Raw genomic sequence first — 115,343 nt, forward strand, 5'->3', positions numbered from 1 at the left:
ATTTATAAAAGTAGATTTAGCAGAATTATATCCTGGTGAAAGGGTGCCTGCTACTGTAAAGAAATTAGCCAAAGAATTCTATCCTGATAAATTCTAGGATGGTGATTTAATGACAGCCTTTACTAAAAGAATATCTACAAAAAATACAAGTACTAAAAACAATTATGGTTTAAAATTATTTATACTATTTATAATATTAATTTTATTAACTACTATTTGCATAACTTTAGGTTCTGTAAGCATCGACGTAGATGTAACTCTTAAGTCCCTTACAAATAGTTTATTACAAAAAGAAGTTTTTATTAAAACTTGGGAAGATAACATAGACACTATAATTTTTAAGCTTCGACTTCCTAGATTACTTTTAGCTATAGTCTCCGGTGGGGCTTTAGCCTTAGTAGGAGTTTTAATGCAGACTTTAACACGAAATTCCCTAGCAGATCCTTATATACTAGGTATATCTTCTGGTGCATCTGCTGGTGCTACATTATCTATAGTGTTAGGTACTTTTAGTTTTATGGGTACCTTTGGGACAGCTTTCGGTGCATTTTTGGGATCTTTACTTGCATCTATATTAGTATTTACTATATCTAAAGTGGGTAAAAACTATTCCAAAACTAGATTAATTTTAACAGGAGTTGCAATTTCCTCAATATTTACTGCCATAACTAATTTTGTTATAACTTTTGCTAAAAATGATAGCTTAGTAAAAAGTGCAGTATTTTGGACTGTTGGAAGTCTAGCTGGAGCAAATTATAGGCAGGTACAGTATGCCTTTGTAATACTTACTATAGTTTTAATTATTACTATGATATTTTACAGAGATTTAGATGGACTTCTTTTAGGTGAAGCTGTAGCAAGAAATATTGGTATAAATACAAAATTTATAATTAGATATATTATGCTAGCTTCTACTTTACTTACTGGTACTATAGTAGCCTTTACTGGAGTAATAGGATTTGTAGGTCTTATAGTTCCTCATATTGCTAGACAGATGGTAGGATCTTCTCATAAAAAACTAATACCATTTTCTATTGTTATAGGGTCAATATTAATGGTAGTTACAGATACCCTAGCAAGAACTATACTTTCCCCTGAAGAAGTTCCAATAGGAGTTATAACTGCTTTATTAGGAGGTCCATTCTTCCTATATTTAATGCATAAAAACACCTATAGATTTGGGGGTAAATAAATGAAATTACAACTAGATAATATAAAATATAAAATAGGCACAAAAGAACTTCTTCGTGGAATAAACATAAAGGTTAATGAAGGACAGTTTGTTGGATTAATAGGACCTAATGGTTGCGGAAAAACCACACTGTTAAAAAACATTTATAGATACTTAACTCCTAATGAAGGGGTTGTGTATATAGATGATAAAAATATATTCAATATGAATAATAAAGATTTATCTAAACTTTTAGCAGTAGTTATGCAAGAACATAACTTAGAATTTGACTTTTCAGTAAAAGAAATTGTAAGCATGGGCAGATTTTCTTCTATGGAACGTTTTGCAAGTATAGATGGTAATGATGAAAATCTTATAACTAACTCATTAAGAAAGGTAGGACTTCAGGGTTACGAAGATAGAAGTTTCTTAAGTTTATCTGGTGGTGAAAAACAGAGAGTGATGATAGCATTAGCTCTTTGCCAAAACACTAAACTTATAGTATTAGATGAACCTACTAATCATCTAGATATAAAATATCAACTTGAAATTATTCACATGCTAAGGCATTTAGATATTACTACCTTTACAACTATACATGATATGAATATAGCGGCTACTTTTTGTGACTATATTTATGTAATGAAAGACGGCGAAATAGTAACTCATGGAACTGTAGAAGAAATTTTTACTAAAGAAATGTTTAAAGAAATTTTTGAAGTAGATGCTCATATATACAGAAACCCTTATAACAATAAATTAAATGTAAGTTATTTATATTGTTGTAAAGATAACTAACAGGAAGTTCCACCATAAAAATTTATTTTATGATGGAACTTCCTTTTTAATATATAGATATAAAACATTAACACTTTATTCCTATAAAACATAAATATATATGGATATCAATTTTAATAGATGATTTTATGGGTAAGTATTTAAGAGAACAAGCAGTAGACTATGCAACAATATTTGCTTTATCTCCAAATCCCAATTATAAGTATTTTGATGTTATAGGAACTATTGGTGGAGATTGCACAAACTTCACTTCTCAATGTCTAAAAGCCGGTGGTGCTCCTTTCGTTTTTGATAGTAGCCATCCTTGGTGGTATAAAAACGATCCTCTTAATCCAAGTTGGTCAATTTCTTGGGCTGTAGCACATTCTCTTTATTGGTGCTTAAAAGTAAATCATAATAATGATTTACCAGGACCTAAAGGTTCTGAAACAAAAAATATAAATGAACTTAAGTTAGGTGATCTAATATTTTATGAAGATATTAATGGTTTAATATTTCATTCAGCTATAATTACTTCTTTTGCTCATGGTAAACCTTTAATATCTCAACATACCTTTAATGCTTTAAATATACCCTATGAAAAATCTTATAGAGCCACAAAAACTCACTTTTTAAAGATATCTTTATAAATTTTTAAAATATATAAAATTAAAGCTTATAGCCCTACTACAAAGCTATAAGCTTCTTTATTTTTTAATTTAGTTTTCTATACCTATTCTCGCTCCTATGCCTTTTTCATAATAATGCTTTATCTCCTTCATTTCTGTTACTAAATCTGCCTTTTCTATAAGTTCTTTAGGAGCATACCTTCCAGTTAATATTACCTCTATCTTAGGATTTCTTTTTTCTATAATACTTATAAGTTCATCTACTGTAAATAATTTATAATATAAAGCTATATTTACCTCATCCATAACAACTATATCATATTCATTAGACATTAATATTTTTTCTATTTTTTTAAGACCTTTCCTTGCAAGAGATATATCTTCCTCTTCTGGATTACCAAATATAAATTTATTTCTTCCAAATTGCTGCATATGAAAATTTGGTAAATTTTCTGGAGCTTTTAATTCACTATATTTCATACCTTTTGTAAACTGTCCAAAAAAAACTTTTTTACCTGAACATACTGCCCTTAAAGATAATCCCAATGCTGCTGTAGTTTTTCCCTTTCCATTACCAGTATAAATCTGTATATATCCTTTTTCTTGTTCCATTTTAAACTACCCCTTCTTAGTATATTAAATTAAATACTAATTGAAATTTATATGTTTATTAACGTTTCTAATGTATATGTATTTAAACCCTTATATTTTTTACAAAGATTAGATGATTTAATTAAGTCCTGTTTATTATCATATATAATTCCTAATGCATCACCACTATGACACCCTACTATTCCCAATCCATTAGTTTCATTCTTGTATTTTGATACTAAATCAAAATAATCATAATTTAATCTAGTAAAATTTCTTTTTATACTTTCCGTAGAAATTTCTCCTATACCTCTTAAATCAGATTTTAAAATAGATTGCCTAAGTTTAGGTATTAAATCTTCTATAGATTCCATAGGTGGTAAATCTCTCTTATTAAATTCTATAGTATTTATTATTTTATTTCCTTGGAAAACTAATATATAAAATTTAATATAATTCCCTAATTCTTCTTTGAACTTCCCTGTTTTATAATCAAATAGAGTAAACTTATCAAATATAATACTATCTGTAGGTTCTACTTTAACTGAATTTAATATAAGTTCTTTTTCTGAATAGGGCTTTTTAAACATATTAGTTAAGGCTTTATATACCGCACATATATCTGCTGTACTACTGGCTAAACCCTTTCCCCTAGGTATTTCGCTTTTAATTTCTATATGAATATTTTTTATAAATTCTTTATATCCCCAATTTAAAAGTAAGATTTCCATAAATTTATTAACCTTAATATTTGTTTTAGTTTTTTTTCCCTTATAACTTTCAAAAATTCTTATGTTAGTGTATAAATTTATAGGGGTAGAAACTAATAAAGATTTCTCCCCTAAAGTACCTTGTAGTATTTCTCCAAAACTTCCTGGGTGTTTTGCCCTAAATTCCATTGATATTCTCCTTAGAATTAATTCATCTCATCCTTTATATGATTAACATATATTTGTTGAATTTCTTTATTTTCTCCCAATCCTTTTAATGATACATTCACTTTAAAACCGTGATGTTCTAATATACTCTTAAAAGAGTCTTCTTCATCTGATGCCATATCAATATTAGCGTGTTCCCCTGCTACTAGCATAAATGGCATTAATAAAACTTCCCTTATATTCTTTTCCTTTAATTTTGGCACTACATTATAAATTGAAGGTTCACTTTCTACATTACAAATATATAAATTAGAATTTATATGTTCTTTTAAATAATAATCAAATTGAAAATACGAAGCATTAGCTCTATGTTCTGTACCATGCCCCATAAGTACTACAGCTAAATCTTTTTTAATGTCTGGTAATTGATTTTTTACTGCCTTTGATGCTATAGAATAATCTTTATTATTATAAAGAAGTGGTCTTCCTAATTTTAGTTCTTTAAAATCATCCTTGAAAATCTCAACAGCTTTTTCAACTTTTTCATATTCTTCTCCGAACATAATATGTAAAGGTTGAACTATAACTTCTTCAAAACTATCCATTTTTAACTTTAAAAGTGCTTCATAAGGTGTATTTATTTTTATATTATCTCTTTTTAAAATCTTATTTATTATCATATATGAAGTAAACGCTCTTCTTACTTCATATTCTTTAAAATTTTCTTTAATAAAATTTTCTGTACTTTCTATACAAGACTTTAAGGCATCGTCATAACTTGTGCCAAAACTTACAACTAATATAGCTTTCTTCATTTTTTTCATATAAACATTTAGTAAAAGTTATTAAATCTAATTAACCCTTAACTAACTTCTCACCTCTCTAATTTTATTTTAATATTCTAAAATATTTTTTTAAATTCTTTAGGAATAAACTTATACACAATCAATGCTAAAACTATATTCACTATAGCTGCTAGAGTAAGTATTGGAAGTACAGAAAGTACTCCTTTTCCCACAATAGGCATTACGCATAAGACAGATATAGGCCCATTTATAATAGTTCCCACAATAATTGATAAAATTACAGCTAATTTAGCGTTCTTATTTTTAAACTTATTGTAAACCAATGAGAATAAACTCATAGTTATTGCCATATCCACCATAATTATAATATGTACCGGTAAACTTAACGGAAATCCGCTAGTTAAAGCCGTTAAAAAATGTGCTATTGCTCCTATTACTGCTCCAACTACTGGTCCAAATATTAATGCACCTAAAAAAGCTGGCATAGAATCAAAAGCTATAGTTCCCATTATTTTTATATTAGCTCCTATAAAACTTAACGCTATAAATAAAGCTATAATTACTATTTTTTTAGTTTTCATAAATAATCCTCCGCATTTTTTATATTTATTTTAATAATTAATCAATATAATTTCCTACATATTTTACTAAATCTTTTATTGCATTAAATTTATTTTTATAACTTATATTCTTTCTTCCTATGACAAAGGCATATATATTGCACTCTATGCAAGCTAATATTTTTTCTTTTGTACCCCCTCTAATACCACTATCTTTTAATATCAATGCTTCCCCGTCATAATCCTTTATAAAAGCCTTATTTAGTTCTTTACTTATTGGCCCTTTTATAGCTATAATATCTTCTACTGCTATTTTCAAATTTAAACACTTCTCAATTACCTGAACAGAAGGTAGTACTCTATAAATAATTCTATTTGTTAAATTCAAATCTAGTATTTTTTCTATACTCCTACTGCCAGTAGTATTTAATATATTTCCTTCTATATTATTTAAAGCTTTTTTTAAGTCTTTATAATCTTCTAAAACAACTACTTTATCATTTTCCTTAAATTCTTCTACAATAGAAGGTCTTTCATATCTTACATATTTTATATTTAATTTTCTGCAAACTTCTATAGCATTATTACTTATCTCTAAAGCATATGGATGAGAAGCATCTACTAGAATTTTAACTTTATTTTTATTTAATATATTAAAAAGTTCTTCTTCATTTAAAGGTTTATCATTTAATATTTTATATTTGTAATTTTTTAAAAGTTCTCCCCCATAAGCTGTAGCTGTAGTTACTAAAATATTATCTGTAAATTTATTCAAATAAGAAAGTATATCTCGTCCTTCTGAAGTTCCTAATATCAAACCTATCATTTTATATCTACTCCTAATTTTAAAAAATTTTATTCTACCTTATACCCTCTTTTAGTTATAAATTTATTTTCTTTTATAAAACTACTGCTATTTCCAATGATAACCATAGACATCATATCTGCAAAATCATCTTTAAAATTCTCTAAAGTATATAGATGAATTTCCTGACCTTCTCTCAAAGCATTCTTTACTATAGCTACGGGAGTTTTATCATCTCTATATTTTTTTATTATTTCTATACATTCCTTTAAATAATAAGGCCTTCCTTTACTTTTAGGATTGTATAAAGATATAACAAAGTCTCCCTTTGCTGCTAACTCCACTCTATTTTTTATAACACTATAAGGCGTCATTAAATCACTTAAACTTATATTACAATTATCATGCATAAGCGGTGCACCTATCAAAGATGCAGCTGAAGAAGATGCTGTTACACCTGGAATTATCTCAATATCTAAATTTTTATCTTTATTCATTTCTAATATAAGTCCTGCCATCCCATAAATTCCTGCATCACCAGTACTTATTATAGAAACTATATTATTTCTGCTAAGTTCTAAAGCTTTAATACATCTATCTTCTTCTTTTTTCATTCCTGTAGAGTACACTTCTTTTCCTTCTATTAAAGATTGTACGTAGTTTATGTATTTTGAATATCCAACTATTATGTTACTTTCTTTTAAAGCTTGTTGCGCTTTTATAGTCATATTTTCTAAACTACCTGGGCCTATTCCTACTACATATAGCTTTCCCATTTTTATATTTAGTGAGAACTAAACACTTTCTCAACTAAAATTTTCACCTCTCTTCTTTATAAATTATTTTAAAATTATAATTTCCCTATAGCTAAAGTCATTCCATTTAATTTCTGCTTTTCTTTAATAATTTTTGCTCCCCTCAAATATATACAAGGTTCACATACGGCACCTACTCCAATAGTCTTTTTTACAAATTCACTTCTGTTGAATTTTTTCTCTACTTTTTTTATTTCTTCTACAGAATAAGTTTGAAACTTACAATTTAAAAAACTAGAAAGTTCTATTAATGCCTTCTCTTCTTTTTTTATATCTACAGATACTATAGTCTTTATACTATTTAAATCTATATTTTCTTCTTTTAAAACTTTAACTACATTATTTTTCATAATCTCAGCATCATAATTTTTTCTACAGCCTATGCCTAATACTATATTCTTTCGGATTAATTTTAAAAAAGCATTTTTGTTTATTACTTCATTTTTTTCTAGTTTATATTTATTAGTTATACAAACTATACCTTGAGCTTTATCAAACTTACTTTTATATCCCCTTGGAATTTTTATCAAGTTTTCTTCATCTATAAAAGCAACTTTTTCTCCATTTACAAGTAAAGCTGAAATTTTCTTAGCATCTTTTAAATTACCTATTACAAGATTGTTTTTTTTAGCTATTACATCTGGTGCCTCTACATTTAAATTATCCGTAGCTGTAGTTATTATAGGTTCAGCCTCTATAATCTTAGCTATTTTATTTGTTAAATCATTAGCTCCACCTAAGTGTCCACTTAAAAGGCTTATAACATACCTTCCTATACTATCAATTACAATTACTGCAGGGTCTTTATCTTTACTTTTTATAAAAGATGCAATAGAACGTACAGCTATACCTGTAGAACTTATAAATACTATAGCATTATAATTTTTAAAAGTTTTATCCACTACATCTTTAAAATCAAAACTATTATTTTGTAATCCACAGCTATCATATTTACTATATAAATCTATATTTATATTTTCCTTAATTTTATCTACCACATCATTACCTATTTTAGTTACATTAATTATAGCAATTTTCATTTTCAATTTGTATTTTCCACCTTTTAATTAAACAGTTTTTTTATTATGCTTTCTAAGTATTCTTTCCTTTTCTAAATTCATGCGTGAATTTTTCATCATAAAGTAAACTTTTATCATAACTACAATTTATAAAATCTCCTACTAATATTTGAGCAGTTTTTCTTATATTAGCTTCTTTAACCTTCTCAGATATATTGTCCAATGTTCCTATAACAACTTTTTCATCTTCCCACGTAGCTCTTTGAATTACGGCTATAGGTACATTTTTACCATAACCTTTTTTTAATTTATCTACCACCTTATCAATCATACCTACAGATAAAAATAGCGCCATAGAAGCTCCTGTTTTAGCTAAAACCTCTAAATCTTCCTTCTCTGGTACTGGCGTTCTTCCTTCTACCCTTGTAAGTATTACTGTTTGACTTATACTAGGCAGTGTAAATTCTTTTTTAATGGATGCCGCCGCTGCTGTAAATGAACTTACTCCTGGAATCACTTGATAGGAAATATTTAGCTCATCTAATTCATCCATTTGTTCTTTTATAGCTCCATAAATAGATGGGTCTCCTGTATGAAGTCTTACAATCAACTTTCCTTCATAACTAGCCTTTTTTACAACCTCAATAACTTCTTTTAATGTCATAGAAGCAGAATTATGAATTTCCACCTTTTCCTTGCAATATTTTAAATGCTCAGAACTTACTAAAGATCCTGCATATATTACTACATCTGATTTAGCTAAAATATCTCTTCCCTTTACTGTTATTAAATCTGGATCTCCTGGACCTGCTCCTATAAAGTAAACTTTACCTTCCATTTTAAACCTCCACTATTACTAAATTTATTCCTTATTAGCTATTATAAGAGACATGTAATCTTTAGAATTTAATATTTCTTCTCTTGTTTTTAATATCTCTTGTCCTTCTCTATAGGCTCTTTTTACACAAATATACTTAAACCCTTTTTCATCTAACTTATTTAGAACCTGTTCTGTATTTTTATAAAATTTCATCACTACCACATATTTTTCATCTTTAATAGAATCTAATCTATTACCCGGAAGTATTAGTAAGGGTTCATCCCCTATAACCAAGGTTTTACCTGCTAAACTAGCTGCTGCACAAAAAGAAGTTATTCCAGGTACTGTTTCTATATTTAAATTATGATTTTTCATATATTCTAGTAAATATATATATGTACTGTATACAAAAGGATCTCCTATAGTTAAAAAGGCTACATCTTTACCCTGTCCTAATAAATTTTCTATAAACCTATAATTTTCATATATTTCTACTTCTTTCTCTTTTTTCATAGGAAAATATTTAAGATAAACCGAAGCCTTAGAATTTATAAATTTTTTAGCTGTATTTAAAGCTATACTATCTCCACTTTTTTTAGCTATAGGTGCTATGACTACATCACAATTTTGTAATATTTTTACTGCTCTTAATGTTAACAAATCTTCATAACCCGGACCTACACCAATGCCATATAATGTTCCATATCCATTGTCTACCATTAAACTTCACCTCTTACCTATACCTTGATTATTTTTTTATTTTAGTAATATTTTTTTATCATTGTATATCTTTAAATTTAAACTTCAATATTCAATGTTACTATTAATCTTTATAACATAATTAATTTATTAGAATTAACTATAAATCCTCTCCATCTTTAAATGCTGTTATTATAAATATGGGGTTATTGGCTATAAGCATATTTACATTTCCTTTTGTCTTGCTTATAGAAACTTGTATACATTCTGTATTATATTTTAACTCTTTTAAAGTTTGTAAAGCCACATATACATTAGTTATTGTTATAAAGTTTAAAACCATTGTTCCTTCTTTTGAAAGTTTTTGTCCATAAATTTTTATAATTTGCTCTAAATTTCCTCCACTTCCCCCTATAAATATGCTATCAAAAATATCATCTATATTTTTTTCTACTTTTAGTGCTTCTCCTTCTATTACCTTTAAATTCTCACAATTAAACTTTTTTTTGTTTTTTTTAATGGCCCTTAAAGCTTCTTCATCTTTTTCTATAGCTATAACTGTACCTTTGCAACATATTTTAGCGGCTTGAATACTTATACTACCTGTACCCGCCCCTATATCTAAAACTCTACAATTCTTATCTAAATTCATTTTAGCTAAAGATAATATTCTTATATCTTCCTTTGTCATGGGACAGTTTCCTCTTATAAACTCTTGGTCTTTTATATACTTCATGAGGTTTCACTCCTAATTTTTAAATATTAAAAATTTAAGTTTTTTATGTAAATTATACTTAGTTTTGAAAAAGTTCTACTTTTTAAAACTTCACACTTCCCCTTAATTATTTTCTCGTCATCATAAGATAGGTTTTCTCCTATTATAACTTCTGCATTTATATTATTTTTTAAAAGTAAACTACATAATTTATCTGGACTGTTATTTCTATCTGTAAGCCATATAGACTTTTCATATGACCTAACCTTTTCTATAAATTCTTCTTCCCTTCCATGAAGACTTCCTAAAAAACTGTTTTGCCAACTTTCATTAATTTTTGCCATCATATATTGATAAGAACTTATTCCTGGAATTACTTCAATTTCACCTTCATAATTTTTTTTAATAAAATTAGTTATTCCATAAAAACAAGGATCTCCCGATGCTACTATAGCTATATTTTTATCATTATTTTGTTTTATATAATCTGTAACACTACTTAATTTTGTTATTATTTTTTTATTATTATTTATAAAATCTAAGCTTTCTATAGCTCTTTTAAAACCCATTATAAAATTTACCTCTTCTAAAACCTTTATAGCTTTATTTAAAATATAATCTCTATGACCTGGACCTAAACCCACTATATAAATCATCTTTTCACCTTTAACCTCACTTTAATATATAAATTCAAAATACTAGCTTTGAAAATGTAAAATCCCCAATAAGGTATATTATTTTATAGAAGAATATAAAACTCCCTTTTCCATTGCATACATTATGATATCTGCCTTTATCGAATCATAAGTGTATTGCTCTACTTTTTTTATAATTTTTTCTCCTATATTCCTATAAAGTTTTTCATATCCATCTCCTAATAAATTAATTGCCCCTTCTGTTGTTTTTTGCTCATAAATTTTTTGTACAAGTTCTCTATTCTCCCCCATTAAAGCAAGTTCTAAAGCTAAAGTTTCAAGTCTTGTATCACATACCCTGCTATGAGTATTAAAACAACCAGCAGCTATTTTGGAGATTTTTCCCACATGACCTACTATAGTTACCCTCTCTACCTTTCTTTCCATACAACAATTAAGGGCAAATCCTACATAGTTGGACATTATAATCATATTATTCTCTTTCAAATTAAGCTCTTTTGCCTTCTTCTCACCCATATTTCCAAACAATAGCACTAATTCCTTTTCACCCTTGCAAGTTTTTTGATTTATTTCTAACTCTATAGAAGATTTAAGAGCATCTTCTGACATAGGCATTACTATTCCAGTAGTACCAAGAATAGATATTCCCCCTAATATGTTCAATCTAGGATTAAAGGTCTTTTTAGCAATTTCTTCACCAGAAGGTACAAAAATTGTTATTTCTATTCCTGTATCCTTAGGCATTACGGACTTTACTTCCTTTTCTATCATAGAGCGAGGAACTGGATTTATAGCAGGTTCTCCTTTTTTTATATATAAGCCCTCCCCACAAACTATTCCTACACCTTTTCCACCCTTTAAACTATAACCTTTATCTTTTCTTTCAACCCTTGCCCATATTTCTATACCATGAGTAATATCTATATCATCCCCACCATCTTTCACTACTGCACATTCTACAAAATCCTTATGTAAATTTATCTTTTCAATTGGAATTATAAGCTCTATACCTTTTGGAGTGTCAATACTTACTTCTTTTAATTTTTTACCATAAAAAAGGAATATAGCTGCAGCTTTTGCAGCCGCTGTTGCACAAGATCCTGTAGTATATCCACATCTAAACCTTTTTCCATCACAATTTATATATAAATCTAACATATATCCTCCAAATTATATTTTAAAATATTAACTAAAACCTTTATAACCTCTTATAAATTATCAATTATTCTTAAAAATCTATTTACATATCTAGAATCAAAGTAACAAAGTTCATAATTCTTTTTTGATGATATTTTTTTAACCTTACCACTCTTCATAATACTTTTATCAAATATTTCAAGCTCTAAATAAGTGTCTTCAAATGGACTATTAGATTGATAAAAATTTATGCTTTTTCCGTCCTTAAAATTAACAATATAATAAAATTCGCCTGCATGACCTTTAAACACTTTTAATCTTTTTCCTTTAAATCCTGCATGTACCTTGTAAATATCATTATATGAGTATACAGTACCTTTAGGATTTAAAAAACTATAATCAATAATTTGATCTTTTGTTACTACTGTAATTCCCATAACAGCCATATATAATAAAATTAAATTTAAAATCGCAGTAATAATAATATTTTTTCTTATAAAATTAAATATTTGAAATCCCCATTTCCACTCTACATTTTTTATTTTTTTATATAATGTAGAAATAAATGCAGCTGCAATTTCTATTTCAAAAAATAAGAATATATAACAATAGGGTGGTTTAAAATTACACATTAAGTAATCCTTAGGAACAAGCAACATTTCCTGTAACTTTGTAATTATTACAAAAACACTTAAAGATAAAATTATAGTTAAAAAATACTTAATAACATATAACCAGTACCTCTAATTTTTTTATCTTGTTGTTTAAAAAAACCCCTCCACATTAAAGTTAATATAACTGTACTTATTATGACTAAAATACTATTTATAATCATAAATTCATATTTATGATTGAAAATATTATAAAACCACCATAATAATGGTCCACTAAGCATTAAAGTTTTTAATATTTGATGAGATAGTGAAACATTTTTAAGTTCATTTATATCATTCATAAACTCTTTAATTTCTTCACTTTCAATATACTCAAAATCATGAAAATATAAACTTAAATTAACATTAGGATCTTTCTTTAAATCTTTTAACAAAATCTCAATAATATTCTTTTTAATATCCATACTTAACTCATTTTGTTCTAAATCTTTAAGCCTATTTTTTAAAAGGTCACATAATAAAACCTTATTTTCACAAAGACTCTTTATTTGAGAAATAGAAAAATCAAGTTTTCTAAGGATTTTTATTTTCTTTAATTCATTAATAGTGTCTTCACTATACTGTCTATAACCATTTAAATTCCTCTTAACAAAAATTAATCCTTCACTCTCATAAAATCGAATAGTCTTAGCTGACAATCCAGTTAATAGTTCTGCTTCTTTTATCTTCATTTTTACTCCCCTTTGTACATTTTATATATATTAAACACCTTCCCCCTACTGGAATGTCAATAAATTTTAAGAATTTTATTAGAATTATTATCAGTTAAAAGATAATTGATACTACCCTTCCCCTATGTCATCAATTAACCAAGGTGAATTTTTATCTTCTCTAATAAGGGTGAACCATTTAACATATTCTCCACTATCTTCCGGACCAAATTTATCATTTTTATATTTAACTTTATATTTAACTTTATAAATTATGACGTTTTCTTTTTTCGTACCATCTACATTTCCTCGGCCATACTTTATATAAGCTTCCTTTTGTTTAAGATCATTGTCCTCTTTTATATTTTCTAATTTAATATATTTTAGATTTCCAAAGTTAAACATAACATTAAAGGTACAAGTATTTTTTGTTAATGTTGAAAGTACTCCTTTTTTATTTTTGTTATTATAATATTTGAAATAATTTTGTATCACCTTATCAGATTCCAACAATTTTCCATTATCATTAAATTTACAACATCCTATTAATACAATCAAAGAAAGTAAAATTATTAATAAAAGTTGTTTTTTCATATTTATTCTCCTTAAGGTTTACTTAATAAAGATGGTTTAATTATCTTTCAACTATCATATACATTAATGCATTTACTATAGAAGCCGCTACATTACTTCCACCTTTTCTTCCTCTTATAGTTATAAAAGGTATGTCTAATTTTTCCAATTCTTTCTTTGACTCTTTGGCTCCTACAAATCCTACAGGAACACCTATGATAAATTTAGGTTTTGCCTTTCCTTCTTTTATAAGCTCTATAAGTTTAAAAAGTGCTGTTGGTGCATTTCCAAAAACAAAAAATTCTATTCCCTCCTCTACCGCTTTTTCTACAGCAGCCATAGACCTAGTTATACCTCTTTCTTTTGCAATACATGCAATATCTTCTCTTGATACAAAACATTGAACAGTACAATTTAATTGTTTTAATGCTGTTTTATTTATACCAGATAAAGCCATATTGGTGTCTGTATAAATATTTGTGCCTTCTTTTAATATTTTTTTTCCTTCTTCTATAGCACCTTTTTTTATATAAACCAAATCCTTATACTCAAAATCTGCCGTAGTATGTATTACTCTTTTTATTATTTTCAGCTCTTCTTCTGAAAAATTATGTTCTCCCATTTCTAATTCTATTATTTCAAAACTTCTTTTTTCTATATCCATAGGTTTTTTTATATAATCTTTCATTACTACCCCTCTTATATTTCCTGCATATTTATTTAAATTATAGCCAAATAACTAAGTAATAATATTTAAAACCATATTCTTATACCTGAAGTAACATTTTACTTAATTAATTGTTTTAAAAAATTTATATTACCGAAAAAATGAATATGAGGATATGCAGCTAGTGTATTATTTTTTATATATCCGCAATTCCACTTTTTAGTTTTACCATTATACATATCTTTAGTAACAGAATATATGTTATTATCATTTAATTCTACATAAGATTTATGAAACTCATGACAATTAATTTTAATTTTCTTTGACAACATACTGTTTGTATTTTCTACTTCTAACTTTGCATATCCAAAATTTTGAAGCTTTTGTGTCATATAAGATTTTCCTTTGAAAAATCCTACTGTTTTATAAAAGTTTCCTTGAAAATCCTCTATACCTTCTGTTAAATACATAAGTCCACCACATTCTGCATAACATTTAAGGCCATTATTTAAATTTTCTTTTATGCTATTTAACATAGATTTATTATGACTTAACTCTTTTATAAAAACCTCTGGATATCCTCCACCTATATATAAAAAATCTAAATTTTCTGGTAACTTTTTATCTTCTACAGGACTAAAATATTTTATACTTCCTAAATTACTTAAAAGCTCTAAGTTCTCCTTATAATAAAAACTAAAAGCTTTATCATAAGCTACTCCTATATTTAAATTTTTGTTTTCTAAATAAAATTCATCTTTATATTCTTCTGTTTTTCTAAAATACTTTATTAAATTCTTCACATCTACATACTTTAAAATTAATTCACTACATATATCTATTTTTTCTTCTAAATCTTCTATCTCACTACTTTGTATAAGACCTAAATGTCTACTTTTAATTTCTAGTTTTTTCTCCTTAGGAATGTATCCAAAAACTTGCAAATCACAATTTTTCTCTATTAAAGTTTTTAATAACTTGTAATAACCTTCACTTACTTTATTAAATATTACTCCTACTATGTCTACATCTTCATAATTTAATATTCCCATAAGTTCTGCACATAAAGTAGCACTTTGAGCTTTAGGGGTTAAAACTAAAATTATAGGTAATTTTAAAGCTTTTGATATATGAGCTGTAGAATATTTTGTATCTATACCCTTACCATCATAAAGTCCCATTACCCCTTCTATTATTCCTAAATCTCCTAATCCTCTATTATAGGATGCTTTAACACCATTTTCCCCCATTAAAAACAAATCCAAATTTCTAGATGGATTACCAGTTACATAAGAATGAAAAACTGGATCTATATAATCTGGACCTACTTTATATCCCTGTACTTTATAGCCTCTTTTTATAAGTGCTTTCATAAGACCTAAAGTTACAGTAGTTTTTCCACCACCACTGCTATTTGAGGATATTATTATACTTTTCACTAAAACACCCCTTTAAAATTATTTGTGATAATTAAAGAATTTCTCATTAAATGAAAAATTCTTTAATTACACCTAAATAATTACTACTTTCTATCTTCTTTAATCCACTTACTAGCTTGTAGGGCATAATAAGTTATTATCATATCAGCACCTGCTCTTTTTATAGATGTTAACATCTCCATAGCTACTCTTCTTTCATCTATTAAACCAGCATTTGCTGCTGCCTTTACCATTGCATATTCTCCACTTACATTATAAGCTGCAATTGGGAACTCAAATCTATCCCTTGCCATTCTTATAACATCTAGATAAGGTAGCGCTGGTTTTATCATCACTATATCAGCACCTTCATCTATATCATCTTGTATTTCAAGCATAGCTTCTCTTGCATTAGCAGGATCCATTTGGTAAGTCTTTCTATCCCCAAATTGTGGTGCTGAATGTGCAGCTTCTCTAAATGGACCATAAAAAGCTGAACAATATTTTGCACTATATGCCATAATTGAAACATGTTTAAATCCATTTTCATCTAATATATTTCTAATAGCCTCAACTCTTCCATCCATCATATCTGATGGTGCTATCATATCTGCTCCCGCCTTTGCATAAGATAAAGATATTTTAGCTAAATATTTTAAAGTTTCATCATTATCTATTTTTTCTCCATGAATAATTCCACAATGACCATGACTCGTATATTGACACATGCATACATCAGCTATTATAAATAATTCTGGCATTAATTCTTTTAATCTTCTAATTCCTCTTTGAACTACTCCATTATCATCAAAAGCTGCTGATGCGCACTCATCCTTATGGTCTGGAACTCCAAATATCATTATACCTTTTATTCCTGACTCTTTAATTTCCTCTACTAACTCATTTAATCTATCTATAGAATAATGATAGTTTCCTTCTAAAGAAGTTATTTCTTCTTTTATATTTTCTCCTTCTACTACAAACATAGGATATATAAAATCTTCTTCCCTAACCACAGTTTCTCTTACCATAGCTCTTATTGCATTATTTTCTCTAAGTCTTCTATGTCTTCTAAACACTTTATTCACCCTCGCATTTCTTTATTTTATATTTAAATTAAAATATAAAATTTCTTCAAATTATATATTTTAAATTTTCTCTTATTTATCTAGAAGTTTATCTATTATTCCTTCTATATAGTATCTATCACAAATCTCACAACTTATATTATTTTTACTAAGTTCTCTTTTTGTAATTGGGCCTATTGCAATGACTTCCTTGCTTCGTATTTTGCTTAAACCTACTATAGAAATCATATTTCTAACGGTAGATGGACTTGTAAAGATAACTTTGTCTACACCCTCAAATCTAGTTTTATCTTGTAGATCCCCACACAATGTTTCATAAATATATACTTCATCTACCATACATTGTTCTTCAATTAAGGCTTTTACTAAAAATTCTCTTGCATTTTTAGAACGTGGAACAAGTATTTTATCTCCTGCCTTTATATATTTTTTCATATCCTCAAAAAGACTTTCTGCTACAAACTCCTTTGATAAAATAGTAGGGACAACTCCTTTACTTCTAAGTTCTATAGCAGTTGCTGGTCCTATCACCGCAAACTGTGCTTTTATATTTCTAATATCATATTCTTTTTTATTTAAATAATTAAAAAAGATTTTTACTGCATTTACACTAGTAAAAACTATATAATCATATTGTTTTAATTTATCTATATAATTATCTAAATTGTAGTCTGTATTTTTTATTTTTATTGAGTTTATTTCTGTAACATCAGCACCTAAGTTCAATAATTTTTCTTTTAACTCTTTAGATTGATTTTTAGTACGAGTTATACATATATTTTGTCCAAATAAAGGTTTATTTTCATACCAATTTAATTGGTTCGAAAATCTAACTACTTCTCCAATAACTATAACAGATGGAGATACTATATTATTTTCTTTAACTTTAATTTCTATATCCTTTAATGATCCTATAACTCTTTTTTGCTTAGAGGTAGTTCCTCTCATTATAACTGCAACACTAGTATTTTCATCCATGCCATTTTCTAAAAGATTTTCAACTATTAAACTTAAATTTCCTATTCCCATCAAAAACACTAAAGTACCACCGATAGTAGCTGCTGACTTCCAATTTATATCCAACTTATCCTTAGTTTTTCCTGTAAAAACATGAAAACTTCTAGCTAAAGCTCTATGAGTAATTGGTATACCTGCATAATTTAACACAGCTATAGGAGATGTAATTCCTGGAATAACTTCAAAATCCATATTTTCATCTATTAATCTTAACGCTTCTTCCCCTCCTCTGCCAAAAACATAAGGATCTCCACCTTTTATTCTTCCTACTATATGCCCTTTTTTAGCTAATTTAACTATAATATCATTTATCTCTTCCTGAGTTTTATAATGACACCCAGGTTCTTTTCCACAATAATATACTATACAATCTTCATTTAAGTAACTTAATATTTCATGATTTGCTAATCTATCATACATAACAGCAGTACACTTTTTTAATGCTCTAATAGCTTTTAATGTAATAAGTTCTTCATCACCTGGACCTACTCCCATTAAATATACTTTTCCCATTTTACCCTCCTAAAGTTAACCTTTTAAGACTTTTTCAGCTAAGGTTTCACCTAATTTTTCATAATCACCTTTAGGTCCTATAATTTCATCCTTTATCAATCTATTTTCTACTTCAAATATACCTATTATGTGCATTTTATCATCTTTAATAGATGCATACGCCCCTATAGTTGAGTGGCAATCACCTTTTAGTGCTTTCATAAATGACCTTTCTGCTAAAACACATATTCTAGAATTGTAACAATCTAAGTCTTTAAATAATCTTTTATTCTCATTATGTATAATAACTTCTATTCCCAAAGCACCTTGTCCAACAGCTGGTATCATTTCATTGGTAGTAAAATAATCCGTAACTAAATGTTCTAAATTAATTCTTTTCAGTCCAGCTGCTGCTAAAATTATTCCATCTAAATTTTCCTTTTTTATTTTTTCTATTCTACTTTGTACATTTCCCCTTATTGGAATTATTTCCAAATCTGGTCTTAATAATTTAAGTTGGGCCCCTCTTCTTTTACTACTAGTTCCTATCCTAGCCCCATATCTTAAATCTTTAAAATGAACATTATTTAAAGAAATAAATACATCTCTCACATCTTCTCTTTCTGGTATTGCAATTATTTCAAATCCCTTTGGTAATTCATAAGGAACATCTTTCATACTATGAACTGCTGCATCTGCCCTTTTTTCTAAAAGTGCTAATTCTATATCTTTAACGAATAATCCTTTTCCACCTATTTTATCTAAAGAAACATTTAAAATTTTATCTCCTAAAGTTTGGATTAATAACTTTTCACATTCTACATTATATCTATCTTTCAATAAATTTATAACTATATCTGTTTGCACCCTAGCAAGTTTACTCCTTCTAGTTCCTAATGTTAGCTTCAAAATCTATACCTCCATAAAACATATTCAAAATCATATTACCATAACCTTTTTTAAAAAAGAAATAAAAATCATCACTACATACAAAATTCATTATTTCATTTTTTGAATTATGCTTTTTTAAATTTTCTCTTAAGCTTGAAACATATTCTATATAATCATCATAACTTTCTAATTGTTTTTTTATTTTTTTTCCTAAAAAAGTTGTAACATTAGGACATGCTTTCTTACTATTTAAAGAGAAAACCATATTACTAGTTTCCCTTTGAAAACTATTAAAACATGTACTTTTTCTATTATTAGAACAATCTATATATAACTTATATAAATCATCGCACTTTTCTCTTATAAAACAATTTAGATCTTCGTCATCTGTAGCTATAACTACTAAATGTTTATCAATTATATATTTTTCATGAAATTTGTCTTCTATATAATGAACATTGTACTTTTCTATTAGTTTTCTAATGTTATCTGAGATATTAGCAGATACTAAAAATACATTACATCCTCTATTTAAAAATGATGTTAACTTTATATAAGCTGCCCTACCTCCACCAATTATTAATATTCTGGTCTTATTAGATTTTAGAGCTATAAGATTATATTGTTCCATTTTATTCCCTCATTTTTTGATTATATTGAATATACAGTAATTTTTAATATAATTATAATTTTACCACATAAATTAAAAATACTAATATAGATATATAGATTAATATAAACAAAAATCTTATAAATGAAAATTTAAATTCTTCCTCTAAATAAGGAGTGTATCCTCTATACCCTCTACTATGCAAACCTTCTTTTATTATTTTCCATCTATTTAAGGTATTTATAAACAGTAATCCTGCCATTTTACCTGTATTCTTTATTTTTAACTTATATCCATCAAAACCCCCTCTAGATTTTATAGAGTTATATAATATAACATGTTCATCATTTATAACTATTAAAAATCTCTCCATTGCCTTGGCAATATCGCACATATCTCTCAAGTAAGAACTCTTAGATAAACAATACAAAACATCATCTATTGGAGTTGTAAGTGAAAAATAAGATAGGCACAATCCAGCGCTTACACTTTTAAGTATTAGAGTTAAAGTATATAAAATACCATAATCAAAAATAAAAGTTATAGATGAAATTGCTGCAAAAGTCGTTACCTCTAAAGTTATTTTTGTAAAAATTTTAATACTATTTTTACAAATTAAGTTTAAGAAAATAAAAAATAATATATTTATAATTACTATTTTATAGTTTTGAGTAAATCCCAATATTACAATTGGGATTATACTCAAAACAGCTTTCTCTAAAGGATGAACTTTTGAGAATCTACTGGTTTTTGAGAGAAGCATTATTAGCTTTAGCATTTTTCTTCTTACCTATATAATAACCTATAACTCCAGCTCCTAATGCAGCTTGAGATGCAAATAATAAACTTTCTATTTCTCCAGAAGGTGGTTCCCAGATATGATTAAACCATGGTTTATAATCTTTATCTATTTCTGTTATAACTTCTTCAGCTTGATCATCTGCTCCTGCAAATTCTCCACCTTTTGCTCCTCCTATAACTAAAGAACCTAGCATAATTACTAGAGATAATATAATTATGATAATATTTTGCTTTTTCATATTCTATACCTCACTTAAAGTTTTTATTTCTTCATTTGAGTATTTTGAAATAAACTCAAATATCATTATAGTTATTAGTCCTTCAACTATAGCAAGAGGTATTTGAGTTACTGAAAAAATAGTGCAAAACTTAGTAAAAGATGCTAAAACTCCTCCTGTCTTAGCTGGAAAAGACAATGCTAATTGCAATGAAGTAATTGTATATGTAGCTAAATCACCTAAACAGGCTGATAAAAATACAGCTACTTTTTTATTTTTATTTTTTAATCCTTTAAATATTAAATAAGAAACTATAGGTCCTACTATACCCATAGAAAAAGTATTAGCTCCTAAAGTTGTAATACCACCATGAGCCAAAAGTAATGCTTGAAATATTAATACTATTAGTCCTACTACAGACGCTATAAAAGGCCCAAATATCATAGCTGCAAGTCCTGTACCTGTTGGATGTGAACAGCTACCTGTAACAGATGGTATTTTCATAGCAGATAATATAAAAGAATAGGCTGCTACTACTGCTAAAAGCATTTTTAAATCCTTATTTTTCGCTGTGTTTTTTCTTATTTGTTTTAATCCTACTATTATAAATGGTACACTTAAAACAAAATATATAATTGCCCACTTTGGTGGTAAAAATCCCTCTGCTATATGCATAGCATGTACCTGTGATGATAGAGCTATTATAAGTGCTCCAACAAATAATGTTAAATATTTTTTATTCATTTTCCCCTCCTATTTACTCATAATATTTTTAATAAATTTATTTAAATATTTTTTAAAACATTTATAAGCTTTTTATTATTTTCATGATCTTTTATAGCAAGTCTTACGAATGTATTATTTAAACCTTTGAAATCACAGCAACTTCTTATAATAATCCCTCTATTTAATGCAATATCATTCAACTCATCTGCTGTTATTTTGTTTAGTTCGCATAATATAAAGTTACTATAGGTATCATAAACTTTACTAAATGTACTTATTCTTTTAAGTTCCTTTATAAAAATGATTCTTTCCTTTTCTATATAATCTATAGAGTTTTTTATATAATCATAATCTTTAAGTACGTATTTAACTGCTACTTCCACAAAAGAATTTACGTTCCATGGATTTTGTTTCTCTTTTATTCTTTTTATCAAATCACTATTTTTGCTTATACCATATCCAAATCTTATCCCAGGTAATGCAAAAAACTTTGTTAAAGCCTTTATTATAAATAGGCATTTATATTTACTACACAACTTCAATAAACTTAAAGACTTAATTCCTGTAAACTCTATAAAAGCTTCATCTATTAAAACCATTTTTTTATTCTTTTCACAATAATCTAATATGGATATAAAATCTTCTTTTAAAATCACATCTCCATTAGGATTGTTAGGATTTCCTAATATGATTCCCTCTGTTTTCTTTAAAGAGTTATGTATATTTTCATAATTAAAGGTCATATCTTTATTTAAATAACAATAATCTATTTTCAAATTCCATTTTTTAGCACACAACTCGTATTCCACAAAAGACGGAATTACAATAGTTATACTTTTTAATGTACTTATAGCTAAGTCTATTAATTCTATCGCTCCATTTCCTAATACTAAATCATTCCTAGTAAAATCAATACATTCTTTATAATCTTCATAATAAAAGTAATTACAATAAAAGTTTAAATAATCTAATATATTATTTTTTAGACTTCTATAATGTATATCTGGATAAACTTGTACCTTTTCCAATGCTTCATTAATATGATTTTTAAAACTATTAGAAACCCCCAAAGGATTTATATTGGAACTAAAATCTATAAGACTTTTTCCTTTTAAAATCCCTTCTGTATAAATATCTCCTCCGTGCATATATAATCCCACCTTAAAACTCTTACTTTAAATTAATTTAATTTATATTCCTATTAAATATATTACTATTGCAATTATAGCTAACATAATTACTTCACTAGAGTACATAAGCATTATAGATTTTTTTATATGAATTTCTCTCAATTCATTTATCTTATCTCCTATGGTAGGTTTTTTTAAAATTTCACCAAAATAAACATTGTTTCCTCCTAATTGTATATTTAAGGCTGCTGCTGTAGCCCCTTCTGGATAGGCACAATTAGGACTTTTATGATTTTTTCTATCTCTAATCATTATTTTCAAACTTTTAAATATACCTCCACCTACTATAGGTGCTACTATACACATAAAAAAACCAGTTAACCTTGCAGGTATAAAATTAAATACATCATCTACCTTAGCTGGGAAAAAGCCTATATCCTTATATTTTTCATTTAAATATCCCAACATAGAATCCATAGTATTAATAGATTTATACATCATAGATAAAGGAGCTCCTCCAATAATTCCATAAAGCATAGGCGCAATAATTCCATCTGAAGTATTTTCAGCTACAGTTTCTACATCTGCTCTTATAATCTCTTTTTCACTTAAATTTGTAGTTTCTCTCCCAACTATATAAGAAAGTTTTATCCTGGCTTCTTTTATATCTTTTTTATCTAAAGCATAATAAACTTTTATGGCTTCCTTATGTAAACATCTAGCAGACAATGTAGTCCACATTATAAAAATATTAATTGCATGGTAAAAGTAAAAATTAAATCTACAAATTTTAAGTGTAATAAAAGGAATTATAAAGCCTGCAAAAGCCACTATTAATACAATTAATCCACCATATAACTTTAAATTTTCTTCACTCTTTGCTTTTTTTCTAAACTTTTTTTCCAAAAATCCAATAAGTTTTCCTATATATATTACTGGATGAGGAAATCCATAAGGATCTCCTAAAATCCAATCTATTAATACCGCAATTAAAACATCTATAAAATTTAATATAATATTAAAATACACTCTTTACCTTCCTTATCTTTAACTTAAACTAATAAAACTTATCTTTCTATTCCCATAATAGAGTAAATCTTATTCATATCTAAGCTACTTCTAACTAAACTTGCTAATTTATCAATTTCCTTTTCACGAATATTTTCATAAATCTTAGACTTCTTTTTACTTATTCCTTTTTTAACTCTTAGTTCATTTATTATTTTTTCTCTAAAATATATTGAATCAAAAATTCCATGAATATAAGTTCCAATTACATTACCTTCTTCATTTATAGCACCATCAAAATATTCATTTTTATGTCCACTTTTATTGAAAATCTTAAATAAAGGCTTTGTATCCTTTCCATATTTACTTATACCCATATGGATTTCATAACCATAAATCCTATTTCCATCATTTATATCATCATATAAATACTGCCCACTTACTCTAGTTGTGACCTTTTCCTTTTCAAAAGTAGTTTCCATATCTAAAATTCCAAGTCCATTAATATATTCTAAATCTGTTTCTACTTTAAAAGGGTCCTTAATAATTTTTCCAAGCATTTGATAACCACCACATATACCTATTATTTTTCCAGTTTTACTATATTGTTTTATTAAATTCTCCAGTCCACTCTGTCTTAAATATAAAAGATCCTCTAATGTATTTTTAGTCCCAGGTATAATAAGTAAATCTGGGTGACCAAACTCTTCTTTTGAAGTTATAAATCTTAAAGATATATCTTCTTCAATTTTTAATGCATCTAAATCCGTAAAATTTGATATATGAGGTAGTTTTATTACAGCTATATCAATATCGGCATAAACTTTTTTATTAAACTCCACTGCTCCATCTTCATCCTCTAAATTTAAATTCATATAAGGCACTACCCCTAAACAAGGAATGTTTACTATATCATAGAGCATATCTAAACCAGGATCTAATATTTTTACATCTCCTCTAAATTTATTTATTATGGTACCTTTTACTCTCTTTTTTTCATCATCTTTTAATAAAAGCATAGTACCTGCAATAGATGCAAAAACTCCACCCTTATCTATATCTCCAACTAACAATACTGGAGAATCTACAAGTTCTGCAAGTCCCATGTTAACTATGTCCTTATCTCTTAAGTTAATTTCCGCTGGACTTCCTGCTCCCTCTATAACTACTACATCAAATTTTTCTTCTAATTTTGTAAAATGTTCTTTAATCATAGCTTTAAATTTAGGCTTTAAATTGTGATATTCCATGGCAGTCTGATTTCCATAAACCTTACCATTTACAATAATTTGAGATTTTTTATCTCCAGTAGGCTTTAATAAAATAGGATTCATATAAACTTCAGGCTCTAATCCTGAAGCATAGGCTTGTAGCGCTTGAGCTCTTCCCATTTCCTTACCATCTAAAGTTATATATGAATTTAAGGACATATTTTGAGATTTAAAAGGACAGACTCTATAACCGTCCTGTTTAAATATTCTACAAAGTGCTGCTACTAATAGACTTTTTCCAACAGAAGATGCTGTACCTTGAACCATTATTTTAGCCATTTTATCTCTCCATTTACAAATTATATATTTTTATAAAAAATAAAATCGGTGGTAAACTATGAAGTTTCCACCGATGCATAACAAAAAAACTGGTGTAATATAACCAGGTATATTCTCTAACACAAGTTTTTCTTTCCCTCCGAAAGTTTACCTTTTAAAACTTAGGCAGGTCTCCTGGCTTATGAATCATCCGTACCTTTTCCTTCCTCTTATAAAAGAGTGGTTTTTAAAAGGTTTGTTATCACTTACAGTAGCGGGGGCTGCTGCGGATTTAAACCGCATTCCCTTTTCACTTTATAAAAGCACCTAAATTTTTTCCTATTAAATTATCATATCTAAAAGATTATAACAAATATAGTCCTCTGTCAATATTTATAATTATTTAAAACAGATGTGAAATCACAAAAACTATAGAATTCCTTAAACTATGAATTATAACAACAACCCAAAATGGATGAAGTTTTTTATCCTCATAAACAATATAAGAATATGCAAGTAGTACACCTATTAAAGTTGTATGTATTACATAAAGAATATTATAAAAATGTGATACTCCGAATATTAAAGCTGATATAAAAATCACTGCTAAATCATTATTTTTTGCTCTTTTTCTTAAAAGCTTTATAATTCCATATTGAAACACTAAGGTTTCCAGCAATGGTGCTATTATACCAACAGCTACTAGCTCCACTATATATGGGGCCTTGGATATACTTAATTGAGTTTGTGAATTCTCAATATTTAAAATTTGTACTATACTACCAAAAATAGCTGAAATAATGAAAGTCGCAATTGTAATAATTATAATAAATTTTATAGTAGATAATTTTCTTAAAAAATTATCTAGTGGTTTTAAAAATTTCATAACTCCCCCTATAATTATACTATAATTTTTTATTTTATTTTTAATGGTATGCCACAAGTAACTAAATAAACCTCATCACTTATGGATGCTATAAATTTATTTATACTTCCTGCAAAATCCCTGAATATTCTTCCAAGTTTATAAGCTGGCACTATACTATACCCTACCTCATTAGTAACCATAATTAGTTGCTTTTTATTTTCTATTGCAGCATATATTAATTTTTCAAATTCTTTTTTTATTCTATTTAATAACTCTTCTAACTCATCTGAACTTATTTTATGGTAATCTATATTCTCTTGGAACATTAAATTTGTTATCATTACTGTTACACAATCAAGTAATATATATTTCTCACTTCTTTTATATAATACTTTATCTAAATTATAGGACCCCTCATAAGTATTCCAAGCCTTCGGTCTTCTTTCCCTATGTTTTTCTATTCTATTTTTCATTTCATCATCTGTAATATTTGCTGTAGCTATATACAAAACTTCTTTTTCATCTTTAAGTAAACTTTCAGCAAATTCACTTTTACCGCTTCTAGCACCACCTGTTATAAGTATTATTTTACTTTCATGCCCCATAAATTATCTCCACCTTAAATAATTATTTTCCCTTTATAATTCCTACAGCTATTCCCATAATATTTGCTCCTTCTTCTACTATAGGTATAGCATCATACTTATCATTTTCTGGCATAAGTAAAATTTTAGATTTATTTATTGAGAGTCTTTTAAGAGTTGCATCTCCAAATAAATTTACTGCTACTATATCTCCATTTTGTGCCATTTGTTCTCTTTTTATAACCACATAATCCCCATTTTCTATATTAGCACCTATCATACTATCTCCCTTTACTTTTAATATAAAACAATCCTTCATACCTTTAATCCAATACTTAGGTATATAAAAATTATCTTCTACATAAGGGTTCATTAAAATAGGTTGTCCTGCAGCTATATCATTAAATACTGGAAGTGATACTAAATCACGCTCTTTATATTCATCAACGTACCCCTCTTGTTTTACTGAAATTTCCTTATTATTATCCATATCCTTATAAAATTTATAATCCCTTTTATGTTTTATATCTATATAATGGAACTTATTCTCAGCAGTATAGGATAACCTCTTTAAGTTCAATTCATTATCTATATTCACTTTAGAAGAAACATTAAACTTTTTACTAAAATTAAATCTTTTGAAATCAAAACCTAAATTTAAATCACTTAATTTGCGTTTTGATATTATCCAACCATTATACTGTGGATTTTCTTCCTTATCTGCTACAAAAAATATACTGGAATGTTCAGTATATTTTCTTAATGCTTGTACAAACTTCAGTTCTGATTTAGTAAAAATTTCTGTTTCATCTACTATTATATGAGAAAATTTATACCTTTCTTTTAGAACTTCACATAAGGCCATATTTATTTTATTATTATAATCTATTAATTTTTTTTCTTTTAATTTATTATTATAAAAAGTCATTACATGAAATATGGCTTCTCTCATCCTTGAACTTTTTATAACTCTTTGAGGTCCTTGTCCTTTTTCCACCTTACGTCCTATTCTATCTGCATTTTTATAGTCTTCATAATTAAAATACATACAATCTTTAATCCAATTTATTTCTTCTAAAAAAAACTTTTTATATTTTGTATTTACATATTTTAATGTTTTATATTTAGGTTCTATAAAATTTATTCCTTCTTCTATTATTTCTACCTTTTCTGTTTCACTTATTAGATTATAATTTATTTTATTTGCATCTACATATTTTAAAAAATATTTATTTATAATTTTATCTATAGTATTAAAACATACTTTATCTTCTATGTAATAAAATAAAGTTCTATATTGAATTTCTTCATTTTGTGCTTTATCATATATTTTTTTAATTTTTTCTAAATTTCTCTTACCCTTTGATGTAATTAATATTTTATCCTTTTCATACATACAATATTGATTTTTAAGATATAGTCCTCTATATATAGCTGTGGTAGTTTTTCCGGTATCTATAGCACCTCTTAATAATGAATACCCTAAGTATTTATTTTTAACTATTTTATTTTGCCTTTTTTCTAAATTCACGTTTCCACCACCTATAATATAAAATTATTAACATTATTTTATATTATAACTCATATTTACATAATTGTGATGTTCTCTTTACATACTTCCCTATAAAATAAAAAACTAATCTTGAAAATCCCTTCAAAATTAGTCTGAAATATTCTAAAAATCTTTATTTATATAAATTTTTACAGATATAAAATAAGATATTATATAAATTAATATAGTTATAATTGCAATAAAAAATAAAATTCCATTAACGTTATCTATTTTTATTATAAAACTTATTATATTTTTTCCTATAATAGTTTTGGGTATTTTGTCCATTATTTGAGGTAGTAAAATCATTAGTATATACATAATAACATTTACTTTATTTGTTTTTTCTAGATTTTTAGTTGAAAATGGTATGTATATAGAAAAATATATAAAACTAATTAATAAGCTCATTAGTAAAATTCTAAAATCGGCTATAGTTCCACCATCAATTGATAATAATTTTAGTAAGATCGTTTCTAGAACAGCAAGAACAGAAAAAAATAAATTATATATAATAAGAGTAATATATTTCAACAAAATAATATGCTTTCTTGATATAGGAAAACTATTTATTATCATTGTTTCCCACTTATTTTTATATGTTTCCATAGATACAAAACAAAAATAACTCATAAATATTACTGAATATAAGTAAACATATACATTATTATAATCTCCTAAGGTTACTTTATATATAATAAAATTTATTACTAAAAAAATTGGAACTACATATAACATAGATCTTTTTATAATTCTTAAATCCTTCATTATTAAATTAAACATTTTATCCCACCTTTATAAATCCCTAATTGGGTATAGAATTAAAGATACTGATATAGAAATTATAAGTATTATAACTACTAACAAAATAAATAAATAATTATTAAACAAATTCATTATATATGAAATAGATAGGTGTGAGGATTTAGATAAAAATCCAAAACAACTTCCACATATTCCTGGATAAAGTATCATACTGGTTATTTGTGATACTTTTGAATTTGCTGAAAAATACACTAAATAATTTATAGAATTAATGAAGGTAATAAAAACTATTATGCTTATGGCTCCCTTAAAACTTAAAGGATTATATCCAAATCCTTTTAATATATAAGATAATGGTTGGCATAATATGGTGAAAATAAAAATCATTAAAACTCTATTTAAATACTTAGAAATAACAACTTCATGTCTATTTACAGGTAATGAATTTATAATATAACTTCCTTTATAATTATTATCCATAGCATCTGATGTATAACTAAACATATATACTAAACTAAAAATAATATAAAAATATAAACCCTCTGTTGTAAGTTTATTTCCTAAAAATATTAATACTAAAACTATAGCCCATATGCTTTTTAAGCCACTTTTGCCCTGTAAAAACTCTTTTTTTAATAAATTTAAATTAAACATATAACCTCTCCTCTTATAAATCCTTTTTTTCGTAAACATTTAAGGACACAATAACAGAAATTAAACATATTAATACTACAATTAAAATTCTTAAATTACTATTAAGTATTTCAATAATAAAGTTTAGTTTTCCAGAAAGTCTCGTTGTAAATATCATAAAACTCCCAATACACATTAATGTATAAACTAATAATCTAATTATTTGAGATATTTTATTATTAAAGCAAAAATATAGTACGTAACTAAAAGTATTATATAGTGTAATACCTAATATTATATTTAATGCTACTTTAAAATCTAAAGGCTTTATGCCAAAAGGATTTATTGCATGAGTTATTACCTTTAAAATTATTGTAGCAATAATAGTATAAATTAATGATGATAGATATTTTGAAATAACAACTTCACGCCTAGTAACAGGAAGAGAATTTATAATATATGATCCTTTTTTTTGCCCATCCATAATATCTATAGAAGCAGTTATAGTATATATAGCTGGTAAAATAATAAAGAAATATAATCCATCTAAATTAAAGTTTCTTCCTAAAAAAACATATAATAAAGTAAGTAAAAATGCATGTTTAACATAAACTTTGGCTTGTAGTAATTCTTTTTTTAATAAATTTATGTTAAACATCCCTATCACCTTTTACAGTAAATAACATTATATCTTCCAATGTAGGCTTTTCTATAACAACATTATTCTTATACTTTTTTTCTATAAAACCCCTTTTCTCTGTTAATGCCTCAAATCCAAATTTGTTTTTTCTTATAGCTACAAAATCCTTTTTGTTCTCTAAATTTAAAATATCATTTCCTCCTTTTATTAAGGCATACGACTCCATTATTTCATCCTTTTCTTTAGAAAAAACAATTTCTCCGTTATTAATAAAAGTTATATAGTCCGCAACTTTTTCTAAATCTGTAGTTATATGTGTAGAAAAAAATATACTTTTATCTTCATTTTGTATTATTTCATAAAGTATATCCAATATTTCCCTCCTGAATATAGGATCTAAACCTGCAGTAGGCTCGTCCATTATTATAAATTCTGCATTATGACTTAAAGCCACCGCTAATGCAAACTTTGTTTTCATTCCTTTAGATAATGTTTTTATTTTAGATTTAGTATCTAATCCAAATTGATTTAAATATTTATTAAATGTTTCATCACTCCATTGAGAGTAAAAAGGCTTTATTATTTTTATTACCTCTCGTATTTTTAAATCCTCATAATAATAATTTTCATCATATACAAAACCAATTCTATCTTTTATTTCTTTTTCACATTTAATATTATCCATTCCAAAAACTTTAATTTCACCACTATTTTTCTTTATAAGATTCATTATAAGTTTTATAGTAGTACTTTTTCCTGAACCATTTGGTCCTATAAATCCCATTATATAGCCCTTGGGAACATTGAACCTTATATCCTTCAAAGTAAAATTTTTATACTCTTTTCTTAAATCTTTAATTTCTAAAATGTTTTCCATAAAAAATCCCCCTAAAATTAACATTCTTCATATAAAATGGTAAGCATTTGTATAAGTTCTTCTAAGGATACCTCCATCATTTTGCTGTCCTTTATTATTTCACACAACTTATCTTCCATAATTTTCATTTTCTTTTCTCTCATAAGTTCTCTATTTTGAGGAGCTATAAAACTACCTTTTCCAGGAACTGTTTGTATAAATCCTTCCCTCTCTAATTCCTCGTAAGCTCTTTTAGTAGTTATGACACTAATACTAAGTTCTTTTGCCAAATTTCTTATAGAAGGTAATGCTTCTCCTTCTTCCACATTTCCTTTTATTATATTTTCTTTTATTTGATCTACTATCTGCTGATAAATGGCTTTACCTGCAGAATTGGATACAATTATATTCATAGACATTCTCCTTTTAACAGTGTCTTCTTGTACATACCATATATACTGTATATATATATTATATACAGTACATATATAGAAATCAATACCCTATTATGAAAAAGTACATATTACTCACTTAATAATATGTACAACAACTTTATATAAATTTCTTATAATCTAAAATCGGAATTATATTTATAACAGGTTCCTCATAGGGATGGATATTTTTTATGGTTTTTAATACTTCTTTAAGTAAAATTTTCTTACAACAAAACTCAGCTTTAACCTCTTCCTCTATAGAAAGCCTTCCAATACTTCCTTCAAAGGGATTTGCTCCATTTAAAGGTCTCCATGAACCTTTCACTTTTGTAATAGTCATACAACTGTCATAATTTCCACCTATAGTTAATGCACCTATAGAATTTAAATTTTCCCTAAGAACCTTTAAATATTCTTCAGGTATAAATGTTTCTATTTTAAATATATCAAATTCCATGAAAATCTCTCCTTATTACATAAAAAAATTATATATTTATTATAGCAAAGTATTAAGAATTCAAAAAAATATCTAGAAGGTACTATAAATTCCATTCTAGATATTTTAGATTATTTTTATTTATTTTTCATAAAACTTCTTAATTGTTTCACAAACAAAATCTACTTCTTCTTCTTTTAGTTCAGGATATATTGGCAATGCTAATATTTCTTTTGAAATTTTTTCAGCTACTGGGAAATCCCCTTTTTTATATCCTAAGTAACTAAAACATTTTTGAAGATGTAGCGGTATAGGATAATAAATGCTATTTCCTATTTCATGTTCTTTTAAATAAGCTACTAGCTCATCTCTTCTTTCTGCTAATATATTAAATACATAATATACTGGTTTTTGATCTCCTTTTATTTTAGGAAATCTTATATTCTTACAATCTTTAAGTCTTTCCATATACATATTGGCTAACTTTTCTCTATTTTTAATAGCTTCATCTATATATTTTAACTTTACAGAAAGTACTGATGCTTGCATTGCATCTAATCTTGAATTATATCCTATGTAATCATAATGATATTTCTTAGATGCTCCATGTACTCTAAACATTTTAGCTTTTTCTGCTAGTTCATCATTATTAGTAACGATCATGCCACCATCACCATATCCACCTAAAGTTTTAGTTGGGAAAAATGAGAATATACCAAAGTCACCAATAGTACCTGCATGTCTATATGTTTCTCCATTACCTTTCCATCTCATTCCAAAGGCTTCTGCAGCATCTTCTAAAACTCTTAAATCATGCTTGTTAGCTATTTCCATTATTTTATCCATGTTATTCATTTGAGAGAATAAATGAATAGGTAATATACCTACTGTATTAGAATTTATTTTTGACTCTACTTGATTTAAATTCATTTCAAATGTTTCTTCATCAATATCTACAAATACAGGTTTTGCTCTGTGCTTTGCAATACAAGAAGTTGAAGCTAGAAATGTAAATGGAGAAGTAATAACTTCCTTTCCATCTTCAAAACCTAAAATATGAGATGCTATTACCAAGGCATCTGTACCTGATGCTACTCCTATAGCATGCTTTGCTCCTGTATATTTTTTTATTTCTTCTTCAAAATTCTTTACTGTTGGTCCTAATATAAAACTTCCACTATCTATTACATCAAATATAGCTTTATCAAATTCAGCTTTTTTTTCTGAATACTCTCTTTGAGACGTATAAAAATTAACTTTCATGTTTAAATCTCTCCTTTTAAAATCTATTTAATTACTTTTTCTACTGCTTTTACAAGTTCTTTAGCTACATATTCTGTATCTTCTAATGTTAATGTAGAATACACTGGTAGAGATATTTCATTACAGAATTGAGCATAAGCGTTTGGATAATCTTCTATTTTATATCCTAAATTTTTGTATAATGTAAACATTGGAAGTGGCTTAAAATGTACATTTGTTGCTATGTCTTTTTCAGCCAATATTTTTATAACTTCACTTCTTTGTTTTTCATTAAATCCTTTTATTCTTAAAGGATATAAATGATAAGAAGTTTCTCTGATTTCATCTTTTTTAAATGGTATTATAGCCCAATCTTTTTCAGCTAATACTTTTGTATAAGTATCAAATATAGCTTCACGTTTTCTTAACATATCTTCATACCTTGTAAGTTGAACAAGCCCTATAGCCGCTCCCATATCTGTCATATTACATTTATGGCCATCTGTTACTATATCATACTCCCACGCCCCTGCTTTCATTTTAGATAAAGCATCTTTTGATTGACCGTGTAAAGATTCTAATTTGAAATCCTTTAATAGATCTTCTCTTCCTTTAAAATTGTTATTATCAAAAGTTATTCCCCCACCTTCTGCTGTTGTAAGATTTTTTACTGCATGAAAAGAAAATACATGGAAATCCATTTGACCTCCTACTTTTTTTCCTTTATATATGGCACCTAATGAATGTGCAGAATCTGAAACTAAAACTATATCTTCACGACCTTTTTCCTTTAATATTTCTCTTATTGCGTCATAATCTACGGGAACACCTGCAAAGTCTACAGTATATATAGCCTTAGTTTTTGGAGTTATAGCATCTTTTAATTTATCTATATCTATTAAAAAAGTATCCTTTTTAACATCTACATAAGTTGGTTTTATACCTCTATGTATTAGCACGCTAGAAGTAGCAGTATAAGTATAAGGAGTAGTTATAACTTCATCTCCTTCTTTTATATCTAAAGTCTTTAGTATAAGTTCTAATCCGGCTGTAGCACTAGATAGAGCAATAGCCTTATTTGAATCACAGTATTTAGCTAAATTTTCTTCGAATTCTTTAGTTTTAGGGCCTGAAGTTATCCAACCAGATTTTAAAACCTCCACTACTGCATTTATTTCATCTTGTGTTATATCTGGTGGTGAAAATGGTATTTTTTTCATAATAATCCTTCCCTTCATAAATTCATTATTTTATACTTTTAAAATATCCTGTATCTTTTGTTATATATATATTTCCCTTTTTTCTTATTTCATTTTCCAAATAATCATAAATATTTTTTAAATCTTTTGAAGATAAACTTATCTTGTTATTTCCCGGCATAGAAAATATATAATCTAGTATATATACAGGATCTGTTACCATTAAATTATCTTCATATCGTTTTGTGTAAACTTTTTTAAAGTAGTTAGATATTACATCTAAACCGTTTTCCAATTGAAAACTATCTGTACTTTCCCAACTTTTACTAGTTAAATTATATATATTAAATTTAGATATAATTTCTCTTATTTCCTTCATATGATTTTTTCCTACAGTAGATGAAAAAAAAGTACCTTTAGGCTTTAATACTCTTTTTATTTCATCTAAAGCTTTATCTATATTGTCTACATGATAAAGCATATGATTTGCAATAACCACATGAAAACTCTCATCTTCAAAAGGAATACTTTGAGCATCTACAATTTTAAATTTAAATCTATCCTTTTTATAACCTAAACTTTTTTTTGCATCTTTTAACATACCTTTAGAAAAATCCGTTAAAGTTATGTCCCAAGTTTCTGGAATCTTTTTAAAATTTTTATTCCATAAAGCAGCATCACCACAACCTAATTCTAATATTTTAACATTATCTTGTAGTTTAAGTTGCTTAAAAAACCACTGCATCCATCCTTCTTTATTAGTACTAAATAATTCATGTATTTTAATTCTTGCTCTTAAATTAGATGCATTTTCATATTGCTGTGCCCAGTTTTTATCAGAATTTATAGCACTAATTATATTAACAAACTTATACCAATCTAATTCCTTATCTAAATCTAACATATTAGCTGCCTCATCCAAAGCTTTTATAACAGATTGTATATGTTTTATTTTTTCTTTCATTATTTCCTTTTGAATTTCTAAAGATTTTTTTAAGTCCCTATGATTTAAATCATACTTCATTATATTAGCTATATCATCTAAAGAAAGTCCTATAAACTTTAAAGTTAATATTTTTTGCAACTTTCCAAAATCCTCTTTGCTATATAATCTATGGCCTGCATCATTATAAGAGGTAGGACTTAGTAAATCTATTTTATCATAATATCTTAAAGTTCTTAAGGTAACACCTGCCTTTTTAGCAAATTCACCTATAGTAAATAATTGTTCAGTGCTTTTTTCCATATAAACACCTCTATATAAATTATAAGAAATAAATATAATCCAATTAAAGTATTACCATTCATATCTTTAATTTATTATATACTATAATAACCCATAACGTAAGGTAAGGTGCAATACTTTTGTAAAAATTTTATTTTTAACTTTATTTTCTATAATTATCATACTATTTTATGTTAAGCTTTTAATATACATTCATTAATTAAATAAAACTCATATATTTTTATATAAAAATACCACTTATCTTCTATAAACAACCACCTATTTAAAATTAATATTCAAAATAAATAATTTTTCTTATAATATAGTTGCAATGAAAAACGGAGGTGACATAATGCAGGTTGAAATAAAAATAGAAGAAAATTGTCAAGATCCAAAAATAATAATACTCACTAATAAAATTACAGAAGAAGTAAATGAAATCATAAAAAAGCTTTCATATACTAAGCCAGAGACAATAGCTGGTTTTAAAGGAGATACTCTGCAGATAATTAACCCAGATGATATTATTAGAATTTTCACTTCAAATCAAAAGGTATATGCTATAACAGACGAAGGGGAATTTATAGTTAAACTAAGACTTTACGAATTTGAGGAAAGATTAGACAAAAGTACTTTTGTAAGAATCTCTAATTCAGAGATAATTAATTTAAAAAAGGTTAAAAATATGGATCTTAGTTTTAGTGGGACTATTTGTGTAAAATTATCTGGTAACATTACAACCTATGTTTCTCGGCGTTATGTCTCCAAAATCAAAAAAACATTAGGAATTTGAGGTGGTTTATATGAAGAAGAAAATAATTTATAGAGGATTTTTAGGATTCCCTTTGGGGACTTTTATAAGCTATACTATCACAATTATTATTTCATTAATTTTTGCTAATGGTTATTATTCTCCAGCAGTTCCTATTTTAATTAAACAATGTGGAAATGAAATTAATGCGGTTATTATCCAATTTGTTTTATCAGGTATTTTCGGTAGCATTTGTTGTTCTAGCTCAGTGGTATGGGAACGCGACGACTGGAGCATTTTAAAGCAATCCTTTATTCACTTTATTATTATATCTTTTACATTATTCCCTATAGCTTACTTAACTCATTGGATGGAACGTTCTATTATAGGGACTATAACTTATTTTGCTATATTTATTTTCATATATATTGTAATTTGGATAATTGAATATAGTATATGGAAACATAGAGTTAATCAAATAAATAAAAAAATACAAAATAAAAATAAATAAAATATACCTTTTATTATATTATTATAAAACTAAAAGGACTTCTCCCAATACACAAAATGTAATGTGAGAGTCCCTTATATATTTTTCAACAGAACTTTATAAAAAAATTTAATCATTTATAGTGTATTTTAATATAATATCTACTTTAAACTAACAATTCATATAATTCCTTCATAGATTTTTTAAAAACTGGATGACATAACTCTGAATCTATATCACATAAGGGTTTTAAAACAAATTTTCTATTTTGCATATCTGGATGAGGAACTTTTAAATTTTCTTCATTTATTATTAAATCATCATAGAAAATTATATCTAAATCTATGGTTCTTGGACCCCATTTTCTTTTTCTTACCCTCTTTAATTCTTTTTCTATAGCTAAAAGTTCTTGTAATAACTCGTTAGGATCTAAGGTAGTTTCTACCTTTAATACTCCATTTAAGAATCTATCTTGATCTAATACTCCATAAGGTTCAGTCTCATATATAGATGAAATCTTAATAATGTTTATTTTTTTCTCTCTTATTTTATCTAAAGCTTTTTTTATATTATCTCTTTTATCTCCCATATTACTACCAAAGGCTATATAAGCTATATGCATCTTACTGCCTCTAACATTCTTATAGCCTTTATATTCTCTTGCACATCATGAACTCTAATCATTTGTAATCCTTCCTCTACTGCTAAACAAGATAAGGCTATAGTACCTTCCAATCTTTCCTCTGTAGGTATATCCCCTAAAACTTTACCTATAGTAGATTTTCTTGATGCAGCCAACAGTACTGGGAGATTAAAACTTTTCAGTTCTGAAATTCTATTCATAAGCTTTAAATTATGTTCTAATGTTTTTCCAAAACCTATACCTGGATCTAATATAATCTTATCTTCTGATATTCCATTAGATTTTGCATACTCTAATCTTTCATTAAAATATTCCAAAACCTCTTTCATTAAATCATTATAAGTAGGATTTACTTGCATATCCTTAGGTTTTCCTTTTGTATGCATAAGTATTATTGGTACATTATATTCTTTAACTATATTAGCCATATTAGAATCAAACTTCATTGCACTTATATCATTTACAATATCTGCTCCTGCTTTTATAGCCTCTCTTGCTGTATTAGCTCTGTAAGTATCTATTGATATTATGCAATCTTTAAATTTTTCTTTTATTGCCTTTATAACCGGTACTACTCTTCTTATTTCCTCATCTTCACTTACAGGATTTGAACCTGGTTTTGTAGATTCTCCTCCTATATCTAAAATATCCGCTCCCTGATTTAACATTTTTTCCGCTGTTTTTAAAGTTTCTTCCATTGTTTGTTTTCGAGAACCATCATAAAAAGAATCTGGAGTGCAGTTTATAATACCCATTACCTTCATTTTTTCATAATTTATTATTCTTCCATCACATAGCACTGTTCTTAACTCTTTATTTTTATTAATAAAATAATCTTCTAACTCTTCTATTATTTTAGGAATCTTAAAAAAGGTCATATTTCTAATTTTCTCTATTAGTTTTCTATATTGTCTACAAGTTCCTAAAAGAATTATATCTGAAGTTTCTACCTTACAATCTATACAATGTTTATTTACGGCGCAATCTCCTCCAAGGGCTATTAGTTCCTGTTTTATTATGTTAGCTGCTGGTGATTGTACATCAAATATTTTTAAAGGTATAATATTATTTTTGTTTAAAAATATATTTACACTAGCACTATGTACTCCTATTTTATGAAATTCTTCAGGAAAACTTTTTTCATTTAACTTAATAATCAAATTTACCATCCTTTCTCAACTGTAGCAAAAGCATTATGATTATGAATACTCTCCATACTTTCTACTAAAACTCTATAGGATTTTATCATTGCATTAGCTTCAAGCCTCAAAGCCACTTCCCTAGCTACATCTTCTACAAACCTAGGATTATCATAAGCTTTTTCCGTAACCCACTTTTCATCTACTCTTTTTAATACAGAATATACTGGAACACTGGCACTTTTTTCTGCTATTTCCACTAAATCATCTATCCATATTACTTTTGAAGCAATTACTTCTATAGTAACTATAGCTCTTTGATTATGAGCTCCTCTATCACTTATCTCCTTTGAACAGGGACATAGGGTTTGAACTGGTGTGGCAACTTTTAAAATAAGTTCAAATTCTTTATCTTTTATAGCTTTTAAAAAACATTCCACATTACTTAAAGAGCTAATATTACTTACGGGAGATTTTTTATTCATAAAATAAGTAAATTTCATGTTTAAAGTTGAAACCTTAGCTTCTAATTTTTCTTTAAGTTCATCTAATGTATTTTCTAAATTTTTATAGTTTACAGTTTCCAAGTTTTCTAGACATTGAATAAATCTACTCATATGAGTTCCTCTTATATCATGAGGTAAATCTACAGATACTGATAACTCTGCTACAGTATGTTGATGTCCATTATCCTTATTCTTAACTATAATCGGCCATTTTAAATTCTTTATTCCTACATTTTTTAATGGAATATTTCTTAAATCCTTTTGTTTTTGTATATCCTTCACCTACAAATCACCCCTATAAACAACAGAACTCGTAGCAGTCTCCCAAACTTCTATTTCATATAAACTACAATTATCCCTTTTTAGTTTTAAAAAAAGTTGTTTCCAAATCCATATGGCTATATTTTCTGCTGTAGGTTGCTTTATTATATCATTTATGTATGCATGATCTAACACATTTAATACATTTTCTTTCACGATCTTTTTAAGTTCGGTAAAATCCATTATCATATCTTCTTTATCTAATGTTCCTGAAAGCTTTACAACTAATTTATATGTATGACCATGAAGTTTCTCGCATTTTCCATGATAATGAATTAAATTATGAGCTGCATCAAATTTAAATTCTTTACTAAGTATCACTATAATCACTCCCCAAATTACTCCTAAAATTTATAAAAAATATTTAAAACCATGAAATTTTATTCTTCATTATATTTATAGTATATAATACATTCTTATAAATTTTAATACAATAAAATAATATATTTATACATAAAAAACACTAAGATTTTAAATTATCAAATCTTAGTGTTTTTATTAATAAAACTTTTTGTTCTTAACAGCTTAATTGACTTTTAACTTCTTGTATTTCCTGTGGTGTAGCTTGTGCTGCTGGTTTATAAAATCCTTTTTGTTCTGCTACTTTATAGAAATTATATTGGCTCATTTCATCTTTATTTCTTATTTGTTGTAATTCTTGTCTTAATTGTTGATTACTAGTTTCAGAAATAAAACCTGAATATTTAGTTAAACTGCTCTTTAACATTGAAAGTACATCATTCATCATATCTTTTTCTTGCATTACTATTCCTCCTTAAATTATCCTAAATAAGTCATTAATTTTTGTTTTGTATTATTAGCTTCATCAGCAGATTGTTGGAACATTTGCTTAATTTCAGGATCCTGACATTGTTGTGCATAACAACTTAATTTATTATGAGCAGTTTCGTGAGCACCTATTAAGTGTCTTAAATTTTGAAGTTCTAATTGAGTTAAATTCATTATAACTAACACCCCTTTTTCTTTAATACATTAATATTGTTACTTTTTTTCAACAAAAATATTCTTAAATAACTAAATGCCATTAAATAACAATGTAATTTAAACCAGAGTGTTATTTTAAAATCTACTTATTATTTTTATCCAATTCATTAAAAAATATGGTAAAAGTTGTTCCTTTCCCTTCTTCACTTTCTACCTGTATTGTAGCTAAATGAAGCTGTATAATCTTTTTTATAATAGTAAGTCCAAGTCCCATGCCTTCAATTCTATTTCTGCTTTTATCCGCCCTATAAAATCTTTCAAATATAAAAGGTAAATCCTCTTTTTTTATTCCCATACCATTATCCTCTACTGATACTATTATTTTTTTATTTTTTTCATATAAACTTAATATTATTTTTCCACCTTTAGGCATAAATTTAAGAGAATTTGATAAAATATTTATAATTACCTGTTTTAACTTATCCTTATCTCCCAATATAAAATATTTTTTTTCCAGTCCTAAATTATAAATTAATTTTATATTTTTTTCTTCTGCATACCAGGCAAAATCATAATAAATATTTTTTAATAATTGATTTAAATCTATTTTAGTAAAGTTTAAAGAGAGTGATTCTTCCTCAAATTCTCTCAGCACATTTAAATTATTTAACAGTTTTCCAAATCTAATTACCTCTTCATTAAGAGATACTAATCTCTCATTGGTAACCTCAAAGTATCCATCAATCATAGCTTCTAAATTATTCTCTAATATATTTAATGGGGTTCTTATTTCATGGGATATATCAGATACAAGTCTTTTTCTTAACATATCCTGTTGCTTTAATTTTTCTGCTAATGAATTTACACCTATTTTTAATTTTTCTAATTCAATTATATTAGTTTTTATATTAGAACGCACATCAAAGTCTCCATTTGATAATGAAAAATACATATTAGATATATCTTTAATAGGTTTAGAAAATTCTTTTGATATGTAAAAACTTACTATTACTATTATCAGAATTGATATAATACCACTTATTATAATACTTCTATTTATATCTAACCTAAAATTTTCATTTTCCTTATATATACTACCAGAAGAATTATACCCTATCCTTACATATCCTATTATCTTGCCATTATTCTTTAAACTAAAATTTTTAAAGGAATATGTATCTTTTCTAGAATTTAAAATTTTCTTATTAAACTTAATATTATCTTTAGGAACTGTTGACCATATAATATTTTTATTTTTGTCCAATAAAGTAATATAGTAATCTTCTATTTTACTATCATATTTTATTTCTTTTACGGAATTTTTATCCCAATGCTTTTCTTTTTTATATATTTCTTCAAAATATTTTACTATTCTTTCATTTCTTCCATCTTCAATACCCATAAGATACTTATTAAATTTATTATTTACAGTTATATTTACAAAAATTAAAATTAAAAGCATTAATACAAAAAATGATGAAGTTAAAATAATTCCTAATTTTTTCTTTATACTAACCATTTAAAAATCTCCACAAAACTTATAACCAGCTCTTATAACTGTTACTATATACTTAGGATTTTTATTATCTTCTTCTATTTTTTTTCTAATATTCTTTATATGTACATCTATAGTTCTATCTATTCCTTGAAAATCAATACCAAAAGCTTTTATTATAATTTGTTCTCTAGTTAAAACCATATCTTTATTTTTAGCTAATATATATAAAATATCAAATTCATTTGGAGTTAAACAAATCTGTTTTCCTTTTACTTTAACTATTCTCTTCTCTGTATCAATTAATAAGTTGCCTTTATTAAAAGATAATATAGATATTTTATTTTGTTTATTAATTCTCCTGAAAAGAGCATTAACCCTAACAGTTAACTCTCTTGGACTAAAAGGCTTTACAAAATAATCATCAGCTCCTATAGATAAACCCTGAATCTTATCATTTAATGTTCCTTTAGCTGTCAAAATAAATATATATACTTCAGACATTTTTCTTATAGCTTTACATACTTCTTCACCATCTATGTCCGGTAACATTAAATCTAATAAAATCAATTGAAAATCTACTTTTTTAAAAATATCTATTCCACCCAAACCTGTATCGGCACAGTATACATTATATCCTTCTCTTTCTAAATAAACTTTTATGACTTCAGAAACTTTATTTTCATCTTCTATTATAAGAATATTATTCATTGAATCACCTCTAAAATACTTTTATTTCCTTATGAAAATTATAACCATATTTAACTTAAATAAGCTAGAGGTAATTTAAATATATTAGTATGAAAATTTATTAAACAAAAAAATAAAACAGATAAAAATATTCCTTAAAGTAAATAAATTGTTTTAGGAAATATTTTTATCCATTTTATTTTTATATTTTAAACTATTTAATTCTTTTAGCTCCACAGAAAGACCTATCCGATAATGATGATACTTTAACTACGTCTCCTGTATGTGGTGCATGTACATACTGTCCATTACCTATATATATACCTACATGTCCTCCACCTCTAAAGAAAACTAAATCTCCAGGTTGTAATTGTCCCTGTGATACTGGGTTACCTACTCCCATTTGAGATTCAGAAGTTCTTGGAAGTCCTACTCCATTTTGAGCATAAACATATTGAACAAATCCTGAACAATCAAAACCTGATGGACTTGTTCCACCCCAAACATAAGGTGTACCTAAATATCCTAATGCAGTAGACACAACTGATCCAGATCCACCACCTGATTTTCCAAATGAAACATTTCCTCCTCTAGAATAACTTGTAGATGTTTGTGCACTTCCTGAATTTGAAGCATATTCAGTTGTAGATTGTTGTTTTTGAAACTCTGCTACTAGAGTGTTTTGTTTCTCTTTATCTGCTTTTAATTTTGCAAGATTTTTTTCATTTTCTGATTTAGTAGCTACTAACTTCTCTTTTCTACTAACTAGCTCTGCTTTACTTTTAGCCATAAATTCTTCTTTTTCTTTTAAACCATTTATAACTTTTTTATCATTACTTACAATAATTTTTAAAAATTCTAATCTGTCTATAAAATCACTTATTCCCTTAGAATCTAAGATTACACTTAAATATTCTTCTGCACCTGATATGTACATAGATCTAATTCTTTTATTAAATATCTCTTTGTTTTTGCTTATATCTTTTTGTACTGTATCTATGTCTTTTTCTAATTTTTTCATTTTATTCTCTGTATCAGATATTTCTTTTTTATTATTATTTAACTTTGTTAATGTAGATTCTATTTGACTATCTAAAACCTCTATTTTATTTTCAACTTCTGAAATATTGCTTGCTGTTGAAGATTGTGCATTATTGGGCGCTGCAAATACTATATTGCTAGATAACATGAAAACGCTTAACAGTCCCGCCGTGGCATAACTTAAAATTTTCTTCAAAAGTACCCCTCCTTACAGCCTATACTTAATTTATTTCGTTAATAAACAATTTACATTATACTATGCGCATATGTAGATGATATGAAGATAATACTTTTTAATTAAGAGTAATTATTAGATCTCATATGCCCTATAACTGTTATGTTTTTTACATTTTTTCTTAAATTCTTTAATTCCTTCTCATCTAACGCTGCTATAATAACTGTAGATGGACCCGCAGATTTTTTAATAAACTTCTCATCCTTATTATCTAGTTGAAATAATAAATTATTGTTGTTAGCTAATAGTTGGGCTTCATATAAAATACCTTTAGACCCTACAGGAACTATTTCGTATATTAATTTATTCTCATAAAATTTCTTTATAGATTTATAATCTATAATTTCATTATCATTTTTTAAATCTATCTCAGACCCTACTTTAGGCAATCCTATAGAAACTACAACACAGGGTTTCTTTATATTATTTATTTTTATTTTAGAATTATCAGCTATTCCTATAACAGACATCCCCACCCCTGTAGAATAAGTAGGAAAATTTTCTTCCGTACTACCTGTAAGAACTATATCAGAAATATCCGCTTGCTTTAGTTCCTCTTTTATTCCATTTATAATTTCTAAACCTGTTGGATTCATTTCACAACATACTGCATTAGTTATTGTAACTACCTCAGCCCCTGTTGATATAACCTCCATAATCCCTACTCTTGCAGTAAATTTTCCTGTATAGAAAGCTGGTATTTTTAAAACATCATATTGTTTCATGCCTATACTACCACAACTATCACAAGCTATAACCATAGTTTTACTTTCATCTAATTTAATTAAAGTTAAATCTCTAATTTTTTTTATATTCACCATTTTCCTCACTTTCTTTTAACTATTATCTATATATTATAAGCATAGTTAATAAAAATATAAGTTCTATAATCTCATTACTAGCTCCTAAGGTATCCCCCGTTAATCCATTTATTTTTCTTAAACACAATAAATAAAATAAATATGTTCCTATTAAGATGGTAAGAATAATCCTCAAAGCATTTTTAATTCCCAAGAAATATGTACTTACCCCTAATGTAAATAAACTACTTATTAAAACTATAGTCTTACTCATATTACCTATAAATATATTTCCAGAGCCACTTTTTTTAGCTGTCTTGCTAGATAGACATAAAAACAAAATACTGTTTTTTCCTACAATAGGTAATAAAATCAAAGATATAGTTATACCCTTTTGTATTAATAAAGTTAATATTTCTATTTTAAGTATTATATCAAATATTAAAGCTATACTTCCATAAGAACCTATCCTACTATCCTTCATAATCTCCATAATTTTATTTTTTTCTCTTAAAGAAAAAAATCCATCAAAGGTATCTGCAAGTCCATCTAAATGCAATCCTCCTGTAATCATAGCCGTTATTAATAATATTATTATAGCAATTATTTTATATGGTAATAAATCTTTAAATAATATATATATAGCAAAATTTATCATACCTATAATTAACCCTACAATTGGTAAAAACATTGCTGCTGTTTTAAAGTTTTCTTTTGAACAATCCAGATTTTTATTTATGGGTATTCTAGTAAAAAACTGAATCATAAGCAAAAAATCATTTAATGTCCTTCTCATCTTCACCCTCCCTTTGTTTAATTTATAATAAACCTATAGGTACTATATAATCTATAAATAAGTTTTCATATTCATATTTAATTAAAGTTATATCTCCATTTCTTGATGAAAAATTCCAATAAAAATCCATGTCCTCTTTTAATAAATAAGCATATATCATTCTAATTACACCGCCATGAGTAACTATTAAATAATTACCTTCTGGTTGCTTTTTTATACTTTCTATAAAATCTTTGGCTTTTGAAAAAAAACTTATGGCACTTTCACCTGATGGCGGTGTGAAGTTCTTCCAATCCATTTCCCATAATCTTTGTTGCTCTGGATATAATTTTCCTATTTCATCATAAGTTTTACCCTCAAATTCACCAAAATTCAACTCATTTATTCTGCTATCTTCAATTAATAAATTATTAATTGAAAACCCTTGTGTTAAAGATGCTTTATTTTTTTTAAGTATTATGTTTGCAGTATCTTTAGCCCTTTTTCTATTACTTACATATACTTTATTAAATTTTATGTTTTCTAAAAATTTTCCAACCTTTTTTGATTGATCTACACCTCTTTTATTTAAAGATACATCCATTTTTCCATAGTAATTTTTATTTTTATTTTCTTCCGTTTCTCCATGTCTTACTAAGTAAATATTCATTATGTCCTCCAAGCTTTTAATTTATATATAATTATAATACATCATTTTTTATACTATTTGTAATACTTTTATATTTAGGGAATATTGTTTACATAATTAATTTTAATAGATTATATATTTGAGTGGTACAAAAACACACAAATATGGCAATAGCTGTTGGCATCAATACAGCAAATAATGTCCACTTTCTACTACCCGTTTCTTTTTTAATTGTCCAAATTGTAGTGCCACAGGGGAAATGTAACAATGAAAACAACATAGTATTTATAAGTGTTAGGTATGTCCACCCATTATTAATTAATATGTTCCTAAATTGTTCTAGTGTCTCAAAATCAAGCATAGTTCCTTTCGATAAATAAGACATCATTAATATAGGTAATACTATTTCATTAGCTGGAAATCCTAGTATAAAAGCCAACAAAATAAATCCATCTAATCCTATAGCCTTTGCAAAAGGATTTAAACCATTAGCTAAATGATTTAATATTGTAGTTTCCCCTAAAGTTACATTTGCAAGAATATAAGTTACAACACCAGCAGGTATAGCAACAATTATAGCCCTCATTAAAACAAAAATAGTTCTATCTATAATGGAAGTATAAAGTATTCGGCCTATTTGTGGTTTTCTGTAAGGAGGAAGTTCTAAAGTAAAGGATGAAGGTACTCCTTTTAAAATAGTCTTTGATAATACAAAAGACACTATTAAAGTTATTAAGATTCCTATTATAACCAACATTACTACCATTAAGGTAGCCATTATACTACTGCCTCCGCTTGGAAATTTAAGTCCAACAAAAATCATAGATAAAGCTATCAGTGTAGGGAACCTTCCATTACAAGGCACAAAATTATTAGTTAAAATTGCAATTAACCTCTCCCTTGGTGATTCTATTATTCTGCAAGCTATAACGCCTGCAGCATTACATCCAAATCCCATGCACATAGTAAGGGCCTGTTTTCCATGTGCACAAGCTTTTTTAAGAGCATGATCCATATTAAAAGCTACTCTAGGTAGATATCCTAAATCCTCCAACAGCGTAAATATAGGAAAGAATATAGCCATAGGTGGTAACATTACAGATATAACCCATGCTAAAGTTCTATACATACCTAATACTAATATACCATGTAGCCATTTTGGTGCATTTATATAATTAAAAAATTTAGTAAATTTTCTTTCTATTCCAAATAAAAAATTTGCAATAAGTTCTGATGGGACATTAGCTCCCTCTATAGTGATCCACAATGTTAATGCTAGTATCATAAGCATTATAGGTATTCCTGTAACTTTTGAAGTTATTATATCATCAATTTTTTGTTGAGAAAGTAATTTTTTTTCATCTTTTTTTAAACATAAATCTACTATTCTTTCTGCCTTTTCATATATATTTTTCACAACTTTATCCCTTACACCATCTTCTTGAACTTTTCTAAAGGATCTTATCTCATAAAATAATTTTTTTATATCTGCTTTTGAGTATTCATTTTTTTCCACAACCTCACCCCTCTATTCTATAATTTTAGTCAAATCAAACTTTAAATACTTACTTATAGAATTTAATATAGATTTATCGCCGTCTAAAAGTCTTAACGCCAACCATCTTGACGGAATTTTACTTTTAAAAATTTTTTCTAATAAGGGGGTTATTTTTTCTAACTCTTTGTTTATTTCATAATCATAATCTACCTGTACAGGATTAGTTTTTAATTCTCCAATACACATACTATACATGTTATCCTTTAACTCTTCTATTCCATCATTATTCCTAGCTATTGTAGGTACAATAGGTACTCCCAATTCTTTAAAAAGGGTATTTAGATTTATACGTATATTCTTTTTTTTAGCTTCATCCATTAAATTTAAACAAACTATAACCTTATCTGTTATTTCCGTGATCTGTAATAATAAATTTAAATTTCTTTCTAAAGAAGTTGCATCTACTACTACTACTACAATATCCGGCTTACCAAAACATATAAAATTTCTAGCTATCTCTTCTTCTATAGAACTTGATAATAAAGAGTATGTTCCTGGTAAATCTACTACTATAAAATTTTTATTTTTATGTTTAAAGTTTCCTTGAGCATTTGTTACAGTTTTTCCTGGCCAATTTCCTGTATGCTGGTGTAAACCTGTTAGAGAATTAAATACTGTACTCTTTCCTGTATTAGGATTTCCTGCCAAAGCTATTATAAAATCTTCTGAACTTTCCCTTTTTACATCAAATAAATCTTCTAAGGATTTCTTAGTTGAAGAACTATAAGTTAATCCCAACACATCACCTCCAATTTTTATAAAACTTCCACTAATATATCTCCTGCTTCTTCTTTTCTAAGCGCAATACATGTATCCCTTATAATGTAAGCTGTAGGATCTCCCCAAGGACTTTTCCTTAAAACATAGATTTTTGTATCATAAATTACCCCAAGATCCAACAACCTTTGTTTTAATAGTCCTTTAGCTTTTATATTTTTTACTATACATTGATCACCAACATGAGTTTGAGATAATTTCATCAACTCACTCATTTATTCATCTCCAAATAAATATTTTCTCATATTTTATGCTATGAATTTAAATTTAGTTTTGTTACCGCAAAATAGTTTTATTTGACCAAAATTACATTTTTAAACCATAAAATGTTTTATTATAAAAAATATTACAAATAAGTACTTTAATTAACTTTTTAAATAAGCTAAAATGATAATTATAATTGTTTATTTATTAAGTAAAATGGGGGGTTTTTTAATGTTTTTTAATAAAAATAAGTCTTATAAAAAAATAAATACTAGTTTAGATAACAAAAAGAAAGATACTCATATAGTTAATAAAAATAACATTTTATATTTATTAACAAATAATCAAGAAAAAATAGTAACAAAAATAAATAATAAAATATTAGAAACAAATTCTGTTACTGAAGAATTAATAGAAATGACACAAAATATTGGTAATTATATTGAAGCACAAATAAATTCTATAGCAAAAGTAACAAAAGAAATAAACAATTACTATTCTATGTCTGAGGAAGTTTTTTCTGGTACCGAAAACTCTAAAGAAATTTCTAAAAATACTGTAATCGTTGCTAAAGAAGGTAGCATAGCTGTAAAAAATACTATAGATGCAATGAGCGATATAAGAAAATCTATGAATTCCTCAAAAAATGTAGTTAATGAACTTAATCTTAAAGCTGAAAATATAAATAATATGCTAACTATCATTAAAGATATAGCAAATAATACAAACCTTTTATCTTTAAATGCATCTATAGAAGCTGCAAGAGCTGGTGAGTATGGTAAAGGATTTGCAGTAGTAGCTGGAGAAGTAAAAAAACTGGCTCAAAGAAGTGTAGAATCCATAGCCTATATTTCCGATAGTATAAAAGATATAAATGTTAGTATTGATAGAACTATAGATTCTATAGATGAAACTATGGAAAAGGTAAATGAAGGTACTGAGATAGCCAATAAAACTATGTCTGCCTTTAATACTATAATAAATTCTATAGAATCTAGTACTAAAGTATCTAAGGAAATCAATGATGCTATTACGGAGCAAGTTAAACATTTAGAAAATGTAATAAGCGCTACAGAAGATATGAGTTCTGATTCCGAAAAACTAATGTTTATAACAGAACTGGCTTCTTTAAATGCCCATTATAGTAAAACTTCACTAGAATCTTTATCAGAAGTATCCCAAAATCTAAAACTTATTAATAATAATTTATTAAATCATTTAGATATTACAAAAGGTGATAGTAGTATAACCTTAAACACTTACTTAAGTAAAAAACTCCAATATATTGATCCTGCCATGAGCTATGATTTTTATAGTAGTCTTATTTTAAGTAATATACATAGTAGCTTACTAACAATAGATTCCTATGGAGAAATTTCTCCTGGTATAGCTAAAAATTGGCATTTAGAGAAAGATAATTTAACATGGATTTTTAATTTAAAAAAGGGTATAACTTTTCACAACGGAAAAGAAATTATCGCACAGGATGTAAAATGTTCTTTAGAAAGGGTGTTAGACCCTAAATTAAATTCTCCGAATTCTTGGGTATTGGAATATATAAATGGATGTTCTGATTTTAAAAATGGATATTCAAATGAAGTAATTGGCATACAAGTATTGGATAAATATAGAATTTCAATAAAACTCTCCCACCCTTATAGTGGATTTTTATTAAATTTAGCATTATCATTTTGTTCTATATTAGATAAAGATGAAATAAAAAAAGGTAACGTGATAGGATGTGGACCTTATATATTAGACGATCATACTGATTCTTTTTGTATACTACGTGCTTTCAAAAATTTTTATAATGGAATACCTTATACAGATAAAATAAAAATAAATTTTAATTCTGAAAATTCAACTAAGGATTTTTTAGATAAAAATTTAGATTTTATTGCTTTAGAAAATGAAGAACAAATTAAAAATATAAAATCATCAGATTCCATATCTATAACTACACAAAGTATAATGTCCACCTGCTACGCAAGTTTTAATTTAAATTCTACTTCTTTCTTTTGCAAAAATAAAGAAGCAAGATATGCACTTAATTTAGCTATCAATAAAAAAAGAATTATAAATGAAGTTTTATATGGAATGGGCGAAGAAGCTAAGGGTCCTATTCCTCCTGGTATTATTGATAATTCTTATTTAACTGGTTTTTCTTACAACAAATCTTTAGCAAAAGATATACTTCTTAAAAATGGATTTAATAAAAATAGAGATAAATTAAAAATATTGGTAAGGGATGATGATAAAACTACATTTAAGAAAATAACTAGATGTATAGTTGAAGATTTAGAGGATTTAGGTATAGAATGTATATTAAAAAAAGTTCATTCCTCAGAATATTTACAACTAAATAATATCACACAATGTGATTTGGCTATAAGTAGATGGGTAGCTGATTCCGGTGATGCTGATAATTTCCTTCAACCATTATTTAATATAAGCAATATGTCAAACATAGCAAGATATAATAATCCTGTAGTAATAGAAAAATTAGACAAAGCTAAAAAGTTAGTTAACCCTGAAAAAAGAAAAAATGTTTATAAAGAAATTCAAGATATCATTATAGAGGATGTACCTTGGATATTCCTATATCATCCTAAATCTGCTATAGCAAGTCACAAAAATATATTAGGAATTCAAATAAATCCTGTAGGAATGTATAGATACGATAATATAATGAAAAATAGTTTATAATTTTTAAGGCTGTGTAAAAATCACTTTTTTCACAGCCTATTTCTATAGTAATATTATATAAAAATTTTACGTTATAATAATTTAATTATTTTACATTGTACATACCTTTACTATGCATATAATCAAATACTGCCTTGCCGTGGTTCTGTTCCTCTTTTTGTATATGATTTAAATCATCTCTTAATGTAGTATTAGTAAATTCAAAAATTGAAGTATCATATGTAGAGGATACATATTTCTCTGTCATTAATATATCTTCACAAAGTTCCTTATCTGATTTACTATTTAAACCTGCTGATGTATTATTACTAGGCATTTGAGCATTCATATTTTTATTTGAGTTTTGTTGTTTAGATTTTTCCATAGCTAAATTAGGCACTTGACCATTTAGCATTTGGTTTATAGTGTTTAGATGTTGTTTTTCATCCTCTAAACTTTGTAAAAATATTTGTTTTAATTGTGGATCTTGGGCTTGATTTGCATAATTAGTATACTTTTCTATACACAATTGTTCATGACTTTTTTGATCTTCTAAAAGCATTCTTTCTTTTTGACTCAAATTATTATTCATTAAAAACACCTCCACACTTATTTTGCTTTCTTCATAGATTTTTTATGCAATAAAAAAGCATTTTGCAAAAATGCAAAATGCTTGTAATGTTAATATTAAGAGTCTGCTTGTAATGCTTCTTTTTCTTTATTATTATAAACTATAGTAGATATTACTAAAGCTATAGCAGATGGCACTAACCATGAAAAACCCGCACTAGCTAGTGGCATAAATCCAACTATTGATTTTAATAAACCAATACTACCATTTGTTAAAAGATTTAATGTATCTAATATGCTAACTATTAAAGTCACATATACAGTTGCTCTAACAACTTTATTATTTTTAACTAAACTACCAGCTAATGTTAAAATAATTAATACTATAACTATTGGATATAAAACTTGTAATACTGGTACTGCAAATCCAACTATTTTTTCAACTCCGCCAACTCCAAGCATAGCACTTATGGCACTTATTATAATAGCAAACGCATTATAAGGTATTTTTCCTTTACTTAATCTACTAAAATAATCTGCTCCTGTAGATACAAGTCCTATAGCAGTAGTAAGACAGGCCAACCCAACAGCTGCTCCTAAAATTATAGTTCCCGCATTTCCTAATTCTCTTTTAACTATTTCAACAACTAAAGCTGATCTACCTATTTCTCCTGTAAATAATGTAGATGTTTGACTTCCTAAAATCATAAGTCCACCATATACAAACCCTAATCCAAGTACTGCTACTAACCCCGATTTAACAGTAACTTTGATTACTTCCGAATCCTTTTTGTACCCCTTAGATCTTACTGAAGAAATAATTATAGATGCAAATATTACAGATGCCATAGCATCCATTGTTTGATAACCTTCAAGCAAGGATTTTGAAAACGCACCTTCAAAATTAGTATTAACTACAGGTCCTATTGGAGATATTATACCTTTTATTATTATTATTGCTAACATAACCAATAAAGCTGGAGTTAAAACTTTACCTATACTATCAACTATTCCAGATGGCCTTAAAACAAAAGCCAATACTATAGCAAAATAAATTAAAACTGCTATAAAAGGACTAATTGATGGGAATATAGGATGAACTGCAAGCTCATAAGTTGTTGCTGCGGTTCTAGGTATTGCAAGCATTGGTCCTATGGCAAGTAACAATGCTGTAGTTGCTATAACTGAAAAACCTTTACCAACCCTTCCTGAAATATCCGAGAAAGTTCCATTAATTTTAGCACAAGCTATAATTCCACTCAATGGTAATCCTACACCAGTAATTAAAAATCCTATCATTGCAATTGGTGCTTTGGTTCCAACTGCTTTCCCCATATATGGAGGGAAGATTAGATTTCCAGCTCCAAAAAACATAGCAAAGAGTGCAAAACCAATAACTACAAAATCTTTGGTTGATGATTTTTTCATTTTTGTCCCCCTTATTTAAATTCACATTTAAAATTCATGCATAATTTTTATGGTTATTATATCATAAAAATTCAAATTTCAAAATTAAATAAATTCAGAAATTTTTATTTTGTCCCTTAATTACATACTCCTAACACTCATTTATTCATTTTACTATTGATTTTCTCTTATTTTCTTTGATTATATCTAGATATTGTTATATTTATATCAACTTTTCATCCACTTTAAGCATATTTATTTAAAATTCTGAATATTTAAAAATATGTATTATGAAAATGTTTTCTGTTAACATTATAACAATATAATATTCTCATATATTTTTAATTAAAATTAAACTGACAAAAATGCATTTTTTCTGTCAGTTTGTATAAAGGTTTATATAATTTTAGTAATTAATTATTAAAATCTAGCAATTATATTGATAAACTATTTCCCCATTAATAATAGTATATAAGTTTTTAGATGTTATTTTTAATGGACTATCATCATATATAACTATATCTGCAATTTTCCCCTTTTCTATAGTTCCTAAAAATTTTGAAATTCCTAAAATCTTAGCAGGATTTATAGTAATAGCTTTTAAAGCCTCCTCCTCATCCAGACCTTCTTTAACAAGAAGTCCTGCAGATAACGGTAAATATTCTATTGGAACTACTGGGTGGTCTGTTATTAATGCAAATTCAATCTCTTTTTCTTTTAATAATATTGAAGATTTTAAACTTCTATTTTTAGTTTCAACTTTTCCATTAAAACTAATATTAGGCCCTAAAATTACTGGAAAAGATGATTTCTTAATATAATCTGAAACTAAATGTGCTTCTGTGCAATGATCTAATGTAATATCTACATCAAATTCTTTTGCTATTCTAATAGCTGTTAATATATCATCTGATCTATGCACATGGGCTTTTAATGGTATTTCTTTTTTTAATACGGGCATTAAGGCCTCCATTTTTATATTTTTTTCAAAAAATAAATTTTCCCTCAAGGCTCTCTCTTTTTTTGCTTTGTAGTTTTTAGCCTTAAACAAAGTTTCTCTTATTAGAGCCGCTATACCCATTCTAGTTATAGGTATATTTGACTTTTTTCCAAAAGTAATTTTAGGATTCTCCCCAAAAGCTATTTTTATTGCTGCAGGTTGTTTTACAATCATATCATCTACACAAATACCATTTGTCTTCATTATAGCAAATTGCCCACCTATAGGATTGGAACTACCTGGCCCTGTCATAACCGTAGTTATACCAGCTTTTATCGCTTTATAAAAAGAAGTATCTTTAGGATTTATACCATCTATAGCTCTCATATGTGGTGTTACTGGGCTTGAATTTTCATTTAAATCCATTCCCTCAAATTTAATTCCTTCTTCTACCATTCCTAAATGGCAATGAGCATCAATCATTCCAGGCATAACAAAAGCTCCCTTAGCATCTATAACTTCTAAATTTTCTATATATATTTTAGATAAATCAATATTTTCGCCAACTTCTTCTATTGTATTATTGTTAATTAGTATACAACTTTTCTTGCAAACTTTACCATTCATTCCATGAATATTAGCGTTTTTTATAAGAATCAAGCAAATCACCTCTAATATTAATTCTAATAAATGTATATTTATTCAGATATTCATTAATAATCGTTATAATTATACAAATATATTTAACAAAGTTTTAACCGTTTTCATTGTTGAATTCAAAGGTTTTTTAAGAATTCTACCATTGTATAAAATATTTTTTTTATTAATATGAATTTTTCCATTCATAAATCAAAGATGAACTTCATTTTATGTACTTGTACTTTACTTTTTCTAATTAATGAAGTTCACCTTTTTATTTTATTTCAGATATTTAATATTATCTTTATAAGTTATCCAATCACTCAAGCTTCCTACATATAATTTAGGTTTTATATTTAACTTATCTAATAATGCAAAATTAAAGGTCCGTCGATTTCTAAAACACAATAAACTATTATATGTTTACTTATAGTAATATGAAGAAGATAATTTATTTTTTTAGATTAATAAATTATCTTTTACAAATTTAACACTTCCTTCATAGTATATAAACCAGCTTTTTTATCTTCTAAATATAAAGAAGCCTTACAAGCACCATTAGCGAAACATCTCCAATTATGGGCATGATGAGTTATTTCTAATCTCTCACCCATAAGACCAAACATAACTGTATGACTACTTGATATATCTCCAGCTCTTAAAGAGTGATAGGTTATCTTTCCGTCCTCTCTCTCCCCTGAACCATATCTTCCAAATTCAGCTAATTTATTCAATTCCTTATTAAAAGCCTTAGCTAAAACCTGGCCAATTTCTAAAGATGTGCCACTTGGCGCATCCTTTTTGTATCTATCATGCATCTCTATAATTTCAATATCAGATATATTTCCTATAGTTTCAGCTGCCATCTCAACTAACTTATACATAAGATTTACTACCATAGAAGTATTTCCTGCCAAAACTACAGGTATTTCTTTGGAAATTTCTTTGATTCTACTTATCTCCTGTGGTGAAAAACCTGTAGTACCACAAACAACAGCTTTTTTAGCTTTTAATGCTTTTTCAAACACTTCCATAGATGTCTTGGTATCGGTAAAATCAATGATACAATCATAATCCCTAATTGATTGTAAATTGTCCAAAACCTTGCAACCTACATTTTTACCTAAATTTGAAACTACTCCTACATCTTCACCTATATAATCTCTGCCTTTAGGTCCTATTGCACCTACCAATTTTAACTTTTCATTATCAACGCAAGCCTTAACTACAAGCTTTCCCATTTTTCCTCTTGGTCCTATAACAACTACTTTCATAGAATCATCCTCTTTATTTTATAAAATTTTATTCATATATTTATCTATTCTATCAATTCATAAAATATCCTCCACAATAAACTGATTATTCTATTTAGTTATTACAAAATTCATAGACTTGTAAGCAGATAACAATAAAGAAATTAAATAAGACTCAAATACTATCATAAATATACTCTCTACTACTCTAGGTACCCATAAAAACATAAAATTTTTTCCTTGAAGTGCTGGTATAAACATCAAAAGAATAAATGTATTTATTGTTGTGGTTATTATTCTTGGTATACCTATAGTTATTATGATTTTCATATAGTTTTCATATATGTTTTTTAAAATATTATTGTTTTTTAACTTTATATTTAACACAAATACTATAAAGGCCAAAACAACTATTACTTCTATAGATATTAATGAAAATAAATATTTCTTCTCAAATGCACTTTTAATTTTAATTAAAGAACTCTTACTTGAAAATATTATAATCATATGAATAATTACTGTTACTACCCCTAAAATTGCAAAAAATATAGGATATGATTTTTCTATTTTCCTTACATCCATATCTTTAACCTTATTCCATATTAGACCTGTTAATATTCCACTTATTATACTAGTTATAGTTAAAAAAGGTATATATGCTCCCTTAGGATAAATTAAATGAGCTAATATATCAACTGTACCAGATACCATTCCACCTATAGTGGCCCCAAAAAGTATAGCTGGTAGTTTTATAAACACACCTGCAAAGCCTATTCTCATAGCTCCAGCACCACCTATAGGAACCATTATAGAAAATGATCTTAATAATACAGCAATAGCTATTAAAATTCCGCATGTAACTAAAGCCCTGACTTCCATCTTTCTCTTCATTTATTCTCCTCCTAACACAAATTTATAAAATGAATAATAAATTTTAGTTAATTAAACAAAAAAATAAAACACCTCCTTTTTCTCCACCAGGTTACACTAAAGAGAAAGAAGTGTTTTATTCTTCTTTTACCTAATTATTTTAAATTGGCTCTCTAATGTAACAGCGGAATGCGGCAATATATCGCAAACTTAATTTAAGCTTTTCTTTTAGAGACAACTTCCCGTCCTCTAAACCTTAACGCATATTTGCCTACTCTGTTACTAAATAATTATATAATTAAATATTACTATTATTTTAATAAAAATTCTATGAATATTTTATTTTTCTTTTTATTAAATAATACCAACTATTATTTACACATAATTTAAAAATTTACGCTAAAAATAAATATATACTTTATTAAATTACAATTTAAATCTATAAACTATAAAGGGAGTGTTTCTAATGGATCTTAATAGAGCCATTGATTTAATTAACTCTAGAAATGTTGATGTGTATTGCAAAAAAGAACCTGTTGTTATAAAAGCTGTAGATAAAAATTCTAAAATGGCTAAAGTGAAAAACTTATCTACTAATAAAACAGTTTTAGCACCAATTGATGACTTAAAAGATAATGGAGTCTTAAACAGTTAAAGAGGGATATTTTATCCCTCCCTACTTTTATATTATTAATATCCCAAATCTTCATTTAAAAATATTACATGTATTCTATCTTTATTAACTTGTCTTTTTATCAATGTGTATTCATTACATATTCTATCTTTACTTTTACAATCCATACAATAACCAACCTTACTACAAGGAGTTTCCCTATTTAATCTCTTGGCATTTGCAGGAGCTGATTCTGTTCTATTTCTCCTTATAGCTTCCTTTATATCTTTAACTATTTTATTTATTCCAACTATTATAATAACTTTATCTGGACCATATAGCATAGCAGCTACCCTATTACCATTACCATCCACATTATATATTTCTCCATCTTCAGTTATTGCATTAGAACTTACAAAATAAGCATCCGAAAAAAAACTTTCTCTATATATGTTCTTTATATCTTCTTTAGTTAATCCATCTTTATATCTATCTAAAAAATTATATCTTCCCGATTTTAAATGATCTATAACTCCTGTTTCAAACAAAGTCATAGAACCCCCACAAGAAACCTTAGCTCCCTTTTCTACTATAGATTCTATTTGAGCTATAAGTTCATCTTTATCATTAACTAAATAAGCATTCATATTATTTTCTTTAAGACTTTGCATTGTTTTTATAACTTTCTGTTCTCTTACCCACTTAACATTTTTATCCATAAACTATCACCCTCCTTTTTATATTTTATCATTAAATTATTTCTATTAAAAACATATAAAAAGGTATTCAACAATTATTATTGAATACCCTTTAAATGATATATATTAATGAAATCTTTTTAGGCTTTTTATTAAATACTGAAATACTTATGATAAATTTAAACTTTCCAATTATAAAATAAATACCCCATATATATTATATAGCAATATACGTGCCACATTAAAAAACTTTTGGATTTTAGAATTTTCACTTAAAAAATATCATAATGATATAGTTGTAGTATCATTATGATATTACTCTCATTTTTGCACATACTATATAATATAAAAACATAGCATTTTATATTATAGTTTTAAGAAATATTATAGCAAATTCTGTTCCTCTTCCCTCTTCACTTTCAACTGATATACTTCCATTTTGTGATTCTATAATGGACTTACTTAAAGATAATCCTATACCTATACTGCAAGGATTAATAGAATTTTCTCCTTTATAAAATCTTTTAAATATTTTTTTTTGTATTTTTTTAGGAATCCCATCACCATTATCTTTTATAAATATAGATATTGATATAGGAGTTTCCTCACAACTTATAACTATCTTTCCATTATCCTTTGTATGTTCTATAGAATTTTTTATAATATTGGAAAGTGCCTCTCCCGTCCAATCCATATCATGCTTAAAATATACACTTTTATCTATATCAACTATTATATCTTGACTCTTTTCTTTAGCTTTTTGTATAAGTCCTGCTAATGATTTATTTACAGTTATGTAAAGGGGATTTTTAATCATATTAAACTCTATAACTCCAGCTTCTAATCTTCCTATTTTTAAAAGATTTATAATAAGCCATTCCATTCTTTTAAGTTGCTGATCACTTAAATCTAAGAAATTATCTCTATCTTCTTTAGGCATATTCTCATTTTTCATAAGTTCATTGAACATTATAAGTGATGATAGAGGTGTTTTTAGTTGATGTGATATATCTGATATAATATTTTTAAGAAACAATTTTTCTCTTTTTAAATTTTGTAGAGACTCATAAAACCTATTTGCCATTAATTTAAACTGCAGAGATAATATGTAAAAATCCCCCTCTTTATTTTCATCCTTAAATTTTTCAAAATTTCCTTCTACAATTTCTTCTGATGCTTTAGTAAAAAACTTTGCCTTTTTATAAAATCCTATAAATTTGTTAATGACTAATATATATATAGTTAATGAAAAAAATATTAATATTAATAATACTTTCAGCAAAAAATATTTATAACAATTAACCATCAATGGATTCTTATATATTTTTAATTGTTTATCATAAGAATATTGATTAAGTATCTTTTTACCTAAATCATAATTTGATTTATCTTTCAGCACTATAGAATCTAATACTTCTTTCTCCATTTCAGGATGAGTAGATAATATATTTCCTACTATTAAAGTATTTTGTTCTATATAATTTTCATTAACTTGATCTATTTGAACTTTAAGTACAACACAACTTAGAATCATAAAAATTATAAATACAAAACTAAATTCTAAAGTCATTCTTTTAATTTCTGGATTTTTAAAATATCCCCTCATCATTATTACCTCTTTTATTCACCCCATTTATAACCAATTCCTCTAACAGTTTTTATATATGTGGGGTTTTTAGAATTTTCCTCTATCTTTTCTCTTAATCTTTTTATATACACATTTAAAGTATTAGAATCTACAAAATTTCCATCTACATCCCAAAGCTTTTCTAATATAATATCTCTAGATAGAACATTGCCCTTATTTTGTATCAATATTAAAAGTAATCTATATTCTGCTGCCGTTAGCATAATTTCTTCATTATTTTTTGATACTTTAGCTTTTAAGGGTTCTATTACTAAATCATCGCATATAATTTTATTATTTTTTTCTTTGGATAAATTTTCTTCTGATTTAATTTCTATTTCAGATTTTCTCCTTAAGACTGCATTTATTCTTGATATAAGTTCTCTTATTCTAATAGGTTTAGTTATATAATCATCTCCGCCCATATCTAAACCTAAAACTACATTAGCTTCTTCATCGCAAGCCGTTATAAATATTATAGAAATATCTCTTTTTTCTTTAACTTCTTTACAAAAATCATATCCACTTCCATCTGGTAACATTAAATCTAAAAGAATTAAATGAAATCTTTCCTTTTCAATTAGTTCTCTAGCTTCTTTTAAACTTTTAGCTTTCATTACTTTGTAATTTTCTTGATTTAAGGTATATTCCATGCCAATGGCTAAAGCCATATCATCCTCAACTAATAAAATATTACTCAATTTATCCTCCTTAACATACAACACTTCATATTTTAATTATTAAAAGTTAAATACTTCTTTTGCTATTTCAACAGCTTGTTTTGCATCCTTTGAATAAAAATCTGCTCCTATTTCTTTTGCATATTTAGAAGTAACCACAGCTCCACCTATCATAACTTTTCCTGAAAAGTTAACTTTCTTTAAAGCCTTAATAGTCTCTTCAATAGATTTTACAGTGGTGGTCATTAAAGCGCTTAATCCTACTAATTTAACCTTATTATCTATTGCTTCTTTTACTATCTTTTCTACTGGAACATCTTTTCCTAAATCCAAAATATCATATCCATAATTCTCTAATATAACCTTGACTATATTTTTTCCTATATCATGAATATCCCCTTTAACAGTAGCTAAGATTATCTTTCCTTTTGTTATCTGACACTTATTTTCCTTTGCTATTCTTTCCTTAATTATATCAAAAGATATCTTTACTGTTTCTGCTGCCTGAATAAGTTGCGGAAGAAATATTTCCCCACTTTCGTATTTGAATCCCACTTTATCTAATGCAGGTATTAAATATTCATTTATTATTTCCATTTCATCTTTATATTTTAAAAGTTCTTCTGTTAAATTCTTAGTAGTATTTTTTAATCCTTTTAATATGGCACCATCTAATGTATTTTCATTTTCTTTCTTGGATTTATATATTTCTCTATCTCCCACTATAACTCTACTAATTACTTTGCTTGAATAATTTTCTATATATTCTTTTGCTCCTTTATCATTATTATTTAACACCTTAAAAGTACTTATAACATTTATTATTCCTTCTTTATTAGGGTTTATTATAGGTAAATCTAATCCAGCTCCTAAAGCTAAAGCTAAAAAAGTTTCATTAATTAAATCCCTATTAGGTAATCCAAAGGATATATTTGATACACCTAATACAGTTTTTACGTTTAACTTCTCCTTAACCATTTTCATAGCTTTTAAAGTTTCCATCACTTCCTTTTGTTGAGCAGATACTGTTAAAGTTAAACAATCTATATATATATCCTCCTTTTTAATGCCATATTCCTTAGCTCTATTTATTATTTTTTTAGCAATATTAAATCTGCCCTTTGCTTTACTTGGAATACCTTTTTCATCTAGGGTTAATCCAATAACAGCTGCCCCATACTTTTTAGCCAAAGGTAATATACCATCTAAAGATTTATCCTCACCATTTACAGAATTAACAATAGGCTTTCCATTGTATACCCTTAAGGCCTTTTCAATAGTTTTCACGTTACTAGAATCTATTTGAAGTGGAACATCCGTTATACTTTGAATTTCCTTTATAATATCTTTCATTATTTCACTTTCATTTATTTTAGGAAGTCCTAGGTTAATATCTAGTATTTCTGCTCCTGCTTTTATCTGATCTATAGCTTGTTTTAATATATAATCTATATCCTTTTGTAAAATTGCTTGTTGCAACCTCTTTTTTCCAGTTGGATTAATTCTTTCTCCAATTATTCTTACTTCATCTATTTCTACTACTTTTGATGGAGTAGTTATAGCATACTTTCTTTGTTTTTCTCTTTTAATAATCTTTTTACCTTCTACCATGGTTTTAAGACATCTTATAAAATTCGGATTAGTACCACAACATCCTCCAATAATGGAGACTCCTAAAGATACCAAGGTATCTACATATTTGCAGAATTCTTTTTCCCCTATATCATATACTGCATCACCATTAATTATTTTAGGAAGTCCTGCATTAGGTTGAACCATAACAGGTAAATTAGTATTTTTTATTATTTTTCCAACTATAGGTTTAAGTTCTTTAGGTCCTAATGAACAATTAACGCCCAATACATCTACTCCTAAAGCTTCTAAAGTTATAGCCATACTTTCCGGTAGACAACCTGTGAAGGTTCTCCCATCCTCTTCAAAAGACATAGTAGCAAATATAGGTAAATTACAAATTTCCTTTGCTGCAATTATAGCTGCCTTCATTTCGTATAAATCTGTCATGGTCTCAATAAGAATAATATCCACGCCTATTTCTGTAGCTGCTTTAATTTGCCTTTTAAAAATCTCTACTGCTCTTTCAAAACTTAATGTACCCATAGGCTCTAATAACTCTCCAATAGGGCCTATGTCTAAGGCTACTAAACATTCTCCATTACCTATAGCTTTTCTTGCTAATTTTATTGCTTGTTGTATTATATCTTCTACTGTATAAGGTAAATTTTTAAGCTTTAGTTCGTTAGCTCCAAAGGTATTGGTAGTTATAACTTTAGCCCCTGATTTTATGTATTTTTTATGAATGTCTATTATTTTTTCTCTTTCCGTAAAATTAAACTTTTCAGGATTTTCTCCTAATTTTAATCCTTCTCTTTGAAGCATAGTTCCCATAGCCCCATCAAAAATTAAAATATTGTTTTTAATATACTCCCTTACATCCATGATTTTTCCCCTCTTTCCTATAGTAACACGTATTATAATTACTGCAATTTGTACAAGTATATTTGCCATTATTTCCATATACGTTTTTTATACCTATTATAGCTGTCACGGATTTTCTAGGAAATAATAACATATGTTCTGAAACTGTTACTCCTATCCTTCTTTCTGCATTTAATACATTTATAAAATCTTTTTGTATATCCAAAGATAAATCCCCATATCCTGGACTATATCTAAAAGTTAAAGATTCTCCTTCTTTAATACACTCTTCTTTTATTTTATTTTGTATTAAATCGCAAATTTCCTCTACAGCTGTAGTAGCACAAGCATCTAGTATTACTGCCTTTGTTAAATCAACTCTTTCATAAAATCTTATTCTTCTTTCAATATCATTCCCTAATGTTACTGCCATAAGTATACATTTATCACAATCTTTTAATAGCTTATTTATGTCTTTTCCTAACAACTTCAAACTTGTGCCAGTTATTTCCACATTATCATCGCTTTTATTTATAGAATAAATGTCATATATAAATTTAGGTTGAAATAAACTCTTGCTTTCTATTCTTACAGAATGTATTTTATTAATTAAATTTTCACTTAAATTTTGCCCTCTGTATCCCAAATATCTTAACACTTCATTTTTATCAATAATTAAATCATCTTTATTCATATTTCATCACCTAAAATCTATTTTATTTAATATTAACTAACCTTTTCCCTATTAATACTTTCCAATATAATTTTTATATTATCTGAAATTCTACTAGCTACATATGGATTATTCATTGTATACAAATGAACTCCTTCTACACCTGTAGAAATTAAATCCACTATTTGTTCAACGGCATACGCAATTCCTGCTTCCATTAAAGCCTCGCTACTATGTTCATATCTATTTATAATTTTAATAAATTTACTTGGTACCTTAACCCCACATAAAGAACTTATTCTCTCTATTTGCCTTTTATTTATAACTGGCATGATTCCTGCCTGAATAGGAACATTTATTCCCTTACTCCTAACTTTATTTAAAAAATCATAGTAGTGATTATTATCAAAAAACAATTGGGATATAAAACTTGTAGTCCCACTATCTATCTTTCTTTTCATATTTTTCATTTCTAAGTCTATATTCTTATTTTCTATATGACCTTCAGGATAGCAAGCAGAAATAATATTAAATTTATCCTTATGTTTTATATACTTTATGAGATCACTAGCATAATTAAAATCCTTTTTTTCAAGACCATTATTGTCTCCTCTTAAAGCTAATATATTACTTACCTCCTCTAACTTAAGTCTATTTGTTATATCATCTATATCCTTCTTTGTAGATGATATACATGTTAAATGGGCTAATGGCTCTATGTTATATACATTTTTTATTAAAGATGATATTTCAGAAGTTTTATTATTTATTGTGCTTCCTCCTGCTCCATATGTAACACTTATAAAATCTGGATTTAAGTGATTTAATTCATTTAAAGTTTTATAAATAATTCTTACCGGTAATTTATTTTGGGGTGGAAACACCTCAAGAGAAAACACTAATTTTTTTTGTTCAAATATTTTTCTAATATCCATAATACCCTCCTATATTTAACTTTTGTTTATAAAAAAAAGATCTTAGGATATTTTCCTAAGACCTTTCAAGCCGTTTCAATTAATATCCTCATCTATCTGGAATTAGCACCACATATAAACATAGGTTGCTGGGCTTCATAGGGCCAGTCCCTCCGCCTCTCTAGATAAGTTTTTATTTTGAATCATTATACATTATATTTATATATTTGTAAATATAAACTTTTATTTTATAATAATTACTGACAGAACTACTCTTTAGCTCTTATATTATCCACTATACTCATCTTTTCTAATCTTCTAAGTGGCACTATAGATGCTACAAATGTTACTATCATTACTCCTAATACCCCTAATAAAAATATTCCTATTGGAAATTTAATTTCAAAATCCGCAACTGCTTTTACTTGTTGTAATAAAAGATTATATAATCCTAAAGATATAATAATACCAAAAATACTTGTAATAATACCGTGCAATCCTCCTTCTAAAATTACCATTTTCTTTAACTGTTTTTTGGTCATTCCTATAGCCATTAACGTTGCAAATTCTGATTTTCGAAGGAGTAATCCCATACTTATAGTATTTATTATATTTACTATACCAATTATAGTTATTATAGTTATGAAACCATATATAAATACTGCAATTTGTTTTTCAACACTTTCCATTTCCTTTACTTTTTTATAAAGATCTATATAGCTACCATTTAATTCTTCAGCCCCATCTTCAAAGAAAGCGAAGTTTTTTTCTCTAGCATTTTTGTCTTTATAACTAACAAAGACACTATTTAAAGGGATTTTACCAAAATTATTTTCAAAACATTTTTCACTAAATACTAACCCCACACTATCTGGTACTAGTTTATTAAATTCATCTTTTTCCAAAATACCTACTACAGTAAACTCCATAAACTCGCCATTTTCTATAGATTGTTTGTATGGTTTATTTAAATCTACTTTCTTATTTTCAAAAGGACTAGGATAAAACATTTCTTTAGACTTTGGAATTTTTATTTTATCTCCAACTTTATATTTAGTAATATTACTTACTATTTTCCCACCATTTTTTTTAGAAATTTTATTTGTATCTATAATTAGTACACCATTTTTATTCAAAGCATCTATATCTACATTTCCTGCTTTTAAATTATTCTTAGCCAATTTGAGAGAATTATAATCATAAGAAGTGTAAAAAGCATATAAAGAAACATAATTTTCATTTTTAATCTTTTCACTAGTAGGTTGTTTTGCATTTGCATCCTTATAAGGTTTTTTATTTATCATATTCTCCTTTATATATATTAAGCCTGATTTAATCTTAGGAGTATATACCTCCTTTATGCCTTCCCTGTTCTTAATTTTAGAAATAAATTCTTTATTTATTTCACTTTTAGTTTCCATTAAAGCATCAAAAGCAAAAGATTCTGTGAACTTTTTTTGTGCATCTAAGGTTAATTTACTAAGTGAACTAAATAATATAAACATTATTAAAGATATCATAAGAGAAAATACAGTTATTATAAATCTTTTATTATTTCTTCTTATATTTTTATAAGCCACTGATCCCTCAATTCCAAATAATAACTTTGATATCCTTCCTTTTCTTCTTTTTATTTTTTCTTTCTTTAAGTTAGATGAATTTCTTATAGCATCTATTGGTGAAACTTTTGATGCTTTCCTTGCAGGGCCTATAACTGATAATAATATGGTTATTAAAGTTAATATTATGCATATTACTATAACTTCCTTATAAAATTTTATATTTAAGCCTTCAAAGATAAATAAATTAGATATAGGCATAATTTTTAGTGTAATATATATACCTATATAACCTGCTAAAATTCCTAGAGGAATAGCTATAATGCTCATTATAAAGGCCTCTTTAAAAACCAAATTTCTTATTTGTCTAGGTGTTGCCCCTATACTCCTTAATGTTCCAAATTGGTTTATTCGTTCTGCTACTGATATATTAAAAGCATTATAAATAACTGCCACTGTGCATATTACTATTAAACCTACTACAAATATAAATATATTTTTTGTACTTTTATTAAGTATTGTACTGTTTCCTTGTGCCATAATTCTTAATAAACCTTCATTAAAAGTTATTTGTTCACCTTTAGAATTTATAGTTTCACTTACACCTATAGTTTTACCTACCTTAATTCCAATTTTTCTCTTATCTTTTTTTTCTTTAAGATTTGCATAAAAAGAATATTTATCATCTTTATTTAAGGAACTTTTATTTAAATAGCCTATGGCTTTGTAATAATTACTTGAAAAACTTTTATCTGGTTCATAATATCCTACTATTTTATACTTTTTTACTTGATTTAAACTAAACTTTTTAATATCTATATTTAAATTTCCATTTTTAATTTCTTTAATAACTTCGGGATTATTCTTAATTTCATTATCTACTAAGTCAGAATCTAATTTAAACCACTGTACATAATCCCCTACTTCTTTTTTAAATTTTCTTTTTGACCTTTTCTCTAAAATTATTTCATTAGAATTTTTCGGTAATCTTCCTTCCTTAATATCTATAGTCATTACATTACTTAACATACCATCATCATAAAGATCTAAACTTACTATTTTTTTATCTTTACCATCATTTATGCCTAAGATAGTATTCTCTTTACTTATGCCATAACTTGAAATTTCAAAATTGTTTTTGAGTTTATCTGTTTTGTCCTTATTTATTTCACAATACTTTACCTCATAATTTCCTACAGACTTTCTCTTTCTATCTACTAATCCGTCCCTCATGTTAAAGAATAAATTTCCAATGCCTGAAAATAAGGATATGGCTAAAATTATGCCTATTATAGTTAATACTGTTCTCTTTTTATTTTCATTCAAATATCGTGTAGTTATTTCACTATAGCTTTTCACTATTAATCACCTCATCCCCTTTAACCTCACCATCTGATATAGTTATAACTCTATCTGCCATCTTTGCAATATTTAAATCATGGGTTATAAGAATTAAAGTTTGATTATACTTTTTAACGGAATATCTTAGAAGTTCTATTATTTCCTTTGAATTTTTAGAATCTAAATTTCCTGTAGGCTCATCTGCAAGTATTATAGATGGTTTATTAGCTAAAGCTCTTCCTATAGATACTCTTTGTTGCTGTCCCCCAGATAACTGTGATGGAAGATGATTTCTCCTTTCTCCAATCCCTAAAATTTGTAAAAGCTCTTCCATATATCTTTTATCTAGCTTCTTTCCATCTAAAAGAACTGGCATTTCTATATTTTCTTCTACTGTAAGAACTGGTATTAAATTATAAAATTGAAATATAAATCCTATTTTTCTTCTTCTTAATATAGCAAGTTCATTCTCTTTTAATGTATAAATGTTTGTACCATCTAAAATAACTTCTCCAGATGTAGGTCTGTCTACTCCACCTAAAAGATGAAGTAATGTACTTTTACCTGATCCTGAAGCTCCTACTATAGCTACAAAATCTCCTTGATTTATGCTTAAATTAATATTTTTTAATGCGTCTACCTTTATTTCACCTTTTCCATAACTTTTACAAAGATTTTTAACTTTTAATAATTCCACTTTATATTCACTCCTCTTATTGAATATATTTTCTTCTACAAACTACATATTAAACTTCTTTTATTACAATAGCATAAATTTCACTATTACAATTTTGTAATAATCATTTATAACCTTAATATGGCTATATGAAATTTTTAGTAATATAACTAAATTAACATAATATATTTTAATAAGACCAATATATGTTAATACAAAAGGAGGAAAATAATGAACTTAAAATTTAAAAACATATTTTTTATACTTACCTTATTATTGATACTTTTATTTACTGGGAAAACTTATGCTGAAGATAAAAATAATATTGCTTCTTATGATCCTATTAGAGGAAAAATTTTAAAAGTTACCAAAGAATATAATGAAACTCAAGGTGAGGGAAAAGAATCAAATAAAATAAAAGTTCAAAATTTACAAGTAGAAATATTAGAAGGAAGTCATAAAGGTGAAAAGGTATCCATTGATAATCATGTAAACCTATCTAAGCAAAATGGAACATTTTATGAAGAAAAAGATGAAGTGATGTTAATTACTGAAGAAGATAACGGAAAGTTAGTTTCTGTTAGTATATATCAATTGGCTAGAGATAAGTATCTAAAATATTTTGTAATTGGGTTTTGTATTATAATGATTCTAATTGGAAGATGGAAAGGTATAAAATCTTTATTAACTTTAGGTATTACTGTATTTTTTGTTTTTAATGTGTTCTTAAAATACATTTTGAAAGGATACAATCCTTTTATAATATCTATTTTAGTATGCATTTGTATTACTACTACTACCTTTATAATAGTAAGTGGTATAAACAAAAAAACTATATCTGCTATATTAGGAACTACTGGCGGAGTTATTATTTCGGAGTTGATAGCCATACTAGTTGGAAACCTATGTAAAGTAAATGCTATAAGTTCCGAAGAGGCTCAGGTTCTTTTATATTCTAATTTAAATAGTTCCTTAAATTTTAAAAACATATTTTTTGCTACAGTTCTCATAGGTGCTTTAGGAGCTGTAATGGATGTAAGTATGTCTATATCTTCTTCTATGTACGAAATAAGACAAGCTAATAGAAACATAAGTACCCCTAAACTTATGAAGGCTGGTATGAATATAGGACGAGATATAATGGGGACTATGTCCAACACTTTAGTACTTGCTTATGCTAGTGGAGCAACTTTTCTTATTTTAAGTTATATGGCTAATGGTATAACTTTAGGAGATATAATAAATCAAGATATGATAGTATGTGAAATAATAAAAACCTTATCAGGAAGTATAGGATTAATTTTTACTATACCTATTACAGTAATTATATCTGGTTTTTTAGATAGATAAAAAAATCTACCTTAAGATTTTAAGGTAGATTTCTTATTTTAGACATTAATGGTTTCAACTCTATTTAATGATTTATCTTTAGGTTCTACCTCTACAATACCAATCATGATATTAATTTGAAACTCCAATGTTAAATTGCACTAATAATGACCATCACTAAATAATTATTATTAGTGATGAATTGCTTTTTTATGCTAAATTTACATTAATACATATATTATCCATTGACTTTTCTTCTATAAAAATTTATAATAATTTCGCAGAAAAATAATTTTTTATTAACATATTGTAGTATTAAAGAAATTGTAAATGTATACACTGTATTTTTTTATTAAATTATGTATAAGTTCAATTCTTATCCAAATACACAATTTTATATTTATCAACTTTTTACAAGAGATGATTTACAAGGAGGATTTTATGGAAAGATTTATAAGCTTGTTAGGTATTTTTGTTTTTTTAGGTATCTGCTATTTAATATCTGAGAACAAAAAAAAGGTTAACATTAAACTTGTTTCTGTAGGAATTATTATTCAATTCATTTTTGCATTCTTAATTTTAAAAACATCTATCGGTAGAATAGCTTTTGAAAAGCTTGCCAATTTTGTTACAACAATCTTAGGCTTTACTAAAAATGGTTCAGAATTTTTATTTGGTAGCTTAATTACTAATACTGATAGCTTTGGATTTATATTTGCTTTTCAAGTATTACCAACTATTATATTTTTCTCTGCTCTAATGTCAGTTCTATATTATTTAGGGGTTATGCAATTTTTAATAAAGCATATAGCTAACTTCATGGCTAAAACTTTAGGAACTTCTGGAGCTGAATCTATATCTGCTGCTGCAAACATATTTGTTGGACAAACTGAAGCTCCTTTAATTGTAAAACCTTATATAGATAAGATGACAAGATCCGAGCTTCACTCTGTAATGGTAGGAGGAATGGCTACTGTAGCTGGTAGTGTAATGGCCGGATATATAGGAATGGGTATAAGCTCAGCACATTTATTATCAGCTTCTATAATGTCTGCTCCTGCGGCTTTCGTTGCAGCAAAAATAATAGTACCTGAAACCGAAGAGCCAATAACTAAAGGTAATGTTAGTTGTGCTGTAGAAAAATTAGACAAAAACGTAATAGACGCAGCTGCTAGAGGTGCTTCTGAAGGTCTTCAAATGGCTTTAAATGTAGGTGCTATGTTATTAGCTTTTGTAGCCTTAATAGCTATGCTAAATGCAGGATTAGAAGGAATTGGTCATTTAGTTGGAATAAACGGTTTAAATTTTGAAAATGTATTGGGTTATATATGTTCACCTTTTGCATATGCAATGGGAATACCTTCTAAAGATATGTTAACAGCTGGATCTCTTATAGGTCAAAAAACTGTTATCAATGAATTTGTAGCATATTCAAACTTATCTACTCTTATAAAACAAGGAGCATTAACTCCAAGAACCGTAACTATATTAACCTATGCTTTATGTGGATTTGCTAACTTTAGTTCTATAGCAGTACAATTGGGCGGTATTGGACAACTTGCTCCAAAAAGAAGAAGTGAAATAGCACAACTTGGAATAAAAGCTTTAATCGGAGGTACTGTAGCTAGTTTCTTAACTGCTTGTATTGCAGGAATTTTAGTATAAAAGCTACAAATTTATATACTAATGTAACTAAACTACTTAATTTTATTAGTTAATATAATTAAAAAGGCATGTATTTTTCAATAAGTACACGCCTTTTTTAATTTAATTAATATAATACATTATAATTTAATTATATTGTTTTAACTATTTATGCATTGATTAATTTAATATATATCCATTATTTAAAAATATTTATAAGTATCAATATTAGAATTCAGCTGAACCTGGAGTTCTTGGGAATGGTATTACGTCTCTTATATTTCCCATTCCTGTCATATACATTATAATTCTTTCAAATCCTAATCCATATCCTGAATGTTTAGTTTCTCCATATTTTCTTAATTCCAAATACCACCAATAATCTTCTTTATTAAGACCTAGTTCTGCCATTCTCTTTTCTAATATTTCTAATCTTTCTTCTCTTTGACTTCCACCTATTATTTCTCCAACTCCTGGAACTAAAAGATCTGCAGCTGCAACAGTCTTTCCATCATCATTTAATCTCATATAGAAAGCTTTTATATCCTTTGGATAATCTGTTACAAATACTGGTTTCTTATATATTTTCTCTGTTAAATATCTTTCATGTTCTGTTTGAAGATCTATTCCCCATTCTACTGGATAATCAAACTTCGCACCAGATTTTTGAAGAAGATCTACAGCTTCTGTATAAGTAATTCTAGCAAAATCTGAACCTACTACATTATCTAATCTTTCAAATAATCCTTTGTCAACAAATTTATTGAAAAATTCCATTTCTTCTGGTGCATTTTCTCTAACATAATTAATTATGTATTTTACCATATCTTCTGCTGTATCTAAATAATCCTTAAGTTCTGCAAATGCCATTTCAGGTTCTATCATCCAGAATTCTGATGCATGTCTTGCAGTATTTGAATTTTCTGCTCTAAATGTTGGTCCAAAAGTATAAACATTTCTAAAAGCTAAAGCAAAAGTTTCTGCTGAAAGCTGGCCACTTACTGTAAGATTAGCTGCTCTTCCAAAGAAATCATCTGAAAAATCAACTTTTCCTTCTTCAGTTTTAGGAATATTCTTTAAATCCATAGTAGTTAACTGGAACATTTCACCTGCACCTTCACAGTCACTACCTGTTATTATAGGTGTATTTACATAAACAAATCCTCTTTCTTGGAAAAACTTATGTACCGCATAAGCTGCTAATGAACGCACTCTAAATACGGCTGAAAAAGTGTTACTCCTTGGTCTTAAGTGAGCTATACTTCTTAAATATTCAAAGCTATGTCTCTTTTTTTGTAATGGATAATCACTGTGTGACTTTCCTTCTATAACAACTTTTTTAGCTTTAATTTCAAAAGGCTGTTTTGCATTTGGAGTTATTTCTAAAACACCCTCTATTGATATAGATGTACTTATAGCCATTTTACAAAGTTCTCTAAAATTATCTAATGAATCCTCTATAACTATTTGAACATTTTTAAAGAAACTACCATCGTTAATCTCTATAAAACCAAAAGTTTTAGAATCTCTTACTGTTCTTACCCATCCACTTAATGATACTTCTTTTCCAGAATACTTTTCTGTTTCTCTGTATAAAGATTTAATTAAAACTGATTCCATTTTAAATCCTCCTTTTTATTTTTATACATTATAAAAAACCTTTCATCCCTAAAGGGACGAAAGGTTAACTTCCGCGGTACCACCCAAATTGCAATAAGCCTGCTTAAAATGCATAAACAATAATTTATACAATCCAAAGATAAGGTTTTGGAAACCTCTAAGCCTACTTTAATACAATTTCGGTTAGAAACTCTGAGATGTTCTTCACTATAGAATATTTATGGAACTCACACCCTCATCCACTCGCTTTAAAATACATCTATACTTACTCTTCTCTTCATAGCTTTTATAGTCTACACTTTATCTAAAAATTATAATATTTTTAATATTATATGTCAACCTATTTTAAATATTCAAGATAAATTTAAACAATTAATATTATTTCTTCTCAGAATATCGTCAATTTTTGTATATTTTATTTAAATTTTAAACTCAATTAAAATAAAGTTATATATCTTAATATCTAACTAAAATTATGTTATACTTAATTCATAATAGTATTTTAACTGAATGTTTATACTGAGGTGATATTTTTGATAATCAATACTAACCACATAGAATCTTTGGATTTGAAAAGTTTGGTTAATAATGACGAAAATAAAAGTTTAGAACACTGTTTATTTGAATCTACCCTTAATGTAGCCTATGAAGGCCTTATAATTATAGATACAAACTTTAATATTATTAAAACAAATGTTATGGCACTAAATATATTAAATTCCACAGAAGATAAAATTAAAAAATTTTCTATAAAAGATATTGTGAAAACACATGGTTTTATAGATGATTGTATAGAAAATGGAAATCATAAATTTAGTGTAGATTGTAATTTTTATATAAATAATAATTGCATAAAATGTATTACAAACATAATGGCAGTAAAATTTGAAGATAAAATATTAGGAGCAGTTTTAGCTTTACGAGATACACGTCATATTCACAAATTAGTTAATAATGTAGTTGGATATAAGGCTTCCTATACATTTGATGATATCATAACAAAAAATCAAAAGATGAAAAGTATAATAGAATTTGCAAAAAAGGCTTCTGAATCTGACTGTAGCATTCTAATAGAAGGAAATAGCGGTACTGGAAAAGAACTTTTTGCTCAAGCTATACATAACCATAGCAATAGACGTCATGGCCCTTTTGTGGCAGTAAATTGTGCTGCTATTCCAAGAGAACTCGTAGAAAGCGAGCTATTCGGTTATGAAAAAGGAGCTTTTACTGGAGCTTCAAAAGGTGGCTACCCTGGAAAATTTGAATTAGCTGATGGTGGTACTATATTTTTAGATGAAATTGGAGAACTACCTTTAGATATACAATCTAAGTTATTAAGAGTTTTAGATAACTTAAAAATTATGAGGGTTGGAGGAACTTATGAAAAAAAGGTTAATGTTAGAGTAATAGCTGCTACCAATCGTAAGTTAAACGATGAGGTAACAAATAAAAACTTCAGAGGAGATTTATATTATAGATTAAATGTAATTAATGTGCATATAATTCCCCTTAAAAATAGAATTGAAGATGTAGAAACTTTAACTTCTTATTTTATAGATAAATTAAATATAAAGAATCCTGGTAATTTTAAAAAAGTATCTCCCGAATTTATAGATAAACTTAAATGCTACAATTGGCCAGGTAACGTTAGAGAATTAAGAAACATTGTAGAACGTAGCTACTATATATGTGAAGGAGACCTTATCACAGATAAATATTTAAGTGATAAATTAAATAAACCTATAACCTCTGATGAAACCACTAGCACTTTAAATTTAAACCATGTTAACATCAATGATGAAGTAATACCTTTATCTGAACTAGAGCATAAAGCTATTAAAAATGCCTTAATTCATTGTAAAGGAAATATTATACAGGTATCCAAACTTTTAGGAATAAGTAGGGCTACCATTTATAGAAAGATAAATAAATATAATATAAATATAGAAGATATTATTAAAGAATAAAAAGTAAGTCTGATTACTCAGACTTACTTTTTTCCATTTCTAATTTTTTTATCAAATTATGATTTAATAATTCATCTGAACACTGCAATTGGTTTAATGAATCAGCTTTTTGTTTTTTCATTTCTTCTGTTTCAGATATCTTTTCTCCTGTTTCTATATCATAATAGTCACCTGTCCAAGAAACATAAAATATTTTTCCATCAGTAAAAGATCCATTCCTAAATGTTACTTTTGTATCCTTTGCATTTAAAATATCATTTCCTAGCATATATTCTTTAGGTAAATCAAATAAGTTAGCTAATGTAGGATATAAATCTATTTGTCCTGAATAAATATTATTTACTCCCTTATACTGATCTTGAGGAAAATGTATCATCATAGGAACCTTTTGAAGTTGATACCATTTTAAATCATTAGGTTCTTTTTCCCCTACAAAATCATATAACTCTTGGATATAATTTTTAGATATAGCATTATGGTCACCATAAAGCACTATTATAGAATTATCTAAATACCCTTCCTTTTCTAACTCATCTAAAAATATACCTATTTGAGTATCTGTATAATGTATTCCTTTCAAATAGTTTCCTATGAAAGAACCCTCATACTTTCCTACATTAAAATCCCCATATCCCTTTACATCATCGTAAGGGAAATGACTACTTAAAGTAATTAAAAAACTGTAGAACGGTTCTTTAAATGTTTTTATCTTCTCCATAGATTGATTAAAGAATGATTTATCACTGAGTCCTAAACCTACCTCTTCGTCTACATTATAGCTTGTTTCACCATAGAAATCTTGAAACTCTTGAGCTTTATACATTACATTCCTATTCCAAAACCCATTTTTATAACCATGCATTGCTGCAGTATAATATCCTTTATCTCCTAACTCTTTAGGTAAAGATTTAAATTGGTTAGAACTATACATATAATATGCTGCTCCTGATGAAGCTGGATATAATGAGTTATTAGATAAGAATTCTGCATCAGAAGTATTTCCAGCTGCTACTTGATAAAAATAGTTATCAAAATACATACTTCTTTTTAACCACTTATTCAAATTAGGTGTTATCTCTTGTCCTTCCACTTGTGCACCTATAACAAACTGTTGAAGAGCCTCTACCTGTATTACAATTAAATTCTTACCTTTAGCTATACCTTTATATTTGTCTCCTTGAGATGTAGATTTTTCTTTGAGAGAATTAACTACTTGTTGTTCTTTTTCTGGGGACAATTTTTTACTTTTATTTATTTTATTCTTAGTAAATTGATATGCATCTATAGCATGAAAATTAACATTTCCTAAAACTCTTGTTATATATATTCTATTACTCATAGTATGAAGAAGTCCTGGTTGATCTACAGATAATCTATATATATTTATACCGTCTAATGAGATACCTATAACAAGTATTAATAGAGCAGTTCTAATTCTTACAAACTTTTCATTTTCTTTAAAAGATTTGTTTTTATAAATTTTCCCTAATGGTAAAAACAATATTATGTCTAAGAAATAAAGAAAATCTGTAATCCTAAATAAACTAGTTATACTAGAAGCTACTCCCCCTAGTAAAAAAGCATTCCTTATAGCACCAAAAGATATAATATCTTTAGAATACCTAAAATATAGTAAGTCAGCTATAATAATTGAGGTAATTATTATATTTAAAACGTATAAGAACTTTATTCTTTTCTCTCTTTTTAAAAAATATCCTACAGATATTAGAATTAATATAGATGCTACAACTGGTAAGAGTATATATTTGTAACTGAAAAATTCTGGAGATATTTCTTTTCCATAAATCATTACCTTTAAAGTTACAATAACCAAAAATAATACTATATCTAAATTTCTTAATAATACATTTTTAAATTTATTTATATAATCGCATGATTTTGCTTTGTTCATCTTTACCCCCTATAAATTTATAGTCTCTATTATTCTATTACCATAAGTAGTATAAGACTTTGTTATGTAGATACTTTAAATAACCTATTAAAAATTTTTAAATATTTTAAAGTCACATATAATTATGTATTTATTAATTATTTATGCAAGTTTAAAATAAATAGACCTTACACTAATATATAAGGTCTATTTAAAATAAGTTAATAAGTACTGATATGCAAAATCAATATAATCTACTATTTTCTTATACCATACCCTCCATAAACTGTCTTTATATCATTTATAGATATCATTGCATTTATATTACTTTCTTCTATAGTTCTTATTATTTGTTCTCTATTTTTTCTCTTAGCATGTATTATTAACATTTTCTTTTGATCTACTTTTCCTTCTGCATCTATAATAGTTACTCCAACATTTTTGTCTCTTAAAATTTCTGCTAATTTTTTTCCATCTTTCTCAGAAGCTATTACATTTATAGTAAGCAATCCTATTGCCAATTTTTCTTCTATAACACAACCTAAATAATTTCCACAGGTAAATCCTAATGCATAAACCACCATTCTGATAGGGTCATCTTTTATACCTGATAAAACTGAACTAGTTACATAAAGCCATATCGTTACCTCAATAAAACCTATAATAGATCCATATAATTTTTCCCCACGAGTTATAAGTACTGTCCTTATAGTCATTAACGATACTTCCAATATTTTAGCTACAAATATAAAAATATAATACATAATTCTTACCCCCTATTTTATTTCTTCTATATCATGCCATATCATATTATATATTGAAAACGTATTTATGTTAATATATATTTTAAAAAATTTAATTGATAGTAATTAGAGAATAAGTAAAATTTATACAGCATAAAAAACCCCGTGATAAAGTCCCTCTCATTAACTTTATCAAGGAGCTTTTTTCAATATCTGCACCAAATTAATTAATGTTATTCGTCCTTGAAACATGCTACACCAACTAATCCTGGTCCACTATGTACTCCTGAAACTGGACTTATGCATCCTCCAAAGAATGCAGAAGTAACATTAGGCAAGACTTTTAACATATCAAATATTTTTTTTGCCTCGTTCTCTGCATTACCATGCATTACATATATACTACATTTATCTTTATTTAATATATCTTTTACTATGTCTATAAGTCTACTTAAAGATTGTTTTCTACCTCTAACTTTATCATAGGTATAATATTTTCCATCAATACTATCTATAGAAACTATGGGCTTAATATTTAAAAGTTCTCCTATAGTTCCTGCTACTTTTCCTATACGTCCACCCTTTTTCAAATACTCAAGTGTTCCTACCACAAAGAACTCTTGAATTCTACTGATTATATTAGGTATATGCTTTACTATTTCCATAAAACTTTTACCTGATTTTATCATTTTAGCACATTCTACTACAACTATACCTTCTCCTAAAGAAATAGATTTTGAATCACACACATATGTAGTAAGTTTTGGATGATTATCGCTAACTATTTTTACAGCATTATATATACCTGATAATCCACTAGATAATACAACAGCTATAACATGAGTATATCCCTTTTCTTCTAATTCATTAAATAAATTTTCCATATCCTCCATAGAAGGAAGTGAAGACGTAGGAACCTCATTTTCTAAATTATTATAAACTTCTTCTGAACTTATTTCGATTTTATCTTTATAATCCTTATCTTTATATATTATTCTAAACGCTAATTGTTCTACATTATATTTTTTTAGCAGGGTTTTAGATAAATCACAAGTTGTATCTGTTATTAAAGCAATTTTTTCCAATTAATATTCCTCCTAAATTTACATATAGGTTAATTATAACATTTTAAAATTTCATGACAATAGCAGATATATTACATATTAATTCTACTACATAATTATCTTAATTTAAAGTTTTAGGAACCGCAAATATACTATAATTGAAATTATTTGTTTTATTGCTTATTTTTTTGATTTCTTCTAAATCTTTTACTTGAAAAACAAAAGTTCCTCCTGATTTATTAATAATCCCCCCACCTATTATGTACTTTTCACCCTTTGTATCGTTTTTAATATGTGTATTTATTTTATTAATTATATTTTTCCCTCCAGTTTTATAATTAATTCTAATAAATAAATTATAATTTTCATTAACTTCATGTATACTCATTTAACTCATCCCCTATTTTAAAGTTATGATATATTTTTATTATATCGAACGTTTGTTCAATGGTCAATATATCTTGTATTTTAAAATTAACTTATAAATAATAAAATCTTATTATTTTAATTAAAACTTAAAAATATCATCCATATAATTCTGATAATAAGATTTAAAAATATCTACTTTATGAAATAAGTTCCATAATAATGAACTTATCATAATAAAAAGAAAAAATTTTTAAAACATTTAAATTTCTCAAAATAAAACTAGTATAAAAACTAAAATAATTGTAGGCTTTAATACTTTTATTACTATGGCATATTCCTCTTAATTATTCCTAATATTTTAAAATTTTAGCAAATTAATTAAATTTAAATTAATAAAAAATAGGAAATTAGTAATCATAAGTTATTATTCTTAAAAACTTTAAAGTATAATAACTATAACTCTAATTTCCTATTTTTAAATATTTCATTATTGTTTTAAAATTTTCATCTATAATATTATTTTAATTAGCTATAATATTAATTTTTACTATTAATTATGGTAGGAGTATTATTAAATTTATTTACTATAGAACCATTTTCAGCATTAACAAAAACATTCCAATTTCCTGTGTCTGTAACTAAATCTACTAAATAAACTATATAAGGCTTTCCTTTAGAATTATATAAATATAAATCTACCTTTAAATCATGTAGTTTTTCATACGTTATATTATTTTTAGCTTTTTCTATGGCTTCATTCTTTGATAGTTTAATTTTATTTTTCCAACTTTCATTTTCAAAAGCAGCGTCTACTCTACCGCTTATATAACTCATTGTAGAATCTTTTTCAGTTGTAAAAACTATTCTTCCATAATACACAGGTATACCTTCTATTTGGTAAATTGTATGATAATAAGTTTTGCCATCTTCATCTTTCAAGGTTTTTGTACTTTTAAGAGAGCCTTTCTTTAATCCAAATTTAAAGATATTTTCTTTAAAGAATTCGTTTATGTCATTAAAATTATTAAATTTTTTTTCTTTTATATTAGTAGTTGATTTTTTGTTATGCTCCTTACTTTGTTCCCAAAATATTGTGGTTATTTGAGGTTCATTCTTGCTTTTTTTACCTATAGGTCCTGCAGCATAAATTGCTGAAGCTGGTAAAAGCGTCATTATTGTGCTTAAAATTACAGTTAATAATTTTTTACTTTTCATAACATCTTAGCCCCCAATATACTATTACTTATAATTTATTAATTTTATAGAATAAAAATTAAACATATAATATAATTAGTATATATAAATAAGATGATCTCTATGTAATTAAGAGATCATCTTATTTATTTACATTTTATTTATATATATTTTTTATTCATTTAATGTATTTTTTATTATAATGGTAATTGAGGTGTAGCACTTATTCCAACTTTATCAAAAGCATTCTCAACGATTTTTACTTGTTTGCTATTTTCACCATAAACATCTTTAGTAACTTTAATTAAATCATTTCTGCATTTAGCAAAATTTGTTGTTTCATCCCACTCATAGCAATTAGCTCTATAAAATAATTTTGCCATAATATCTTTACTATTCTTTTCTCCAGCCCTTTCCATACCATCTGCAATTAAATAAGCAGCATGGTTTATTATACCTGAATTTATATGAACTCCACCATTATCATGCTCACTATCATTAGGAAGATATACAAAGTCTTTCATATGAGCTGGTTGATTACCTCTAGATGGATCCTTCATATCTCTCATTGTGTCTCCTTCAATATTTGGTGTATAGCATTCTTCACCTATCTCAAAGTTTTTACCATCAATTGCTACTCCCATAATATCAGAAAATGCTTCATTTAAAGCACCAGATTCGTTTTCATATCTAAGATTAGATTCTTTACTGGTTATACCGTGACTTACTTCATGACCCACAACATCTAAAGCTTTTGATAATGGTGAGAATAGTTTTCCATCCCCATCACCAAAGAACATAGCCCCAAGGTCATCTCTCCAAAAGGCATTATTGAAGTTTTTACCAGCATGAATAAATCCTTCAACATTCATGCCCTTATTATCTATACTATTTCTATTTAATTTATTTTTATAATAATCATAAGTCTTAGATAAATTAACATAACCATCTACTGCAACAACATGCTTATCCTCTGTAAACTTGTTGTTGTTATTTTCTACAAGGTTTGATTTTCTTAATATATATGATTTAGGGTAGTTATATAAACAAGCCCAACTATTGTTTATGTCATATAAATAAACATTCTTATTACTATCTTTTAAATAATATTTTCCGTCCTTATAGGTTAAATCAATATCTACTATTCCATCTAGACTAGTTTTACCTTTACCTTTGGAATTTTTCCCATTAACATTTACTACACTATTTATATTAGAATTTTTATCCTTTTCAGCCTCTCTTTTAATTTCCTCAGCATTAGGCTTATTTTGATCTTTCTCATTAATTAAAGTAGGAGTGTTATTAAATTTATTTACTATAGAACCATTTTCAGCATTAACAAAAACATTCCATTCTCCATCATTTGTGATTAAATTCACTAAATAAACTACATAAGGTTTTCCTTCAAAATTGTACAAATATAACTCTGCTTTTGATTTAGATAGGTTATCATATTTTATGCCACTTTTAGCCTTTTCTATAGCATTCTCCTTTGATAACTTTACTTTATTCTTCCAATTACCATTTTCAAAGGCAGTATCAATTCTACCGTTTATAGAATCCATTGAGGAATCCTTTTCAGTTGTAAAAACAATCCTTCCATAGTATGCAGGGATACCCTCTACTTGATAAATCATATGATAATGAGTTTTGCCTTTATCATCCTTTACAGTTTTCATATTTTTAAGGGAACCCTTCTCTACACCAAATTTAGAAGTATTTTCTTCAAAGAATTTGGTTATTTCCTTAGAGTTATTAAATTTCTTTTGAGTTATACCAGTAGTAGCTCTTTTGGTGTTTTGTTCGCTCTTTTCCCAAAATATTGTTGTAGTTTTTGGTTCACTTTTACTCTCTTTCCCTACAGGAGCAGCACAAACTGCAGAAGCTGTAGAAAGAGTAATTACAGCACTTAAGACTGTAGCTAATAATTTTTTACTTTTCATAAATTTTAAACCTCCTTACATATTTGTTATTAAATGGAGTTTGTGCATTAATTATATCAACCAATAAGATAGATATCAATTTAACAAATTAACCATTTATTAACATTACGTTTAAATTTATTAACTAAACTTTAATTTTTAGAATATTCCTTAATTTTTCAAAATTCAGTATACAGTGTATAAATAAAATAGGAAATTAGTACTCAAAATTCTAATTTCCTATTTCTCAATTTATTTTAAAATACTGCTTTATACTTCAACCTTTTTTTCTAGTAAATACGAAATTACTAAAAACATTACCACTATTGATATAAGATTAAATATTAAACCAGCAACATTAATACTAGTATTGGGCATATAGAAGCGTAAATTTACGCTATTTGAAACAAGATTAAAATTTATAAATTTATCAAAAGAAGTAGAAATGAGGCCCTCTATCTTTGCTAAAACCCAACCTATAAATAAAAATATAGCAAATGATCCAAGTTTATTGAACCTTCTTCTTTTAATAGTTATTCTGGATAAACTTATAGAAAAATATGCTGATAGCAAAAGTTCTAAATAAGTTATAACATAAAATATGCACACTAATGTAACAGACTTATAATTAATAAACCTGCTTATAGCATCATATCCCTGTGGAATTTTTATCATATTAATATAAAAGAATAATCCTGCTACTATATTTACCACAACTAGTTGAATAAATGAAGTAATTATTTTAGCCCCTAAAATGCTACTTCCTCTTTCAGGCAATGAACAAATTAAATAACATGTATCAGAATAAAGATCTTTACTAAATACTTGTATATTCCATATAAAAACTATAAAATTTGAAAAGATACATACCATAAGTGATAACATAAATATAGCTTCTCTTGGCCAAATATTTTCTCTACTTAAGAAAAAAATATTTCCAATTAAAATTAAAGAAATTAATATTATGAGTTCTTTATAATATGACTTTAAATTATATTTAATAAGCTTACCCATTATCTAAATACCTCCTTGTAGATTTGATCTATTGATTTTTCTTTTTCTATTCTAAGCTCCTCAGCTTCACCCTTTATAATTATTTTTCCTTCTGATATAAAATAAACATCATCAAAAACTCTTTCTATATCATTTACTAAATGAGTAGTTATGATCATAGAACTATCCTCTCTATAGTTGTCTATTATAGCATCTAATATTTTATCTCTACTTACAGGATCTACTCCTCCTAAAGGTTCATCCAAAAGATATAAATCCGCCCTTCTTGATAATGTTAGAGTTAACAATAATTTTTCTACCATACCTTTAGATAATGATGATACTTTACTTTCTTTATCTAATTCCATAAATTCAATAAGTTCATCACACTTTTTTTTATCAAAATCTTTATAAAAATCCTTATAGAAATTTATACTATCTTTAATCTTCATCCATTTATACAAAAAATTTCTATCTGGTAAATAGGCTACTTTAGCCTTTGTTTTAATTCCTATTTCATCTTTATTTATCAAAATTTCACCTGAGGTTTTTCTTAAAAGACCTGCAGCTATTTTTAAAAAAGTAGTTTTTCCACTACCATTAGGTCCCAACAATCCAATTATTCTTCCCCTTTTTACTTCCATATCTAAACCATTTAATGCATTTTTTTTATAATAACACTTTTTTAAATCAGAACAAGTTAATATAGTATCCATTTTATATATCCTCCTTTTCTAATTGGCCTTTAATTATATCTATAATTTCCTTTTCATTAAATCCAATTTTCTTCATACCATCTAAAAAATTATTAACTATTTCTAAAGACATATCTCTTTTTAATTTTTTTACCATATTCATGTCCTCCTTAATAAAACTTCCCATACCTCTCTGAGTATAAATTACTCCTTCTCTCTCTAATTCTTGATATGCCCTTTGCATTGTATTTGGATTCACCATAAGAACTTTAGAAAATTCCCTTACAGAAGGTAATTTATCCCCAAGTTTTAAACTTTCATTAACTATATTTTCTTTTATATAATTCATTATTTGAATATATATTGGAATTTTATCGCTAAAATTTATTTTCATTAAACTCCTCCTAATGTTTTAGTGTACTATCATTATAGTACACTAGTCTTATTTTCTTGTCAACATACAATTCAATATTTACATAATAATTTAATATTTACGCAAATAGATACCCCATGAACTACTATGTTTACTTAGTAGTTCATGGGGTTATTATTTATATATCTGATTTTTTATTTTTCATACAACATTTTTTGTATTTCTTACCACTTCCACAAGGACAAGGATCATTTCTACCTATCTTTTGTTTATTATATGATTTATTATATAATTCCTTTTGTTTTTTCTTTATTTCATTTATACTATATCCTCTTAAACACCATTTGCCGATTCTATCATTAGCTTCTATTAAACAATAATTTATCTTTTCTTCTAAACCTTTATCACTAATATATACTTTACCCTTTATAGTATCTAGTATATAATCTATGGAAAAAGCATTCTTTAGCATATAAGAAGCTAATAATACTACTTTATCCAATTTTTCTGAGGACATATTTAAATTATCATTCAAACATTTTTTTAATTCTTTTAGTTCTTTTATGTAAAATTCTTTTTGATTGAAATTTCTTATTTCATCTATATGTAAATCATAATAATCTAAGTAGGCAACCCTTTTATGCCCATCTAATACATAATATAAGTCAATAACATTCTTACTATAGAATGCATTACCTTTATTTTTTATTCCGTAATAATTTCTATTATGTTCACTTAATATATTCTCTAAGTATCTTTTATCGAATTCAATTTCTATATCTTTTCCACCACTTAGATTTTTAGATAAGTTATTTAAAATAGGATACAACTCGTCTATCTCTAAAGCACCGTAGTAATGAAGTAAAACCTCTATTGCTTTAAGCACTTCATTAGAAATAAAAAATCCTAAATTAAATTCTTTGTTGTCTACTACCTTATTCTTTATTGTCTCCTCTACTTCCTGTGGTATAACAACCAAATTTTCATTATTAGAGGATATTGGAAAAGCTAACCCCATATTTCTTAAAGAAATAAGTTCATCTTGGCATTTTTCTAAATTATCACTTATATATTCACTTTCCTTAATATATTTATTTAAAAATACATATTGATAAAAATCTATTTTGTCTATTATTTGATCTAAATTAGATTGTATATTATTACTTAAAACTTCTACCAAATCCTTCTTGGCTAATTTACTTACGCCCTTTACATCTAATGTTTTCCTTATATCTGTTAATTCATTTTTTGTAAGATTATTTAATAACTCTTCTAATGAATATTTAGTATTACTTAAATTTTCTAAATTGTCAAAACTCACATTCATTCTCCTATTCTTATATATATTTTCAAACACATCTAAGATTAATTGTATATAAATAGCTAATTTTTTTCAATACTTATCTATTTAAAAAACAATTTGCATAAGTTTTCATATAATAATTATGTAACACTATTCACTCCCCCTCATATAATACTAATATAAATTATATATAATAATTTTAGACAAGCTAATCCCTAAAAGAATGGGGGGATATATATGGGTCATAAACATCATAAACGCGATTGTTGCTGTGGATATGAAAAATATGAATGTTGTTCTCCTAGTTGCTGTCGTGGATATAATTATGGTTGCAATAGAGGTTGTGGATGTTCTAATTTTTTAGGAAGTTGTGGTTGCAATAGAGGTTGTTGCAATAATAGTTGTTGTAATAATGGTTTTGGCGGCAATAACTGGATTTGTTATCTGGCACTTTTAGCCCTATTTTGCCGTTAATCTAACTTATAATTTATAAGAAATATAGAGAATTATTTTTAAATATAAAAAGATATAAAAATATAGCAAGTAATTACTATATATAATATATTATAGGCAGGTGTACTTACACCTGCCTAATTCTATAAGTTACACAAGAAATATTAATAATTAATTATAAGTATTAATACAAAACTTCATCTAACTAACCCTACAAAGTTATCAGCCTCAAAGATTTTAAATAATATCCGTTAGTACAATATAAATATTTTTAATATAATATACTAGATTAGAAATTTTTAAAACCTTTAATGGTATCACACTTATTATTAATTATAAATTCTCTTGCAATAATATTTTATCCTAATAAAATTATTTTATTTATATAAATAATTGTAAAATTTTACACGAAAGGGATCACATCAAAATAAAATTCTTTGATATAGCTCTTTATCTACTTATAATATTTAAGCCTTTATACCTTTATTATTATCTTTGTTTCCTTTTAGTACATTATAAGCCTCCACTAAAAGAACTATGGAAAGTATAAACAATACTACTGCCATAATTCCTAATATATAATTTGGATTAGCACCAAATAAATAAGATTTCATAACTAAAAATAATGCTGTTAAAGTAACTGCAAACATAAATACCATAGGTATTTTTATCATCATTGTTTTCTTCCCTAGTTTTGTAAGCCAAGCTGTTAATGATAATAAAGCTAAAGCTGCTAGTAACTGATTAGCTGATCCAAAAATCGGCCATATTTTATCATATCCATATAATATAAGTCCTAATGCACATAAAACAGTTATTATAGTAGATGTATACATATTAGCAAGTGGAGATCTTGTACCATCTTTCCTAACTTCAAAAAATTCTTGGAATATATATCTAGCTATTCTTGTAGCTGTATCCAAACTTGTTAGAGCAAAAGCTGAAAAAGATAATGTTACAAATACCTTACCTACAGATATAGGTATTCCAAATGCAGACATAAATTCAGCACAACCATTAGCAAATATTTGAGCTGGAGTTCCTTCTGCTTTAGCTACATATCCTACAGAAATTAAAGCTATAATAGCAACTATACCCTCTATAAGCATAGATCCATATCCTATAAGTTGAGCATCTCCTTCTTTATTTAATTGTTTAGAAGTTGTACCTGAACTTACGAGTGAATGGAAACCAGATACTGCACCGCAAGCTACTGTAACAAATAAAAATGGAAACAAAGTTTTTCCTTTTACTGTAAGTGATGTTACAGGTTTTAATTGCATTGTTGGGTGTAGTAAAATTATACCTATAAAAGCTCCTAAAAGCATAGCATATAATAAGAATGAACATAGATAATCTCTAGGTTGTAACAATAGCCACACTGGCATTGTAGATGCCGCAGTAATGTATATAAGCAAAATTATTTGCCATTGAAATTTACTTAATTTCAATACTGGAAATTTATAACCTATATAAACACAAAAAAATAATAATGCAACACCTACTACAGTAGATACTCCTATAGGTGCATTTTTTCTATATACAAAAAAACCAAATCCCATAGCCAAAAATATAAATAAGATTGAAGATGTTCCTGCTTGAGCTCCAGTTAATGCATTGGGTTTAGCTGGATCAAAAGCAAAGGTAGATGCACAAATATCACTAAAAGCTGCCACAACTAATACAAGAGTAACCCAAGCAAATACATTAAATAATTTTTTTCCCTTTTCTCCTATATTAGCATGAATAATTTCCCCAATGGAATTTCCTCCATGTCTTATGGATGCAAATAATGATCCAAAATCATGAACTCCACCTATGAAGATACTTCCTATAACTATCCAAAGCATTACTGGAACCCAGCCAAATATAGCTGCTTGTATAGGACCTGCTATAGGACCTGCTCCTGCTATAGATGAAAAATGATGTCCTAATAAAATTTTTGCATCTGCAGGACAATAGTCTACATTATCAAATTTAACATGAGCTGGAGTTTCTCGACTAATATCTACTCCCCAGTGCTTAGCGAGCCACCTTCCGTAAGTTAAATAAGCAATAAAAAACAAAATTATACCTGTTAAAAGCAATGCTAGTGAATTCATAAGAATCCCTCCTATTCTTTATTAAAGTGTACTTGATACACTTTTTTAACAACCTTAGCAGCTTTATTAGTTATAATTTCTTCATTAGTCAAATCTACTAAAATAAGACGTATATCACACCAACCATACCAATAAAACTTATATGCCTTACAATATTTAAATTTTTTTATAAACTTTTTTATTTTAAAATTTACTGGAGTATTACTTAGAATTATTCCCGTTATATAAGAACTTTTATGATCCTTATGAGGACTTACATATTTTGACTCTGCCTTTATAAGCATTTTTGTAAAACCATCTAAAAAATCTTCTGAAATTTCATTTACCTCTTTTACAAAACAGTATTCGTTAGTTTCAAAACTATCTATAATATCATTTTCAGTCAACATAGTCCTTACATTAACTAAATTGCATGTAGCAAATACATCTAATTTATTTGCTAATATACTTATATTTCTTTGAACTTTAAAATATGTTTTATAGGAATTTATTAATCTCTCCATATATTTCCGTGATTCCATTTGTTACCTCCTATGCATTTTAATGTTAACACCCTCACATTTTTCAGTCAACAAAGAAAACCTTTAATTTTAAGTGAAAACCCCTTATTTTTTTTTATTATCTTTCTTATAAAAACGTTTACATAATTATGCATAGAAATATTCCATATCTTATATTAATTTAATATTAAAAATTTTATCTAAAATAGAAAAGGGAGTTCTCATATTGTATTTTTATACATTGTGAGACATCCCCCATCTAATTTATTTCATAAAGTTTTCTATATCTTCTATGCTTTTAATAATATCATTACTTAAAATTTCACATCCATATTTGGTTATTAAAAGATCATCTTCTATTCTTATACCTATTCCTTCTTCTTTTATATACAAACCAGGTTCATCAGTTATTATCATGCCTTCTTTTAAATTTTCTTTATAGCTTCCAACATCATGAGTATCACTACCTAAATAGTGACCGAAACTATGAAAATAATACTCTTGAAGTTCACTTTCATCCTTTATTAGTCCTAAAGTTTTACATCCACCAGCTAATACCTTTTTTGTTACGTTTTCCAATTCACTAAAACTAACTCCTGGTTTTGCATTTTCACTTATAACATTATTTGCCTCTAGCACTACCTTATAAATATCCTTTTGCCTCTCTGTAAATCTACCACTTACAGGAAAGGTTCTACTTATATCCCCATTATAGTATTTATACTGAGCACCTAAATCACAAAATAATAAATCTCCATCTTTAGTTTTGCAATTATTATTATAATAATGAAGTACTGTAGCATTTTCTCCTGATGCTAATATACTTGGAAATGCGAAGTCTTTTACTCCATTTTTCTTTAATATAAAATCAAAATATGCTTCTACCTCATATTCCATCATTCCTGGTTTAATATTTTTCATCATATTATATATTCCATCTTTAGTTATATCTATAGCTGTTTTTATTAACTTTATTTCTTCATTAGTTTTGATAGTTCTTAATTTGCAAATTTTATTATATACATTTTTTATATTTAAATAAGGATATTTATTTCTTATGTTTTTTGCAAATATGCGTGCTTCTGTAGAACTTTCATTCCACTGTCTTCTTTCTAAATCTAAATATATATTAGAAAACTCAACTCTATTTAACAAAGTAGCAAAGTCTTCATAGAATTCATCCAAATATTTTATATTTTTTATTCCTGTTAATTTTGTATTTTCTTCTTCGCTAATAGTAGGTCCCATCCATCTTGCCATAATCTCATCTGGTCTTTTTATATATAAACATTCATTAAATATATTATCTTTTTTAGCCATTAATAATATTATTTCTTCTTCATCTATTCCCGTTAAATAATAGAAGTTTCTATTGGGAGTAAAAGCATAAGTTTCATCTGCTGATTTGTATGGTGCTTTACCAGCAAAAATTAAAATTACAGAGTCATCTTCTATGTCCCTCATTAGTTTTTTTCTATTATTTGACACAAATTCTTTATCCATATATATTCACCTTTTTATAAACTAATTATCACCTTTTTTATCTTTAGTTAATAAATCTCCTATTGCTGCAATACTACCTAGTGAAGATAATGTTTCATTAGGTAATATAAGCTTATTAGCTGGGTTTTTAGACATTTCTTTTAATGCATCTACTTGTTTTAATGCAATAACAACTTCATTAGTGCCTGATTCTATAATTGATGTATTAACCGTTCTTATAGCTTGTGCCTCTGCTACAGATATTTGTTCTATGGCTCTAGCCTTACCCTCTGCTTCTAATAATTGAGATTCTCTAAGTCCTTCTGCTCTTCTTATATTAGCTTCTTTTTCAGCCTCTGCTTGAAGTATTTTAGCTTGCTTTTGTCCTTCTGCCCTAGCTATTTGTGATTGTTTTTCCCCTTCTGCCTGTAAAATTGCAGCTCTTTTATCTCTCTCTGCTTTCATTTGTTTTTCCATAGCCTGTTGTATTTCTATTGGTGGATTTATATTTTTTATTTCCACAGATAAAATTTTAATACCATAAGCATCTGTTATTTCATCTATTTGTTGAAGTAATTTTGAATTTATTCTATCTCTTCCTGACAATACTTCATCTAAACTCATATTTCCTACAATGTTTCTCATATTAGTTATAGTAGAGTAGACTATTCCTGATTTAAAATCTTCTATATTATAAACAGCATCTTTAGGACTCATTATTTTATAAAATATAACATTATCTATAGATATTTTTACATTATCCTGGGTAATAACACTTTGAGGTTCTATATCTAATATTTGTTGCTTTGTTGACACCTTTTTTCTTACAAAATCGGCAAATGGAACAATTAAATGCCAACCTGGTTCTAAAATTCTATTATATTTACCAAATCTTTCAACTATAAAGATTTGTCCAGTATTTACCACTTTAATAGAAATTAAAAATGTTATTAAAATTAATGCAAGTATTATTAATATTATCATAACTTAATCACTCCTTAATATATTTTATATCTAAACCTATTATTTATTTATTTTCTCGATAATAAGTTTATTACCTTTTACTGCAACTATTCTTACCTTATTTCCTTTACTTATAAATTCCCCCTTATTCTCAGCTCTCCAAAAAGCTCCTTGGAATTTAACAATAGACTCTATATCAATATCTTTATCAACTGTAAATTCTTCTCCTACATAATTTTTATCTACTGATAATTTTTCACATCCACTTTTTTTAATACTTTTTTTAACTAATGGATATCCTATAAGCATAGTTAGAATACTTATAACTATAAATAGAATGATCTGCATCATAAATGAAATTTTAAACATTTCACTTACTGCAGCCACTATAGCCCCAATAGTAAACCATACAAATAAAAAAGAACTAGTAAATACATCTATAAGCAATGCAGCTGTACCTATTATTATCCAAAAGAACATATTAAATGAATTAAACATATTTATTTATAAATGTCCTCCTTTCTGTGAAAATATTGTTAATTATTAATATCATTATACATTAATTTTTTAAAAAGGCTATAGCTAAATCATAACAATATTTTCAAAAAATAAATTTATAACCTAATCTTCTATTAATTAAATATGATTAATTTGGTATAATCAATAACATAAGGAATTTTTTAAATTGGAGGAATTAAAATGAAGAATTCACAATATTACATAAAAGTATCAACCGGATGTCCAGTAACTAATGTAGCTGATATAGATTTTAACATAAAAAACATATTAAAGTGCATAGATAAAGCTTTAAATGATAATTCTAAATTTATAGTATTACCAGAATTGTGTATAACTTCTTATACTTGTGGAGAACTTTTCACCCAAAGCTTACTTTTAAAAGGAGCCCTTAACGGACTATATTCTATATGCAAATATTCAACTGATAAAGATATTTTAATAGCAGTAGGTGCTCCTCTTTTATATAAAAATACTTTATATAATTGTGCCTTTATAATATTTAAAGGAAAAATATTAGGTGTAGTTCCCAAAAGTTATCTCCCTAACTATACAGAATTTTATGAGAAAAGATGGTTTACTGAAGGCCTAAACTTAATAAACAAAAAAATAGATCTATTTTTCCAACAAGATATTCCCTTTGGAACAAATTTAATTTTTAAAAGTGGTATATTTAAATTTGCTTTTGAAATATGTGAAGATTTATGGGTAACAATACCACCTAGTAGTTATCTTTCTTTAATGGGGGCAAATATAATAGGTAATTTATCTGCCTCTAATGAAATTGTAAGCAAGGCCGACTATAGGAGAAATTTAATTTCATCTCAAAGTGGTAGATGCATGGCTTCTTATGTTTATTCTTCTTCAGGAATTTATGAATCATCTACAGATTTAGTTTTTAGTGGTCATTTGTTAATCGGAGAAAATGGCTCTATTTTAAAAGAAAATAATAGGTTTCAAAGAGATAATGAAGTCATAACTTCGATTATTGATGTGGATAAACTTAACAATGAGAGATTAAAAAATATAAGCTTTAAAGATAATTATAAATCTATTAATTATGAACCTTATGAAATAGATTTTCAATTTGACAATACTGATATATTAAATTTCGACAGATCTGTTAGCAAATACCCTTTTGTACCTTCTAAAGAATCTGAAAGAGAAATAAGATGTAAAGAAATATTCAATATTCAAACTTCTGCCTTAGCTAAAAGGATAGAACACACTAAACTAAAAAAAGCTGTTATAGGAATATCTGGAGGATTAGATTCAACCTTAGCATTACTTATTACATCTAAAACCTTTGATATGTTAAACATACCTAGAAAAAACATAGTAACTATTACAATGCCTGGTTTTGGAACTACAGATAGAACTTATAATAATGCAGTAAATTTATGTAAAAATTTAAATACTGATTTAAGGGAAATTAATATAGTTAAATCATGCTTACAACATTTTGAAGACATAGGGCATGATGTTAATATACATGATGTAACTTACGAAAACGTTCAAGCTAGAGAAAGAACTCAAATTCTTATGGATATTGCAAATAAAGAATGTGGACTTGTCATAGGAACAGGAGATTTATCAGAGTTAGCTTTAGGTTGGTGCACTTATAATGGCGACCATATGTCTATGTATAGCGTAAACTGTTCTATTCCCAAAACATTAGTAAGATATTTGGTAAAATATGTAGCTTTAAAAGAAGTTTCTAAAAAGGTTTCTAAAATACTTATAGATATATTAGATACACCTGTAAGTCCTGAATTACTTCCTAAAGATAAAGAAGGTAAAATATCACAAAAAACAGAGGAGATAGTAGGACCTTATGAGTTACATGACTTCTTCTTATATTACTTTATACGTCAAGGAGCTACTCCAGACAAAATAATAAATTTAGCAAAAGTAGCATTTAAAGATAATTATTCTGAAGAAGTTATAGAAAAATGGTTTAACTACTTTATTAAAAGATTTTTCACTCAACAATTTAAGCGTTCTGCAATACCTGATGGTCCTAAGGTAGGAACTATAAGTCTATCTCCTCGTGGAGATTTTAAAATGCCATCAGATGCAAGCTTTAATCTTTGGAAAAACTAATAAAAATATAATAACCTATATATAATCTCTATACGTCTAGATATAAAAATACTTAATTCACTAAGAACTTCTTATTTGAATTTTAGATATATTTTCTACGCCTATATCTAAAACTCAAAATAAGAAGTTCTAATTTTTTTAGAGTAACCCCTGTACACCATATATTATATTTTTTTATATAACCTAATTTAATAAGTTAGGATTTTAAAATACATTAAATAATTCTATAATTAATTTCTCATTTACAATTTAATTCTACTTAATTATTTTAAATAATAATATTTTCTATTTGTATATGTCTACTACTAATCCTGTTATATCATCTATAGTTTTAGCTATATCTAAATTATCCTTTTCTGAATCTAGCAGCATTTCTGTAAGATCTTTTAGCTTTTCATCTATAGTCTCTACAGTTATGTAGTATTGAGTTTGCCAAAAACTTATATCTTTTTTTACACTATACATATACTGCAATACTGATTTTAAATATTCTTTTATTAAATTTTTATAAGCTCTTACATCAGCATAACATTTAGTTATAACTAATCTATTACCTTTTTTCTTTATATCATCTAAGATTTTTTTAAGTTCCTGCTCTGATTTTTGTTGCCTTGCAAAATTAAAATTCTGCGAAAAACCTCTTTTATTTCCTACAAGTTTTCTATTCTCTGAAGGTATAGGTGTATTTGTCCCAACTCTTTTTATTTCCAAAAAACCACCCCTTAAATTTCTTGTTATATTAATATTATATTATATTTTTTATTAAAAATATATAAAAATGGCAGGAATCTATAAAAAATCCTACCAAAACAATAAAAGACTGATAATGGTATCAGCCTTTAGATATGTTATATAATCTCCCGACCTTTGTCGAGTATGTTATTCATTTTTAGAAAGGATATATGGGATATAGTCTCCTAACCACTGCTAGGTATGTTTAAGAATCATATATTTTATATTTACATTATTGCCTCAAACAATAGTTATTATATCATTAAATTAAAATTTATACAACATAAATTCAAAAAAAATTAATATTTTTTATAAATTTCTATCTTTAAATTCCATAAACTACAAATCTAGCGAAATTTTTATCTTAGAATCTAAAAGTTTCATGAATTTATCCGACAAAGTTGCCACATGTCTACCTAACCTAGCTTTAGATACTACTCTTATTTGCTCTGCTAAAACTGTTCCTGTTATCTCCATTTTTTCACCTTCTACAAGTTGGAAATCTCCATTTCTTATAGAAATATGTACTGCTATTTTTTTAGGTCTGTTTGAAATTGGCACTACTATAGTTGTAGGTGCATTTTGATTTCCTGTATCATTTTGTATTATTATTACAGGCCTAATTTTATTTTCTTCTGAACCTATATTTTGACCTAATTCACATGTCCATACTTCCCCTCGCTTTGGAACAACTCTAATTCTATTCTTAACATTATCATTCATTTCTATACCATCATTTACCCATTCAACATATTTATACAATCTTCCTATATCATAAGATCTTTCCTTTGAACGTCTTATATGTTTATTTTGATGCAATTTATTATTTATCTTATGTATATAATCTTCTATTAATTTATGTATTTGTTGTTCTGTATCACATATGTATTTATCTAATTCTTCCTTATTCATTTCCTTTAAATTTTTCATTACTCTTTCCCCCTATAATAATTATAATATCAAAACTTGAAAGAGAAATAAAACATATTATCATATATTTATTTAACTTTAATTATATTTAGTATATTTTTATGATTATAAGCTATAATTATATTGTTATTTATATCTAAACGAGGTGATTTTTATGTTCAATTATTTAGAAATGTTTTTAAGCTTCTTTAAAATAGGTGCTTTTACTTTTGGTGGTGGCTACGCTATGATTCCTCTTATAGAGGAAGAAGTAGTTAATAAGAAAAACTGGCTATCTAAAGAAGACTTTTTAGACATATTAGCAATATCTCAATCCTTTCCAGGAGCCTTAGCTGTTAATTCTTCTATATTTATAGGTTATAAAATAGCTAATTTAAAAGGAGCAATTATAGCTTTGCTTGGGACTGTATTACCATCCTTCTTTATAATATTATGTATCGCAAAATTTTTTATGCAATTTAGAAATAATTATTATATCGATTTAATATTTAAAGGAATTAATGGTGCTGTACCTGTTCTAGTTTTAATTGCAGTTTTAAATCTAGGTAAATCTCTACATAAAAGTTATATAAATTATATAATAATAGTTATAACTATTATTTTATTAAAATTCTTTAAAGTTCATCCTGTTATAATTATAATTACATCTGCTACTTATGGCTACTTATATTTTAGAAAGAAGGTGAAATAATTGAATATTTTACTTAAATTGTTTTTTTCCTTCTTAAAAATAGGTATGTTTAGTTTTGGTGGGGGTTATGCTATGCTGCCTCTTATAGAAAAAGAAATAGTATCTGGTAGGCATTGGATAAATTACAAAGAATTTATAGATATTATAGGTATATCTCAAATGACACCTGGGCCTATAGCAATAAATTCAGCTACTTTTGTAGGATTTACAGTAAGTGGTGTATTAGGAAGCATATTTGCTACTTTAGGGGTAATAGCTTTCTCTTTTATACTAGTGAGTATAGCGAGTCATTTTATCATGAAATTTAAACAATCTAATGTGATGAAATCTGCCCTTATGGGAATGCGCCCTACTTTAATAGGTTTTATAATATACACTTTCCTATCACTTTCTATGGAATCTTATAAAGATTTAAAAAGTATTTTAATAGGCATAATAACATTATTATTGTTATTATCTAAAAAAATAAATCCTATATTAGTTATAGTTATATCTGGTATTCTAGGAATATTTTTTTATGGAATTTTGCCTTTCTAGAATATTCAAAAAAATAATTAATAAATATTGTAGCTATTGTTATAATATGTTACAATTTATAAAGACAGAGGGGAGTAGCAAAAGTTTTTACTTTTAACTATTCGTCATTACGGTTTTAATACCCGGGTAGTTTTCTCCTGCGAGATTGCAAGACCTTTGTCCTATTTTATATAGGACAAAGGTCTTTTTTATTAACTAAAAACAAAATACAAATATCCTAATATTATAGGAAATTTTACAAATAATAATTTAGAGGTGAATGGTATGTGGTTTAATAAAACTTCTGAAGAAACTTTAAAAGAATTAGATGTAGATCCTCAAATTGGATTAACTTTAGAAGAAGTAAAGAAAAGAACAGAAAAATATGGATCTAATAAACTAAATGCAAAAAAACAAAAGTCTATGTTAAAACTATTTTTTGAACAGTTAAATGATATATTAATTTATATCCTTCTTGCTGCAGCAATAGTTTCTGGAATATTAGGAGAAGTTAGTGATGCTATAATAATTGCTATAGTTATAATCATAAATGCAGTAGTTGGAGTTATTCAAGAAGCTAAAGCTGAAAAAGCTCTAGAAGCTTTAAAACAACTCTCTAATCCTAAAGCTTTAGTAAAAAGGAATGGCAATTTAGATGAGGTTCCCTCAGATGAAGTAGTCCCAGGAGATATAATTATAATTGATGCTGGTAGGCATATTCCCTGTGACTTAAGACTTATAGAAACTGCTAACCTTAAAATTGAGGAATCTGCATTAACTGGAGAATCTGTACCTGTAGAAAAAAGTTCAGATGAGGTATTTACAGATGAAAAAATAGCCTTAGGAGATCAAAAAAATATGGCATTCATGTCCACTCTTTCAACCTATGGAAGGGGAATTGGAGTAGCTGTAGCTACTGGTATGAATACTGAAATAGGTAAAATAGCTAAAATGTTAGAATCTGAAGATAAAGAATTGACTCCTCTACAAAAAAAATTAGCTGGACTTGGCAAAATATTAGGAATTGCTGCACTATGTATATGTGCATTAATGTTTCTAGTAGGACTTATCCAAAAACGAAATACTTTAGAAATGTTCTTAACAGCTATAAGTCTTGCTGTAGCTGCTATACCTGAAGGACTGCCTGCTATAGTAACTATAGTCTTAGCTATGGGCGTTCAAAAAATGATAAAGAAAAATGCTATAATTAGGAAATTACCTGCTGTTGAAACCTTAGGTGCAGTAAATATAATATGTTCGGATAAAACTGGAACCCTAACTCAAAATAAAATGACAGTAACTAAATTTTATGCCGATAAAACCTTAGACACTTTAGATAAATTAGACATAAAAAATCCGTTACATAACTTGTTGCTTAATAATTTAATCTTGTGTAATGACGCAACTTTCTCTAAGGAATCTAGTACTGGTGACCCTACTGAAATAGCCCTTTTAGAAGCAGGAGCAAAATATTCCTTAATAAAAGATGAACTAGAAATAAATCATAAAAGGATAGATGAGATTCCTTTTGAATCTGACAGAAAATTAATGACAACAGTAAATAAATTTGATGATAAATATTACGTTATGACAAAAGGTGCTATCGATAACTTAGTTAAAATAAGTAAAAATATATATTTAAATGGTGAGGTAGTTCCTTTAACTGAAGATTTAAAAAAAGATATAATGGAATCTTCTAATGGAATGTCTAAAAATGCTCTTAGGGTATTAGGTGCATCTTTTAAAATTTTAGATAAAGAAAATTATAATAAAGAAGATTTAGAAAAAGATTTAACTTTTATAGGTTTAGTGGGTATGATTGATCCTCCTCGTGAAACTGCTAAAGACTCTATAGCTGAGTGTAAAAAATCTGGTATAAAAACTATAATGATTACAGGAGATCATAAAGTTACAGCATTTGCTATAGCTAAAGAACTTGGTATAGCTGAAGATGAATCTCAAGCTATTTTTGGGCATGAATTAGATAATATGTCTGATGAAGAATTATTAAATAAAATAGATAATTTAAGAGTTTTTGCTAGAGTGTCCCCTGAACACAAAGTTAAAATAGTAAAAGCCTTTAAAAATAAAGGAAATATAGTATCTATGACTGGCGATGGAGTAAATGATGCTCCTTCTTTAAAAACTGCTGATATAGGGGTAGCCATGGGTATAACTGGTACAGATGTAGCCAAAGGCGCTTCTGATATGGTACTAACAGATGATAACTTTTCTACTATAGTATCTGCTATAAAAGAAGGACGAAATATTTATAATAATATAAAAAAATCTATAATATTCCTTTTATCTTGTAACTTAGGCGAAATTATAGCTTTATTTATAGGAATTATACTAGGTTGGCCATCACCTTTAAGACCTATACACCTTTTGTGGGTCAATCTAATTACAGATAGCCTACCTGCTTTGGCTTTAGGTATAGATCCTGGTGACCCTGATGTTATGAATGAAATGCCTAGAGATCCTAATGAAGGTTTATTTGCTAATGGTGGTACTTTATTTACAATATTAAATGGTATTTTAATAGGTATTTTAACTTTAATTGCCTTTGAATTTGGGAGAATAAAATATTCTAACTCATTAATGCATGCCCAAACTATGGCTTTTGTAGTATTAAGTGTATCCCAATTATTTCATTCTCTTAATATGAGAAGCCGTAAAAAATCTATATTTCAATTAGGGTTATTCAGTAACAAATTTCTTATAGGCTCCATATTATTTGGAATCTTATTACAAGATATCGTTATAACCATACCATTTTTATCTTCTATATTTAAAGTATTTGATTTAACTCCCTCTGACTGGATATTTGTAAGTATTCTATCTGTAGTACCTCTAATAGTAAATGAAATAATCAAAATATTTATAAGAGCAAAAGAAAAATAATTTATTTAAAAATAAAAATATTCCTATGTATTATTAAAATACACAGGAATATTTTTGTTTATCTATCTTTTAATATCATAATTTTTTAAAATAGATTTAATAACTCTTGTAGATTTAATCTTTTTATTTTTTATAATTAAATTTCCATAATCTTTTGTTGTAAATATGTCTATATTTCTGCTCTTTAATCTGTTCAATAGTTTATCTTGAGGACTATACATACCATTAGAAGTAATTATAGCAACAGATGGTTTTATAGTATCTAAAAACTCATCAGAAGTTCCTGTATTAAAGCCATGATGAGATACCTTTAAAACCTCACATTTTTTTAATAATCCTTCTTTTATCATATCTTTTTCTTCTGCATTTTCACAATCTCCAGCAAATAAATAATTTATATTATCTACCTTACCTTGAAGAACTATAGAATTATTATTTTCATTTTTCAAGTTATTATTAATAGGTCCTATAGCCTCTAAATATACACCTCTAGCTTTAAGTTTCCAGCCTTTTTTTATCCAAACAATTTTAACTTTATTTTTATTTATACAATTTAAAACTTTTTGTTTATCCTTTGCTTCATGTCTAGGCAAATAAACTTTATTTACTTTCATACTTTTTAACATCATATCCATACCACCATAATGATCATCATGATAGTGTGTTAATATTATTCCATCTATTTTGTATATATTGTTATATTGGAGATATGATATTACCCTACTAGAATGATATCCCCAACCAGTATCAAGTAGATAATTTTTTTTACCTGATTTTATTAATATACAATCGCTTTGACCTACATCTATAAAGTGCACTTCTGGTATTTTTTCATTTGCAAAAACCTGTGAATTAATTGTACTCATTACCAATAAAAAAAATAATAAAAACCCTTGAAGTATCTTCTGTTTCATAAACACCTCCTACTGTTTTTATTATTTTTTGTAATAAGCAATTTTTTATTATATTATTTTACTGTAAAATTATCTATTAAAATCTATTTAAAATTTTTACTTAAATCTAAGTATTCTTTAGAATCTTCAATTATAGCCTTTTTCTCTTCTTCAGTAAGCTCTCTTATTACTTTTGCCGGTGACCCCATACACAAAACTCCTGATGGTATTTTTTTATTTGATGTAACTAAACTTCCCGCTCCTATTATAGTGTTTTCTCCTATTTCAACTCCATTTAATATAATACTTCCCATACCAATAAGACAATTATTTCCTATCTTGCATCCATGAAGTATAGCTCCATGTCCAACTGTTACATTTTCTCCTATATCTATAACATATTCATCTTCTTTATCTGAATGAAGTACACAATTATCTTGAATATTGCTTTTTTTTCCTACCTTAATAGTATTAGTATCGCCCCTTAAAACAGCACCAAACCATACATTAGATAATTCCTCTAATATAACATCTCCTACTATATCTGCACTTTGAGTTACAAAAGCAGTTTTATGTATTTTAGGATATATGCCTCTAATTTTATAAATCATTAAAATTCTCCCCTTTATAATTCCATTACTCATTGGTCTAATATGAAAATGAAAAAATTGTCTCATTTTAAAATTGTACTTTTTAAAATGAGACATTATATTTTAAGAATACCATAAAATATATTTAATTAAAACTTAATTTAATATTTTCTTAATTTATCAATATCCCCTTTATTTTTTAATTTCATATATAAATATATTGGTAATCCAAACATAAGAAGTATTATGCCATATAAAGCAGCTTCTGCTCCTGTTCCATATATTGCCCATGTAGCATAAACTAAACCTATTAATGGTACAATATTATTTTTTATAAAACTTCCTACACTAAATCTTTCATCTAGCTTTGATGTAAGAATTATATCTGCAGCACTAGTGGATGCATAAACTGGCAAATAAGCTAATGTTGCTAATAATATCATAAAATTATAAGCTGATGTCAAGGAAGATGTATAGTTCATAAGCAACACCATATTAGTAAATATAGCATTTATAATAAGACTTGCATATGGAGTATTATATTTAGAATGAACTTTTGAAAAAATTTCAGGGAATAGTCCATCTAATGCCGCTGCATAAGACATACGAGCAGTTAACATTATCCATCCTACTATAGTCCCAAATATAGTTATTACTACACTCACTAAAAATATATTTACTACTACATTATTAAAGTTTTTTGCTAATATATCACTCATAGGAGAATTACTTTTAGCTATTATATCTTGTGGTAATCCACCCATAGCAGAAAAACTTATAAGGATATACACTGCCACAGCTATAAGTAATCCAAATATAGTACTTAATCTTATGTTTCTTTCTGGATTATCAATTTCATCACCAGCTATAGATGAAGATTCAAATCCAGAAAATGCCCAAAGTGTAGTAGCTGCAGCAGCTGGTAAAGTATTAATACCTTTTCCCTTTGGGAATGCTGGTTTAATATACTGTGGATTAAAATAATATATACCAACAGCTATAAACACAACAAAAATAACAAGTTTAAATATAGTTATAACTGTCTCAAAAGAACTTGCCGCTTTCACCCCTTTAATATTTAAAAGAGTAAATACCCAAAGAATTCCTGAAGTATATAAAAAAGCATATAAATTATTATTTTTTAAAGTTGGTAATAATGCAGATGAGTAACTTCCTATAGCTGTTATTATAGCTGCATTAGATATACAAGAAGCACTCCAATAAAGCCATGCATTTGAAAATCCTACAAAATCCCCAAAAGCTATTTTAGCATATTGATAAGGTCCACCAATTTTGGGAATTTTTGATCCTAGTTTTGCAAAAGATAAAGCTAAAAAAATAGATCCTATTCCTGTTATTATCCAAGCTATCATTGTAGCTCCAGGTCCTGATACCGCTGCTAATGTAGCTGGCAACATAAATATACCTGAACCTATTATATTCCCTGCTACTAAAAATATGGCAGTAAATAATCCCATTTGCCCTTTTAAATGTCCATGGCTATCCATATTTTCATCCCTTTCATCTTTAGTTTAAATTCCATTTTAATTTAAATTACATAATAAGTTTTTTCATGTTAATATAATTACATATTTTCCTATATGTTTTATAGAATATTATTTTAATATAATACTATTATTAGTTTTTTAACTAATTTTATTAAGGATTTTAATATTTAAATTTTGTAAAATAAAAAAACATATTAAATTTATATTCTATAATTTTTTTTATTTTAATAAAATAAAACATATAGAAAAGCATTGATAAAATAAACTTTTAAATTTATTTTATCAATGCTTTTCTAACATATTTAAATTTTAGAATAGTACAGCATGTACACTTACTTAAATCTACATAAGTTCTTCTACTAAATCTTTAGAGCAGTCTTTTCTCGATTTCAATTTCATGTATATATATATTGGAATTCCTGCAAGCATTAACATAAATCCATATAATACTGTTTCAGCTCCAGATCCATACATTGCCCAACAAGCATATATAAAACCTATCAATGGAACTATGGCTATTTTTATGAATTTACCTATTGTTACATTACCTTTACATTTAAATAATAATATCATATCTGATGCATTGGTCGTAGCATAAACAGGTAAATATGATAGAGTAGCTAGTAATATCATAAAATTATAAGCAGATACCATACCCTTAGATGAATTTAATATCAATAATATATTAGTTAATATTCCATTTATTATTAACCCCATGTATGGTGTTTTGTGCTTAGAATGTAACTTTGCAAATACTGATGGAAATAATCCATCTTTAGCTACTGCATAACTCATTTGAGCTGCTAGCATTATCCATCCAGATATAGTACCCAATATTGTTATAACTATTGCTAAATTAAATATATTTACTATTGACTTACCAAAAAATTGAGCCATTATATCTGTCATTGGAGACGTACTTTTTGACAAAATATTTCCTGGCATAGCCCCCATTGCAAAAAAACTAATAGCTATATAAAATACAATTGTTATTGAAAGTCCCAATATTGTACTTCTTCTTATATTTTTTTCTGGATTTTCTATGTGTTCTGCACCTACTGCTGAAGATTCAAATCCTGTAAATGCAAATAGTGTTGTAGCTACAGCCAATGGTAATGTATTCATTCCTTTTCCTTTAGGTAACATCGGAGTAACATTGGAAGAGTTAAAATGCATTCCTGCAAATATTACAAAGAATATAAATACTAAGAGCTTAAATACAGTGATAGCTGTTTCAAACTTAGCTGCTTCCTTAGTGCCCTTAATGTTTAATATGGTAAATATCCATAATATAGAGCTATTAAACAGTAATGCGTTAAATCCATCATTTAAACCTGGTATAATGTAGGATGCATAACTTCCTATCGCTATTATAATAGCTGCATTAGATATCCAAGTAGCACTCCAATAAAGCCATGCATTTAAAAACCCTATAAAATCTCCAAAAGCAAGTTTTCCGAATTCATAAGGTCCCCCTGTCTTAGGAATTCTACTTCCTAGCCTAGCACAAGATAAAGCCATAAATATAGATCCTATGCCTGTAATCATCCAAGCCATTAATATGGAACCTGGGCCTGCCACTGCAGCTAAACTAGCTGGCAACATAAATACCCCCGAACCTATCATGTTTCCAGCAACTACACAAGTAGCAGCAAAAAGACCTATCTTTCTTTTATTTCTATGACTATCATTTTCCATGTAATTTCCTCCTAACTTCCAACTTTATTTAACGAAGTTTTGTTAGTTAGTAATTTACCACCATGTTATTATTTTGTCAATATTTTTTTCATTTGTGAAAATAATTATTTTTTTTAATTATATGAAAAATTATTTTATAGTTATTTTTTTAACTATATTCTTTATATTTTTTCTTCTATGATTTACTTATATGTATTTTCACTATATTTTGATAGTATTTTAGTTGAATTTTTATTATATAAGGTATTATTTTATGATATAAATTTAACGCTTTCAAAAATATTTAAAAGTAATTTTAATTTATTTAAAATCATGGTGTGAATTATTATATTTTATAATAAAACTTATTACAAAATTCTATATGTTTTTTTAATACCTCTTGTAAAAAATATAACAACTGTGACTTATTTCTCAATACAAAAATAGGATGCATTACTATAATCTCAAAAATCATAATAATACATCCTATTTTAAAAAGGAAATTTATTTATATTTAAATATCTACTTCCTTTTTAACCTATATGTTTATCTATAAGAACTTATAATTATTAGTTGTCCTTATTCTTTTTATTTTTATTCTTTACTCTATTTGGCTTTGGTTTTGGTCTTATGACTACATCATTTTTATTACTTCTAGGTTTTCCAGCACTAAATCCCATTAAATCTATAAACCATAAGGTAAGAATAATTACTATAGAAGATTGAACATATTGCCACATCGTTCCATTAATATTAACTTTAATAAGTGCTGGAAATAATAACACTAACATTGTCATAGCTAATACTATCCATTTATTAATTTTTATTTTATCCAAAACAAACATTCTAAGCGCAGTATAGCCTACAATTACTATTATAGAAAATAGTAATACTTGCAATATAAATTTTAACCAAACAGGCATAGCTTACCCCTCCTTATTATACACATTATACTATACTATTATTATATATTTCTTATAATATATCAACATGGAAACAAAATTTTTAAAATATATTTACTAAAATCATTCTGAAACTTAACAACTAAATATTTTTTTTGATATAATGTTTATAAGTTACTATAAAGACTGTTATCTTATTTAATAGTTTTTGTATACTTATGGAGGTGTAAATATGAACTTAAAAATAGAAGGTCTAGATGAACTTGACGTCCAAATATTGGAGATATTAATAAGAGATTCAAGAACACCTTTTTTGGAAATAGCTCGTCAATGTCATGTCAGTGGTGGAACTATTCATGTAAGAATGAAAAAAATGCATGATATGGGAATAATCAAAGGCACAAAATTAATTATAAATAATTCAAAATTAGGTTATGATGTATGTTGCTTTATAGGAATTTATTTAGATAAAGCTTCGGACTTTAATAGTGTATTGGAAGAATTAAATAATATAAAAGAAATCGTAGAGTTACATTATACCACTGGACAATATTCTATATTTATAAAAGTAATTTGTAAAAACATAACTGATCTTCAACATCTATTGATGAATAAAATCCAAGCTGTAAAAGGTGTACAAAGAACAGACACTTTTATATCTTTATCTCAATTAATTGATCGAAATATCGATATTTAAAAAATAGCAGATTAAATTCTGCTATTTTTATTTTTCATAATAAAACTATTTATACTTTATTAATAAAATATTAAGAAAAATAATATAGATTACTTTTTTAATTATGTTATAATTTATGATAATTTAAGAAAAAGGAGATTAGGTAAATGCCTTACAGTAATAATATTGGAAAAATTATTAGTATAATAACTATAATTGCCCTATGCGTTTTAAGTATAATTTTCTTTGTAAAATTATTACCAACTATTTTAATAGCAGGATTTGCAATATGGTGTGTATACAAAGCCTATGATTATATAAAGTTAAAATTTAATAAGAAAAGCTACAAAAAAAATTATAAAAAAAACAGTAATACAAATTTTTATAAAGATTCAACTAATGATATACCCGATATATCAAAAGAAAATGTAATTGATGTAGATTATGAAGAACTAAAAAACAATTAAAAACCTATGAAAATATTTCCATAGGTTTTTTCTATTTACTCTTATTAAATAATTTCTAAATGAGTACCAGTACAATTAATAAAAAATCTATTCTTAAGCTGTTTTAAACTATTTGTAGCTAATTCTCCTGTACAATGAGAAACTCCTATGAGTTTAATATTCATAGATTCTAACTTTTTAATAACTTTTTTTATTTTTTTTTCATCCGCATTAATTAAATGAGTTCCCCCTAATATAGCATATATATTTTTATTTAATCTTCTCTTTATACTCTCTAACATGCTAATTACTCCTACGTGGCTACAACCCAGTAAAACAACTAAACCTTTATCTGTATCCATGACCAACGTAATTTCTTCTTTAAAGCTATCTTGAACATAGCCATCTCCCTTCTTTATTAGCATTTTATCATTTTCTAATTCACAAGTTGTTTCTTTATTAAAGTTTCCACATAAATAAATAGAATGTTCTAGTTGAAAAATATCTTCTTGAAGATAATTTATTGGTATATTTTTTTGTAAAAAATAATTCTCATCAAAATCTATTCCTAAATACTTATAAGAATTATCCTTCAATATTTTAAACTTATTACTATTTTTAAAAAAATATTTATTTATATAAACTTCTGGATAATATAGGACTTGGTCAAAAAATTTTCTTACTCCACCACAATGGTCATAATGAGCATGACTTAATATCATATAATTAGTTTTATTTAAATCTATTCCTAAAGTTTTTGCATTATATACAAAATTCCCAGTAGATCCTGTGTCAAATAAAATATTACAGTAAGGTGTTTCTATATATATAGATAATCCATGCTCATATTTAAGTCTACTATCTTCTGAAGTATCTTCTATTAAAGTAGTAATTTTTATCCCCATAATTTTTCCTCCTATATTTTATGATATAACATGTAAAATTATTACATATAACTATTACTTATTTTATCATAAATAAACCATTATAAAAATAATTAATAAAAATAATAACAAAAATCTATTAATTTAATATCCTATTATTATAATAAATTTTATAGGAGGACACTCGTCTTGTGTAAAATAAAAGCTCAAAATTATAACCTTTCAAATGTAAAGGGTATTACTCTAAAACAACTAACTGAACATTATAAACTGTATAAGGGATATGTAGACAAAATAAATGAAATGTGGAGTATACCAAACAATTCTGATATGTTCCCTAATAGTAACTCTACTTATAGTAAAATGCGTTGTTTAAAACGAGGTGAAAGCTACGCATTAGATGGTGTTAAATTACATGAACTTTATTTTAATAATATAACTTCTGGGTCTACACCTATTTGTGGTAAATTGTTAGATAAAATTCTTAGAGAATTTAATTCATTAGATAATTTTTTAAAATATTTTAAAGAAGTAGGATTATCCGTTAGAGGTTGGGCAATACTTTGTATAGATCCCTTAGATAATAAACTTCATATCTTTGGTTCTGATACTCATGACAATGGAGCTATATGGCTTTCCTATCCATTACTAATAATGGATGTATACGAACACGCTTATTTCTTAGATTTTGGTACCGATAAAAGTAAATATATAGATGTATTTTTCAAAAATGTAAACTGGAATATCGTTAATAATAGATTAAAAAAATACTATAATTTAATGTCACTAAAGAATTGTAATATGAGATCTTACCCTAATATGCCTTGCCCTTATTTTAATAATTTTTTTTAAAAATATATAATTTATAGTAAACAATATTTATATATTGAATACTATATTATTAGACACAAACTAAAACCTAAGAAAAGGGGGCTTACCTATGTGGTGTTGTGGTTGCTTTTGGCTAATTGGCCTAATATTCTTATTAGCAATATTCTCATGTTGCTGCCCTATTTGGTGGTGTTAAAAATATCCCCTGGATTATATCCAGGGGTTAATTATATAATCACAAATTTATATAGTTCAACATAAAATATATAAAGCACTATAGTAAAAGGAGTTCTATGAGTAATTCAGATTCATCCAAAAATATAAAGGAAAAAAAAATTTGTTTTAAAGAAAAAATACCAAAAGAAAAATTTAAATCTAAAAGTACAGATTTTAAAATATTAAATTCGGAAAAAGAAAATCTAAAAAATTCTATTATAAGTTTTGAAGGTGGAAAAGATTTTTCTAATATACCAGATTTGAAAACCGATGTAAGCACTATAAAATTTCCTGGGTGGATACTCTTATTAGAACATAATAAAAATGGATGTGGCAATATAGACAATATTCCTATTATAGCTACATGGACTAAACATAAAAATTATCCAGATAATTATCGCTATATATTATTTGATAATGAGATATCTAAAATTTCCTTAGATTATACCTCTTATTTTCCTATAAAAATAATTATTTGTGATAAAAATAATAAAATTTTAAAAACCTTAAACGGAGAAAAAACCTGGAATGAAAATGATGGATACAATAAAGTTTCTACTATAGATTTTGATGCTAATAAAAATATAATAAAGTACTTAAAAATTGAAAGCTTTGCTGATTATATAGGAATAAATAATTTGCAAATATCTAAAAACCTAAAAGAAGACTCTAAAAATACTAATTCAAATCAAAATAATATGGCTAACAAGTTAGATTTAGATAGATTATTTTTAGCATTAGCTATTTATCTTCTGTTTTTCCATAAAAATAGTAGATAAAATATATACCCTATTTATGTATATCCCCCTAACCCTTCATACATAAATAGGGTGTTAATCTTTAGAATTATTATTCTATTATTTTATATTCTGCATCTATACATTTATTCTTATAAAATTCTTTAGAATCTCCATAAATCTTTACTTCTGTTTTCACCGCATTTTTTTCTAAAAATTTAGTTGTAAGTTTACTTACCTTTATGCTTTTATTTAAGAAATTACTTGTAGTAGAAAAAATTACTTTTGCAGTTATAGAACTTCCTTTTCCCAAAACTTTACTACCTTTTCTAAAAACATTGGCTAACCTTTCATGTTTATTTTTTTCAGCTATTTTTCCAAGCATATTTCCTGTAATTATGGTTCCATTTTCTATTTCTTCCCCTAAAATTTCTCCTGTAACTTTTATAACCTTACATATTTTATACATTGAAAACACCTCTTAAACACTACTATACTATAAATAGTAATTTTGTATTATATCTTAATAAATTAACTTATTTAAGAAAATATTTGTAATTATACCTATATTTATATTAAAATTAATAATTTTACATCTTGTGTAAATATGTTATTTTTTATATTATAAATATAAGTTGTATATTATTTAAAAAATATATTATATATTATTAGTAACATATTATATAATTAATGTATAGTATATTTTAATTATAATAATAAAAAGGAGAAAAGCTATGACTTTATATGATGAAAATAACTTGCATATAATAAAGCAAAATCTAAGATATTTAAAATTATTATCTAAACAATATCCTACAATATCTAGTGCTAGTACAGAAATTATAAATTTGCAAGCTATATTAAATTTACCAAAAGGTACAGAGCATTTTATAAGTGATGTGCATGGTGAATATGAATCTTTTACTCATATGCTTAAAAATGCTTCTGGAGTTATAAAGAGAAAAATAGATGATATTTTTGGTAATTCCCTAAGGGAAAATGATAAAAAAAATTTAGCTACTTTAATATATTATCCTGAACAAAAGTTAGAATTAATCCAAAAATCTGAAAGCAACTTAGAAGACTGGTATAAAATAATATTATATAGACTTATAAAACTATGCCAAGTAGTATCTGCAAAATATACTAGATCCAAAGTGAGAAAATCATTACCTAAAGACTTTGCCTATATAATTGAAGAATTATTAAATGAACAAGCGGATAGAGTGGACAAACATGGTTATTATAATAGTATAATTCAAACTATTATAGATATAGATAGAGCTTCTGAATTTATAGTAGCCATATCAAAAGTTATTCAAAGATTAGTAGTAGACAGACTTCATATTTTAGGAGATATTTATGACAGAGGTCCTGGCGCAGACATAATAATTGATGCTTTATATAAACATCATTCTATAGATATTCAATGGGGAAATCATGATATAGTTTGGATGGGTGCTGCTTCTGGATCAGAAGCTTGTATTGCAAATGTTATTAGAATTTCTCTTCGTTATGCTAATTTATCTACATTGGAAGATGGATATGGTATTAATTTACTGCCTTTAGCTACTTTTGCTATGGATTTTTATGAAGATGATGAATGTAAAGGTTTTAAACCTAGAACAATAGATAAAACTTTAAATGATACTGATAAGAAATTATTATCTAAAATGCATAAGGCTATATCCATAATTCAGTTTAAATTAGAGGGACAAATTATACAAAGAAGACCTGAATTTAAAATGGAAAAAAGATTGCTTTTAGATAAAATGGATTTACAAAAAAACATCGTAACTGTAGAAGGAAAAACTTACAAATTAAATGATACTAATTTTCCTACAGTAGATCCTAAAAATCCATATGAATTAAATAAAAGAGAAAAAGATCTAATCGAAAAACTTAAAAACTCATTTTTAAATAGTGAAAAACTTCAAAGACACATAAGATTTTTTTATAGTCATGGAAGTATGTATTTAACCTGTAATTCTAACTTATTATATCATGGATGCATACCTTTAAACGAAGATGGTTCTCTTAAAGAAGTGCTTATTTGTAATGAAAATTTTAAAGGCAAAGCATTATTAGATAAATTAGATCATTGTGCAAGAGAAGCCTTCTTTTTTAAAGAAGATCCTGAATCTAAATTATATGGTATGGATATGCTTTGGTATTTATGGTGTGGACCTAATTCACCACTTTTCGGGAAAACAAAAATGACTACTTTTGAAAGATATTTTATTGATGATAAAACAACTCATAAAGAAGAAAAAAATTCATATTACAATTATAGAAATGATGAAAATATGTGTAATATGATATTTAAAGAATTTCATCTACCTACTACTGACTCACATATAATAAATGGGCATATTCCTGTAAAAACTAAAGAGGGTGAAAGTCCTATAAAAGCTAATGGAAAATTATTAGTTATTGATGGTGGCTTTTGTAAAGCCTATCAACCGCAAACTGGTATAGCTGGGTATACATTAATATATAATTCCTATGGATTACTTTTAACATCTCATGAACCTTTTGATTGCATAGAAAATGCTATAGTAGATGGTAATGATATATTATCTTCTACCATTATATTAGAACATGTATCTTCTAGAAAAAGAGTTGCAGATACTGATATAGGTGAACATATAAAATCTCAAATTCATGATCTTGAAATGCTTTTAGTAGCCTATAGAAAAGGTTTAATAAAAGAAGAAAGATAATCTTAAAAGACCACTTTTAATAAATATTAGTGGTCTTCTCATTTAATATACAAATTAGATTACAATCCTTATATTTTAAAAATCACAATATCACTACTAACTAGATTTAATATTGAAAATATAGTAATATGTTATAAGATTAAGAATATATTCAGTGGGGGAATTATGATGAAAAGCAGTACTGGTCCTTTATATAAAAACATAGCTTTAGACATAGCTAATCGTATAGTAAGGGGTAAATTAAAATCAGATGAAAAAATTAGCGGCAGATCAACATTAGCTAGTATGTATAATGTATCTCCAGAAACCATAAGAAGAGCTATAGCACTTCTAGAAGATATGGATGTAGTAGTTTCTAATAAAGGCAGTGGTATTGAAATATTATCAATATCGGCTGCTGAAAAATTTATTGAAAGAAATAAAAATAATGTTTATTTAAAAACTGTTAAAGAAAATATAGTTGATATATTAGCACAACGTAGAAAACTAGATAAAGAATTAGAAGATAATTTTAATAAAATATTAGACTTAGTAGAACGATTTGAAAATATATCACCTTTTACATTGATCGAAATTGACATAAAAGAACATTGTAAATTTATCGGTAAAAAGGTTAATGAAGTTAAATTTTGGCAAAAAACAAAAGCAACTATAGTTGCTTTTAGAAGAAGAGATGACATAATTATTTCTCCTGGTCCAGAATACATATTTACCAAAGGAGATATATTAGTTGTAATTGGCAGCAAAAATGTATACAATAAAGTTCATAAATTTTTATATGAATAATACACATAAAAACTTATATTAAACCTAGTTTTTTGTGTAATAAAAAACTTTTATCATTTTTTGTATTATAATCATATCTTCCTTATGAATAATTAAAACTACAAATTGTAAAACTAATAATAAATAATATGAGGAGGATGAAAAATGGATTTAACTACAAAAGATATAATAAAAAAGAAAATATTAGATGCCCAAGAAAATGTACGTGATTATCAAATGTACTCTAAAAAAATAGATGACAGAGAAACTTCTGAAACATTTAGAGACTTTGCTGAAAATGAAGCTATGCAAGCCCAAAAATTAAGACAGCTAATAGATAAATTTGATAATTATTAAACTTAATTAATTTTAAAATAAATAATATGGTACATTAAAAAATGGGAAATTAGTATCAGATTTGCTCAATACACTTTATACTGCTATTAAGTAACTTCTGATTTTCTGATTTCCCATTTTTTAACAATCTTATAAATTTAACTTTAAACTTCAATATTTTCATGTTGTTTATTAATCCAACTTATTATATCTCTAAAAACCTCTTTTTTATTTATTTCATTTAATATTTCATGCCTTCCATCTTTATATAATTTATATTTAATATTTTTTACACCTAAAAGTTTATAACAATTATATAAATTTTCTATTCCTTGTCCATCATTTCCCACTGGATCTTTAGAACCTGCTACTATAAATATAGGTAGATTTTTAGGTATTTTTTTTATATTTTCTTCTTTCCATATAGACTTTAATCCTCTAAAAAAATCATAAAAAAATGATGTTGTAAATACAGTACCACAATAAGGATTTTTAATATATTTTTGAACTTCCTTTTCATCTCTACTTAACCAATCAAAATCTGTTTTGTTTGGTTTGAAACTTTTATTGAACCTATAAAAAGATAACTTATTTAATAGATTACTTTTATGCTTTCTTCCCTTTAAGATCATTTCTAATTTGGCAATAAGAATCCCTAAATTCACCATAGACCCTTGTTTACCATTAGTACCTGACAATATTAATCCTTGAATCCTATAACCATATAATTGTATATATCTTTGACTTAAAAAAGATCCCATACTATGTCCAAATAAATAAATTGGTAAATCTTTATTTTCTTCTTCTATAATGCTTGTTAATTTATTCATATCTTTTATCATAGAGAAAAATCCATCTTGCTCTCCCAGATAGCCTAACTCCTCTAATTTCTTACAACTTTCACCATGACCTCTGTGATCATTTGCATAGACCCTGTAACCATTTTCATTTAATACATGAGCAAATTCTTCATATCTTAATGCTGTTTCTGCCATACCATGAGCTATTTGAATAACAGCCTTTACCTTACTTTTAGGATTCCATTTATAAACCTTTAAGTTAATGTCCTCTCTACCCTTAAAATAAAACTCTTCTCTTGCCATAAAATCCTCCTAATAAAATTATATTTCTAAAACAATTATACTATTATCCTTTCATATATTGAATAATAATGCTATATATCATTTAAGTAATATTATATACATTTTAATTCTTATTTTCATATTTATATACTTTTTGAATTAAATTAAAATATATGTTATATTTTATTTATAACTTATTAATTATGACTTTAAAACTTCGATAAAAAGTTTAGTTAGTTTTTTAAACTAAAATAATTTTATAAAATTTAGTTTACAAAAGTTAAACAACATTAATCCATTTTATATAGGGGGATTTTTTATGAAAAGTTCAAAAAAAACAGCTCTTACTTGTGTTTTATCTACAGCTTTAGTAGCCCAACATTCCATAGCTGTCTTTGCCTATAATACAAGTATGAATCCTAACTTAAGTAGTAATGCTTATAATAGTAGTAATATTTTTACGAAATGTGGTTATAAAGGTCAATGTACTTGGTTCACTTATGGAAGAACTCTCGAAAAATTAGGAGTTTCTCTTCCTAGTCAATTTTACGGCAATGCCATTGATTGGTGGAATTGTAATATAAAAAGTAATGTTTATTCTTATGGTCAAGAGCCTAGAGATAATTCTATAGTTGTATGGAGTGGTGGTTCAAAAGGGTTCGGTCATGTAGGATTTATAGAAAAAGTCAGTGGAGATACAGTTTATTTTAATGAAGGTAATGCCTCTATTAGGGGAGATTATGATGGCTATGTAAAAAAATTATCTAAAGAACAAATGAAACATAGAGGTAACTTATATTTAAAGGGTTACATATATGTAGGAAGTGGTACAAGCTCTAGTGGTAATAATACTAATAATAATAGCAGTAGTAATAATAATTATAACATTATTGCTACATCCAAAGTAAAATTAAGTAGTAATTCTTCATCACTTAATGTAAGAAGTGCTCCTTCTTTATCATCTTCTGTAATAGGTTCATTATCAAATAATACCACTGTATCTATAATAAATCAAAATAATGGTTGGAGTAAAATCAAATATGGAAATAATATAGGATATATAAGTTCTAAATACTTAAATAATAATAACAGTAGTAATAGCGATAATAATAACTATAACATTATTGCTACATCCAAAGTAAAATTAAGTAGTAATTCCTCATCACTTAATGTAAGAAGTGCTCCTTCTTTATCATCTTCTATAATAGGTTCATTATCAAATAATAGTACTGTATCTATAATAAATCAAAATAATGGTTGGAGTAAAATCAAATATGGAAATAGCATAGGATATATAAACTCTAGATATTTAAACAATAATAATAGTAACAATAATAATAGTAGTGGTAATAGTAATAATGTTATTACTAAAAATGGACATGTTGTTTTATCCAATAAAAGCTCCCTATTAAACGTAAGATCCTCTACTAATACTTCTTCTAAAATTATGGGAAGTCTTAAACATGGTAGTTCT

The 115,343-nt window shown here is 26.5% G+C and carries 116 protein-coding genes, 1 pseudogene, 3 riboswitches and 1 other annotated feature (2 of these 121 cut by a window edge); of the genes and pseudogenes, 24 read left to right on the forward strand and 93 right to left on the reverse strand.

The genetic code is table 11. The features are described 5' to 3' along the window. From BN1711_RS09610 to BN1711_RS09625, 4 genes are all read left to right on the forward strand, one after another. A protein-coding gene (locus BN1711_RS09610; RefSeq protein ID WP_050607939.1) for an ABC transporter substrate-binding protein crosses the window boundary here: on the forward strand, positions 1–97 show its end. The gene continues 929 nt to the left of window position 1, outside the view; 97 of the gene's 1,026 nt are visible here — the last part of the coding sequence; the start codon falls outside the window, past its left edge; its stop codon occupies positions 95–97. Between the two features lie 12 nt (positions 98–109). Then, positions 110–1,192: a FecCD family ABC transporter permease gene (locus tag BN1711_RS09615; protein ID WP_050607940.1), complete on the forward strand. Its 1,083-nt coding sequence runs from the start codon at positions 110–112 to the stop codon at positions 1,190–1,192. Continuing rightward, positions 1,193–1,969: an ABC transporter ATP-binding protein gene (locus tag BN1711_RS09620; protein ID WP_050607941.1), complete on the forward strand. Its 777-nt coding sequence runs from the start codon at positions 1,193–1,195 to the stop codon at positions 1,967–1,969. A 128-nt stretch (positions 1,970–2,097) separates the two neighbouring features. Then, positions 2,098–2,598, forward strand: a complete 501-nt coding sequence (locus BN1711_RS09625; protein ID WP_050607942.1) for an amidase domain-containing protein — start codon at positions 2,098–2,100, stop codon at positions 2,596–2,598. A 69-nt stretch (positions 2,599–2,667) separates the two neighbouring features. On the opposite strand, the gene cobO is transcribed toward BN1711_RS09625, so the two are convergent. The 39 genes from cobO to BN1711_RS09815 form a co-directional block, all read right to left on the reverse strand. Next, positions 2,668–3,189, reverse strand: a complete 522-nt coding sequence (gene cobO / locus BN1711_RS09630; RefSeq protein ID WP_050607943.1) for a cob(I)yrinic acid a,c-diamide adenosyltransferase — start codon at positions 3,187–3,189, stop codon at positions 2,668–2,670. A gap of 47 nt (positions 3,190–3,236) precedes the next feature. Then, positions 3,237–4,067: a GHMP family kinase ATP-binding protein gene (locus BN1711_RS09635; RefSeq protein ID WP_050607944.1), complete on the reverse strand. Its 831-nt coding sequence runs from the start codon at positions 4,065–4,067 to the stop codon at positions 3,237–3,239. A 17-nt stretch (positions 4,068–4,084) separates the two neighbouring features. Further along, the gene (locus BN1711_RS09640) at positions 4,085–4,870 is read right to left on the reverse strand and encodes a sirohydrochlorin cobaltochelatase (protein WP_050607945.1); all 786 of its coding nucleotides are present in this window, start codon (positions 4,868–4,870) and stop codon (positions 4,085–4,087) included. 77 nt (positions 4,871–4,947) lie between these two features. Further along, on the reverse strand, positions 4,948–5,433 hold the full coding sequence (locus BN1711_RS09645; RefSeq protein WP_050607946.1) for an ECF transporter S component: 486 nt from the start codon (positions 5,431–5,433) through the stop codon (positions 4,948–4,950). A 37-nt stretch (positions 5,434–5,470) separates the two neighbouring features. Continuing rightward, entirely contained in the window at positions 5,471–6,238 is a 768-nt protein-coding gene (locus tag BN1711_RS09650) for a cobalt-precorrin-6A reductase (protein WP_050607947.1), read from the reverse strand. 29 nt (positions 6,239–6,267) lie between these two features. Continuing rightward, a complete protein-coding gene (gene cobJ / locus BN1711_RS09655; RefSeq protein ID WP_050607948.1) occupies positions 6,268–6,993 on the reverse strand; it encodes a precorrin-3B C(17)-methyltransferase in 726 nt (241 codons plus the stop codon). 74 nt (positions 6,994–7,067) lie between these two features. Continuing rightward, positions 7,068–8,072 carry a cobalt-precorrin 5A hydrolase gene (gene cbiG, locus BN1711_RS09660; protein WP_050608485.1) on the reverse strand — a complete coding sequence of 335 codons (1,005 nt, stop codon included), beginning with the start codon at positions 8,070–8,072 and terminating at the stop codon, positions 7,068–7,070. Positions 8,073–8,124: 52 nt separating this feature from the next. Beyond that, complete coding sequence (cobM, locus tag BN1711_RS09665; RefSeq protein ID WP_050607949.1) at positions 8,125–8,889, reverse strand: precorrin-4 C(11)-methyltransferase; 765 nt, start codon at positions 8,887–8,889, stop codon at positions 8,125–8,127. 24 nt (positions 8,890–8,913) lie between these two features. Then, a complete protein-coding gene (locus BN1711_RS09670; RefSeq protein ID WP_050607950.1) occupies positions 8,914–9,591 on the reverse strand; it encodes a cobalt-factor II C(20)-methyltransferase in 678 nt (225 codons plus the stop codon). Between the two features lie 139 nt (positions 9,592–9,730). After that, positions 9,731–10,306, reverse strand: coding sequence for a precorrin-6Y C5,15-methyltransferase (decarboxylating) subunit CbiT (gene cbiT / locus BN1711_RS09675; RefSeq protein WP_050607951.1), 576 nt, complete (start codon positions 10,304–10,306; stop codon positions 9,731–9,733). A 26-nt stretch (positions 10,307–10,332) separates the two neighbouring features. Beyond that, positions 10,333–10,941 (reverse strand): precorrin-6y C5,15-methyltransferase (decarboxylating) subunit CbiE, encoded by a 609-nt coding sequence (gene cbiE / locus BN1711_RS09680; protein WP_050607952.1) that lies wholly within the window; start codon positions 10,939–10,941, stop codon positions 10,333–10,335. 78 nt (positions 10,942–11,019) lie between these two features. Continuing rightward, a complete protein-coding gene (cbiD, locus tag BN1711_RS09685) occupies positions 11,020–12,099 on the reverse strand; it encodes a cobalt-precorrin-5B (C(1))-methyltransferase CbiD (protein WP_050607953.1) in 1,080 nt (359 codons plus the stop codon). Positions 12,100–12,149: 50 nt separating this feature from the next. Further along, positions 12,150–12,737, reverse strand: a complete 588-nt coding sequence (locus BN1711_RS12765; protein WP_243128247.1) for a hypothetical protein — start codon at positions 12,735–12,737, stop codon at positions 12,150–12,152. A 50-nt stretch (positions 12,738–12,787) separates the two neighbouring features. Continuing rightward, entirely contained in the window at positions 12,788–13,423 is a 636-nt protein-coding gene (locus BN1711_RS12770; RefSeq protein WP_129582156.1) for a MerR family transcriptional regulator, read from the reverse strand. A gap of 111 nt (positions 13,424–13,534) precedes the next feature. Further along, positions 13,535–13,996, reverse strand: coding sequence for a DUF4829 domain-containing protein (locus tag BN1711_RS09695; protein ID WP_050607954.1), 462 nt, complete (start codon positions 13,994–13,996; stop codon positions 13,535–13,537). 40 nt (positions 13,997–14,036) lie between these two features. After that, complete coding sequence (locus tag BN1711_RS09700) at positions 14,037–14,663, reverse strand: precorrin-8X methylmutase (RefSeq protein ID WP_050607955.1); 627 nt, start codon at positions 14,661–14,663, stop codon at positions 14,037–14,039. A 98-nt stretch (positions 14,664–14,761) separates the two neighbouring features. Further along, positions 14,762–16,081: a cobyrinic acid a,c-diamide synthase CobB gene (locus BN1711_RS09705; RefSeq protein WP_050607956.1), complete on the reverse strand. Its 1,320-nt coding sequence runs from the start codon at positions 16,079–16,081 to the stop codon at positions 14,762–14,764. Positions 16,082–16,164: 83 nt separating this feature from the next. Continuing rightward, positions 16,165–17,139: a porphobilinogen synthase gene (gene hemB / locus BN1711_RS09710; RefSeq protein ID WP_050607957.1), complete on the reverse strand. Its 975-nt coding sequence runs from the start codon at positions 17,137–17,139 to the stop codon at positions 16,165–16,167. A gap of 81 nt (positions 17,140–17,220) precedes the next feature. Further along, complete coding sequence (gene cobA, locus BN1711_RS09715) at positions 17,221–18,678, reverse strand: uroporphyrinogen-III C-methyltransferase (protein ID WP_050607958.1); 1,458 nt, start codon at positions 18,676–18,678, stop codon at positions 17,221–17,223. 15 nt (positions 18,679–18,693) lie between these two features. Next, the gene (hemC, locus tag BN1711_RS09720) at positions 18,694–19,566 is read right to left on the reverse strand and encodes a hydroxymethylbilane synthase (protein WP_050607959.1); all 873 of its coding nucleotides are present in this window, start codon (positions 19,564–19,566) and stop codon (positions 18,694–18,696) included. Continuing rightward, on the reverse strand, positions 19,544–20,179 hold the full coding sequence (locus tag BN1711_RS09725) for an NAD(P)-dependent oxidoreductase (protein WP_050607960.1): 636 nt from the start codon (positions 20,177–20,179) through the stop codon (positions 19,544–19,546). Before BN1711_RS09725 ends, hemC begins: the two co-directional genes overlap by 23 nt. Positions 20,180–20,231: 52 nt before the next feature. Then, complete coding sequence (locus BN1711_RS09730) at positions 20,232–20,936, reverse strand: CbiQ family ECF transporter T component (RefSeq protein WP_243128248.1); 705 nt, start codon at positions 20,934–20,936, stop codon at positions 20,232–20,234. Next, positions 20,899–21,198 (reverse strand): energy-coupling factor ABC transporter substrate-binding protein, encoded by a 300-nt coding sequence (locus BN1711_RS12665; RefSeq protein ID WP_050607961.1) that lies wholly within the window; start codon positions 21,196–21,198, stop codon positions 20,899–20,901. Before BN1711_RS12665 ends, BN1711_RS09730 begins: the two co-directional genes overlap by 38 nt. Before the next feature lie 3 nt (positions 21,199–21,201). Continuing rightward, complete coding sequence (locus tag BN1711_RS09740; protein ID WP_050607962.1) at positions 21,202–21,921, reverse strand: energy-coupling factor ABC transporter permease; 720 nt, start codon at positions 21,919–21,921, stop codon at positions 21,202–21,204. A 41-nt stretch (positions 21,922–21,962) separates the two neighbouring features. Beyond that, a complete protein-coding gene (locus BN1711_RS09745) occupies positions 21,963–23,051 on the reverse strand; it encodes a pyridoxal phosphate-dependent aminotransferase (protein WP_050607963.1) in 1,089 nt (362 codons plus the stop codon). A 42-nt stretch (positions 23,052–23,093) separates the two neighbouring features. After that, positions 23,094–24,062, reverse strand: a complete 969-nt coding sequence (cbiB, locus tag BN1711_RS09750) for an adenosylcobinamide-phosphate synthase CbiB (protein ID WP_050607964.1) — start codon at positions 24,060–24,062, stop codon at positions 23,094–23,096. Positions 24,063–24,100: 38 nt separating this feature from the next. Continuing rightward, a complete protein-coding gene (locus tag BN1711_RS09755; RefSeq protein ID WP_050607965.1) occupies positions 24,101–25,591 on the reverse strand; it encodes a cobyric acid synthase in 1,491 nt (496 codons plus the stop codon). Positions 25,592–25,738: 147 nt separating this feature from the next. Further along, a riboswitch (cobalamin riboswitch) is annotated at positions 25,739–25,916 on the reverse strand. 57 nt (positions 25,917–25,973) lie between these two features. Continuing rightward, positions 25,974–26,456 carry a CPBP family intramembrane glutamic endopeptidase gene (locus tag BN1711_RS09760; RefSeq protein ID WP_129582157.1) on the reverse strand — a complete coding sequence of 161 codons (483 nt, stop codon included), beginning with the start codon at positions 26,454–26,456 and terminating at the stop codon, positions 25,974–25,976. Between the two features lie 29 nt (positions 26,457–26,485). Continuing rightward, positions 26,486–27,043, reverse strand: a complete 558-nt coding sequence (gene cobU / locus BN1711_RS09765; RefSeq protein WP_050607967.1) for a bifunctional adenosylcobinamide kinase/adenosylcobinamide-phosphate guanylyltransferase — start codon at positions 27,041–27,043, stop codon at positions 26,486–26,488. A 22-nt stretch (positions 27,044–27,065) separates the two neighbouring features. Further along, the gene (locus BN1711_RS09770) at positions 27,066–28,553 is read right to left on the reverse strand and encodes a S24 family peptidase (RefSeq protein WP_050607968.1); all 1,488 of its coding nucleotides are present in this window, start codon (positions 28,551–28,553) and stop codon (positions 27,066–27,068) included. 144 nt (positions 28,554–28,697) lie between these two features. Beyond that, positions 28,698–29,357: an ABC-2 transporter permease gene (locus BN1711_RS09775; RefSeq protein WP_050607969.1), complete on the reverse strand. Its 660-nt coding sequence runs from the start codon at positions 29,355–29,357 to the stop codon at positions 28,698–28,700. 12 nt (positions 29,358–29,369) lie between these two features. Beyond that, positions 29,370–29,993 carry an ABC-2 transporter permease gene (locus tag BN1711_RS09780; protein ID WP_050607970.1) on the reverse strand — a complete coding sequence of 208 codons (624 nt, stop codon included), beginning with the start codon at positions 29,991–29,993 and terminating at the stop codon, positions 29,370–29,372. A gap of 13 nt (positions 29,994–30,006) precedes the next feature. Further along, a complete protein-coding gene (locus tag BN1711_RS09785; protein ID WP_050607971.1) occupies positions 30,007–30,630 on the reverse strand; it encodes an ABC-2 transporter permease in 624 nt (207 codons plus the stop codon). Then, positions 30,623–31,489, reverse strand: coding sequence for an ABC transporter ATP-binding protein (locus tag BN1711_RS09790; protein ID WP_050607972.1), 867 nt, complete (start codon positions 31,487–31,489; stop codon positions 30,623–30,625). Before BN1711_RS09790 ends, BN1711_RS09785 begins: the two co-directional genes overlap by 8 nt. 17 nt (positions 31,490–31,506) lie before the next feature. Continuing rightward, entirely contained in the window at positions 31,507–31,881 is a 375-nt protein-coding gene (locus BN1711_RS09795; RefSeq protein WP_050607973.1) for a GntR family transcriptional regulator, read from the reverse strand. A gap of 139 nt (positions 31,882–32,020) precedes the next feature. After that, positions 32,021–32,359, reverse strand: coding sequence for a YqfO family protein (locus tag BN1711_RS09800; RefSeq protein WP_050607974.1), 339 nt, complete (start codon positions 32,357–32,359; stop codon positions 32,021–32,023). 120 nt (positions 32,360–32,479) lie between these two features. After that, positions 32,480–33,601, reverse strand: coding sequence for a DegT/DnrJ/EryC1/StrS family aminotransferase (locus BN1711_RS09805; protein WP_050607975.1), 1,122 nt, complete (start codon positions 33,599–33,601; stop codon positions 32,480–32,482). A gap of 23 nt (positions 33,602–33,624) precedes the next feature. Beyond that, positions 33,625–34,800 (reverse strand): DegT/DnrJ/EryC1/StrS family aminotransferase, encoded by a 1,176-nt coding sequence (locus tag BN1711_RS09810; protein WP_082174106.1) that lies wholly within the window; start codon positions 34,798–34,800, stop codon positions 33,625–33,627. Between the two features lie 25 nt (positions 34,801–34,825). Next, positions 34,826–36,025 (reverse strand): MerR family transcriptional regulator, encoded by a 1,200-nt coding sequence (locus BN1711_RS09815; protein WP_050607976.1) that lies wholly within the window; start codon positions 36,023–36,025, stop codon positions 34,826–34,828. Positions 36,026–36,356: 331 nt separating this feature from the next. On the opposite strand from BN1711_RS09815, the gene BN1711_RS09820 reads away from it, so the two are divergent. Next, the gene (locus BN1711_RS09820; protein WP_050607977.1) at positions 36,357–36,797 is read left to right on the forward strand and encodes a LytTR family DNA-binding domain-containing protein; all 441 of its coding nucleotides are present in this window, start codon (positions 36,357–36,359) and stop codon (positions 36,795–36,797) included. A gap of 10 nt (positions 36,798–36,807) precedes the next feature. Then, positions 36,808–37,266 (forward strand): DUF3021 domain-containing protein, encoded by a 459-nt coding sequence (locus BN1711_RS09825; RefSeq protein WP_050607978.1) that lies wholly within the window; start codon positions 36,808–36,810, stop codon positions 37,264–37,266. A 145-nt stretch (positions 37,267–37,411) separates the two neighbouring features. Here BN1711_RS09825 and folK read toward each other — a convergent pair whose 3' ends face one another. The 15 genes from folK to BN1711_RS09900 form a co-directional block, all read right to left on the reverse strand. After that, the gene (gene folK / locus BN1711_RS09830; RefSeq protein WP_050607979.1) at positions 37,412–37,867 is read right to left on the reverse strand and encodes a 2-amino-4-hydroxy-6-hydroxymethyldihydropteridine diphosphokinase; all 456 of its coding nucleotides are present in this window, start codon (positions 37,865–37,867) and stop codon (positions 37,412–37,414) included. After that, on the reverse strand, positions 37,858–39,057 hold the full coding sequence (gene folP, locus BN1711_RS09835) for a dihydropteroate synthase (RefSeq protein ID WP_050607980.1): 1,200 nt from the start codon (positions 39,055–39,057) through the stop codon (positions 37,858–37,860). Before folP ends, folK begins: the two co-directional genes overlap by 10 nt. Further along, complete coding sequence (folE2, locus tag BN1711_RS09840) at positions 39,051–39,815, reverse strand: GTP cyclohydrolase FolE2 (RefSeq protein ID WP_050607981.1); 765 nt, start codon at positions 39,813–39,815, stop codon at positions 39,051–39,053. Before folE2 ends, folP begins: the two co-directional genes overlap by 7 nt. After that, positions 39,816–40,175 (reverse strand): 6-carboxytetrahydropterin synthase QueD, encoded by a 360-nt coding sequence (queD, locus tag BN1711_RS09845; protein WP_050607982.1) that lies wholly within the window; start codon positions 40,173–40,175, stop codon positions 39,816–39,818. It abuts the gene before it with no gap. Between the two features lie 196 nt (positions 40,176–40,371). Then, positions 40,372–40,617, reverse strand: a complete 246-nt coding sequence (locus tag BN1711_RS09850; protein WP_050607983.1) for a spore coat protein — start codon at positions 40,615–40,617, stop codon at positions 40,372–40,374. A gap of 17 nt (positions 40,618–40,634) precedes the next feature. Then, positions 40,635–40,817, reverse strand: a complete 183-nt coding sequence (locus BN1711_RS09855) for a hypothetical protein (protein WP_082174107.1) — start codon at positions 40,815–40,817, stop codon at positions 40,635–40,637. A gap of 124 nt (positions 40,818–40,941) precedes the next feature. Continuing rightward, a complete protein-coding gene (locus BN1711_RS09860; protein ID WP_050607984.1) occupies positions 40,942–42,318 on the reverse strand; it encodes a sensor histidine kinase in 1,377 nt (458 codons plus the stop codon). Then, positions 42,319–43,005, reverse strand: coding sequence for a response regulator transcription factor (locus BN1711_RS09865; protein ID WP_050607985.1), 687 nt, complete (start codon positions 43,003–43,005; stop codon positions 42,319–42,321). A gap of 193 nt (positions 43,006–43,198) precedes the next feature. Continuing rightward, complete coding sequence (locus BN1711_RS09870; RefSeq protein WP_050607986.1) at positions 43,199–44,221, reverse strand: C40 family peptidase; 1,023 nt, start codon at positions 44,219–44,221, stop codon at positions 43,199–43,201. A 101-nt stretch (positions 44,222–44,322) separates the two neighbouring features. Then, complete coding sequence (locus BN1711_RS09875; protein ID WP_050607987.1) at positions 44,323–45,078, reverse strand: alpha-ribazole-5-phosphate synthase; 756 nt, start codon at positions 45,076–45,078, stop codon at positions 44,323–44,325. 25 nt (positions 45,079–45,103) lie between these two features. Continuing rightward, the gene (gene cobS, locus BN1711_RS09880; protein WP_050607988.1) at positions 45,104–45,856 is read right to left on the reverse strand and encodes an adenosylcobinamide-GDP ribazoletransferase; all 753 of its coding nucleotides are present in this window, start codon (positions 45,854–45,856) and stop codon (positions 45,104–45,106) included. Between the two features lie 22 nt (positions 45,857–45,878). Further along, positions 45,879–46,505: an alpha-ribazole phosphatase gene (cobC, locus tag BN1711_RS09885; protein ID WP_050607989.1), complete on the reverse strand. Its 627-nt coding sequence runs from the start codon at positions 46,503–46,505 to the stop codon at positions 45,879–45,881. Between the two features lie 88 nt (positions 46,506–46,593). After that, positions 46,594–47,970, reverse strand: coding sequence for a nucleoside recognition domain-containing protein (locus tag BN1711_RS12920; protein WP_423243711.1), 1,377 nt, complete (start codon positions 47,968–47,970; stop codon positions 46,594–46,596). A 42-nt stretch (positions 47,971–48,012) separates the two neighbouring features. Then, positions 48,013–48,780 carry a FeoB small GTPase domain-containing protein gene (locus BN1711_RS12925; protein ID WP_050607990.1) on the reverse strand — a complete coding sequence of 256 codons (768 nt, stop codon included), beginning with the start codon at positions 48,778–48,780 and terminating at the stop codon, positions 48,013–48,015. A 17-nt stretch (positions 48,781–48,797) separates the two neighbouring features. After that, entirely contained in the window at positions 48,798–49,034 is a 237-nt protein-coding gene (locus BN1711_RS09900) for a FeoA family protein (RefSeq protein ID WP_050607991.1), read from the reverse strand. A gap of 220 nt (positions 49,035–49,254) precedes the next feature. Here BN1711_RS09900 and BN1711_RS09905 point away from each other — a divergent pair, with 220 nt between their 5' ends. Continuing rightward, on the forward strand, positions 49,255–51,729 hold the full coding sequence (locus BN1711_RS09905; protein WP_050607992.1) for an ABC transporter substrate-binding protein: 2,475 nt from the start codon (positions 49,255–49,257) through the stop codon (positions 51,727–51,729). Positions 51,730–51,814: 85 nt separating this feature from the next. Here the strand turns inward: BN1711_RS09905 and BN1711_RS09910 are convergent, their stop codons facing one another. From BN1711_RS09910 to BN1711_RS09930, 5 genes are all read right to left on the reverse strand, one after another. Then, positions 51,815–52,300 (reverse strand): spore coat protein, encoded by a 486-nt coding sequence (locus tag BN1711_RS09910; RefSeq protein ID WP_050607993.1) that lies wholly within the window; start codon positions 52,298–52,300, stop codon positions 51,815–51,817. A 95-nt stretch (positions 52,301–52,395) separates the two neighbouring features. Beyond that, positions 52,396–53,706, reverse strand: coding sequence for a branched-chain amino acid transport system II carrier protein (gene brnQ, locus BN1711_RS09915; RefSeq protein WP_050607994.1), 1,311 nt, complete (start codon positions 53,704–53,706; stop codon positions 52,396–52,398). Positions 53,707–54,112: 406 nt separating this feature from the next. Continuing rightward, complete coding sequence (locus BN1711_RS09920; protein ID WP_050607995.1) at positions 54,113–55,285, reverse strand: amidohydrolase; 1,173 nt, start codon at positions 55,283–55,285, stop codon at positions 54,113–54,115. Positions 55,286–55,743: 458 nt separating this feature from the next. Continuing rightward, positions 55,744–56,538, reverse strand: a complete 795-nt coding sequence (gene dapB / locus BN1711_RS09925; RefSeq protein WP_050607996.1) for a 4-hydroxy-tetrahydrodipicolinate reductase — start codon at positions 56,536–56,538, stop codon at positions 55,744–55,746. 90 nt (positions 56,539–56,628) lie between these two features. Further along, positions 56,629–57,408: an ECF transporter S component gene (locus BN1711_RS09930; protein WP_050607997.1), complete on the reverse strand. Its 780-nt coding sequence runs from the start codon at positions 57,406–57,408 to the stop codon at positions 56,629–56,631. A 159-nt stretch (positions 57,409–57,567) separates the two neighbouring features. Further along, positions 57,568–57,668: riboswitch (THF riboswitch) on the reverse strand. 185 nt (positions 57,669–57,853) lie between these two features. Between BN1711_RS09930 and BN1711_RS09935 the strand changes: the two genes are divergently transcribed. Continuing rightward, complete coding sequence (locus BN1711_RS09935) at positions 57,854–58,042, forward strand: H-type small acid-soluble spore protein (RefSeq protein ID WP_050607998.1); 189 nt, start codon at positions 57,854–57,856, stop codon at positions 58,040–58,042. A gap of 35 nt (positions 58,043–58,077) precedes the next feature. Here the strand turns inward: BN1711_RS09935 and BN1711_RS09940 are convergent, their stop codons facing one another. From BN1711_RS09940 to BN1711_RS09975, 8 genes are all read right to left on the reverse strand, one after another. Next, complete coding sequence (locus tag BN1711_RS09940) at positions 58,078–58,719, reverse strand: lactate utilization protein (RefSeq protein WP_050607999.1); 642 nt, start codon at positions 58,717–58,719, stop codon at positions 58,078–58,080. Between the two features lie 340 nt (positions 58,720–59,059). Beyond that, positions 59,060–60,304, reverse strand: a complete 1,245-nt coding sequence (locus BN1711_RS09945) for an ATP-binding protein (RefSeq protein WP_050608000.1) — start codon at positions 60,302–60,304, stop codon at positions 59,060–59,062. 14 nt (positions 60,305–60,318) lie between these two features. Continuing rightward, complete coding sequence (locus BN1711_RS09950) at positions 60,319–61,026, reverse strand: response regulator transcription factor (RefSeq protein ID WP_050608001.1); 708 nt, start codon at positions 61,024–61,026, stop codon at positions 60,319–60,321. Positions 61,027–61,065: 39 nt separating this feature from the next. Then, the gene (locus BN1711_RS09955) at positions 61,066–63,462 is read right to left on the reverse strand and encodes a homocysteine S-methyltransferase family protein (RefSeq protein WP_050608002.1); all 2,397 of its coding nucleotides are present in this window, start codon (positions 63,460–63,462) and stop codon (positions 61,066–61,068) included. Continuing rightward, positions 63,440–64,135, reverse strand: a complete 696-nt coding sequence (locus BN1711_RS09960; RefSeq protein WP_050608003.1) for a vitamin B12 dependent-methionine synthase activation domain-containing protein — start codon at positions 64,133–64,135, stop codon at positions 63,440–63,442. Before BN1711_RS09960 ends, BN1711_RS09955 begins: the two co-directional genes overlap by 23 nt. A 32-nt stretch (positions 64,136–64,167) precedes the next feature. Beyond that, positions 64,168–65,049: a methylenetetrahydrofolate reductase [NAD(P)H] gene (gene metF / locus BN1711_RS09965; RefSeq protein ID WP_050608004.1), complete on the reverse strand. Its 882-nt coding sequence runs from the start codon at positions 65,047–65,049 to the stop codon at positions 64,168–64,170. An 85-nt stretch (positions 65,050–65,134) separates the two neighbouring features. Beyond that, a riboswitch (SAM riboswitch) is annotated at positions 65,135–65,220 on the reverse strand. Between the two features lie 77 nt (positions 65,221–65,297). After that, positions 65,298–67,946: an ABC transporter permease gene (locus BN1711_RS09970; protein WP_050608005.1), complete on the reverse strand. Its 2,649-nt coding sequence runs from the start codon at positions 67,944–67,946 to the stop codon at positions 65,298–65,300. Further along, positions 67,933–68,625 carry an ABC transporter ATP-binding protein gene (locus BN1711_RS09975; RefSeq protein WP_050608006.1) on the reverse strand — a complete coding sequence of 231 codons (693 nt, stop codon included), beginning with the start codon at positions 68,623–68,625 and terminating at the stop codon, positions 67,933–67,935. Before BN1711_RS09975 ends, BN1711_RS09970 begins: the two co-directional genes overlap by 14 nt. 210 nt (positions 68,626–68,835) lie before the next feature. Here BN1711_RS09975 and BN1711_RS09980 point away from each other — a divergent pair, with 210 nt between their 5' ends. Beyond that, positions 68,836–69,954 (forward strand): YibE/F family protein, encoded by a 1,119-nt coding sequence (locus BN1711_RS09980; RefSeq protein WP_050608007.1) that lies wholly within the window; start codon positions 68,836–68,838, stop codon positions 69,952–69,954. Positions 69,955–70,374: 420 nt separating this feature from the next. Further along, positions 70,375–71,598, forward strand: a complete 1,224-nt coding sequence (locus BN1711_RS09985; RefSeq protein WP_050608008.1) for a NupC/NupG family nucleoside CNT transporter — start codon at positions 70,375–70,377, stop codon at positions 71,596–71,598. Positions 71,599–71,805: 207 nt separating this feature from the next. Here the strand turns inward: BN1711_RS09985 and asnS are convergent, their stop codons facing one another. Then, positions 71,806–73,197, reverse strand: coding sequence for an asparagine--tRNA ligase (gene asnS, locus BN1711_RS09990; RefSeq protein WP_050608009.1), 1,392 nt, complete (start codon positions 73,195–73,197; stop codon positions 71,806–71,808). Between the two features lie 49 nt (positions 73,198–73,246). After that, positions 73,247–73,487 (reverse strand) — a binding site (T-box leader). A 288-nt stretch (positions 73,488–73,775) separates the two neighbouring features. Here asnS and BN1711_RS09995 point away from each other — a divergent pair. After that, entirely contained in the window at positions 73,776–75,164 is a 1,389-nt protein-coding gene (locus BN1711_RS09995; RefSeq protein WP_423243712.1) for a sigma-54 interaction domain-containing protein, read from the forward strand. A 13-nt stretch (positions 75,165–75,177) separates the two neighbouring features. On the opposite strand, the gene BN1711_RS10000 is transcribed toward BN1711_RS09995, so the two are convergent. The 10 genes and pseudogenes from BN1711_RS10000 to BN1711_RS10045 all read right to left on the reverse strand — a co-directional run bounded on the left by BN1711_RS10000 (position 75,178) and on the right by BN1711_RS10045 (position 85,735). After that, positions 75,178–77,076 carry an LTA synthase family protein gene (locus BN1711_RS10000; RefSeq protein WP_050608010.1) on the reverse strand — a complete coding sequence of 633 codons (1,899 nt, stop codon included), beginning with the start codon at positions 77,074–77,076 and terminating at the stop codon, positions 75,178–75,180. A 236-nt stretch (positions 77,077–77,312) separates the two neighbouring features. Continuing rightward, entirely contained in the window at positions 77,313–77,819 is a 507-nt protein-coding gene (locus tag BN1711_RS10005) for a DUF2179 domain-containing protein (RefSeq protein WP_050608011.1), read from the reverse strand. A 212-nt stretch (positions 77,820–78,031) separates the two neighbouring features. Then, positions 78,032–78,883: a DegV family protein gene (locus BN1711_RS10010; protein WP_050608012.1), complete on the reverse strand. Its 852-nt coding sequence runs from the start codon at positions 78,881–78,883 to the stop codon at positions 78,032–78,034. Between the two features lie 100 nt (positions 78,884–78,983). Further along, positions 78,984–79,250 (reverse strand): hypothetical protein, encoded by a 267-nt coding sequence (locus tag BN1711_RS10015; protein WP_050608013.1) that lies wholly within the window; start codon positions 79,248–79,250, stop codon positions 78,984–78,986. Between the two features lie 521 nt (positions 79,251–79,771). Further along, positions 79,772–80,446, reverse strand: a pseudogene (locus BN1711_RS10020) (PepSY domain-containing protein); the annotation flags it as partial. A 176-nt stretch (positions 80,447–80,622) separates the two neighbouring features. Further along, positions 80,623–82,368: a M4 family metallopeptidase gene (locus BN1711_RS10025; RefSeq protein ID WP_050608014.1), complete on the reverse strand. Its 1,746-nt coding sequence runs from the start codon at positions 82,366–82,368 to the stop codon at positions 80,623–80,625. Between the two features lie 249 nt (positions 82,369–82,617). Beyond that, positions 82,618–83,361, reverse strand: coding sequence for a hypothetical protein (locus BN1711_RS10030; RefSeq protein WP_050608015.1), 744 nt, complete (start codon positions 83,359–83,361; stop codon positions 82,618–82,620). Further along, positions 83,361–84,056, reverse strand: a complete 696-nt coding sequence (locus tag BN1711_RS10035; protein ID WP_050608016.1) for an ABC transporter ATP-binding protein — start codon at positions 84,054–84,056, stop codon at positions 83,361–83,363. Before BN1711_RS10035 ends, BN1711_RS10030 begins: the two co-directional genes overlap by 1 nt. A gap of 1 nt (position 84,057) precedes the next feature. Continuing rightward, positions 84,058–84,429 carry a GntR family transcriptional regulator gene (locus tag BN1711_RS10040; protein WP_050608017.1) on the reverse strand — a complete coding sequence of 124 codons (372 nt, stop codon included), beginning with the start codon at positions 84,427–84,429 and terminating at the stop codon, positions 84,058–84,060. Positions 84,430–84,586: 157 nt separating this feature from the next. Further along, on the reverse strand, positions 84,587–85,735 hold the full coding sequence (locus tag BN1711_RS10045) for an SEC-C metal-binding domain-containing protein (RefSeq protein WP_243128256.1): 1,149 nt from the start codon (positions 85,733–85,735) through the stop codon (positions 84,587–84,589). 213 nt (positions 85,736–85,948) lie between these two features. Between BN1711_RS10045 and BN1711_RS12670 the strand changes: the two genes are divergently transcribed. Beyond that, positions 85,949–86,185 carry a hypothetical protein gene (locus BN1711_RS12670; protein WP_187367290.1) on the forward strand — a complete coding sequence of 79 codons (237 nt, stop codon included), beginning with the start codon at positions 85,949–85,951 and terminating at the stop codon, positions 86,183–86,185. Between the two features lie 446 nt (positions 86,186–86,631). Here the strand turns inward: BN1711_RS12670 and BN1711_RS10050 are convergent, their stop codons facing one another. From BN1711_RS10050 to BN1711_RS10070, 5 genes are all read right to left on the reverse strand, one after another. Then, positions 86,632–88,266 carry a carbon starvation CstA family protein gene (locus BN1711_RS10050; RefSeq protein WP_050608019.1) on the reverse strand — a complete coding sequence of 545 codons (1,635 nt, stop codon included), beginning with the start codon at positions 88,264–88,266 and terminating at the stop codon, positions 86,632–86,634. An 11-nt stretch (positions 88,267–88,277) separates the two neighbouring features. Next, entirely contained in the window at positions 88,278–88,787 is a 510-nt protein-coding gene (locus BN1711_RS10055) for a DUF8052 family protein (protein WP_050608020.1), read from the reverse strand. 243 nt (positions 88,788–89,030) lie between these two features. Next, on the reverse strand, positions 89,031–90,269 hold the full coding sequence (locus BN1711_RS10060; RefSeq protein ID WP_050608021.1) for an aminopeptidase P family protein: 1,239 nt from the start codon (positions 90,267–90,269) through the stop codon (positions 89,031–89,033). 21 nt (positions 90,270–90,290) lie between these two features. After that, entirely contained in the window at positions 90,291–91,232 is a 942-nt protein-coding gene (locus BN1711_RS10065) for an SPFH domain-containing protein (protein WP_050608022.1), read from the reverse strand. 39 nt (positions 91,233–91,271) lie between these two features. Further along, positions 91,272–91,691: an NfeD family protein gene (locus BN1711_RS10070; RefSeq protein WP_243128258.1), complete on the reverse strand. Its 420-nt coding sequence runs from the start codon at positions 91,689–91,691 to the stop codon at positions 91,272–91,274. A 219-nt stretch (positions 91,692–91,910) separates the two neighbouring features. Between BN1711_RS10070 and BN1711_RS10075 the strand changes: the two genes are divergently transcribed. Continuing rightward, positions 91,911–93,830 carry an NAD(+) synthase gene (locus tag BN1711_RS10075; protein ID WP_050608024.1) on the forward strand — a complete coding sequence of 640 codons (1,920 nt, stop codon included), beginning with the start codon at positions 91,911–91,913 and terminating at the stop codon, positions 93,828–93,830. A gap of 285 nt (positions 93,831–94,115) precedes the next feature. Here BN1711_RS10075 and BN1711_RS10080 read toward each other — a convergent pair whose 3' ends face one another. Together BN1711_RS10080 and BN1711_RS10085 are read right to left on the reverse strand one after the other, a co-directional pair. Then, positions 94,116–94,541 (reverse strand): YaaR family protein, encoded by a 426-nt coding sequence (locus tag BN1711_RS10080; RefSeq protein WP_050608025.1) that lies wholly within the window; start codon positions 94,539–94,541, stop codon positions 94,116–94,118. Positions 94,542–94,901: 360 nt separating this feature from the next. Beyond that, on the reverse strand, positions 94,902–95,492 hold the full coding sequence (locus BN1711_RS10085) for a type II toxin-antitoxin system PemK/MazF family toxin (RefSeq protein ID WP_050608026.1): 591 nt from the start codon (positions 95,490–95,492) through the stop codon (positions 94,902–94,904). Positions 95,493–95,646: 154 nt separating this feature from the next. Between BN1711_RS10085 and BN1711_RS10090 the strand changes: the two genes are divergently transcribed. The 3 genes from BN1711_RS10090 to BN1711_RS10100 all read left to right on the forward strand — a co-directional run bounded on the left by BN1711_RS10090 (position 95,647) and on the right by BN1711_RS10100 (position 99,603). Next, complete coding sequence (locus tag BN1711_RS10090) at positions 95,647–96,183, forward strand: chromate transporter (RefSeq protein ID WP_050608027.1); 537 nt, start codon at positions 95,647–95,649, stop codon at positions 96,181–96,183. Continuing rightward, complete coding sequence (locus BN1711_RS10095; protein WP_082174109.1) at positions 96,184–96,720, forward strand: chromate transporter; 537 nt, start codon at positions 96,184–96,186, stop codon at positions 96,718–96,720. A 264-nt stretch (positions 96,721–96,984) separates the two neighbouring features. Then, positions 96,985–99,603 carry a calcium-translocating P-type ATPase, PMCA-type gene (locus BN1711_RS10100; protein WP_050608028.1) on the forward strand — a complete coding sequence of 873 codons (2,619 nt, stop codon included), beginning with the start codon at positions 96,985–96,987 and terminating at the stop codon, positions 99,601–99,603. Positions 99,604–99,665: 62 nt separating this feature from the next. Here BN1711_RS10100 and BN1711_RS10105 read toward each other — a convergent pair whose 3' ends face one another. From BN1711_RS10105 to BN1711_RS10125, 5 genes are all read right to left on the reverse strand, one after another. Then, positions 99,666–100,517: a ComEC/Rec2 family competence protein gene (locus BN1711_RS10105; RefSeq protein ID WP_050608029.1), complete on the reverse strand. Its 852-nt coding sequence runs from the start codon at positions 100,515–100,517 to the stop codon at positions 99,666–99,668. 83 nt (positions 100,518–100,600) lie between these two features. Beyond that, complete coding sequence (locus BN1711_RS10110) at positions 100,601–101,107, reverse strand: gamma carbonic anhydrase family protein (protein ID WP_050608030.1); 507 nt, start codon at positions 101,105–101,107, stop codon at positions 100,601–100,603. 140 nt (positions 101,108–101,247) lie between these two features. Beyond that, positions 101,248–102,594 (reverse strand): APC family permease, encoded by a 1,347-nt coding sequence (locus tag BN1711_RS10115; RefSeq protein WP_050608031.1) that lies wholly within the window; start codon positions 102,592–102,594, stop codon positions 101,248–101,250. A gap of 342 nt (positions 102,595–102,936) precedes the next feature. Next, positions 102,937–104,292 carry an APC family permease gene (locus BN1711_RS10120; protein ID WP_050608032.1) on the reverse strand — a complete coding sequence of 452 codons (1,356 nt, stop codon included), beginning with the start codon at positions 104,290–104,292 and terminating at the stop codon, positions 102,937–102,939. A 548-nt stretch (positions 104,293–104,840) separates the two neighbouring features. Next, positions 104,841–105,194, reverse strand: a complete 354-nt coding sequence (locus tag BN1711_RS10125) for a hypothetical protein (RefSeq protein ID WP_050608033.1) — start codon at positions 105,192–105,194, stop codon at positions 104,841–104,843. A 211-nt stretch (positions 105,195–105,405) separates the two neighbouring features. Here BN1711_RS10125 and BN1711_RS10130 point away from each other — a divergent pair, with 211 nt between their 5' ends. Both BN1711_RS10130 and BN1711_RS10135 read left to right on the forward strand, forming a co-directional pair. Then, positions 105,406–105,870 carry an Lrp/AsnC ligand binding domain-containing protein gene (locus BN1711_RS10130; protein ID WP_050608034.1) on the forward strand — a complete coding sequence of 155 codons (465 nt, stop codon included), beginning with the start codon at positions 105,406–105,408 and terminating at the stop codon, positions 105,868–105,870. A gap of 146 nt (positions 105,871–106,016) precedes the next feature. Next, entirely contained in the window at positions 106,017–106,316 is a 300-nt protein-coding gene (locus tag BN1711_RS10135) for a hypothetical protein (protein WP_050608035.1), read from the forward strand. Positions 106,317–106,360: 44 nt separating this feature from the next. On the opposite strand, the gene BN1711_RS10140 is transcribed toward BN1711_RS10135, so the two are convergent. Further along, complete coding sequence (locus BN1711_RS10140) at positions 106,361–107,200, reverse strand: MBL fold metallo-hydrolase (RefSeq protein ID WP_050608036.1); 840 nt, start codon at positions 107,198–107,200, stop codon at positions 106,361–106,363. Between the two features lie 168 nt (positions 107,201–107,368). Between BN1711_RS10140 and BN1711_RS10145 the strand changes: the two genes are divergently transcribed. After that, positions 107,369–108,031, forward strand: a complete 663-nt coding sequence (locus BN1711_RS10145; protein ID WP_050608037.1) for a superoxide dismutase — start codon at positions 107,369–107,371, stop codon at positions 108,029–108,031. Positions 108,032–108,303: 272 nt separating this feature from the next. Then, positions 108,304–109,005, forward strand: coding sequence for a hypothetical protein (locus BN1711_RS10150; protein ID WP_050608038.1), 702 nt, complete (start codon positions 108,304–108,306; stop codon positions 109,003–109,005). 70 nt (positions 109,006–109,075) lie between these two features. Here BN1711_RS10150 and BN1711_RS10155 read toward each other — a convergent pair whose 3' ends face one another. Beyond that, positions 109,076–109,432: a hypothetical protein gene (locus BN1711_RS10155; RefSeq protein ID WP_050608039.1), complete on the reverse strand. Its 357-nt coding sequence runs from the start codon at positions 109,430–109,432 to the stop codon at positions 109,076–109,078. Positions 109,433–109,697: 265 nt separating this feature from the next. Here BN1711_RS10155 and BN1711_RS10160 point away from each other — a divergent pair, with 265 nt between their 5' ends. The 3 genes from BN1711_RS10160 to BN1711_RS10170 all read left to right on the forward strand — a co-directional run bounded on the left by BN1711_RS10160 (position 109,698) and on the right by BN1711_RS10170 (position 112,808). Beyond that, positions 109,698–111,686: a fructose-bisphosphatase class III gene (locus tag BN1711_RS10160; RefSeq protein WP_050608040.1), complete on the forward strand. Its 1,989-nt coding sequence runs from the start codon at positions 109,698–109,700 to the stop codon at positions 111,684–111,686. Between the two features lie 168 nt (positions 111,687–111,854). Then, the gene (locus BN1711_RS10165) at positions 111,855–112,472 is read left to right on the forward strand and encodes a GntR family transcriptional regulator (RefSeq protein ID WP_050608041.1); all 618 of its coding nucleotides are present in this window, start codon (positions 111,855–111,857) and stop codon (positions 112,470–112,472) included. Between the two features lie 144 nt (positions 112,473–112,616). Then, positions 112,617–112,808: a hypothetical protein gene (locus tag BN1711_RS10170; protein ID WP_050608042.1), complete on the forward strand. Its 192-nt coding sequence runs from the start codon at positions 112,617–112,619 to the stop codon at positions 112,806–112,808. Between the two features lie 143 nt (positions 112,809–112,951). Here the strand turns inward: BN1711_RS10170 and BN1711_RS10175 are convergent, their stop codons facing one another. Next, positions 112,952–113,890: an alpha/beta hydrolase gene (locus BN1711_RS10175; RefSeq protein ID WP_050608043.1), complete on the reverse strand. Its 939-nt coding sequence runs from the start codon at positions 113,888–113,890 to the stop codon at positions 112,952–112,954. Positions 113,891–114,188: 298 nt separating this feature from the next. Between BN1711_RS10175 and BN1711_RS10180 the strand changes: the two genes are divergently transcribed. Next, on the forward strand, positions 114,189–115,343 hold the 5' portion of the coding sequence (locus tag BN1711_RS10180; protein WP_050608044.1) for an SH3 domain-containing protein. The gene runs 555 nt beyond the window's last position; the window shows 1,155 of its 1,710 coding nt (coding positions 1–1,155); it begins with the start codon at positions 114,189–114,191; the stop codon falls past the right edge of the window.

Origin of the sequence: Clostridium niameyense, from assembly GCF_001243045.1 — a bacterium.
Classification (GTDB): Bacteria; Bacillota; Clostridia; order Clostridiales; family Clostridiaceae; genus Clostridium_F; species Clostridium_F niameyense.

Bases quoted from the DNA above. Each gene is read 5' to 3' on its own strand.
- BN1711_RS10175 (WP_050608043.1), bottom strand. From the start codon at position 113,890: ATGGCAAGAGAAGAGTTTTATTTTAAGGGTAGAGAGGACATTAACTTA.
- BN1711_RS09725 (WP_050607960.1), bottom strand. From the start codon at position 20,179: ATGGAACAATATAATCTTATAGCTCTAAAATCTAATAAGACCAGAATA.
- BN1711_RS09930 (WP_050607997.1), bottom strand. From the start codon at position 57,408: ATGAAGAGAAAGATGGAAGTCAGGGCTTTAGTTACATGCGGAATTTTA.
- BN1711_RS09700 (WP_050607955.1), bottom strand. From the start codon at position 14,663: ATGAAAGATTATATAAAAAAACCTATGGATATAGAAAAAAGAAGTTTT.
- cbiE (WP_050607952.1), bottom strand. From the start codon at position 10,941: ATGATTTATATAGTGGGTTTAGGTCCAGGTCATAGAGATTATATTTTA.
- cobS (WP_050607988.1), bottom strand. From the start codon at position 45,856: ATGAGAAGGACATTAAATGATTTTTTGCTTATGATTCAGTTTTTTACT.
- cobC (WP_050607989.1), bottom strand. From the start codon at position 46,505: ATGAATATTTACTTAGTAAGACATGGAGAAACGGAAGAAAATAAAAAT.
- brnQ (WP_050607994.1), bottom strand. From the start codon at position 53,706: ATGAAAAAATCATCAACCAAAGATTTTGTAGTTATTGGTTTTGCACTC.
- BN1711_RS10025 (WP_050608014.1), bottom strand. From the start codon at position 82,368: ATGAAAAGTAAAAAATTATTAGCTACAGTCTTAAGTGCTGTAATTACT.
- BN1711_RS10165 (WP_050608041.1), top strand. From the start codon at position 111,855: ATGAAAAGCAGTACTGGTCCTTTATATAAAAACATAGCTTTAGACATA.
- BN1711_RS12665 (WP_050607961.1), bottom strand. From the start codon at position 21,198: ATGAAAAAGCAAAATATTATCATAATTATATTATCTCTAGTAATTATG.
- asnS (WP_050608009.1), bottom strand. From the start codon at position 73,197: ATGGAATCAGTTTTAATTAAATCTTTATACAGAGAAACAGAAAAGTAT.
- BN1711_RS10155 (WP_050608039.1), bottom strand. From the start codon at position 109,432: ATGTATAAAATATGTAAGGTTATAAAAGTTACAGGAGAAATTTTAGGG.
- BN1711_RS10140 (WP_050608036.1), bottom strand. From the start codon at position 107,200: ATGGGGATAAAAATTACTACTTTAATAGAAGATACTTCAGAAGATAGT.
- BN1711_RS12765 (WP_243128247.1), bottom strand. From the start codon at position 12,737: ATGTTGCTTGTTCCTAAGGATTACTTAATGTGTAATTTTAAACCACCC.
- BN1711_RS09640 (WP_050607945.1), bottom strand. From the start codon at position 4,870: ATGAAAAAAATGAAGAAAGCTATATTAGTTGTAAGTTTTGGCACAAGT.
- BN1711_RS12770 (WP_129582156.1), bottom strand. From the start codon at position 13,423: ATGAAGATAAAAGAAGCAGAACTATTAACTGGATTGTCAGCTAAGACT.
- BN1711_RS09615 (WP_050607940.1), top strand. From the start codon at position 110: ATGACAGCCTTTACTAAAAGAATATCTACAAAAAATACAAGTACTAAA.
- BN1711_RS10110 (WP_050608030.1), bottom strand. From the start codon at position 101,107: ATGATTTATAAAATTAGAGGCATATATCCTAAAATACATAAAACTGCT.
- BN1711_RS10085 (WP_050608026.1), bottom strand. From the start codon at position 95,492: ATGAAAAATTTAAAGGAAATGAATAAGGAAGAATTAGATAAATACATA.
- BN1711_RS09980 (WP_050608007.1), top strand. From the start codon at position 68,836: ATGAACTTAAAATTTAAAAACATATTTTTTATACTTACCTTATTATTG.
- BN1711_RS09815 (WP_050607976.1), bottom strand. From the start codon at position 36,025: ATGGAAAAAAGCACTGAACAATTATTTACTATAGGTGAATTTGCTAAA.
- BN1711_RS09910 (WP_050607993.1), bottom strand. From the start codon at position 52,300: ATGAATAATAATTTGAGTCAAAAAGAAAGAATGCTTTTAGAAGATCAA.
- BN1711_RS09790 (WP_050607972.1), bottom strand. From the start codon at position 31,489: ATGGAAAACATTTTAGAAATTAAAGATTTAAGAAAAGAGTATAAAAAT.
- BN1711_RS09850 (WP_050607983.1), bottom strand. From the start codon at position 40,617: ATGCAAGAAAAAGATATGATGAATGATGTACTTTCAATGTTAAAGAGC.
- BN1711_RS09940 (WP_050607999.1), bottom strand. From the start codon at position 58,719: ATGGATAAAAATGTTAAGTGGGTAAGAGAACAGAAAGTTATAAAAACA.
- cbiG (WP_050608485.1), bottom strand. From the start codon at position 8,072: ATGAAAATTGCTATAATTAATGTAACTAAAATAGGTAATGATGTGGTA.
- BN1711_RS09855 (WP_082174107.1), bottom strand. From the start codon at position 40,817: ATGAATTTAACTCAATTAGAACTTCAAAATTTAAGACACTTAATAGGT.
- BN1711_RS09960 (WP_050608003.1), bottom strand. From the start codon at position 64,135: ATGAATAAAGATGATTTAATTATTGATAAAAATGAAGTGTTAAGATAT.
- BN1711_RS09760 (WP_129582157.1), bottom strand. From the start codon at position 26,456: ATGAAATTTTTAAAACCACTAGATAATTTTTTAAGAAAATTATCTACT.
- BN1711_RS09745 (WP_050607963.1), bottom strand. From the start codon at position 23,051: ATGCACGGAGGAGATATTTATACAGAAGGGATTTTAAAAGGAAAAAGT.
- BN1711_RS10150 (WP_050608038.1), top strand. From the start codon at position 108,304: ATGAGTAATTCAGATTCATCCAAAAATATAAAGGAAAAAAAAATTTGT.
- BN1711_RS09650 (WP_050607947.1), bottom strand. From the start codon at position 6,238: ATGATAGGTTTGATATTAGGAACTTCAGAAGGACGAGATATACTTTCT.
- BN1711_RS10045 (WP_243128256.1), bottom strand. From the start codon at position 85,735: ATGAATGTGAGTTTTGACAATTTAGAAAATTTAAGTAATACTAAATAT.
- BN1711_RS09900 (WP_050607991.1), bottom strand. From the start codon at position 49,034: ATGAGTGAGTTGATGAAATTATCTCAAACTCATGTTGGTGATCAATGT.
- cbiD (WP_050607953.1), bottom strand. From the start codon at position 12,099: ATGTTAGATTTATATATAAATTGTGATGGAAAAAGGTTTAGATGTGGA.
- BN1711_RS09905 (WP_050607992.1), top strand. From the start codon at position 49,255: ATGTTTTTTAATAAAAATAAGTCTTATAAAAAAATAAATACTAGTTTA.
- BN1711_RS10005 (WP_050608011.1), bottom strand. From the start codon at position 77,819: ATGTATTATATTTTTATATTTGTAGCTAAAATATTGGAAGTATCGTTA.
- BN1711_RS09755 (WP_050607965.1), bottom strand. From the start codon at position 25,591: ATGGCTAAAATAATGGTTCAAGGTACAGCATCTTCTGTTGGAAAAAGT.
- BN1711_RS09795 (WP_050607973.1), bottom strand. From the start codon at position 31,881: ATGAATATAATTGTATCCAATTCTGCAGGTAAAGCCATTTATCAGCAG.
- BN1711_RS12670 (WP_187367290.1), top strand. From the start codon at position 85,949: ATGGGTCATAAACATCATAAACGCGATTGTTGCTGTGGATATGAAAAA.
- BN1711_RS09800 (WP_050607974.1), bottom strand. From the start codon at position 32,359: ATGGAATTTGATATATTTAAAATAGAAACATTTATACCTGAAGAATAT.
- BN1711_RS09695 (WP_050607954.1), bottom strand. From the start codon at position 13,996: ATGAAAAAACAACTTTTATTAATAATTTTACTTTCTTTGATTGTATTA.
- BN1711_RS10030 (WP_050608015.1), bottom strand. From the start codon at position 83,361: ATGGGTAAGCTTATTAAATATAATTTAAAGTCATATTATAAAGAACTC.
- folK (WP_050607979.1), bottom strand. From the start codon at position 37,867: ATGCATATAGCTTATATAGCCTTTGGTAGTAATATGGGAGATAAAAGA.
- cobO (WP_050607943.1), bottom strand. From the start codon at position 3,189: ATGGAACAAGAAAAAGGATATATACAGATTTATACTGGTAATGGAAAG.
- BN1711_RS09620 (WP_050607941.1), top strand. From the start codon at position 1,193: ATGAAATTACAACTAGATAATATAAAATATAAAATAGGCACAAAAGAA.
- BN1711_RS10160 (WP_050608040.1), top strand. From the start codon at position 109,698: ATGACTTTATATGATGAAAATAACTTGCATATAATAAAGCAAAATCTA.
- BN1711_RS10100 (WP_050608028.1), top strand. From the start codon at position 96,985: ATGTGGTTTAATAAAACTTCTGAAGAAACTTTAAAAGAATTAGATGTA.
- BN1711_RS09740 (WP_050607962.1), bottom strand. From the start codon at position 21,921: ATGAATAAAAAATATTTAACATTATTTGTTGGAGCACTTATAATAGCT.
- BN1711_RS10120 (WP_050608032.1), bottom strand. From the start codon at position 104,292: ATGGAAAATGATAGTCATAGAAATAAAAGAAAGATAGGTCTTTTTGCT.
- BN1711_RS09730 (WP_243128248.1), bottom strand. From the start codon at position 20,936: ATGCTAAAGCTAATAATGCTTCTCTCAAAAACCAGTAGATTCTCAAAA.
- BN1711_RS10130 (WP_050608034.1), top strand. From the start codon at position 105,406: ATGAACTTAAAAATAGAAGGTCTAGATGAACTTGACGTCCAAATATTG.
- cobA (WP_050607958.1), bottom strand. From the start codon at position 18,678: ATGGGAAAAGTATATTTAATGGGAGTAGGTCCAGGTGATGAAGAACTT.
- BN1711_RS09945 (WP_050608000.1), bottom strand. From the start codon at position 60,304: ATGAGGGGATATTTTAAAAATCCAGAAATTAAAAGAATGACTTTAGAA.
- BN1711_RS09780 (WP_050607970.1), bottom strand. From the start codon at position 29,993: ATGTTTAATTTAAATTTATTAAAAAAAGAGTTTTTACAGGGCAAAAGT.
- BN1711_RS09825 (WP_050607978.1), top strand. From the start codon at position 36,808: ATGAAGAAGAAAATAATTTATAGAGGATTTTTAGGATTCCCTTTGGGG.
- cobU (WP_050607967.1), bottom strand. From the start codon at position 27,043: ATGGGGCATGAAAGTAAAATAATACTTATAACAGGTGGTGCTAGAAGC.
- BN1711_RS09805 (WP_050607975.1), bottom strand. From the start codon at position 33,601: ATGAAAGTTAATTTTTATACGTCTCAAAGAGAGTATTCAGAAAAAAAA.
- BN1711_RS09645 (WP_050607946.1), bottom strand. From the start codon at position 5,433: ATGAAAACTAAAAAAATAGTAATTATAGCTTTATTTATAGCGTTAAGT.
- BN1711_RS10035 (WP_050608016.1), bottom strand. From the start codon at position 84,056: ATGGATACTATATTAACTTGTTCTGATTTAAAAAAGTGTTATTATAAA.
- BN1711_RS10105 (WP_050608029.1), bottom strand. From the start codon at position 100,517: ATGAAACAGAAGATACTTCAAGGGTTTTTATTATTTTTTTTATTGGTA.
- BN1711_RS09670 (WP_050607950.1), bottom strand. From the start codon at position 9,591: ATGGTAGACAATGGATATGGAACATTATATGGCATTGGTGTAGGTCCG.
- cbiT (WP_050607951.1), bottom strand. From the start codon at position 10,306: ATGAAGTATATAAAAGACCAAGAGTTTATAAGAGGAAACTGTCCCATG.
- BN1711_RS10115 (WP_050608031.1), bottom strand. From the start codon at position 102,594: ATGGATAGCCATGGACATTTAAAAGGGCAAATGGGATTATTTACTGCC.
- BN1711_RS10055 (WP_050608020.1), bottom strand. From the start codon at position 88,787: ATGGAATCACGGAAATATATGGAGAGATTAATAAATTCCTATAAAACA.
- BN1711_RS10170 (WP_050608042.1), top strand. From the start codon at position 112,617: ATGGATTTAACTACAAAAGATATAATAAAAAAGAAAATATTAGATGCC.
- BN1711_RS10075 (WP_050608024.1), top strand. From the start codon at position 91,911: ATGAAGAATTCACAATATTACATAAAAGTATCAACCGGATGTCCAGTA.
- BN1711_RS09810 (WP_082174106.1), bottom strand. From the start codon at position 34,800: ATGAAAAAAATACCATTTTCACCACCAGATATAACACAAGATGAAATA.
- BN1711_RS10040 (WP_050608017.1), bottom strand. From the start codon at position 84,429: ATGAAAATAAATTTTAGCGATAAAATTCCAATATATATTCAAATAATG.
- BN1711_RS10060 (WP_050608021.1), bottom strand. From the start codon at position 90,269: ATGGATAAAGAATTTGTGTCAAATAATAGAAAAAAACTAATGAGGGAC.
- BN1711_RS10125 (WP_050608033.1), bottom strand. From the start codon at position 105,194: ATGCCTGTTTGGTTAAAATTTATATTGCAAGTATTACTATTTTCTATA.
- BN1711_RS09865 (WP_050607985.1), bottom strand. From the start codon at position 43,005: ATGAATAATATTCTTATAATAGAAGATGAAAATAAAGTTTCTGAAGTC.
- BN1711_RS09955 (WP_050608002.1), bottom strand. From the start codon at position 63,462: ATGGATGTAAGGGAGTATATTAAAAACAATATTTTAATTTTTGATGGG.
- BN1711_RS09785 (WP_050607971.1), bottom strand. From the start codon at position 30,630: ATGTTTAACATAAATTTATTAAAAAAAGAATTACTACAAGCCAAAGTT.
- BN1711_RS09860 (WP_050607984.1), bottom strand. From the start codon at position 42,318: ATGGTTAGTATAAAGAAAAAATTAGGAATTATTTTAACTTCATCATTT.
- BN1711_RS09625 (WP_050607942.1), top strand. From the start codon at position 2,098: ATGGGTAAGTATTTAAGAGAACAAGCAGTAGACTATGCAACAATATTT.
- cobJ (WP_050607948.1), bottom strand. From the start codon at position 6,993: ATGGGAAAGCTATATGTAGTAGGAATAGGCCCAGGTAGTTTAGAAAAT.
- dapB (WP_050607996.1), bottom strand. From the start codon at position 56,538: ATGAAAGTAGTTGTTATAGGACCAAGAGGAAAAATGGGAAAGCTTGTA.
- metF (WP_050608004.1), bottom strand. From the start codon at position 65,049: ATGGATATTAGAAAAATATTTGAACAAAAAAAATTAGTGTTTTCTCTT.
- BN1711_RS10050 (WP_050608019.1), bottom strand. From the start codon at position 88,266: ATGAATTCACTAGCATTGCTTTTAACAGGTATAATTTTGTTTTTTATT.
- BN1711_RS10090 (WP_050608027.1), top strand. From the start codon at position 95,647: ATGTTCAATTATTTAGAAATGTTTTTAAGCTTCTTTAAAATAGGTGCT.
- BN1711_RS10065 (WP_050608022.1), bottom strand. From the start codon at position 91,232: ATGATAATATTAATAATACTTGCATTAATTTTAATAACATTTTTAATT.
- BN1711_RS10015 (WP_050608013.1), bottom strand. From the start codon at position 79,250: ATGAGTATACATGAAGTTAATGAAAATTATAATTTATTTATTAGAATT.
- BN1711_RS09775 (WP_050607969.1), bottom strand. From the start codon at position 29,357: ATGTTTAATTTAATAATGAAGGATTTAAGAATTATAAAAAGATCTATG.
- folP (WP_050607980.1), bottom strand. From the start codon at position 39,057: ATGGTAAATTTGATTATTAAGTTAAATGAAAAAAGTTTTCCTGAAGAA.
- BN1711_RS09935 (WP_050607998.1), top strand. From the start codon at position 57,854: ATGGATCTTAATAGAGCCATTGATTTAATTAACTCTAGAAATGTTGAT.
- BN1711_RS09635 (WP_050607944.1), bottom strand. From the start codon at position 4,067: ATGGAATTTAGGGCAAAACACCCAGGAAGTTTTGGAGAAATACTACAA.
- cobM (WP_050607949.1), bottom strand. From the start codon at position 8,889: ATGGAAGGTAAAGTTTACTTTATAGGAGCAGGTCCAGGAGATCCAGAT.
- BN1711_RS10135 (WP_050608035.1), top strand. From the start codon at position 106,017: ATGCCTTACAGTAATAATATTGGAAAAATTATTAGTATAATAACTATA.
- BN1711_RS10070 (WP_243128258.1), bottom strand. From the start codon at position 91,691: ATGTTCTTTTGGATAATAATAGGTACAGCTGCATTGCTTATAGATGTA.
- BN1711_RS10000 (WP_050608010.1), bottom strand. From the start codon at position 77,076: ATGAACAAAGCAAAATCATGCGATTATATAAATAAATTTAAAAATGTA.
- BN1711_RS09985 (WP_050608008.1), top strand. From the start codon at position 70,375: ATGGAAAGATTTATAAGCTTGTTAGGTATTTTTGTTTTTTTAGGTATC.
- BN1711_RS09820 (WP_050607977.1), top strand. From the start codon at position 36,357: ATGCAGGTTGAAATAAAAATAGAAGAAAATTGTCAAGATCCAAAAATA.